General features: G+C 60.2%; 116 protein-coding genes and 6 pseudogenes (1 of these 122 cut by a window edge). 45 read left to right on the top strand and 77 right to left on the bottom strand.

All coding sequences use genetic code 11. The features are described from left to right. The 3 genes from SB772_RS07500 to SB772_RS07490 form a co-directional block, all read left to right on the top strand. Positions 1-935, top strand: a 935-nt coding sequence (locus tag SB772_RS07500; protein ID WP_410832626.1) for an EH signature domain-containing protein, incomplete at its 5' end; no start/stop codon positions are given. A 2-nt stretch (positions 936-937) separates the two neighbouring features. Further along, positions 938-4,804: an SNF2-related protein gene (locus SB772_RS07495; protein ID WP_410832625.1), complete on the top strand. Its 3,867-nt coding sequence runs from the start codon at positions 938-940 to the stop codon at positions 4,802-4,804. A 207-nt stretch (positions 4,805-5,011) separates the two neighbouring features. After that, entirely contained in the window at positions 5,012-6,919 is a 1,908-nt protein-coding gene (locus SB772_RS07490) for a DUF262 domain-containing protein (protein WP_410832624.1), read from the top strand. Between the two features lie 623 nt (positions 6,920-7,542). Here the strand turns inward: SB772_RS07490 and SB772_RS07485 are convergent. Both SB772_RS07485 and SB772_RS07480 read right to left on the bottom strand, forming a co-directional pair. After that, on the bottom strand, positions 7,543-7,875 hold the full coding sequence (locus SB772_RS07485; protein WP_410832623.1) for a hypothetical protein: 333 nt from the start codon (positions 7,873-7,875) through the stop codon (positions 7,543-7,545). A 711-nt stretch (positions 7,876-8,586) separates the two neighbouring features. Continuing rightward, entirely contained in the window at positions 8,587-9,780 is a 1,194-nt protein-coding gene (locus SB772_RS07480; protein ID WP_410832622.1) for a hypothetical protein, read from the bottom strand. 208 nt (positions 9,781-9,988) lie between these two features. Between SB772_RS07480 and SB772_RS07475 the strand changes: the two genes are divergently transcribed. Beyond that, a complete protein-coding gene (locus tag SB772_RS07475) occupies positions 9,989-10,369 on the top strand; it encodes a DUF3800 domain-containing protein (RefSeq protein ID WP_410832621.1) in 381 nt (126 codons plus the stop codon). A gap of 189 nt (positions 10,370-10,558) precedes the next feature. Here the strand turns inward: SB772_RS07475 and SB772_RS07470 are convergent, their stop codons facing one another. Together SB772_RS07470 and SB772_RS07465 are read right to left on the bottom strand one after the other, a co-directional pair. Beyond that, the gene (locus SB772_RS07470; protein ID WP_410832620.1) at positions 10,559-11,626 is read right to left on the bottom strand and encodes an HNH endonuclease; all 1,068 of its coding nucleotides are present in this window, start codon (positions 11,624-11,626) and stop codon (positions 10,559-10,561) included. Beyond that, positions 11,623-12,015, bottom strand: coding sequence for an HIT family protein (locus tag SB772_RS07465; protein WP_410832619.1), 393 nt, complete (start codon positions 12,013-12,015; stop codon positions 11,623-11,625). Before SB772_RS07465 ends, SB772_RS07470 begins: the two co-directional genes overlap by 4 nt. Positions 12,016-12,108: 93 nt before the next feature. Here SB772_RS07465 and SB772_RS07460 point away from each other — a divergent pair, with 93 nt between their 5' ends. Next, the gene (locus SB772_RS07460; protein WP_410832648.1) at positions 12,109-12,345 is read left to right on the top strand and encodes a hypothetical protein; all 237 of its coding nucleotides are present in this window, start codon (positions 12,109-12,111) and stop codon (positions 12,343-12,345) included. Positions 12,346-12,419: 74 nt separating this feature from the next. Here the strand turns inward: SB772_RS07460 and SB772_RS07455 are convergent. Continuing rightward, positions 12,420-12,748, bottom strand: a pseudogene (locus SB772_RS07455) (proline racemase family protein); the annotation flags it as partial. 204 nt (positions 12,749-12,952) lie between these two features. Between SB772_RS07455 and SB772_RS07450 the strand changes: the two are divergent. The 3 genes from SB772_RS07450 to SB772_RS07440 all read left to right on the top strand — a co-directional run bounded on the left by SB772_RS07450 (position 12,953) and on the right by SB772_RS07440 (position 14,711). Next, on the top strand, positions 12,953-13,591 hold the full coding sequence (locus SB772_RS07450) for a sel1 repeat family protein (protein WP_410832618.1): 639 nt from the start codon (positions 12,953-12,955) through the stop codon (positions 13,589-13,591). 506 nt (positions 13,592-14,097) lie between these two features. Beyond that, positions 14,098-14,409, top strand: a complete 312-nt coding sequence (locus SB772_RS07445) for a hypothetical protein (protein ID WP_172170550.1) — start codon at positions 14,098-14,100, stop codon at positions 14,407-14,409. A 53-nt stretch (positions 14,410-14,462) separates the two neighbouring features. Next, positions 14,463-14,711 (top strand): hypothetical protein, encoded by a 249-nt coding sequence (locus tag SB772_RS07440; RefSeq protein WP_410832617.1) that lies wholly within the window; start codon positions 14,463-14,465, stop codon positions 14,709-14,711. A 67-nt stretch (positions 14,712-14,778) separates the two neighbouring features. On the opposite strand, the gene SB772_RS07435 is transcribed toward SB772_RS07440, so the two are convergent. The 3 genes and pseudogenes from SB772_RS07435 to SB772_RS07425 all read right to left on the bottom strand — a co-directional run bounded on the left by SB772_RS07435 (position 14,779) and on the right by SB772_RS07425 (position 17,135). Then, entirely contained in the window at positions 14,779-15,534 is a 756-nt protein-coding gene (locus SB772_RS07435; RefSeq protein ID WP_410832616.1) for an H-NS family nucleoid-associated regulatory protein, read from the bottom strand. A 136-nt stretch (positions 15,535-15,670) separates the two neighbouring features. Beyond that, positions 15,671-16,345 carry an MYXO-CTERM sorting domain-containing protein gene (locus SB772_RS07430; RefSeq protein WP_410832615.1) on the bottom strand — a complete coding sequence of 225 codons (675 nt, stop codon included), beginning with the start codon at positions 16,343-16,345 and terminating at the stop codon, positions 15,671-15,673. A 140-nt stretch (positions 16,346-16,485) separates the two neighbouring features. After that, positions 16,486-17,135: pseudogene (locus SB772_RS07425) on the bottom strand (DUF429 domain-containing protein). On the opposite strand from SB772_RS07425, the gene SB772_RS07420 reads away from it, so the two are divergent. From SB772_RS07420 to SB772_RS07400, 5 genes are all read left to right on the top strand, one after another. Then, positions 17,076-17,414 (top strand): hypothetical protein, encoded by a 339-nt coding sequence (locus SB772_RS07420; protein WP_410832647.1) that lies wholly within the window; start codon positions 17,076-17,078, stop codon positions 17,412-17,414. The pseudogene SB772_RS07425 and the gene SB772_RS07420 sit on opposite strands and share 60 nt — an antisense overlap. Next, the gene (locus SB772_RS07415; RefSeq protein WP_410832614.1) at positions 17,411-17,848 is read left to right on the top strand and encodes a hypothetical protein; all 438 of its coding nucleotides are present in this window, start codon (positions 17,411-17,413) and stop codon (positions 17,846-17,848) included. The genes SB772_RS07420 and SB772_RS07415 overlap by 4 nt, the downstream gene beginning before the upstream one ends. 126 nt (positions 17,849-17,974) lie before the next feature. Then, on the top strand, positions 17,975-18,469 hold the full coding sequence (locus tag SB772_RS07410; RefSeq protein ID WP_410832613.1) for a hypothetical protein: 495 nt from the start codon (positions 17,975-17,977) through the stop codon (positions 18,467-18,469). Between the two features lie 2 nt (positions 18,470-18,471). Then, the gene (locus tag SB772_RS07405; RefSeq protein ID WP_410832612.1) at positions 18,472-18,945 is read left to right on the top strand and encodes a hypothetical protein; all 474 of its coding nucleotides are present in this window, start codon (positions 18,472-18,474) and stop codon (positions 18,943-18,945) included. A 92-nt stretch (positions 18,946-19,037) separates the two neighbouring features. After that, on the top strand, positions 19,038-19,457 hold the full coding sequence (locus SB772_RS07400) for a cupin domain-containing protein (protein WP_410832611.1): 420 nt from the start codon (positions 19,038-19,040) through the stop codon (positions 19,455-19,457). A gap of 35 nt (positions 19,458-19,492) precedes the next feature. On the opposite strand, the gene SB772_RS07395 is transcribed toward SB772_RS07400, so the two are convergent. Next, complete coding sequence (locus SB772_RS07395) at positions 19,493-19,957, bottom strand: PRC-barrel domain-containing protein (RefSeq protein WP_410832646.1); 465 nt, start codon at positions 19,955-19,957, stop codon at positions 19,493-19,495. A gap of 100 nt (positions 19,958-20,057) precedes the next feature. Further along, positions 20,058-20,999, bottom strand: coding sequence for a nitrilase-related carbon-nitrogen hydrolase (locus SB772_RS07390; protein ID WP_410832610.1), 942 nt, complete (start codon positions 20,997-20,999; stop codon positions 20,058-20,060). Positions 21,000-21,272: 273 nt separating this feature from the next. On the opposite strand from SB772_RS07390, the pseudogene SB772_RS07385 reads away from it, so the two are divergent. After that, positions 21,273-22,041, top strand: a pseudogene (locus SB772_RS07385) (MBL fold metallo-hydrolase); the annotation flags it as partial. Here SB772_RS07385 and SB772_RS07380 read toward each other — a convergent pair. Continuing rightward, positions 22,030-22,398 (bottom strand): annotated as a pseudogene (locus SB772_RS07380) (TPM domain-containing protein); the annotation flags it as partial. The pseudogenes SB772_RS07385 and SB772_RS07380 overlap by 12 nt on opposite strands. Positions 22,399-22,788: 390 nt before the next feature. Here SB772_RS07380 and SB772_RS07375 point away from each other — a divergent pair. Further along, positions 22,789-23,067 (top strand): LysR substrate-binding domain-containing protein, encoded by a 279-nt coding sequence (locus SB772_RS07375; protein ID WP_410832609.1) that lies wholly within the window; start codon positions 22,789-22,791, stop codon positions 23,065-23,067. A gap of 317 nt (positions 23,068-23,384) precedes the next feature. Here the strand turns inward: SB772_RS07375 and SB772_RS07370 are convergent, their stop codons facing one another. Continuing rightward, positions 23,385-23,801, bottom strand: a complete 417-nt coding sequence (locus tag SB772_RS07370) for a hypothetical protein (RefSeq protein WP_410832608.1) — start codon at positions 23,799-23,801, stop codon at positions 23,385-23,387. 1,633 nt (positions 23,802-25,434) lie between these two features. Continuing rightward, a complete protein-coding gene (locus SB772_RS07365; RefSeq protein WP_410832607.1) occupies positions 25,435-25,674 on the bottom strand; it encodes a hypothetical protein in 240 nt (79 codons plus the stop codon). A gap of 336 nt (positions 25,675-26,010) precedes the next feature. Between SB772_RS07365 and SB772_RS07360 the strand changes: the two genes are divergently transcribed. Next, a complete protein-coding gene (locus tag SB772_RS07360) occupies positions 26,011-26,610 on the top strand; it encodes a short chain dehydrogenase (protein ID WP_410832606.1) in 600 nt (199 codons plus the stop codon). A gap of 20 nt (positions 26,611-26,630) precedes the next feature. On the opposite strand, the gene SB772_RS07355 is transcribed toward SB772_RS07360, so the two are convergent. Then, positions 26,631-27,455, bottom strand: coding sequence for a GGDEF domain-containing protein (locus tag SB772_RS07355; RefSeq protein WP_410832605.1), 825 nt, complete (start codon positions 27,453-27,455; stop codon positions 26,631-26,633). 1,278 nt (positions 27,456-28,733) lie between these two features. Between SB772_RS07355 and SB772_RS07350 the strand changes: the two genes are divergently transcribed. The 3 genes from SB772_RS07350 to SB772_RS07340 are packed head-to-tail and all read left to right on the top strand — an operon-like array spanning position 28,734 to position 31,290. After that, the gene (locus tag SB772_RS07350) at positions 28,734-30,323 is read left to right on the top strand and encodes a recombinase family protein (RefSeq protein ID WP_410832604.1); all 1,590 of its coding nucleotides are present in this window, start codon (positions 28,734-28,736) and stop codon (positions 30,321-30,323) included. Further along, positions 30,320-30,661 carry a hypothetical protein gene (locus SB772_RS07345; protein ID WP_410832603.1) on the top strand — a complete coding sequence of 114 codons (342 nt, stop codon included), beginning with the start codon at positions 30,320-30,322 and terminating at the stop codon, positions 30,659-30,661. Before SB772_RS07350 ends, SB772_RS07345 begins: the two co-directional genes overlap by 4 nt. After that, positions 30,658-31,290: a plasmid partitioning protein RepB C-terminal domain-containing protein gene (locus SB772_RS07340; RefSeq protein ID WP_410832602.1), complete on the top strand. Its 633-nt coding sequence runs from the start codon at positions 30,658-30,660 to the stop codon at positions 31,288-31,290. The genes SB772_RS07345 and SB772_RS07340 overlap by 4 nt, the downstream gene beginning before the upstream one ends. Here SB772_RS07340 and SB772_RS07335 read toward each other — a convergent pair. Continuing rightward, entirely contained in the window at positions 31,287-31,649 is a 363-nt protein-coding gene (locus SB772_RS07335; RefSeq protein WP_410832601.1) for a hypothetical protein, read from the bottom strand. The genes SB772_RS07340 and SB772_RS07335 overlap by 4 nt on opposite strands. 39 nt (positions 31,650-31,688) lie before the next feature. Then, positions 31,689-32,648 (bottom strand): SOS response-associated peptidase family protein, encoded by a 960-nt coding sequence (locus tag SB772_RS07330; RefSeq protein ID WP_410832645.1) that lies wholly within the window; start codon positions 32,646-32,648, stop codon positions 31,689-31,691. Between the two features lie 142 nt (positions 32,649-32,790). On the opposite strand from SB772_RS07330, the gene SB772_RS07325 reads away from it, so the two are divergent. Further along, on the top strand, positions 32,791-33,180 hold the full coding sequence (locus SB772_RS07325; RefSeq protein WP_410832600.1) for a two-component system response regulator: 390 nt from the start codon (positions 32,791-32,793) through the stop codon (positions 33,178-33,180). A 91-nt stretch (positions 33,181-33,271) separates the two neighbouring features. On the opposite strand, the gene SB772_RS07320 is transcribed toward SB772_RS07325, so the two are convergent. The 3 genes from SB772_RS07320 to imuA are packed head-to-tail and all read right to left on the bottom strand — an operon-like array spanning position 33,272 to position 38,534. Beyond that, positions 33,272-36,421: an error-prone DNA polymerase gene (locus tag SB772_RS07320; protein WP_410832599.1), complete on the bottom strand. Its 3,150-nt coding sequence runs from the start codon at positions 36,419-36,421 to the stop codon at positions 33,272-33,274. A gap of 6 nt (positions 36,422-36,427) precedes the next feature. Then, positions 36,428-37,897 (bottom strand): Y-family DNA polymerase, encoded by a 1,470-nt coding sequence (locus tag SB772_RS07315; protein WP_410832598.1) that lies wholly within the window; start codon positions 37,895-37,897, stop codon positions 36,428-36,430. Next, complete coding sequence (gene imuA / locus SB772_RS07310) at positions 37,827-38,534, bottom strand: translesion DNA synthesis-associated protein ImuA (RefSeq protein ID WP_410832597.1); 708 nt, start codon at positions 38,532-38,534, stop codon at positions 37,827-37,829. The genes SB772_RS07315 and imuA overlap by 71 nt, the downstream gene beginning before the upstream one ends. Before the next feature lie 87 nt (positions 38,535-38,621). Between imuA and SB772_RS07305 the strand changes: the two genes are divergently transcribed. The 3 genes from SB772_RS07305 to SB772_RS07295 all read left to right on the top strand — a co-directional run bounded on the left by SB772_RS07305 (position 38,622) and on the right by SB772_RS07295 (position 40,646). Further along, positions 38,622-38,936 (top strand): hypothetical protein, encoded by a 315-nt coding sequence (locus SB772_RS07305; protein WP_410832596.1) that lies wholly within the window; start codon positions 38,622-38,624, stop codon positions 38,934-38,936. 346 nt (positions 38,937-39,282) lie between these two features. Continuing rightward, complete coding sequence (locus SB772_RS07300) at positions 39,283-39,501, top strand: hypothetical protein (protein WP_410832595.1); 219 nt, start codon at positions 39,283-39,285, stop codon at positions 39,499-39,501. 935 nt (positions 39,502-40,436) lie between these two features. Continuing rightward, positions 40,437-40,646, top strand: a complete 210-nt coding sequence (locus tag SB772_RS07295; RefSeq protein ID WP_410832594.1) for a hypothetical protein — start codon at positions 40,437-40,439, stop codon at positions 40,644-40,646. A 608-nt stretch (positions 40,647-41,254) separates the two neighbouring features. On the opposite strand, the gene SB772_RS07290 is transcribed toward SB772_RS07295, so the two are convergent. The 3 genes from SB772_RS07290 to SB772_RS07280 form a co-directional block, all read right to left on the bottom strand. After that, positions 41,255-41,521 (bottom strand): DUF1488 family protein, encoded by a 267-nt coding sequence (locus SB772_RS07290; protein WP_410832593.1) that lies wholly within the window; start codon positions 41,519-41,521, stop codon positions 41,255-41,257. 236 nt (positions 41,522-41,757) lie between these two features. Further along, entirely contained in the window at positions 41,758-41,997 is a 240-nt protein-coding gene (locus SB772_RS07285; protein ID WP_410832592.1) for a DUF2442 domain-containing protein, read from the bottom strand. 248 nt (positions 41,998-42,245) lie between these two features. Further along, positions 42,246-42,449, bottom strand: coding sequence for a cold-shock protein (locus SB772_RS07280; protein ID WP_408368318.1), 204 nt, complete (start codon positions 42,447-42,449; stop codon positions 42,246-42,248). A gap of 459 nt (positions 42,450-42,908) precedes the next feature. Here SB772_RS07280 and phoU point away from each other — a divergent pair, with 459 nt between their 5' ends. Together phoU and phaP are read left to right on the top strand one after the other, a co-directional pair. Continuing rightward, complete coding sequence (gene phoU / locus SB772_RS07275; RefSeq protein ID WP_410832591.1) at positions 42,909-43,616, top strand: phosphate signaling complex protein PhoU; 708 nt, start codon at positions 42,909-42,911, stop codon at positions 43,614-43,616. 208 nt (positions 43,617-43,824) lie between these two features. Beyond that, positions 43,825-44,352: a TIGR01841 family phasin gene (gene phaP, locus SB772_RS07270; protein WP_410832590.1), complete on the top strand. Its 528-nt coding sequence runs from the start codon at positions 43,825-43,827 to the stop codon at positions 44,350-44,352. Positions 44,353-44,637: 285 nt separating this feature from the next. Here the strand turns inward: phaP and SB772_RS07265 are convergent, their stop codons facing one another. From SB772_RS07265 to SB772_RS07245, 5 genes are all read right to left on the bottom strand, one after another. Beyond that, entirely contained in the window at positions 44,638-44,907 is a 270-nt protein-coding gene (locus tag SB772_RS07265) for a helix-turn-helix domain-containing protein (protein ID WP_410832644.1), read from the bottom strand. Between the two features lie 60 nt (positions 44,908-44,967). Beyond that, positions 44,968-45,318, bottom strand: a complete 351-nt coding sequence (locus tag SB772_RS07260; RefSeq protein WP_410832589.1) for a hypothetical protein — start codon at positions 45,316-45,318, stop codon at positions 44,968-44,970. A 105-nt stretch (positions 45,319-45,423) separates the two neighbouring features. Beyond that, positions 45,424-45,804, bottom strand: coding sequence for a response regulator (locus tag SB772_RS07255; protein ID WP_410832588.1), 381 nt, complete (start codon positions 45,802-45,804; stop codon positions 45,424-45,426). Positions 45,805-46,006: 202 nt separating this feature from the next. Further along, positions 46,007-46,252 carry a response regulator gene (locus tag SB772_RS07250; RefSeq protein WP_410832587.1) on the bottom strand — a complete coding sequence of 82 codons (246 nt, stop codon included), beginning with the start codon at positions 46,250-46,252 and terminating at the stop codon, positions 46,007-46,009. Positions 46,253-46,528: 276 nt separating this feature from the next. After that, positions 46,529-46,729 carry a CsbD family protein gene (locus tag SB772_RS07245; RefSeq protein WP_410832586.1) on the bottom strand — a complete coding sequence of 67 codons (201 nt, stop codon included), beginning with the start codon at positions 46,727-46,729 and terminating at the stop codon, positions 46,529-46,531. 877 nt (positions 46,730-47,606) lie between these two features. Here SB772_RS07245 and SB772_RS07240 point away from each other — a divergent pair. Further along, complete coding sequence (locus tag SB772_RS07240; protein WP_410832643.1) at positions 47,607-48,080, top strand: PRC-barrel domain-containing protein; 474 nt, start codon at positions 47,607-47,609, stop codon at positions 48,078-48,080. A gap of 319 nt (positions 48,081-48,399) precedes the next feature. Here SB772_RS07240 and SB772_RS07235 read toward each other — a convergent pair whose 3' ends face one another. Further along, entirely contained in the window at positions 48,400-48,783 is a 384-nt protein-coding gene (locus tag SB772_RS07235) for a response regulator (RefSeq protein WP_410832585.1), read from the bottom strand. Positions 48,784-49,123: 340 nt separating this feature from the next. Between SB772_RS07235 and SB772_RS07230 the strand changes: the two genes are divergently transcribed. Then, the gene (locus SB772_RS07230) at positions 49,124-49,405 is read left to right on the top strand and encodes a hypothetical protein (RefSeq protein WP_410832584.1); all 282 of its coding nucleotides are present in this window, start codon (positions 49,124-49,126) and stop codon (positions 49,403-49,405) included. Between the two features lie 344 nt (positions 49,406-49,749). Here SB772_RS07230 and SB772_RS07225 read toward each other — a convergent pair whose 3' ends face one another. Further along, positions 49,750-49,935 (bottom strand): hypothetical protein, encoded by a 186-nt coding sequence (locus tag SB772_RS07225; protein ID WP_410832583.1) that lies wholly within the window; start codon positions 49,933-49,935, stop codon positions 49,750-49,752. A 360-nt stretch (positions 49,936-50,295) separates the two neighbouring features. Then, on the bottom strand, positions 50,296-50,463 hold the full coding sequence (locus tag SB772_RS07220; RefSeq protein ID WP_410832582.1) for a DUF2934 domain-containing protein: 168 nt from the start codon (positions 50,461-50,463) through the stop codon (positions 50,296-50,298). Positions 50,464-50,984: 521 nt separating this feature from the next. Between SB772_RS07220 and hisN the strand changes: the two genes are divergently transcribed. Then, the gene (hisN, locus tag SB772_RS07215; RefSeq protein WP_410832581.1) at positions 50,985-51,764 is read left to right on the top strand and encodes a histidinol-phosphatase; all 780 of its coding nucleotides are present in this window, start codon (positions 50,985-50,987) and stop codon (positions 51,762-51,764) included. A gap of 767 nt (positions 51,765-52,531) precedes the next feature. Here hisN and SB772_RS07210 read toward each other — a convergent pair. The 4 genes from SB772_RS07210 to SB772_RS07195 all read right to left on the bottom strand — a co-directional run bounded on the left by SB772_RS07210 (position 52,532) and on the right by SB772_RS07195 (position 57,474). Continuing rightward, a complete protein-coding gene (locus SB772_RS07210) occupies positions 52,532-53,374 on the bottom strand; it encodes a tetratricopeptide repeat protein (protein WP_410832580.1) in 843 nt (280 codons plus the stop codon). Then, positions 53,371-54,297 carry a Ku protein gene (locus SB772_RS07205; RefSeq protein WP_410832579.1) on the bottom strand — a complete coding sequence of 309 codons (927 nt, stop codon included), beginning with the start codon at positions 54,295-54,297 and terminating at the stop codon, positions 53,371-53,373. Before SB772_RS07205 ends, SB772_RS07210 begins: the two co-directional genes overlap by 4 nt. Before the next feature lie 204 nt (positions 54,298-54,501). Next, positions 54,502-57,012, bottom strand: coding sequence for a DNA ligase D (gene ligD, locus SB772_RS07200; protein ID WP_410832578.1), 2,511 nt, complete (start codon positions 57,010-57,012; stop codon positions 54,502-54,504). A 210-nt stretch (positions 57,013-57,222) separates the two neighbouring features. Beyond that, complete coding sequence (locus tag SB772_RS07195; RefSeq protein WP_410832577.1) at positions 57,223-57,474, bottom strand: hypothetical protein; 252 nt, start codon at positions 57,472-57,474, stop codon at positions 57,223-57,225. 375 nt (positions 57,475-57,849) lie between these two features. Here SB772_RS07195 and SB772_RS07190 point away from each other — a divergent pair, with 375 nt between their 5' ends. From SB772_RS07190 to SB772_RS07175, 4 genes are all read left to right on the top strand, one after another. Next, positions 57,850-58,665, top strand: a complete 816-nt coding sequence (locus SB772_RS07190) for a class I SAM-dependent methyltransferase (RefSeq protein ID WP_410832576.1) — start codon at positions 57,850-57,852, stop codon at positions 58,663-58,665. A gap of 872 nt (positions 58,666-59,537) precedes the next feature. After that, positions 59,538-59,663 (top strand): hypothetical protein, encoded by a 126-nt coding sequence (locus SB772_RS07185; RefSeq protein WP_410832575.1) that lies wholly within the window; start codon positions 59,538-59,540, stop codon positions 59,661-59,663. A gap of 180 nt (positions 59,664-59,843) precedes the next feature. Continuing rightward, entirely contained in the window at positions 59,844-60,053 is a 210-nt protein-coding gene (locus tag SB772_RS07180; RefSeq protein WP_410832574.1) for a hypothetical protein, read from the top strand. 214 nt (positions 60,054-60,267) lie between these two features. Further along, entirely contained in the window at positions 60,268-60,477 is a 210-nt protein-coding gene (locus SB772_RS07175) for a hypothetical protein (RefSeq protein ID WP_410832573.1), read from the top strand. Positions 60,478-60,917: 440 nt separating this feature from the next. On the opposite strand, the gene SB772_RS07170 is transcribed toward SB772_RS07175, so the two are convergent. The 6 genes from SB772_RS07170 to SB772_RS07145 form a co-directional block, all read right to left on the bottom strand. Beyond that, entirely contained in the window at positions 60,918-61,430 is a 513-nt protein-coding gene (locus SB772_RS07170) for a hypothetical protein (protein WP_410832572.1), read from the bottom strand. A 395-nt stretch (positions 61,431-61,825) separates the two neighbouring features. After that, a complete protein-coding gene (locus SB772_RS07165) occupies positions 61,826-62,635 on the bottom strand; it encodes a hypothetical protein (RefSeq protein WP_410832571.1) in 810 nt (269 codons plus the stop codon). A 124-nt stretch (positions 62,636-62,759) separates the two neighbouring features. After that, the gene (locus SB772_RS07160) at positions 62,760-62,921 is read right to left on the bottom strand and encodes a hypothetical protein (protein WP_410832570.1); all 162 of its coding nucleotides are present in this window, start codon (positions 62,919-62,921) and stop codon (positions 62,760-62,762) included. A gap of 473 nt (positions 62,922-63,394) precedes the next feature. Beyond that, positions 63,395-64,786, bottom strand: a complete 1,392-nt coding sequence (locus SB772_RS07155) for a HipA domain-containing protein (protein ID WP_410832569.1) — start codon at positions 64,784-64,786, stop codon at positions 63,395-63,397. Next, positions 64,786-65,079, bottom strand: a complete 294-nt coding sequence (locus SB772_RS07150) for a helix-turn-helix domain-containing protein (RefSeq protein WP_410832568.1) — start codon at positions 65,077-65,079, stop codon at positions 64,786-64,788. The genes SB772_RS07155 and SB772_RS07150 overlap by 1 nt, the downstream gene beginning before the upstream one ends. A gap of 1,105 nt (positions 65,080-66,184) precedes the next feature. Next, positions 66,185-67,423, bottom strand: coding sequence for a 3'-5' exonuclease (locus SB772_RS07145; RefSeq protein ID WP_410832567.1), 1,239 nt, complete (start codon positions 67,421-67,423; stop codon positions 66,185-66,187). A gap of 388 nt (positions 67,424-67,811) precedes the next feature. Between SB772_RS07145 and SB772_RS07140 the strand changes: the two genes are divergently transcribed. Further along, positions 67,812-68,258: an HU family DNA-binding protein gene (locus SB772_RS07140; RefSeq protein WP_367840578.1), complete on the top strand. Its 447-nt coding sequence runs from the start codon at positions 67,812-67,814 to the stop codon at positions 68,256-68,258. Between the two features lie 309 nt (positions 68,259-68,567). On the opposite strand, the gene SB772_RS07135 is transcribed toward SB772_RS07140, so the two are convergent. Next, entirely contained in the window at positions 68,568-69,473 is a 906-nt protein-coding gene (locus tag SB772_RS07135; RefSeq protein ID WP_410832566.1) for an NAD(P)/FAD-dependent oxidoreductase, read from the bottom strand. Positions 69,474-69,620: 147 nt separating this feature from the next. On the opposite strand from SB772_RS07135, the gene SB772_RS07130 reads away from it, so the two are divergent. After that, positions 69,621-70,061, top strand: coding sequence for an Rrf2 family transcriptional regulator (locus tag SB772_RS07130; protein WP_410832565.1), 441 nt, complete (start codon positions 69,621-69,623; stop codon positions 70,059-70,061). 230 nt (positions 70,062-70,291) lie between these two features. Here SB772_RS07130 and SB772_RS07125 read toward each other — a convergent pair. The 9 genes and pseudogenes from SB772_RS07125 to SB772_RS07085 all read right to left on the bottom strand — a co-directional run. Then, positions 70,292-70,585, bottom strand: a pseudogene (locus SB772_RS07125) (RNA 2'-phosphotransferase); the annotation flags it as partial. Between the two features lie 104 nt (positions 70,586-70,689). Next, positions 70,690-70,971 (bottom strand): AbrB/MazE/SpoVT family DNA-binding domain-containing protein, encoded by a 282-nt coding sequence (locus tag SB772_RS07120; RefSeq protein ID WP_410832564.1) that lies wholly within the window; start codon positions 70,969-70,971, stop codon positions 70,690-70,692. A 97-nt stretch (positions 70,972-71,068) separates the two neighbouring features. Continuing rightward, positions 71,069-71,494 (bottom strand): putative phosphothreonine lyase domain-containg protein, encoded by a 426-nt coding sequence (locus tag SB772_RS07115; RefSeq protein ID WP_410832563.1) that lies wholly within the window; start codon positions 71,492-71,494, stop codon positions 71,069-71,071. Positions 71,495-71,572: 78 nt separating this feature from the next. Continuing rightward, positions 71,573-71,779 (bottom strand): RNA 2'-phosphotransferase, encoded by a 207-nt coding sequence (locus SB772_RS07110; protein WP_410832642.1) that lies wholly within the window; start codon positions 71,777-71,779, stop codon positions 71,573-71,575. Positions 71,780-71,795: 16 nt separating this feature from the next. Next, a complete protein-coding gene (locus tag SB772_RS07105) occupies positions 71,796-72,074 on the bottom strand; it encodes an RNA 2'-phosphotransferase (protein ID WP_410832641.1) in 279 nt (92 codons plus the stop codon). A 108-nt stretch (positions 72,075-72,182) separates the two neighbouring features. Beyond that, positions 72,183-72,461: a hypothetical protein gene (locus SB772_RS07100; RefSeq protein WP_410832562.1), complete on the bottom strand. Its 279-nt coding sequence runs from the start codon at positions 72,459-72,461 to the stop codon at positions 72,183-72,185. Positions 72,462-72,586: 125 nt separating this feature from the next. Further along, positions 72,587-73,141: a hypothetical protein gene (locus tag SB772_RS07095; RefSeq protein ID WP_410832561.1), complete on the bottom strand. Its 555-nt coding sequence runs from the start codon at positions 73,139-73,141 to the stop codon at positions 72,587-72,589. A gap of 164 nt (positions 73,142-73,305) precedes the next feature. Beyond that, complete coding sequence (locus SB772_RS07090; RefSeq protein ID WP_410832560.1) at positions 73,306-73,941, bottom strand: hypothetical protein; 636 nt, start codon at positions 73,939-73,941, stop codon at positions 73,306-73,308. A gap of 179 nt (positions 73,942-74,120) precedes the next feature. Continuing rightward, positions 74,121-74,504 carry a hypothetical protein gene (locus SB772_RS07085; RefSeq protein ID WP_410832559.1) on the bottom strand — a complete coding sequence of 128 codons (384 nt, stop codon included), beginning with the start codon at positions 74,502-74,504 and terminating at the stop codon, positions 74,121-74,123. Between the two features lie 249 nt (positions 74,505-74,753). Here SB772_RS07085 and SB772_RS07080 point away from each other — a divergent pair, with 249 nt between their 5' ends. Next, positions 74,754-75,089 (top strand): helix-turn-helix domain-containing protein, encoded by a 336-nt coding sequence (locus SB772_RS07080; protein WP_410832558.1) that lies wholly within the window; start codon positions 74,754-74,756, stop codon positions 75,087-75,089. Between the two features lie 249 nt (positions 75,090-75,338). Then, positions 75,339-75,938: pseudogene (locus SB772_RS07075) on the top strand (ATP-binding protein); the annotation flags it as partial. Between the two features lie 332 nt (positions 75,939-76,270). On the opposite strand, the gene SB772_RS07070 reads toward SB772_RS07075, so the two are convergent. After that, a complete protein-coding gene (locus SB772_RS07070) occupies positions 76,271-76,969 on the bottom strand; it encodes a hypothetical protein (protein WP_410832557.1) in 699 nt (232 codons plus the stop codon). Between the two features lie 131 nt (positions 76,970-77,100). On the opposite strand from SB772_RS07070, the gene SB772_RS07065 reads away from it, so the two are divergent. Beyond that, positions 77,101-77,631: a TlpA disulfide reductase family protein gene (locus SB772_RS07065; RefSeq protein WP_410832556.1), complete on the top strand. Its 531-nt coding sequence runs from the start codon at positions 77,101-77,103 to the stop codon at positions 77,629-77,631. A gap of 85 nt (positions 77,632-77,716) precedes the next feature. On the opposite strand, the gene SB772_RS07060 is transcribed toward SB772_RS07065, so the two are convergent. From SB772_RS07060 to ugpQ, 8 genes are all read right to left on the bottom strand, one after another. Next, on the bottom strand, positions 77,717-79,069 hold the full coding sequence (locus tag SB772_RS07060) for a sigma-54-dependent transcriptional regulator (protein ID WP_410832555.1): 1,353 nt from the start codon (positions 79,067-79,069) through the stop codon (positions 77,717-77,719). Positions 79,070-79,085: 16 nt separating this feature from the next. After that, the gene (locus SB772_RS07055) at positions 79,086-81,083 is read right to left on the bottom strand and encodes an ATP-binding protein (protein ID WP_410832554.1); all 1,998 of its coding nucleotides are present in this window, start codon (positions 81,081-81,083) and stop codon (positions 79,086-79,088) included. A 34-nt stretch (positions 81,084-81,117) separates the two neighbouring features. Then, positions 81,118-82,398, bottom strand: a complete 1,281-nt coding sequence (locus SB772_RS07050) for a dicarboxylate/amino acid:cation symporter (protein WP_410832553.1) — start codon at positions 82,396-82,398, stop codon at positions 81,118-81,120. A gap of 407 nt (positions 82,399-82,805) precedes the next feature. Further along, positions 82,806-83,876 carry an ABC transporter ATP-binding protein gene (locus SB772_RS07045; protein ID WP_410832552.1) on the bottom strand — a complete coding sequence of 357 codons (1,071 nt, stop codon included), beginning with the start codon at positions 83,874-83,876 and terminating at the stop codon, positions 82,806-82,808. 19 nt (positions 83,877-83,895) lie between these two features. After that, complete coding sequence (locus SB772_RS07040) at positions 83,896-84,687, bottom strand: ABC transporter permease (protein WP_410832551.1); 792 nt, start codon at positions 84,685-84,687, stop codon at positions 83,896-83,898. Continuing rightward, complete coding sequence (locus SB772_RS07035; RefSeq protein WP_410832550.1) at positions 84,684-85,622, bottom strand: ABC transporter permease; 939 nt, start codon at positions 85,620-85,622, stop codon at positions 84,684-84,686. The genes SB772_RS07040 and SB772_RS07035 overlap by 4 nt, the downstream gene beginning before the upstream one ends. A gap of 105 nt (positions 85,623-85,727) precedes the next feature. Then, positions 85,728-86,840, bottom strand: a complete 1,113-nt coding sequence (locus tag SB772_RS07030) for an ABC transporter substrate-binding protein (protein ID WP_410832549.1) — start codon at positions 86,838-86,840, stop codon at positions 85,728-85,730. Positions 86,841-86,938: 98 nt separating this feature from the next. After that, positions 86,939-87,724 carry a glycerophosphodiester phosphodiesterase gene (gene ugpQ / locus SB772_RS07025; RefSeq protein WP_410832548.1) on the bottom strand — a complete coding sequence of 262 codons (786 nt, stop codon included), beginning with the start codon at positions 87,722-87,724 and terminating at the stop codon, positions 86,939-86,941. Positions 87,725-88,296: 572 nt separating this feature from the next. Between ugpQ and SB772_RS07020 the strand changes: the two genes are divergently transcribed. Further along, the gene (locus SB772_RS07020; protein WP_410832547.1) at positions 88,297-89,067 is read left to right on the top strand and encodes a DeoR/GlpR family DNA-binding transcription regulator; all 771 of its coding nucleotides are present in this window, start codon (positions 88,297-88,299) and stop codon (positions 89,065-89,067) included. A gap of 66 nt (positions 89,068-89,133) precedes the next feature. Here the strand turns inward: SB772_RS07020 and SB772_RS07015 are convergent, their stop codons facing one another. Further along, entirely contained in the window at positions 89,134-90,801 is a 1,668-nt protein-coding gene (locus SB772_RS07015; RefSeq protein ID WP_410832546.1) for a Na/Pi cotransporter family protein, read from the bottom strand. Positions 90,802-91,013: 212 nt separating this feature from the next. On the opposite strand from SB772_RS07015, the gene SB772_RS07010 reads away from it, so the two are divergent. After that, positions 91,014-91,697 carry an HAD family hydrolase gene (locus SB772_RS07010; RefSeq protein ID WP_410832545.1) on the top strand — a complete coding sequence of 228 codons (684 nt, stop codon included), beginning with the start codon at positions 91,014-91,016 and terminating at the stop codon, positions 91,695-91,697. A 61-nt stretch (positions 91,698-91,758) separates the two neighbouring features. Here the strand turns inward: SB772_RS07010 and SB772_RS07005 are convergent, their stop codons facing one another. Genes SB772_RS07005 through tauA form a run of 3 tightly spaced genes read right to left on the bottom strand, consistent with a single transcriptional unit; the run spans position 91,759 to position 94,486 of the window. Next, positions 91,759-92,628, bottom strand: a complete 870-nt coding sequence (locus tag SB772_RS07005; RefSeq protein ID WP_410832544.1) for an ABC transporter permease subunit — start codon at positions 92,626-92,628, stop codon at positions 91,759-91,761. Next, complete coding sequence (locus tag SB772_RS07000) at positions 92,625-93,422, bottom strand: taurine ABC transporter ATP-binding protein (RefSeq protein WP_410832543.1); 798 nt, start codon at positions 93,420-93,422, stop codon at positions 92,625-92,627. The genes SB772_RS07005 and SB772_RS07000 overlap by 4 nt, the downstream gene beginning before the upstream one ends. Positions 93,423-93,463: 41 nt before the next feature. After that, complete coding sequence (gene tauA / locus SB772_RS06995) at positions 93,464-94,486, bottom strand: taurine ABC transporter substrate-binding protein (protein WP_410832542.1); 1,023 nt, start codon at positions 94,484-94,486, stop codon at positions 93,464-93,466. A gap of 275 nt (positions 94,487-94,761) precedes the next feature. Between tauA and SB772_RS06990 the strand changes: the two genes are divergently transcribed. Further along, on the top strand, positions 94,762-95,205 hold the full coding sequence (locus SB772_RS06990; protein ID WP_410832541.1) for a hypothetical protein: 444 nt from the start codon (positions 94,762-94,764) through the stop codon (positions 95,203-95,205). A gap of 56 nt (positions 95,206-95,261) precedes the next feature. Continuing rightward, the gene (locus SB772_RS06985; RefSeq protein WP_410705087.1) at positions 95,262-95,396 is read left to right on the top strand and encodes a hypothetical protein; all 135 of its coding nucleotides are present in this window, start codon (positions 95,262-95,264) and stop codon (positions 95,394-95,396) included. A gap of 116 nt (positions 95,397-95,512) precedes the next feature. Here SB772_RS06985 and lipA read toward each other — a convergent pair whose 3' ends face one another. From lipA to SB772_RS06970, 3 genes are all read right to left on the bottom strand, one after another. Then, on the bottom strand, positions 95,513-96,526 hold the full coding sequence (lipA, locus tag SB772_RS06980; protein WP_410832540.1) for a lipoyl synthase: 1,014 nt from the start codon (positions 96,524-96,526) through the stop codon (positions 95,513-95,515). A 13-nt stretch (positions 96,527-96,539) separates the two neighbouring features. Next, positions 96,540-97,265 (bottom strand): lipoyl(octanoyl) transferase LipB, encoded by a 726-nt coding sequence (gene lipB, locus SB772_RS06975; RefSeq protein ID WP_410832539.1) that lies wholly within the window; start codon positions 97,263-97,265, stop codon positions 96,540-96,542. A gap of 83 nt (positions 97,266-97,348) precedes the next feature. Then, positions 97,349-97,675, bottom strand: coding sequence for a DUF2917 domain-containing protein (locus SB772_RS06970; protein ID WP_410832538.1), 327 nt, complete (start codon positions 97,673-97,675; stop codon positions 97,349-97,351). 98 nt (positions 97,676-97,773) lie between these two features. Here SB772_RS06970 and SB772_RS06965 point away from each other — a divergent pair, with 98 nt between their 5' ends. Then, the gene (locus tag SB772_RS06965) at positions 97,774-98,742 is read left to right on the top strand and encodes a transcriptional regulator GcvA (RefSeq protein WP_410832537.1); all 969 of its coding nucleotides are present in this window, start codon (positions 97,774-97,776) and stop codon (positions 98,740-98,742) included. Positions 98,743-98,764: 22 nt separating this feature from the next. On the opposite strand, the gene SB772_RS06960 is transcribed toward SB772_RS06965, so the two are convergent. From SB772_RS06960 to SB772_RS06920, 9 genes are all read right to left on the bottom strand, one after another. After that, positions 98,765-99,034, bottom strand: a complete 270-nt coding sequence (locus tag SB772_RS06960; RefSeq protein WP_410832536.1) for a DUF493 family protein — start codon at positions 99,032-99,034, stop codon at positions 98,765-98,767. A gap of 87 nt (positions 99,035-99,121) precedes the next feature. Next, complete coding sequence (locus tag SB772_RS06955) at positions 99,122-100,351, bottom strand: D-alanyl-D-alanine carboxypeptidase family protein (protein ID WP_410832535.1); 1,230 nt, start codon at positions 100,349-100,351, stop codon at positions 99,122-99,124. Positions 100,352-100,673: 322 nt separating this feature from the next. Further along, a complete protein-coding gene (locus tag SB772_RS06950; RefSeq protein ID WP_410832534.1) occupies positions 100,674-101,318 on the bottom strand; it encodes an alpha/beta hydrolase in 645 nt (214 codons plus the stop codon). Positions 101,319-101,326: 8 nt separating this feature from the next. After that, positions 101,327-101,650 (bottom strand): (2Fe-2S) ferredoxin domain-containing protein, encoded by a 324-nt coding sequence (locus tag SB772_RS06945; RefSeq protein WP_115099488.1) that lies wholly within the window; start codon positions 101,648-101,650, stop codon positions 101,327-101,329. 181 nt (positions 101,651-101,831) lie between these two features. After that, positions 101,832-102,989 carry a VanZ family protein gene (locus SB772_RS06940; protein WP_410832533.1) on the bottom strand — a complete coding sequence of 386 codons (1,158 nt, stop codon included), beginning with the start codon at positions 102,987-102,989 and terminating at the stop codon, positions 101,832-101,834. Positions 102,990-103,020: 31 nt separating this feature from the next. After that, positions 103,021-103,647, bottom strand: a complete 627-nt coding sequence (locus SB772_RS06935; protein WP_410832532.1) for an ABC-type transport auxiliary lipoprotein family protein — start codon at positions 103,645-103,647, stop codon at positions 103,021-103,023. Positions 103,648-103,676: 29 nt separating this feature from the next. After that, entirely contained in the window at positions 103,677-104,642 is a 966-nt protein-coding gene (locus SB772_RS06930; protein WP_410832531.1) for an MlaD family protein, read from the bottom strand. A 16-nt stretch (positions 104,643-104,658) separates the two neighbouring features. Further along, positions 104,659-105,537, bottom strand: coding sequence for an ABC transporter ATP-binding protein (locus SB772_RS06925; RefSeq protein ID WP_410832530.1), 879 nt, complete (start codon positions 105,535-105,537; stop codon positions 104,659-104,661). Beyond that, positions 105,534-106,667 carry an MlaE family ABC transporter permease gene (locus tag SB772_RS06920; protein ID WP_410832529.1) on the bottom strand — a complete coding sequence of 378 codons (1,134 nt, stop codon included), beginning with the start codon at positions 106,665-106,667 and terminating at the stop codon, positions 105,534-105,536. Before SB772_RS06920 ends, SB772_RS06925 begins: the two co-directional genes overlap by 4 nt. A gap of 106 nt (positions 106,668-106,773) precedes the next feature. Between SB772_RS06920 and SB772_RS06915 the strand changes: the two genes are divergently transcribed. Genes SB772_RS06915 through SB772_RS06905 form a run of 3 tightly spaced genes read left to right on the top strand, consistent with a single transcriptional unit; the run spans position 106,774 to position 108,781 of the window. Further along, complete coding sequence (locus SB772_RS06915) at positions 106,774-107,679, top strand: biotin--[acetyl-CoA-carboxylase] ligase (protein WP_410832640.1); 906 nt, start codon at positions 106,774-106,776, stop codon at positions 107,677-107,679. Beyond that, the gene (locus tag SB772_RS06910) at positions 107,676-108,491 is read left to right on the top strand and encodes a type III pantothenate kinase (RefSeq protein WP_410832528.1); all 816 of its coding nucleotides are present in this window, start codon (positions 107,676-107,678) and stop codon (positions 108,489-108,491) included. Before SB772_RS06915 ends, SB772_RS06910 begins: the two co-directional genes overlap by 4 nt. 50 nt (positions 108,492-108,541) lie before the next feature. After that, entirely contained in the window at positions 108,542-108,781 is a 240-nt protein-coding gene (locus tag SB772_RS06905; protein WP_410832527.1) for a hypothetical protein, read from the top strand. 70 nt (positions 108,782-108,851) lie between these two features. On the opposite strand, the gene rfaE2 is transcribed toward SB772_RS06905, so the two are convergent. Both rfaE2 and SB772_RS06895 read right to left on the bottom strand, forming a co-directional pair. Beyond that, complete coding sequence (rfaE2, locus tag SB772_RS06900; protein WP_410832526.1) at positions 108,852-109,334, bottom strand: D-glycero-beta-D-manno-heptose 1-phosphate adenylyltransferase; 483 nt, start codon at positions 109,332-109,334, stop codon at positions 108,852-108,854. A 147-nt stretch (positions 109,335-109,481) separates the two neighbouring features. Continuing rightward, a protein-coding gene (locus tag SB772_RS06895; RefSeq protein WP_410832525.1) for a ferritin-like domain-containing protein crosses the window boundary here: on the bottom strand, positions 109,482-109,507 show its end. The gene runs 847 nt beyond the window's last position; the window shows 26 of its 873 coding nt (coding positions 848-873); its start codon lies beyond the right edge, outside the window; its stop codon occupies positions 109,482-109,484.

Raw genomic sequence — 109,507 nt, 5'->3', positions numbered from 1 at the left:
TACGGGGTGCGATGTCTCTGCATGATGGACACCTCCTGTTCCAAAGAATAGGTGTCCACGAAACCGGGTCAACTCCAGCTGCAGGCATTGCGACGGCTTGGAATCGCGTGCCCGACGCCGTTTGGCGAATGGTCTTGCAATGGGTGAATGAAGGCAACCTGCGGGACTTTTTCGACGTACTGGCCGCTCGGAATAGCGCCGACGAGGGCCGGCTTGCGTTCTGGAGCCGCTACATGCGGCAGATTTCGTGGACGCGCCTGATTTTCAGTAACGAAACGGTGTCACTCGCGCGAAGCAACCGGGAAATCCGGGAGCTTATCGCCCGGGAGGCTGGAGCGTACGCGACCCTGTATGGGAACAAGAACATTGATGCGTTCATCATGCAGATTGGCGAGTACATCATTGTGGAGTTCAGCACAACGGGCAACGCCGCGTACGTCTATGATTCTGCAACCCTCCGGTTCGACAAGTATTCACCGACCTATCACGGCGGCTCCGAGGATTTGCGCTACGGATTTCGCACTGGAGCCCGATGCCGAATCATCCATAATGCGGGCTGGCAGTCTAGCGCGGCGCACGAACTGGCCCGGCTTGGCATTCGTCCCGACGAGGATACGAAGCAGTCACGACTGCCCCGTCCCACCTTAGTAGAAACGCGACAAATCAAGACGCCGCCCCAATCGGGGCTGGCAGGACCGGGATGGGTTTCGCCCACCGTTCCCTCGCGAGTCGCCACTCAAACACCCTTTTCCATGGCAGCGCTGGAAGCCCATGTCGAGCAATACATTGGTGCCTACGTCGATGACAGGCGCCAAGCCGCCGGCGGGCGACTATGGGTTGAAGACCCGCGACAGGACATAGCGCTTGGCAGACAGCTGAAAGCGTGGGGCTTCAAGTGGGCTAACTCACGTTCGGCGTGGTATTACGTGGAGTAAGGATGGCTTTCTTCAATCTGTTCAAACGCGGCGCTTCGACAAATACGGCGCGTCCGAGCTTCCAGCCGGAATGGACCGAGCGCGGCATTGCGTTCAGGCTGGCCGTTCCATTGCCGGCCCCGACAGTCGATGAACTCCAGGCGAGAGCGTATGCCGTTGAGCAGCACGAATTCGTTCTTGCTCACTACCTCCTCCAACTGGCGCAGGGAGGCGCCGCGTCGGTTGATGCCGACTGCCTTCTCCTCCCCTGGCCGGAGTTTTTTCGACTGAGGGAGATGCCCGAACATCAGTCGTCGCTCGCTAGCTTCGTCGTCCCACCCGAGCGACCGTTCCAGCCAGTCCTGAACCATCAGGCCACGCTATCAGATTCATCCTTCGACATATTTGTCGAAAGCTGGGAGCTGAACGGGTTGAGCATCCGCACTGCTCGACGGACAGGTGCCGTGCTGACTGTCGATAATGAGGAAGCGCTCCTGCCCGCGGCAACATGGGAAACGGTCGAGACCATCGACCAATTCCGGCACCGTCCCGCCGAGCAACGGACGCAACATTTCAACGAACTGGGTTGGGGAAAGATTCGCTCACAGGCGGATATTGCCAGCGCTCTCTATAAATCCCAGTACCTGGCAACGACACACGTTCTAACACCGGACAAGCTCCGTCTTCCTCAGGCGAGGGAAGAGACCCCTTTCGGCCGTGTTCACACCGTAATGCCCACGTTCGACGGCGCGCCTGACGGATGGTTGCGTGCCTTTGACCAGTTTGGGACCGTCCAGCCTCACTATGACCTCGCGAGCAGCGACGGCGGACGGGTCCGCATCGTGTTGTCCGAATCCGTTCGCAAGGTCCTCCAGGTCATTAAACGCGATATGCCGGGACGCCGTGTCGCCGGCGTACGTGCCGAAAAGTTCATCCACAACCCGTGGGCTTTTCTCGGCGACAGCGCTGCGGAAGTGCTCGATGAGGAAGACTTCCTGGTGGACAAAGCTTCTGCTGGTCCGCTCACGACAATCTTCTCGGTCGCGACCCGGATGAGCGACGGTCGCATCGACACCGTTGGACTCGTCGTGACCGAACACTATGCCGATGGCACGGCGCGAACGTCTGATTGCAGGTTTGAAGGTACGGCATCGTTCGCGGAATTTGTGACAACGCTAGAGGGCGCCCTACGCGAGGAGCGAGAGCTGTTTCCGTGGAACGAGTTCGACCTTACCGTCGATGCCGAAACAGCTTCCCAGCTTGAGACCGCTCGACAGGTTTTGTTTTTGTGGCGGAGTCAGCCTGCAGCGCGCATTGATTTCACTGACGTCTACACGCTGGACGGGTACAGCGACCGGATTCACGGAATCGGCGTGGCCAAGCCTGTGTATGTACCAGTCATGCAGAAGGCTTCTTCCGACGCGGATGATGAAGGCGGCTGGCTGCCCGACGAACTCACTCCGATGGTGTCAGTCACGTTGTCCGGACACGACGGTCACGTGATTATTCCGCTCACTGCAGAGTGGGTTGAAAACTTCGAGCATGCAGTTCAGCAGGCAGAAAAGGAAGGAGCCGGCGAGGTGCGTGACCCCGAACTGCCAACGGCCATCGATACGGCTCAGGCGCGGCAACTCGCCGACGCATTCGGTTCGATGATTGCCGCCAGTGAAAAGGTCAAGGCGGAAAAGGCCGGTGGAGAGGCGAAGTCGCGCAGAACGAAGGAAAGCCTGCTCGTCAAAACCAACTTCAACGAGGTTGACTATCAGGAGGCGAGGCGAACAGTCCTGACGCCACCCGAGGAAGCCACGGCAATCCTACCATCTTCCCTGCGGCCATCCGTTTCGCTGAAAATGCATCAGCAACAGGGCATTGCTTGGTTCCAGCATCTCGTCGGACTGAGCCCTTCGGACTGCCGGGGAGCTCTCCTCGCAGACGATATGGGCCTAGGCAAGACGCTCCAGTTACTTACTGTGCTTGGCTGGTTTTACGAACAGCAGCCCGAAGGAAAACCCTCACTGGTTGTCGCACCGAAGAGCCTACTGGAAAACTGGGCTCAGGAAATTGAGCGATTTTTTACCCCCGCTTACCCCGCCCATGTTGTGTTGCATGGCGACGAATTGCGAGCGAGAAAACAGCCCATAGACCTCATCGACGAACAACTGCAGACTCGGGGTATCACCGACCTGCTCAAACCAGACTGGCTCGGGAACCACAAGGTCATCATCACGACCTACGAGGTACTGACGAATTATGAATTCTCGTTCGCCCGCCAGGAATTCGCGTTTGTCATTTGCGATGAAGCGCAACGCATCAAGACCCCTGGTACGCGGGTTACGCTTGCCGCAAAAAAACTGAAAGCAGACTTTCGTATTTCCTGCACGGGCACGCCAGTGGAAAACTCCCTAGCCGACCTATGGTGTCTCTTTGATTTTGTGCAGCCGGGTCTGTTGGGTGCGCTGGAGACCTTCGGGCGGACTTACCGCCGGCCAATTGAGTGCAACACGGAAGAACACCATGAGAGTTTGGCCCGGCTCCAGTTGCTCATCGCACCGCAAACCTTGCGTCGAACCAAGGAAGACATTGCCGACGAACTCAAGAAAAAGTACTTCGTCCTGCAAGGATTGACGCAAGCGGCAGCCTCGCTCAGCGCCAATCCATCGGACGGTGAGCGGCTAGAGGTCGCAATTTCAGGCCACCAGTTGGTGCTCTACAAGGGCGGCCTCAAAAAGCTGCAGGACGCCGCCTCGGAGCGGGATGCCCGGCAGCGCGCGAGACTTTCGTTCGGCGCCCTACATCTGATGAAGGCTGTTTGTGCAGAGCCTTACTGTTTACCGGGAAGCCGGTTCGCCCCGGACAAGCGCGGACTTGATGCGCATCTTGAAAATTCGCCGAAGATGCGTTGGCTGCTCGAGCAACTTGAGGAGGTTGCACGCCGCTCGGAGAAAGCAATCGTCTTCACCGAGTTGCGTGAAGTACAGGCGGCGCTCGCCTACTTCATCCATCAGCGGTTCGGCCTGAAACCGTCGGTGGTGAATGGTGACACGCAGGGCCGGCAGGGTTTCATCGACCGTTTCTCTGGAACCGGTGGCTTCAACGTCATCATTCTTTCCACCCTGGCTGCGGGCGCTGGACTCAACGTGACGGCGGCAAACCACGTTTTTCACTACACCCGCGCGTGGAACGCCGCGAAGGAAAATCAAGCCACGGACCGCGCATATCGCATTGGCCAAGAAAAGGATGTGTTCGTCTACTGCCCAACCATTGTCGCCGACTTTCCTACGTTCGAGGTACGTCTTGACGAAATGCTGAAACGAAAGGGAAAACTTGCGGGTGCAACGATGAACAATTCGTCAATGGAAGACATGCTGAACGGCAACATCGAAGACGTGCGGATGTCTGAACTATTGGGGGACGTGCCTGGTTCCACTCAGATTGAGCTCAGGTATCTCACGATGGAGGATGTCGACCGTCTTGACGGCACCAGCTTCGAATTCCTTTGCAGGCTGTTGTGGGAAAAGCGCGGATATGTGGCGTCAGTCACGACAAAGATGCGCGGCGACCGTGGAATTGACGTGATTGCACTGCAGGGAAAGGAAGGCGAGTTGCTCCAATGCAAGTCGTCTGCGAATGCCGAAATCGGATGGGATGCGGTGAAGGAAGTGGCCGCCGGTGCCGCGCGATACCAAAACACCTATTCGGGGACGCGCTTTAGGCGTATATGCGTAACAAACCGGCGTTTTAATACCGGCGCGCATGACCAAGCCGACGCGAACCGTGTTCAATTGATTGAAAGAGATGGTCTAGAGCGTCTGCTCACCCAATATCCTCTAACGGTTGAAGAGTTAGACGATGAATTGATGAGCAAATTGTCGTTCTCTAGCGCAGCGTAGAAATTTGTGGTTCAACCTGTTCAACCAAAAAGACCGAACGTGAGACTAGCGGCTGGGACTGCGAACCCATTTGATGCTTGGCAAGATGAAGAGTCGAGAAACCTCCACTTGCCTGCAACAGAAACGCCGCGAGAGTTGCACCATAACCCAACCGTCACGCGCTTTTCTTCCTAACCACAGCTATCCTCAAAGACTACATCTATTACTATGGCCAGGTCAGCGTTTCAAACGAATCCAATCGCCCTGCGGGAGCTACTTGACGACTGCGACAGGGGTGCTCTTCAACTGCCCGACTTCCAGCGCAGTTGGGTATGGGACGAAGACCGCATCAAAAGCCTAATCGCGTCCATCTCCCGAGCGTTTCCTGTTGGCGCACTGATGACGTTGGAGACGGGGGGCGATGTTGAGTTCAAGCCCAGGCCAGTTGAGGGTGCCCCGCGCTCAGCTCACTCGGCTGTGCCGCGGGCATTGTTGCTTGACGGTCAACAGCGAATGACGTCGCTCTACCAAGTAACACTCCGCGGCAAAGTCGTGGAGACCGTTACTCCGAAGAACAAGAAGGTTAAACGCTGGTTTTATATCGATATTAGAAAAGCGATGGACCCGTCGTGTGACCGTGAAGACGCCATTGTTGGTGTGCCGGAAGACAGAATTATCCGTACGGATTTTGGGCGTTCAGAGGTTCTTGACCTGACGAGGCCGGAACGCGAGTACGAGACACTGATGTATCCCGTTTCACAAGTGTTCGACTGGGATTCATGGCAGGATGGCTTCCAGGAACATTGGCGCGGAGATGAGCACTCAGACACGCGGAAGTTGTTCAAAGCATTCAAGCAGGCGATTCTAGAGAACTTCAAGGACTACCGGGTCCCTGTCATCGCATTGGACAGGTCCACATCGAAGGAAGCGGTGTGCGTTGTGTTTGAAAAGGTCAATACTGGTGGCAAGCCGCTTGACGCATTCGAACTCGTTACCGCGATGTACGCCGCCGAAGGACATGAACTTCGAAAGGATTGGTTCGGCAGCGAAAATGCGAAGGGTCGGCAGAGCCGCTTCGTAGAGACGTTGCGTCCCGCAGATGCTACTTCGGGCATCATCGCGAACGTTACCAATACCGATTTCTTGCAAGCAGTCTCGCTCTTCTACACTCGTGAGAAACGCCGGGAGGCGGAGCAAGCCAATAAATCTGGAAAGGATTTGCCATCGGTCAGTGGAAATCGTCAGGCGCTCCTGAATCTTCCGTTGGCTGCTTATAAGAAGTATGAGGTGCAAGTCGAAACTGGGTTCATCCATGCAGCTAAGTTTCTTCATATGCTGCACATATACCGAGTGTTCGACTTACCCTATCAGTCACAAATCGTTCCGCTTGCGGCGATTCTTGCCGACATAGGAACTGCGTGGGAGCACGATACGGTTCGCACAAAATTGGTCCAGTGGTATTGGAATGGCGTCTTTGGTGAGTTATATGGTTCGGCGGTTGACTCGCGCTTCGCGCGAGACTTCTTGGAAGTGCCGGCATGGCTGAACGGCGGACCGGAACCGACGACAATCAGCGAAACCATCTTTCGCGCCGACCGGCTAAAGACGATGCGGATGCGCCTATCGGCCGCGTACAAGGGTGTGAACGCCCTGCTCATGAGGGACGGCGCCCGCGATTTTCGTTCTGGGCAGAAATTCGACCATACCGTGTTCTTTGGTGAGAACGTCGACATCCACCATATCTTTCCGCAAGACTGGTGTAAAACCAACGGCATCAAACCCGCCATATACGATTCGATAATCAACAAGACCCCTTTGTCCTATCGAACGAACAGGATTATCGGTGGAGTGGCACCGTCCGAGTATCTCGCGAAGCTTGAGGGCGGTAATTCGGCAACCCCGCCTATCAACCGGGAACGACTGGACGAGCATCTTGAGTCGCACTTCATCAATCCGGATTTGCTTCGAAGCGATTCGTTCGAAGCATTTATGTCAGACAGACAAAAGCAGTTGCTGGCTTTGATTGAAGATGCGATGGGTAAGCGCGCGTACACCGGGGAGATTCGTGAGGAGGGTGAAGATTACGAGTCGGACGAGGCGACATTGGAAGCCGATTTGACGATGGATGCCGCATAGCTACGACCGCGGTTGTATACTCGCTGTGTGAGGAGAGGTTCAACTTCTCCTGGATTGCCGGACGCCGTCGCCGAACTCAGTGGAATTCCGCATGGAACTCGGCGCGCTCACCTGCCGAATCTGATTGCGCACGGCGTCAAGATTGCGGCGAACCTACATTGCACCGGTGACGTCAGAACGGAACATCTCGTTCATCCAACTCGACCTTCGGAATAAGCCTTCTCCTATCCGAGCACGCTGTCGGTTGACAGCACGTTGACGACGGTCTCCAAGAACCACACGGTCTATTTGGTCGACAACCTGGCCACGGGACATAATGAAACGCAAGGCTTGCCGGGCTACACCGGTAGCCTGCCCTTCACTCGAGGGCAAAGCGTCAACGGGGAAGTTGTTGTGGCAGGCGTTCCGCTGAGCTTCCCAACCACACTTCGCCTGTGCAGATAATCTTCGACGCGCCATATCACCGTGTGCTGATGCTCGACAACTACGCGTCGATGGGCGTGGCGAGCACGGCAAGTACATCGTGGGAAGCCTCAATATCGACTTCGGGGGCAGCACAGCTGTCATTAGCGACAGTCAGCTCGTCGGCTATCTGTGCAGGAAGGTCCCGCGACCGGATAGGCTCAGAAGATTACGTTAGGGCCCGGAATACGACTCAAGATTTCTTTCATTGACGCCTCAGCCACTTCTTGAACAGTCCTAGCATGTTCGTGAGCTTGAAGGGCCTGGCGTTGCATTGAAAGTGTGCGCTCCAACGCGTTTCTTAACTCCAGTCCCATCTCCTGAAGACGGGATTCGCAGCTCCGAACACAATCGGAAAGCACTTCAACGGCAACGACTGACTCGGCAGCCAATTCTTCGATTTGAAAACGGAATTCTGGCGACGGTGGCTCTTTCTTCACAAGGCATCGAAGTTTTTCGAGAGAAATTTCGATGGCTGAAAGCGCGCGGTCCATTTCGGTCTCATGGAATGGAATAATTGACATCATCGACGCCCTAAAAAGACTGAAAACAACGGTTACCGCAGATGCAGCATCTGCCCAGTATTAGCTCACTCAAGCTTCAACAGCCCCCGTAAATCTTGATGGTTCGGCCTCTTGCTGCGCGTATGACCACTTGTGCACCAACGACAGCGGCCCAAGATTGAGCCACGCTTGGCTCCGTCCACCGTCAAAGGCAAGCGGTATTTCGTTGCCTAATACTAGAGCCGGAACTTGTTGATGAACGAGCGCGAACGCACTTTCGCAGCCAACCTGTGCCCATAGCTTTCCGCTGGTCAGCAATGCCTACTGCTGAGCGAGGATGCCTTCTGCGAAAACCTGGTCATAGCCGCGCTCCTGCATCCCGTTGACAATACCGCCGCCGCGCTACCAAAGCAGAGATGGACCGTGCCCAGCTGCGAATGCAATGCGAAGGCTGGCTTGCCGCCAATTTGCGCCTCAACACCATCATTGATGCACTGGCACTGGTGAAGTAATGAATAGTGCTCGCAAAGAAAACGAGAAATTGCGGGCAAATTCCGGCCAAAAAGACCCTGAAACCGGTGAAAACCTCGAAAAAGGCTAAAAGCGCTGACTAGACTCCCTGAACTTTGAGAGAGTTCCTTGATGTGAGAGCGCTGCGACCTGAGAGCCCGCAGCTTTACGCCCCGCGCAATGCGGGGCTTTTTATTGCTGCGCTCGACGATATGGGTACGCGTCCAACACGCCTTGGCGATGCTCGGCGCTCATCGCTGCTTCCAGTTCGTCGAACCACACGAACAGTTCGTCCCAGTTGTTTAGGCTGAACACACGGGTGCCGTATCGCTCCGTCAACCGAACGCCCGGATGAGACACCAGTTCCGCCATCGGCTGGTCCATGATAAAAGCGTCAACGTACGGCGCGTAAGTCGAGATGTGCTTTATATCGAAGAACACTCCCGACAGGCGCCCGAGCGCCTTTTCACGATTTTGGTACGAGCCAGCCTTTACGATTGCCTTCAACGTCGCGAGCATATGAGTGGTAAGCCATTGCGTCGGAACGTTCTTAAAGTGGTCCGACCGGAAGAATTCACCGCACCGTCGAAGCTTATCTTCGGCCGGCATCTCCTCTGGCAGCAGGAACATGAACTCCTGCACAATCATGGCTATCGCGGGCGAATCGAGAAACACGTCGATGTCGCCCCTGAACATCCTGAAGACGAACTCTAAGTAACTGCCGATGAGCGTCGGGCCGATTTGCGCATACTCTGCCTCCACGTCACCTTCGAACGACCGTTGCGATGTTCGCCACTCCGGAAAAAGGTCGACCAGCTGCTCGACGGACTGTCTTTTGAGCTGTGCCAACAACTCGGCGTCACCCAGATACCCGCCAACCTCGATGCGAATATAGCCGTCCCATTCGGCGACGTGCTCCTCTTCGAGGGCATCTTCTAGACTGATGACATGGTCGGCCGGCTCGCCTGCCAGCCAAGCGCGGAACGCACGCGTCAACTGCGTCTTTTCGACTTCCGATGCCCGTTCAAACTCGGCGCCGCGACTGGTGTCCTTGATGAACGGGTAAAGCTGGTCAGCGTAGTCGCGCCACTGCGTTTCATCTTCGTGGATTGACGAGTAGGGCGCGACCAGCAACTGGTCTTCGGCAAGCTGCTTGATACGCTCCGCTGCCTGAACGAATCTGGCGTCCCTGCCGCGGAAAGCGCACGAGAAAAAGAACTGGTCGAGATAAATCACCTTCTTCCGGATGGGCGGCAGCATAAGGCCGTGCGAATACCTGCAGCGCTTGCAGCCCTGCAAGACATGGTCGCCATACACCTCAACGTTGCCGAAGGAGTTCTCCTGCCCGCAGCCAGGGCAGTTTCCGAGCACGTATGTGACCAGCATATATCACCCCATCTTAATGTCAGTGTTGCGGCAGGCGTCCGCTAGACGGGAGCGTACTCCTTCCCAAAGCATCGGGCAGGTACTGGATGCAGGCGTCAACAGCCGCACCGGGCTGTCCAGCATCCAGGTCGGTCTTGGAAGGCCGAGCGGAAGTGCTTTCTGCTTCGCCTTAAGCGTCACAGGCACCGTCCAACGTCTGCATGAATTCATGCTGCTCAAAGGGCTGGAGCATGAAGTGAACAGTGGTCGAGTGGGGCTACCTCGATACGTCACCGTTACTCTCAACGAGGAACAGTCTCTCGACCAGATTGCGATTGAGGGCATGAAGCAACGCATTCACGACGGTCTTCAGAAACGACACGAAAATGAGCTGATACTCGAGTCAATCGTTGCCGTGTCTTCGAAGAATAGCGCTTTGGTGCAGCTGGCGGACGTCGTCGCGGGCTCGGCGAACCGTCGATTGAACTTCACCGGCACTCGCAACCATAAAGACGACATCGCAGACCTTGTCATCGAAAGACTCGGCATCGAACTGGACAGCGGCGAACGTGATGCCGACCTGGACGCGACGGTTATGTTTCGCATCTGAGCAACGTTCGTGTCACAGGCGCGCGACAGCTTGCAAATGCCATCATGTTCAGTGCGGTGCAAAGGCCGTCGGCGCGACAAGGTTAGCTCCACGCCTCTATTGGCTGGCAATTCCCAGTTCAGCGACCGCCCAGTTCAAGAGCGTATGTCCGGGTATTGACGATTCGCAACGAGTCAAACTCTTATCTGGTTAATGCCCCGATAAGAGGCTCAGGTAGAGCGAATCGACATTCTCATAGGTCGTCGGGGACAACCATGCACGACCGCCGGTGTCGTTCGCCACCTTGTAACCCCACGTCGCTACACGCTGGACAATCTCTTTGTCACCTGAAACGCCAGCAAGCAGTCCGATTTCCGCGAGCTGCTGCTCTTTGAACACAAGACGTTCGAGCCAGCGCTCCAGGTGTGGTCTCGCCGCGAGCGTGTCAGACTTACTGCGATTACAAGCCGGATGAGCCAGGACGAAATTGTGTGCCAAGTCCCTTGAGTAAAGCGAGAATGGGACGAAGTGGTCGATGTCTGCGTCGGCGAGTCGTTCTCCGCAGTAGAAGCAACGCGAACCGTCCAGCTTGCGCAACTGAGTGCCGATGATGGCGAGCGACTGTCGCGAAGACGAGAAAAGAAAGTCCTCAAGGTCATCAGCGTTCCCGAGAATCGGGTGATTACGGCGATTTGCCTTTATGTGCGCGACCCATCGAGTCCGCGCCATCTGCTCCACGAGGCTATAAAAGCGGCGTAGGCAATAGCTGACGCCCGCCTTCAGCGTCACCGAGCCTCTTGACTGGCGCTCATACAGGAATGGGTCTGTCACCCCGGCAAAGTTTTGAAGGTATTTCAAGGGCTGCGCGGACACTACGGATGCTACCTTCGACAACAGTGGCACATAGCTCGGTAAGGCTGATGCTTGTAGCGCTGATGACGCTGGGGTCCCGGCTCGGAATTCTGAGATTGAATTGAGAATCGCGGCTTGGACCCCAAGGTTCTGAACCAAAACGCCGGGCTGACTGCCCGTACGACCAGTTCCGTACGGGGTCGCATGTTGCCAGTAGAGATAGACGAACCGCTCTGCAATTTGACGGGTGGTCAACGTGAGTTCGGCCCCGTCGTCGGCGCCGTGCTCGACCGCCAATTCTGCGAATGAAATCACAAGCGCGAATTTATACGTCGCAGTGAAATCGCCCTCGGCGAATAATCGTTGAAGCTTCGCGAGAAAAGTCAGCTGCGCTTCCGGGGATGGTGTAGGCAAGCTGAAACTCAATCTCGTTGGCTCCAGTAGTCGGCCTTTGCAGGTATTACCCACCGAATGCCGCCGCGCGGGTCTGCTACATCGCCTGTGAAACGAGGTATTAGATGAATGTGCAGGTGAGGCACGGTTTGTCCGGCAGCCGGACCGTCGTTGATGCCAATGTTGAATCCGTCCGGCTCCAGGGACGCGAGTGCATGCGCCTTGGCGTGGTCCAGAAGGGTAAGAAGGTCATCACGCTCTTCAGCACTCACGTCGAAGAACGAACGAACATGACGCTTGGGGATGACAAGACTGTGTCCAGGTGAGACGGGAAACCCATCCAAAATCCACATGGCATGTCGGTTTTGACCCACGATGCGGCAAGTCGGAATCTCGCAAAACGGACAGGTCTGTGACGACATCGAGGACTTCTTCGAAGACTTGAGGGAGCAGCCCATTTTACCTATCTTTACTGTCGCCGATAACGTCTCAAATCATCTCAGTAAGGTGCACCGTTGTCGATTACCTTTGGCGCAGGCGACGACATCGAGCGCTTGCGCAGCATTATGGTGATGCGACGGGTGAGGCCCGGAGGTAGCGAACAGACGCCCGGCCCACAATGGATTGCCGAGGTGGTGGCGTTCGGTTCAATTCGTCTCCGGGGGAAATCGCGGTTGGGGCAGCCCCTTTTCCAGCAAGCAGCAGAAGTTTCACCGAAATTGAGAAGTTTCAAAAACGATGAAACCGCGTGATACCGGAAGCACCGGGTAACGACAATCATGCCGGCTGTGCGGATACGAACAGTTCCTGCATCGCCCTTGCGCTGAGAACTGCGAGTCGGCACCCAGCCCAATTCGGCCGCCACGGTAGACACCGCGATAAATCCGTGTCCGCAGTGGTCCCTGTAGCCCTCGTTGTGAAGGAAGACGACGCCGAAGTCGGCGGTGGACTAATCGGTTCAGTTCGGTAGCCACCGTACATGTCACCGTGGCTCAAACACCAACGCCTTTCGAATCTCGTCGGCGTTCTCTTTCAGCCATGCACGACGTTTAACGATGGTTTCACCCGGCAGGCGAGGAAGCCGCTCGTGAAGATGCGGAACACCTCTCCGCCGGTTTGAACTTCAACGCCGAAATAGTCCGGCGTGATGTTCATGTGTGCCGGTCGTTATCTCAAGTCCAAGCTCGGCGACTTCACATATGTTTAAGATTCAGCAGCGGGACACCCGCGCTCCGTAGCCAGCTTGAGTGCGCCTACATTCGATTACCTGACGAGCGTCGCCGACCGATGACGGGGCGCAGGCGAGAGGTGCGGTGAGGTATCATCGCCCTCATCACTCACCACAGGACGCCAAATCTGATGTCGGTAGATTCAAGCTGGTTGGGCCAAATTGAACGCGAGTGGGCACAACTTCGCGAGTGCGACCCGTCACTCGACGTGGAAAGGTTCTTCCGGCACGTTGTATCAGCAAACAAGGTCGGATTTCTTTCACTTGAATCTATCGCGGCCATTGCGAATGGCCTGCTCACAAGCCCGTTGTCGGGCGCGCCCTATCTCGGCCGGCGACTGCTTGAACGGGTTGGCCCTGGCCGACATCCCTCCCTTCGGGTCGCGCTTGCACTGTCTCTTGTCACGGAGACAGGCGGGCCTGCGGATTACGAGGGCGGTCACGTCATTCTGGGCGACGTGCTGAAGGACGATACGGCGAGCGACCCGCTGCGAGGTATGGCGGCAGCAGCGCTCGCGGACAGTGCGCGGCTTGGTCGTGGCATGGACCCCGACCTCGAGATGGCCAAGGACATGTATTCCACGGCACTGGAGCTTGGACACCGGTCGGCCGCGTATAACTTGGGCTTGTATTGGGAGGGATGCTGGGATACGAGTGCTCCCGGCGACGTGGTCCCCGACAGCGCAAAGGCGGCACAGGCCTACAAGCGTGGTGGTTCGCACGCAAAATGCGCCGCCCGTCTGGACGCATTGCGGACCCGCACGAGGTAAACCACTCCAATCGCGCGTGTCGCCGCAACAAAAAGCGAGCTCTGTGTGCTCGCTTACACGGTCGATTAAGCGGCCGCGACTTCCGGCGCGGCCGCGACTTTCGTCGTTGCCCGCACCTTTTCGGCGCCAACCAATTTCTTCGCCGGTGCCTTCTTCGCTACTGCCGTCTTTGTCGCGGGGTTCTTCGCGGCGGCTTACCGGTTACGCGGCACAGACCAACTGGTGGGTCCTTGACTGGCGAAGCGATTTGGCGCCTGCGCGCGCGAAGCTCGACGGACTGTCACGGACCTCAGCTTCCGACTGTTTCCTTTGCTTGCAGGCCAAGGCAACAGGCCGGCCTGCCATCGGGCCCTGCAGTCGAAAACGTCGCCTGTGGGCAACGAAACTTCGGGACGTAACGCCGCGTTACCAATCTCGCACCGCCGTTTCACATGTGTCCGACATCGCCGCTTACACTCCGAGCCGTAGTCACTGACATTGCACTCAATGTGCGAGGAGTAGCGAAGATGAACAAGAAGATACTTGGCGCAGCACTTGGTCTGGCGGTTCTGGCGGCATCAACGGCAGCATCGGCGCACGTCGACGTCGCCATTGGACTGGGCATCCCCGGAGCCGTGTATGCGCCGGCAGAGCCAGTGTACGCACCGCCACCTCCCGTCGTGTATGCTCCCGCACCTGTCGCCGTCGCGTACGGCGGTGACGACGACTGGCGAGCCCGCGAATGGCGCGAACGTCGCGAGTGGCGTGAACGTGAATGGCGCCGCCAGGAATGGCGTGAGCACGAGTGGCGCGAGCGTCGTGATTGGCGCGGGTATTGAAACGACACCGGAAAGCGCCACATCCGGAAAATCCAACCTCAGAGTACCTTCGAATGAAAGCTAGTCCGATAAGAATTGTCTTAATTGCAACGACGCTGGCTTTCGCGACAGCAGGCACGGCAAACGCCGCGGGCTGCCTCAAGGGTGCGGTAGTAGGCGGGGTCGCTGGGCATTACGCGGGACACCACGCTGTCGTCGGTGCGGTCGGTGGCTGCATGGTTGGCAGGCACCTTGCGAAGCAGCACGCTCAACAGCAAGCTCAACAGCAGGCCGCGCAACATCAGGCAGCACAGGCGCAATAAAGTGTCGGATTGGTGTACCCGGTGGAACCAGAAAACCGCTGCTCCACCGGGCATCTGACAACTGCGTTTAGGTCGTCAACTCGGCGCCAGACTCGACTGTGGCCACCGGAGCGGGCACGGCCACGCTCCTGCGCGGCGCTTTTTTCGCCGGTACCTTCGCGCTCACAGCCTTCTTGGCAACCACTTTCTTCACCGCAACCTTCTTCGTCGGTGCGGTCTTTGTCGTTGCGACCTTGTTGACGACGGCTTTCTTGGCAACTGCCTTTTTGGCCGAAGGCTTCGTCTCGGTCGAAGCACTCACATCGGCCGCCGCGCCGGCGCCATCAATCAAAAACTTCGACCGGTCCTTGGAACCAGCCAACCACGCCGGAGCACGTCCGCGCCCGCTCCAGGTCGCGCCCGACTTGGGGTCACGGTAAAGCGCCGGCTGCGGCCCGCGAACATAATTGCCAGCAGCCTTCGCTTTGCTGGCAGAAGCAGGCTTCGCGGTCGCCGTAATTCCATCAATCAAAAACTTATCGCGGTTCTTCGCGGTGGCAATCCACTGGGGCGCCCGGCCGTGACCTGACCACGTAGCGCCGGTCTTCGGGTCAAGATACTTGACCACAACAGTGCTGCCTTTGCTCATGGTCTTAGCAACCGCCTTCGTGGCGCGCCGCTTGCCGCCAGCGTGCGCGTCAATATCAGCAGTGGTCAGACCGTGCTTCGCCATCAACTCGCGAATCTTTTCGATGACGCCCGACGATTGCTTTGCAAGCAACGCGTCAGCCTGTGCCTTCAGTTTATCTATCTTCGTTTGGATTGCTTCCAAAGTCGTTGCCATCAGGTGACCTCCTTGTGAACGTGGCCGCAATATGCCACGGTAGCGTTGGAAAATGCTAGTGCATGGACTGGAGCGGCGTATCACCGAAAATCACAACACTGCGTCACCTCGCTCCTTGCCCTTCAGTGGGGTCCGCTCAAGGCTTGTCCTTGCCGCGAACGTTACTTGGTGGGTCCCCGGTGTTTCCACCGTTACTCCTTCGGCGTTGGAAGAGAACACCGAATCCAACCGCGACAAGCAAGGCCATCGTCAGGCCAGCGCTCATGCCGGTCGCGCTATCGGATTCACTTGCGCCAGAAGGAGCAGAAGCGGCCGCAGGTGAAGAGGTTTGAGTCTCGACAGGCTGCGGAAGCGCCACGCCGGCGGCACTCCCTTGACGCACAAAAGATGCTTCCGATGTCGGCAAGGCTTGGGATGCGGAAAGGGCGATTGCTTCCGAAGCAGGTCCGACAGGGGCCATGGCAGTAGCCGAGGCCATAACCGGAGCCACTGCAGCGCGGGAAGTGGTTTCGACAGACCTGGCTATCACCGCCCACCGAACAAATACGCCGTCGATGCAGTGGACGTCAGTGCAGGCGTTCCGCGATTGCCGCCACCGGGCGAGTTGTTCGGGCGAGAGCTTCCCACTGCTCAGCTGAACCTGCTGCTGCGCGAAGATACCGTCGTATTCATTGTTCAGGATGGCGTGGTCGCAAATCACGCGCTCAGCCGGTTGCCGCGTAGTTGCACATTGAATATCGCTCGCCCATGCTCCGGTCGAACCAAACGCTGCCATTGACAGCAACAAGACCAAATGTCGTCTCAGATACACCAGTCCTCCCTGAATGTGGTTGCTGTGATTAAACTGCGGTCGCTCGTGAGCGAATGCCTATGTGCGCATAACGGGGTCACGAGACCCCTGATGCTGCTACCGGATGGGGCGCGCCAGTTCAACCGCGAAAACGGTCTGACCTAAATCCTTCTGCTGTAGCCAGTGGGAGCGGGCACGACAATGAATCCGCCGAGCTGGTCGCCGTACGCTACGATGCTCCCTTCAAGCAGGAAATTTGCGGTCAAGGCACACAGCGCCGCATCCACTTCGTCGATAGACCTCAGCGACGTCGCATCAATTCCTGCATCTTCAAGAATTTCTCGGCGCCGGGCTCGCTTTCGCTTCGCAGATGCGACTTCAGTCCTAAGAAGGGCGCTGGTTATGGCGTGGGGAAACGTCTCAAAGCAGACTCGGTCACCGATTTCTCCCCCATTTCTACAAGAGGAAAATGTGGCGCGCATGCCTGATAGACATCTCGCCGTTGAACATCCACCCGTAGAATCCGCTTTTACTGGCCATGGCCAGTTCACGAGTCGGTGTGGCGAACGAAAAGACCCGTCGCTGCGCGAGCCCCTTCTCTGCTTGCCTTCCGGCCTCGCCGACTCGCCACAGACAGGGCGCGTCAATACCCACCGCTGCCACCTCAAATTGGAGGCACTTTTCGAGCATATGCTCTGGGCGCCTCCTTGCGGAGGTTGCACACAATTTCGGAGCCACGCAGGATAACGAGATGATTTCCCTTCCGGTCTCCGCCAATGTCGATTCCGGCGACAGTTCGTTGCGACCTCATAATCCCCGTACCTTCAACGAAGCGCACTTATCTCGGTTCCATCCGATGATGTTTCAAACTGTCGAAAAACACTGCAATCCAGCACTCGATTCCAAGAATGCCGCGTCTTGCCGCGACACGCCAGGGGTAGATGGCCGCTTGCCGCCCTACGAGGTTGTTTATCGGCTCCGGGGCGCGGAAACTTTACGTCGTGGCAGCCGACGCGGCAGTATTTCTCTTGCACGCGCCACGGCGGCGATAGACTGGAACCTCAACATCCGTCCTGGAGCCTGGGCATGACCTCGCAAACCTGCAACCGCATCGACCTTGCGCGCGAGCAGCTGGAGATGGCGCTCGTCGCGTTCCTGGAGCGCCGTCGCTTCGCCTCGGCCATCACCCTGGCCAGCGCGGCCGAACGTGTACTGGGAGAGGCGCTGCGGCACGCCGGCAAGCCGGCGGGCGTGGACTGGAAGTTCGATGCGGCCGACCTGGCGCACACGAAGCTGCACGGCCGGCCGCTGGACCGCCAGGCCTTCAATGTCGCGGAGAGCTGTGTGGCCGCCGCGCTGAGCCACTTCGATAAAGCCGATGCGCCCGACTTCGAAGTCGACCTCGAGGAGGCCGCGTGCTGGATGCTGGTGCGGGCCTGCGAGAATGCGCACCGGCTCGGGCTGACCGTGCAGGGCTTCGACGCGTTCAACGAGTGGTTCTGCGAGCACGTCATCGTGACGTGATTCCAGCCGCCGAGCACAACGCACCTCACCCTGCGGAGGCTGGGCGAGGCGGCCCGAAGAACAACAACTTCGGAACGTTCACTTCGCGACTACGCGGCAGACGTTTCCTGACGGAGCGCATGAATTATGAGGAAGCAGTTGACCGCCGCCGCAATCGCGACCTGCCTCGCGCTGGTAGCCGTCCGGGCCCAGGCTAGAACTGTCGATGTCGACTACAGGAATGCGACCTTCCGCATCGACAACGAAGACGTGAAGTTGTCGAATGGCAAGCGAGCGGTACCGGCCGCGCCTGGCTCGGCGACGCAGCACGTGACGCGTGTGGTCGGCAAGCCCGTCGGTGGCCGACTTGACTCGAAGCCTGCTGCCGCGATATTCCTGGCGGACGAACCAGGCGGTAGCGGCATTTTCAATTACGTAGCGGTGGTATTCAATGACTGCAGTAAGTCCAACGCTGTCCTCCTTGGCGACCGCATCATGCCGCGGTCGATTGTGTTCCATGGCCGCTCCATCGTCGTCACCTATCTAGACCGAAAACCGGACGAACCCATGGCTGTCATACCCAAGGTAAGGAAGAACATGACGCTTGGCTTTGATTCCAGGACCTGCCAGCTCGCCAAATAAACATGAGCATTGTCCGCAAATTGCGCGCGACCGGTACCGCATTCCTCCTGTCGGCGCTCTGCGCAGCCTGCGCGACCCCACACCCACCACCCGGCGCCCGGCTTTCCGCGCGGGAATATTTCGGCACGGCGCGGGGCCATGACGTCACCGACAGGGTCGAGTTCTTCGGGGTGGGCTTCACGGCCAGCAAGCCTGTGGCGCTCAGCGTTGAGCATCTCCCGGGCGACACGCAGGACATTGCCTTCACCATCCCGGGCACGCCGCCGACGGACCCGTACGGCTTCCTCGATTTCAACTACCCGCCACCGTGTCTCTATCGCCGCGGCGACCGGCCGACGGTCGAACGGCCAATCCGCGTGCGCGCGACCGATGCGGCCGGCTGGACCGTGTATTCCGGCACGCTGACTGCGCAGAGTTTCGCGCGCGATGCGCCGCCACCGGACGCCGTGCAGCGACTGAAGCGTCCAGGAAACTGAGAGCAAAAATCCCGGCCTTACCCTTTCTTCCGTCGCCTATAGTGATTGCCATGGGCGTGACGGATACGCGGGCTGATGACCGGAGGTGCGCAATGGAAACAACCTCACCGAGGGCGAAAGTGGGTCGTGTTGTTCGTGGTGGTGCCAGCCACATGTCCCAGCAGGGCTCCGTGCATGCGCCCGGTATCAGCAAGGAGACGGTGGGGTCCGAAGTTCTCTACCTGGGCGTGGTGTCCGTGCCGCCCGGGGGCAGAACCAGCGCTCACATTCACGAACACCATGACACCGCGCATTACATGCTGAGCGGCGACGAAATCGAGTTCTATACGGGCGAGGAACTGGAAGACCGGCAGGTGGTGCGCCCCGGTGATTACATCTTCACCCCGGCGGGCGTGGTCCATGTCGCCGTCAACCGCAGCCCGACCCCCGCCGTCTTCGTCGTCGCCCGCAATGAGCCGACGGCGCGGGAATGCGTGGTCATGCGTCCGGAACTCGATGCCAGGGTGCCGTGAGCCGGGGTGTGATGCGGGCGAGGGAGGCTGAATTTCTAGATGTCGGTCTCGCGTCCTTCGCTGATGTCACGGGTAGCGGTCCAGTACGGTTCGCGGTTGTAATAGATATGGACCGTGGTGCCCCACTTTTCGTCCGCCATCGAAGGCCAATGGTCCTTGTCGAACCCGGGCTCATCCTTGAGTCGCTGGGCCGGGATGTCCACGACGAAACACCGGTCGATTGCATCCAGTGTCAGCGCGCTCCACGGGATGGCATGCAGCGTATCGCCGATGCCGAGGAATCCCCCGGTCGAGAGGACGGCATAGGCAATCCGTCCGCTTCGCACGTCCAGCATGATGTCGGCTATCTTGCCCACGTGTTCGCCGTCGGATGACATGACCTTTTCGCCATTGAGCGAGGTCGCTGCCATCACCTCCGGTCCGGGCCCCGCGCCGACGGTGCTGCCAACGATTTTCGCGCCGGTACCGGATGGGTGCATTTGAGGGTCGGATGCAGTCATCATTTGCTCACTTGTGTTGAAAACACCAGAGCGCGCATGCCGCGTGCCCGAGGCTTGCGCTGGACGTACGTCCAGGATGAGGCCCGAGGCGCAATGTGTGCTAGAGAGGGCGCTGCTCGAAAACGACGGGAGGCATGGGCGCTTCATTCACGTGCAGCCGAAAGACGTCAGAGCGCGCGTAATGCCCGGCAACGTCGAAGTCATACTTGGCTCTGGCCAGGTCTCCCAAGTCCAGTTCTTGCACAAGGATGGCGTCTGTATCGAACACTGGACCTGCGAGGATTTCGCCCAGAGGACTGACAATGCAACTGCCACCGCGCATCAGCACGGTATCGGGTTCGTTTCCCTGAATGGCCGCATAGTGTTCAGGCGCGTCCTTTCTTCGCAGATGCTGACAGGCCGATAGCACGAAGCAACGCCCCTCGAGCGCGATGTGCTGCATTGAGGGAGCCCAGGTGGGCCGGCTGTCCGCCGTCGGGGCGCAATAAATCTGTATGCCTTTCGCGTACATTGCCATCCGCAGCAGCGGCATGTAATTTTCCCAGCAAATCACCGCGCCGAGACGGCCGAAGGGCGTGTCGAAGACTGGCAGTGTTGACCCGTCGCCAAATCCCCAGACCAGCCGCTCAGCGCCGGTGGGCATGAGCTTCCTGTGCCTGCCGAGCAGCGCACCCTCCGGGCCGAAGAAGAGCGCCGTACAGTAGAGCGTCGCGCCACCTCGTTCGACGACACCGATAACCATGTACTGTTTCAGGTCGCCGGCCATCTGGCCAAGAAGGTCGGTGTGCACGGAGGGCACTTCAATGGCGCTGTCGAAGTACCGGCGGTAATCTTCCCGTCCTTCCGGAGTCCGGCCGCCAAAGGTGGACCCGAAGTCGAGCCCCTTCGGATAGGCCGACACGAAGGCCTCCGGGAAGACCACCAGTTGCGAGTCCTGTTTCGATGCCGAAGACGCGCCCAGCTCGACCTTGTCGAGGGTGCGTTCGACATCGAACACGGCTGCCCCGGTTTGAACTACTGCGGCACGCAAGGACTTTTCCACGTCGACCCTCCAGACAGGCTCGTTCATCGAACACTAGGCTGGCGCAAGGCGAGCTGCAACCTGAGAATGAGGGTGTGGGGACGCGCCGAGGGTGTCCTTACAAACCTTTCTTCTATGATAACTGCTATTAGCATAGAAGAATTTTTGGTCATTGATACCAAGCCCTCAATTGCGCACAACAAGGTCCCGCTGAAACTGCGTCTGGATGTTACGCAGGTGCGTTCGAATCAGCCGAATCTGGACGCCATCAGATGGGTTTTTCGCAATCACCCGCTGGTTTCCACCATCGTCCGATTTGGTGAAGATGCGAGTCGTGGCCTTGAGGCTGAATGGCATGACCTCCGCACCGACCCGGTCCTTGACTACGACCCAAAAGCAGGACGCACGTCAACGACGAATGCCGACAAGGTCATCGAGTTTGTTCGCCAGCGCGGCCTGCGGGCGCAGTGGATTCTGGAAACGCACGCGCATGCGGACCACCTGTCCGCAGCGCACTATTTGCGGGGCAAGCTCGGCGGCATAATTGCGATTGGCGAGCACATTCGCACCGTTCAGAGCGTCTTCAAGAAGCTCTTCAATCTGGAGCCCGAATTCCGGCTTGACGGCTCCCAGTTCGACCATCTTTTTCGCGAAGATGAGGAGTTTTCCATCGGTGGCGTGGCAGCAAAGGCGTTGTATGCGCCGGGCCATACACCTGCGGACACGGCCTACCAGATTGGGGACGCAGTGTTCGTCGGAGACACGCTGTTCATGCCGGATGTCGGTACCGCACGCTGTGACTTCCCCGGCGGCGATGCGCATAGGCTGGTCGATTCGAAAGCTGCTCGACCTGCCGGGCGACACCCGGCTCTTCATGTGTCACGACTACCCTCCCGAAGGTCGTAAGCCCACATGGGAAACCACAGCACTGGCGCAGCGTGCCGAGAACATCCACGTGCACGATGGCGTGACGGAGGAACAGTTCGTCAGTATGCGTAAGGCGCGTGACACGACGCTTGCGATGCCGGTGCTGATTCTGCCGTCCGTGCAGGTCAACATCCGGGTTCTCGCAGATTGTTTCCCACTCGGCGGCGTGCACGTGAGCATGAACCCCTCGGTCGGCCACTATTTCCACGTCACGGTCGGCAAGCAGGAGATAGATGAGTACGCCATTGTTGTGCTCGGTGTCCCACACCCGAAGCTGCGAAAAGACGTCAATCGCCCGTTCTCTTGCAGACGTGCTGGTCAGCAGCGCTTCGATTGGAAGCGCTCCCTCGACCACAAATCGAACCTGCCCTATATGGGCCCGATGACTTGCCTGAACCGCTTTCTCAATCGCGCGCAGCGTGCGCGGAGGAAAGGCAACATTCACATTCCACCGCGTCAGGAGCAGGTGTCTTACTATCCCTTTGATTTCCATGGCTACCACCTGCCCGAGGTCCCACCACCGCCAAAGCCACCGCCGCCCCCACGAAACGTCGTGCGGCTGGACCCGCCCCCGGGGCCGCCACCAATGGCACGCCCCCCCAACGAACGCGCCCAACCCGCTACCCAATAGGGTGAAAGCCAGGGCAATCGCACCTGCGACGATTGCGATTAAAACCGTCCCCGACAACAGCCATATTTACTCGCGTCGAGCTTGCTACTGGTCGTCAGTACTGCTGACGCCAACACGACATTACCCCACACGCCGACATCGGACTGACCAGTCTGCTAAATGGAAAAATGTTTAGGTTGCAACGATTCACGGGCCGTCTGCTGGTCCAGCCGAATCTCGGCATCCGGTTCGCACTAAGGTCGGTGACAACAGTTGCATATCAACGACACGGACGCCTTGCTTAAGCTTGCTATCAGAGGCCACGGCGTCGCTTTGCTGCCGACCTGGGCATGTGGGCGAGCGTTGGAGGACGGTCGATTGGTTCCCCCTTCCGCCTGGATGGGAAGCCCAGTTGAGGAAGGCAACACCTGCCGTTTGGGCCGTCTATCCACGCAAGAAGACCGTCTCATCGAAGGTTCGAGCTTCTATCGACTTCTATACGGCAATCTTCGCGAACGAAAACCCGTAGAGTCGCGGACAGCCACCGTTTAGGAAGCCAGCTGTCGTCCCGTCGGTTAGTTTCAGTTGTCGGTGTCGACGTTGAGGCTCAGACGGCCACCATCGTTGTTCAATGCGGGAGCGCGCGCTCCTGTCGACTGAAAAGAGCAGGCGAGCAACGTTCTCGCATTACAGGGCTGGAATCGAGCGCCCACACTTGCCGACCACTGCGATGTCCCTCTCGCTAAAGGACCAACAGAACATTGGCTACAGGGCATCCGTTTGCGGAAAATCGGCATAGGCCTCACGGTATCTCGCGTACGCAAGCCCTTTATGGAGAAACGTGAGACGTTCCTGAGCGCAAGCCCGCTTTAGCCCTCTAGTGAAAACGGTGAGCCGCCAGTGTTTTCCTCGAACCACTGAAACGCGTCGTCAACGCTGATAAAGCTGACCCGCTCGCGCACGGCCTTGAGCGTTCTGACTTGCTCCTTAATGTCGGGAGGTGGGCTGCCATACGCATTGAGTACTGCTTTTCCCGCAAGTACCCGTTCCACTCTCACGTTCTCCAGCGCGAGCGTAACCTTGAAAAAGCCGCGCGAGATAGTGTTGTTTGTAAGGCTGTCGTCCGCGACGATGACTTGTACAGAGGTATCCGAGTCGGCAGCATCACCCCACAGGGTCGCGGTATCGGTCAAATCCGTGCCGATAAGTTCGCCAGCACGGGAATAGCCGTCCTGCACGCTGGTGACGGTTTTGTGAATCGGGTCGATGAGGAACGATACATCCACAAGCGTCTCTCCGTCAGGCCAGAGGCTATGCGGACCATAATACACGCTGAAGCTGCGCGCGAAACCGTCCCGGCTGGCAGCGCGTTGCTCTGGCACACTGGCTATGCGGGTCGAACACGGCTTCCGCGATACCTACGCTGGTTGAATCTCATACAAATTGAGCGAACATTGCTGACGCCAACACGACATTGACCCACGCGCCGACACCGGACTGACCAGTCTTCCAAATGGAAAAATGTTTACGTTGCAACGATTCACGGGCCGTCTGCTGGTCCAGCCGAATCTCGGCGTCCGGTTCGAACTGAGGTCGGCGACAACATCCATGCTCATCATGCGGACGACGCCCTCCAGAGATACCCACGCTACTGGCTCTCCGGCGGGCGCGGGGCGCAGCGTCGCAGGGGGAGCGGGTCGGACGCTAAGTCGCGACGACACGCTCGACGGCGATGCTCCGACTCAATGGCCGTGAAAGATGTCGCATGAAGTCCTCGGAATGCAGGACGGCGAGCGCATACTGCCCGCCGCTGCGCTTCCCGTGGCCGGAACCCCGCCATACGATGTGTCAGTGCCGGGCTGCGCAGGCGCTTCCGCCTTCTGCATCGCTGGCGGTGTGGATGGTGGCGCCGTTTGCGGCGCGCTCTGGGCGTGTGCCACTCCGCCGACTGCGAACAGGCAGACAGCGCCCGCCGCCAGTATCAGTTTTGAATTCATCTCAACTCCTTGGTTCATCCGCAAGTTGCCTAAGACATTTTCCCGCTCCTTGCTGATTTCCGATTTCCGCTCCGCGAAAGGACATTCAGCGTCGATGCTGACGCCGTTCAGGCGAGCGAATCCAATCTCGGTTTTTCGCACGCATTGCGCGAGAAGCCGAGCCCGCTAGATGACTATCTGGACAATGACGCGACGTTGGTAACGCGCGAGGCAGGACGGTGCGCCGGTGCGCAATAGATACGCTGGGGACAGGACGTTGTAAGTCCGTTGGCCAATAGAAACCCGTGCTACAAGTAACGTTATAGGTCTGTAAGCCGGCAATTGACAGGGCAATCGCGAAGCGGCAAATCCGGAGCAATCCACGGGCGCGTTGCGCGCCCTTAAGCGAGTGCGTACGGCAGACTGTCTTATCCACCTTCTGAAGAAAACGTACGCTCCATCAGTAGCTGGTCACCGCTCCACACAGGGCAACACGCCGAGGCGGCCATGCGCGGCGAAAGGCTTGAGCACGGAGTCAGAACAGGGTTCCGCTCTAATTCGGAGCAAAGACCACCGCTCCGCTAACCTCAATGTTCCTCGTTAACCAGGGTATCGAGGGCGTCCGTAAGACTAATCAGATTGCAAACTACGCACTGGTCTAGTGGGACGACAATATCGGCATATCCGACACGCCACCTACGGAATACTGGCCGGTGTATGCCAGCAGGTTCTCGGCAGATGAACTCATGACGATGAACCGTTCGCATGCACTACCAGACAATCGGTGGGATATGTCTTATTTAGACTTTTTGGCGGCCCAACAACCTTTGATTGCGACGGTCGTTCGCGATGGGTACCTGAAGCTTGTGCAGGCTGCCGCGTGACTCAGGCAATCGGATTTTTGGGAGCTGCGGGCACGACGGGTGTGGCGGCACGTACCAAATCATCCGAGCGTTGCCAGCAGCTTGATGAAGTTGCGCTTGGCGCGATATGTCTGGCGAACGGTCTCGAGCTCATCAACGAACTGTGCGTGCTCCTTCAGCTCTGCCCGCAACTTCCCTATGGTGCGCACTATGCCGAACGCTTCGTCATATCGGGCGTTTCGTGTTCCGCTCTCGGCCGCAATTGGCAGCAGGCGGTGATATAGGGCAATGGCGTCGTGTGGACGGGTCTTCGCGCGCATGGATGTCAGCCTAACGTTGGTCGCCGTCGCGCTCGTCAAGCCGCGATACCGCCCCCTCATGGAAACAGGCTTTGCCCCGAGCGAACGTTTTCAGGTCAGCGAGCGACTGGAATTTGGCGAGGGTGAGGACGTCGCGAAGTGGTGAGTGGCGGGCCATGGCGTGCTTGTTTCTCTATGTAGGTCAGCGGGCAAATTTAGCCCGCCCGCAGCGAAGCACTAGGTGCGGTGTTCAGGTTGCCTCACGGGGTAGTACGATAATCACTCGTCCTTTCTCCTCACGCCGTGCGTGATGCGTTGCTCGGCGCAGGTGTGACCTTTCCAGACACAGGAGGACCTATGCGTGTACTGATAATCGGAGCAACGGGACTGCTCGGCAAGGAGGTCGTTCGCCTGCTCTCGCCCGAACACCAGGTCATCGGCGCCAGCCGCAATGGCCCGGACTTGTCCGTGGACCTCGCTGACAAAGCGTCCATCGTGTCCATGTATCAGCGGCTCGGAACCGTTGATGCCGTGATTTGCGCAGCAGGTGCAGCGAAATTTGCGCCGCTTGAATCGCTGACAGATGAGGACTTCGCGTTCAGTCTTGCCAACAAACTGATGGGCCAGGTCAATCTCGTCCGATGCTCGGTCGGCCATGTTATGCAAGGCGGGTCCCTGACGCTGACCGGCGGCATCCTTGCCCAACATCCAGTGACGGGAAGCGCGGCCGTGAGCATCGTGAATGCAGGCGTCGAGGCGTTCGTCAGGTCGGCGGCACTCGAGCTGCAGGGCAAGGCACGGGTCAACGTCGTCAGCCCGGGCTGGGTTTCAGAAACGCTTGCCGCAATGGGCCAGGCCCGCTCTGCGGGCGTTCCCGCCGCGGCCGTGGCCCAGGCGTACAAACGGAGCCTGGTGGAGGACATCACGGGCGAGGTAATTCAGGTCGTGAAGTGGTAACAGCAGCGTTGCCCACACCGCTACGCAATCGGCGGCACGCAGGAACCGCTATCAACGGGCAAGGTGAGCTCAACACTGCTCGCATAAAACTGGGGGCCTCTCATGGGCCCGTGCATGGGTCGGCAACCACGGCTATCAGGCGACACAGTTAATGCGTCGGCGCTCGCCAGCTCATCGCGACCTTTTCCTGCCCTCTTCGCGCGGTACAACGCTGCGTCCGCACGAGCTATCACGTCGGTGAGCGAATCGTTGGAGCCACATTCGTCGATACCGGCACTAGAGCTGCAGCATGGCGCGCCTTCCCGGGCTGAGCTCACGCCGCTTACTGAGGACAATATCATCTCAACGAGCCTCACTGCCTGAAGCTTTCCAGTCTGCGGAAAGAGTATTGCGAACGCTTCACCGCCGAGTCGACCAAAAACGTCGGTGCGTCGAAACCGTTGGGAGACCTCAATGGCGAAGCACTTCAAGACGCGGTCACCGACCGGATGCCCGTAACGGTCATTGATTACCTTGAAGTCATCGAGGTCAATGATGGCGACTGATAGCAGCGAACGCGAAGATTTGGCTGCCATCAAAATCTCTTCGCTGCGCACCATGAATGCGCGTCTTACGAGTGTGCCTGTCAGTTCGTCAACCGTTGCAAGGTGCTGCGCGTGCTCCACGAGCCTGTCATTGACCAGCATGACCAGGCCGATTGACAGCAGTAGCAGCGAAAGGATGCCCGCTGAGATGAACCCGAGATTCCATGCTGTTGGCTCAAGGACTCTGGCGTCGGGGCTCGTGAAGAAGATGCACTGAACGACTCTGGATGCATGAACGACAGTGCCCAGAACGGCTGCCACGAAAACTAGCCAATGCCCGTACTGTCGCCGATGCATCCCGCGCGAACTCCAGATGGCCCAACTACAGCGATTCGCGTACAGGCGAGCACGCTCGACATCACAGCCGCTCGCCTTTGGCAAACATTCCGACGTGCGGTCGAGTGGCCACACGCAGGCGCGCCATTTCTCGCCCGTGCAGCGGCTATTCTTCGCGAGCGGCAATATCGGAATCGAATCGCCGTGCACGAAATGTTATGGAACTGGCACCACGTTGGTGCGACTCAATGTTCGACCACCCTTTGTTAAAGATTTTGCTGCGCGACGCTGAAATTAGCGCAATACTAACTTTGCCCGCCTCGTCTCCTCGCGGGTTCTTCACCGATGAACGGCCCGCTGCCGCGGGCCTCTTTTCCCCGTCTGCTGTACGCTGACTCACGCAACACGGCAATGACGTCATGGAACTTTGCGACGAATGCGCCGAGCTTCAAGGATGCTCCGCTGACAAGGTCCGCGCGGAAGGGATGACCTTGGTCGGAGTCGGTCAATGCGAAGGCGTTGTGGCAATCGAGCACTACCGTTGCGAGAAGTGTCGTACCGTTATGGTTCGGCAACTCTGCGGGTGTTCGTCCGAACAGGTCTGGACAGCGATTGCCTAGGCTGGAAATTGTCATCCCGGTCTTTCGCATCGTGTTCGTAGCTGTGCAACGACGGACAAGTACATACGTTGGCAGCGCTAACACTTTACCCCGATGTGCGTGCGTAATCGCTCCGTCGCTGATGGAGGCGATGGAGCTGACGCTCGATAGTCATATCGAGCCAGAAAATCACCTCTCGACGTCTGGCCCCGCAACCCGCTGCATTTTCAAAAGAGCCTTTAATTTCTCGACGGGACGTGGGCCACTTGCCGACAGGCTTGCCCCGAAAAGCCACCGATTCCGCCGCAGAAGCAAAATCAGGTTCGACAACAGCGTCATTGGTCGCATCGGTTTTCGATGCGCGTCAGTTTGAGCGCTGGGACGGCACACTTTCTGTCAGCACCTGTGTGATTGATTTGAACACGACGTTGAGAATGACGCTTCGAGGTGCTCCGGCGCGTCGAACGCGGAAGCGATTCGCAGAGCTGCGAAAAAACCTACTTTCCCAGCCCCTGGGTACCCGAAGCCTCAACGCGCCATAACGACGTGCTGTCGGGCGAGCGATTTGTTGCAAGGTCGGCAGTGTGGGCAACGTGACTCGCCTCGCCTTGACTTCCTCTGTAAAAACACTACTACTTGCTTGTGCTGCTATCGGATATTCCACATGCCTTCCGCACGGAGTCGACGAGCAAGTCCATCTGTGCCCCTTCGGGCCGCGCAGTACATACGCATGTCGACAGACCATCAGGAATACTCCCCTGTTTTTCAAAGACAGGCTATCGAGGCCTATGCGGTTGCCCACCACATCCGCATCGTCGGCAAGTACGAAGATGCTGGCATAAGTGGCTTGACACTGCGAGAGCGTCCGGCGCTCGTCCAGCTGCTTCTGGATGTCGACAGCCCGGAACGCAAATTCACCGCTGTCCTTGTGTACGACGTCAGTCGTTGGGGGCGATTTCAGGACATCGACGAAGCCGCATTTTACGAATATGCATGCCGCCGTGCGGGAGTCGATGTCGTATATGTTGCCGAGCCTTTTGAGAACGACGGAAGCCCGGCGACATCAGTGTTAAAGGCGTTGAAGCGGGCGATGGCCGCAGAGTTCAGTCGGGAGATGTCACGCAAGGTTTTCCTGGGGCACTGCCTCAATGTCGAACGCGGCTTTCATACGGGTGGCCCACCCGGCTACGGATTACGCCGCATCCTTCTCGACGCAGACCGCAACGTCCGGCACTCCCTCGACAGGTACGAATACAAAAGCGTTCAGACTGACCGCGTCATCATCGCCCCGGCGCCCGGTGGCGAGGCGGCGGTGGTTCGGAAAATCTACGAGTGGTACGCGACGCAGCCAATCACGGCGGCTGCAATAGCAAGACGCCTCAATGATTTCGGGATTTGCAACGGCTTCGGGCGACCGTGGCAAGGCCAAAACATTCTGAACATCCTCCGCAACGAAATGTACATTGGCACCAACGTCTACAGTCGCACAACTTCGAAATTGACCAGCCCCTGGGAGCGGGTTCCAGAGAATGACTGGATTCGTGTTCCGGGAGCGTTTGAGCCTGTTGTCGACAAACGCATCTTCACAGCCGTTCAACAGAAAATGGACCGTGCCCGGCGTAGACCCACGAGGGACGAGATTACCGACGGTCTGCACAAAGTCATCAAACGAGCCGGCAAGCTCACCCAGGCAACACTGAGGCATTACCGTAGCGCGCCGTCCGTCGAGCAGATAATGCGCGAGTTTGGAAGCTTGAACGATGCATACAAGGCGATAGGCTACGCACCGAATCTGGACCCGGCCCGCTCAGAAAATCGCTCTGTCGAACGCCGCATGGAGAAACAGGTCGCCGATGTAACCATCGACGTTTTGCAAAGTCTGGGTCACGAGGTGCGATACGAAAAGCACACAGATACCTTGTGTGTCGACGGCTCGTTGAGATTGAAGCTTGTTGTCCGCAGTCCATGGCTTATCGGCGGCAGCATCCCCTACTGGGTCGCGCGCTGGCCAGACTGTTTCCCTATAGATTTCCTTATATATGGCCGCATAGAGCGCGCCAGTTCGGAGCTACTCGACTTCCACATCTTCCCACGTGGAAGCCTCGTTCCGGGGGCATACACGGTAATCCACCGGCACGGCCAGGCACATTTCAAAGCCTATCAGCATCCAAATCTGACACCCTTGCTTGACATCGCTGAGAGCGTCCCCATTGAAGCGTTGGTGAGCACGACATTCTGTGGGAGAGTCTCTTGATGCACCCTCGTCGACCACGCATCAGTTCCTCTGGAATTGAGCCAAACCTGCACCGGCAGGATGGCGAATCAACACCAGCAAAGCTCCAACCTGAACGTCGTCGTGCCGGTAGAAAAGCGACACCAGAGGAAAAGGCAAAAGACGTTCTCAAGCTGGAGCGTGCGCGCCAGCGGACTGCAATCAAACATATGCGTGCGATGCACGGCGAGAGGGCTCTGACGACAAAGGTCCTGCTGGAACTGCTGTCGGACCCAGCCTTCGTGGCGCTGTTACGCGCCGAGGGGTTCACCTCGATACCGAAGCTCCTTCATCAACGGCTCGTGGAGCAACGCTTATGACGCAAGCGCAAGCTCGACCTGCGAGGTTCATACGTCGTTCAAGCGCTGCTCGGGCCGAGTGCGAAAGACCGCCAGAAATTTGTGCTGAAGCGTTTGCTCTGGTCGTCGGGCAATTGCTTCCGAAGCGGACGGTCGCTGCGCTTGCAAGGATGACCCCGACGCGTCAAGTTGCAACTGCCCAGACCATGGTCGCAGTGGACAACCTCAGCGGTGATTTCGCGCGGGCCCTCTTGGCAGCGACGCCATCAAGTGAGAGGGTCGATGATGCACGGGGGCGACAGTCCCACGCTGATTGCGCGAACCGACTGGCCAGGATGGAACGAGGGCTTGTTCAGATGCAACTCGAAGCGGCGGAGCTGCGCGCACATTACGACGATGACCTGTTTCATCTGGCGCTTGCTGCCAGTTACGTGCGGGGCTGGATGCGGAACGAAGTGGTTACAACCTGGCTCTACTCGCACCATCCGAAGTTCGCCATCGTGCTCGACCGCGTGGCGAAGGCGGCAGACTTTGCAATTGAGCCTAGGCGGCCAATGAAGCTTCCTTACTCACCGGCCGTGAGCCCCACAGAGTCTCGCAAAAGAAAAACAGGTAGACGTCGTCCAGGGGCCGGAATCCAGCCCCGTTAAGACCATCGCTTACCAGCCAGCCGCGTCAAGCAGTGCTGATAAATCTCTCTCGCTATTGCCGACCGGAAATCAAGCCGCAGATTGTCGCAGAAGAGCGTGGTAATCATCTGGGGCGAGAAGACGGGCAATGGGGCCGTCTCCAACTGCTGTGCTATCTCCAGAGCCCGACTCGAAAGCATGGCTCGTTGCATTACATTGGCGCCGGCGCCGTTCGAATTCAACCATATGGTTGTGGACTCCACGACGTGGTGCGGCGCAAGCCAGTGACCCGTCAGTTGTTTGGCCAGCAGGTGCGATGAAGCAAGATAGGCGAGTAGTTCGGCGCGCGCCTGAAGGTCCATGTTGAGTGGATTGTTCACGCTTTCAAGTAAGCAGTAGTTCGATTTCGGGGCTAGCGGTCACGCCGCCAACCTGTGCTCATAAAACGGACGGTCCCGGTCGTCCAGTATTGCGTATAACGCAGCAAGGTCGGATGCGTTCGGGTTGAGCCATGCGTCCAGGTTCTCTGGTTTTATCGGAATGATGCAGCGGTTGTGTCCCGCTGCAGCAATCTCTGGGGGCGGCTCGTCTGTTATAACAGCGAAAGACAGCAGGTCCGGCTCGCCCGGTGCAGACCAGCGTGACCATAAACAGGCAACAAGCATGTCATGAGGTGGGTTCGGCTTGAACTCCAGGACGACGTTTTCATCTTTCTCGCCCTCGTCGAAATCACGTCCCTCCATTTTTGCTTTGCTCACATTTTCGTAAAATTCGCTAACAACAAGGATGCCGTGCGAGCGACCAAACAGGGGCTTCCAAAAAGCTTCCAGGTTGTCCCTGCGGGCGTTATAGGTTCCGGGGTATTTGACGTCATAGGATGCCGGCTTGCCAGCAATGCGGCATTGATAGCGCATCGGTTTAATGACGCGGTGGCCGTCCTCCATCACCATGACCGGCGCGTAGTGCCCAGGGAAAATACGCGAATCGCGCGGCTGCGGCTCTGTCCGCTGGAAATCATCGAGTTTGCTGAGTGTCCATGCGATTTTATCGGTGGCAATTCGCTGGCTTTCGGCGGCCTCCTTCGTGACCTTCGTCTGCAGTGTGCGTTCTGCGTCCGCCAAGCGAGTGCGCTGCTTGAACAGGTCCTGCTTGAGCTTCGACGTCTGTTCGGCGTTGAACTTTTCGATGAGCGCTTTGATTTCGCGCTCCTCATCCGACGTCGGATTCAGGAACGCGTCGTCCATGCCTTTCGGTATCTTTGCCTTGCTACCCTCTGCGCGCTCAAAGTACAACCGGGCGAACTCTCGAAGGCTCATGTGAGCGCCGAACATTCGTACATATTTCCGATAGTCCGCCAGAATCTGAGCCGAGTAGCACATGGACGCCTCCGTTTCCTGCCCCATGATACGCAATCTCCGGAGCAAGGCGAGCGCAACGAATATGCGGCTTGGATGACAGCCCGCGTGAAACTTTAGCCGGCATCAAGCTGCCTAAAACAAGTGGTGTCTCGGGCATCTGAGTATGGCAAGCGTACTGCTGGTAGACGACGACGCGGAAACTCTCGCTGCTTGGGGGGCGAACTGTGTCGCAGACGGATTCGAAGTGAAGAGTGCGCTTGACGGCAAGTCAGCATTGGCAATGTTCATCGAATCTCCTGTAGACATAGTGGTCGCTGACTGGCGCATGCCGGTGATGTCGGGGAGCGAACTGTGTCACCGATTGCGCACTCTCCCCGGGTTAGCTGACGTTGCTTTCATATTGGTTTCCGGAGAACCCAGCCCGCCGGCCTTCATCAGCTACGACGGCTTCCTTCGCAAGCCCGTAGACGGGCAAATTTTACTGGCCACAATGCGAAGACTATTGACAGAACACGTAACCCATCGAGAGCAACGGCGCGGCAGAGCAACGTAGTTGAAAGAAAGGCTGCCTTTTTGCCCAGACCGGGCGCCCGCCAAAAATGCTTGCTGACGAAGGAAACAGCGGTTCCAGACGCAATGTCGGGTCAGCAAAAATTTCTGCTCGCCGCAGTTAGACCGCCAAGCAGATGCGACATGTCAATGAGACGTTGCGCCACGAGATGTCGCACTTCGCCTTCGCACTGCCATACGCCAAGCACTCCAAGTAACGATGCGCCAAGGACTTCCTTTCGCTGCTGTTCAAGCACTTTGGGCCAGATGATGACATTGACGTTACCCGTCTCGTCTTCAATGGTCATAAAGATGACGCCCTTTGCGGTCTCTGGCCGTTGACGCACGGTGACGACGCCACAGGCGCGAGCGAGCCGACCGTTCCGATAGGTCTGCAACGTTGAGGCCGGCATCAGTTTGTTGGCAAGCAACTGAGGCCGCAGAAGTTCAAGAGGATGCCGTCCGAGTGTCAGTCCCATGGACCGGTAATCGCCGACGATGTCTTGAGCTTCGGAAGGTGCACCCAGCTCGGGTGTTTCGTCTTCAACCTTGGCAACCGAGAGCATGTCTTTGTCGGGCACGGAAGCAACTGACTGCCACAGCGCTTCGCGTCGATTGCCGGCAAGAGATGACAGTGCGTTCGCCGCGGCAAGCACCTGCAGGTCATGACGGTCCAACTGGGCACGTCGCGCGAGGTCGGTCACTGTTGTGAACTGTCGCACGGCCCGTGCATTTTCAATACGCTCCGCGGCGCCGTCCCGCATCCCCCGGAGCAACGACAATCCAAGCCTGGCGGCAGGCTTCTCAGCGCCGTCTGCGTGCTCAAGCGACGAGTCCCAGCCACTTATCGTGACGTCGACCGGCAGTACCTGGACTCCGTGCCGCTTCGCATCCTGCACGAGTTGCGACGGTGAGTAAAAACCCATCGGCTGGCTATTCAGCATTGCCGCGAGAAAGGCTTCCGGCTCGTGGCGTTTCAGCCAGCTGCTTGCGTACACCAGCAGGGCGAAGCTGGCAGCATGACTCTCTGGGAACCCGTACTCGCCGAAGCCGAGAATCTGCTGAAAGATGCCATCCGCGAATGTCTTGTCGTACCCGCGCTCGAGCATGCCGTTGACGATGCGGTCATAGTATTTATCCAGGCCACCTTTGCGCTTCCAGGCTGCCATCGCTCTTCGCAACTGGTCTGCTTCCCCAGCGGTGAATCCTGCGGCCAGGATGGCGACTTGCATCACCTGTTCCTGGAAAATCGGCACCCCGAGCGTGCGACCCAATGCGGTCTCAAGCGCCGCACTGGGATAGGTCACCGGCTCGAATCCCTGTCGGCGCTGCAGATACGGGTGAACGGCGCCGCCCTGAATTGGTCCCGGGCGAACAATCGCAACCTCAATGACGAGGTCGTAAAAAGTACGAGGCTTGAGCCTTGGCAGCATGCTCATCTGCGCTCGCGACTCAATCTGGAACACGCCAACGGTATCCGCACGCGAAATCATTTCGTAGGTCTGCGGGTCCTCTGCTGGTATGTCCTGCATCTCGAACCGCTCGCCTCGCTGCTCCGAGATAAGGTCAAGCGTGCGGCGGATTGCTGACAGCATACCGAGCGCAAGCACATCGATTTTCAATAACCCCAGTGACTCGAGGTCGTCCTTGTCCCACTGAATCACACTGCGGTCGGCCATGGCAGCATTTTCAACGGGCACCAGGCGCGTGAGCTTTCCGCGACTGATAACAAAACCGCCCGAGTGCTGCGACAGGTGCCGGGGGAAACCGTACAGTTGTGCGGCCAGTGATGCCCACGCCCGGATGATAGGCGTCTCCGGATTCAGTCCGAACTCTTCGAAGCGCTTGAGCAGGTCCGCACTGTTATCAAACCACTGATGCGATTTCGCCACCGCGTCCACTATCTGCATGTCGACGCCGAGTGCCTTGCCTGTTTCCCGCAACACGCCGCGCGCACGGTATGTCGATACGGCCGCAGCAATCGCCGCACGGTTGCGACCGTACTTGCGATATATGTACTGGATAACCTCTTCGCGTCGCTGGTGTTCAAAGTCAACGTCAATGTCTGGCGGCTCGCCCCGTTCTTTCGAGATAAAGCGCTCGAAAAGCATGTTGCCGCGCGCCGGGTCCACTTCCGTGACGCCCAGGCAGTAGCAGACTGCGGAATTCGCGGCGGACCCTCGTCCCTGACACAGAATGTGCTGGCTACGCGCGAACCGAACGATGTCATATACCGTGAGGAAATACGGCTCATATTGCAGGTCTGCAATCAGCTCAAGTTCGTGTTCAATCTGCTCCTGGACTTTGTGCGGAATGCCTGAAGGGAAACGCCGCTGGGCGCCGATGTACGTCTCTTGCCGCAGATAGGCCGCAGGCGTAAATTCGGGTGGTACCAGTTCGTCTGGATACTCGTATCGAAGTTCGTCGAGCGAGAAGGTGCAATGTGCGAGGACGTTGGTCGTCTCGCTGAGCGCGTACTCCGGATAAAGGTTTGCGAGTCGCAGTCGGGAACGCAGATGCTGCTCCGCGTTTGGCGCCAGGTCATACCCGCATTCGTGCACCGGCCTGCCGACACGGATGGCCGTCAACGTGTCCTGCAATGGCTTGCGCGAGCGCACGTGCATCACCACGTGGCCGAGCGCGACGACGGGTATGCCGTGCCTGTCGGCAACGAATTCAACGGCGCCGCGGTGGATGTCATCCATCGCTCGTTGATGCAGCACCAGCCCGCACCACGCACGACCCGGAAATGTCTGGTCGAGCCAATCAAGCTGCGCATCCAGGACATCCTCTTTGGCGGGAAAGGCGGGCACCAGTATCGCGAGGCAGTCTGGCATGCCGCGCAGGTGGCTGTTTTCCCGGTCCGGCCGCGACAGGTCCTGCGGCGTCAGGCGGTACTGGCCTTTCGGCGCGCGCGTGCGGGCGAGCGTAATCAGCTCGCAGAGGTTTCCGTATCCTTCGCGGTTCTGGGCGAGAAGGATGAGGCCGAACGCCGGTGAGCCGTCGGCATTGACAAGCCTGAAGTATGAGCCGATGACGAGCGGAAGCTTCGCTTCTTTGGCTGCGACGTGCGCCCGCACAATACCCGCAAGCGAGCATTCGTCAGTTATCGCCAGACCCGAGTAGCCGAGTTGCGCCGCGCGCTCTGCCAGTTCCTCTGCATGCGAAGCGCCGTGCAGGAACGTGAAATTTGAAAAGCAGAACAGCTCGGCATATGCCGGCAGAACGTTGAAGGTCGTATCCATGGCGCTTCATCCGAACAGTCCATGGAGGAACCAGCGCGGTTCTTCTTCTGCGTCGCGGCTGCTTATGCGCTCACGATATATCCAGAAACAGCTCTGGTCTTCGCCCTGCGCGACGAAATAGTCGCGCGTCACGAGTTCGCCATCAAACCACCCACTCTCGATTCGTTCTCCCGGCGACACAAGGCGCAGCGGTGAGCCATAGAAAGGCCGGTGCTTTCGCATCAGCAGGCGCACAGGCTTTTCCAGCAGCCAGGTTGGCCGTGGGAGCCCCTCTGGAAGCGTGGTGCTTTTCGACGCGCTGCCGACCGGCACCCATCGATTCGCAACTTCAGGCCGATAGTCCGCGGTCGGCGCGGGCCGAAGTACGTTGTCTTCGCCAAGCCTTGCGACCAGCAGTTCGACGAGACGGGCATGGTCCTCTGCGGAGCCACCGGGCTCTGGAAAGAGCGTGTCGGACGCCGGCACCGCCGGTTGAACGTTCGATGCATCGAGTCGTAGCGCGATAACTGGCGCGGTCAACTCAATTCGTCCTAGGCGTTCCTTGATGAGCCGCACAAGGTGCTCTTCTCGCCACGTCGGCTCGCCCAGCGCGATTTCGATTGGCGTTGGCTCAATCGCCTGCCTGCCGCGCTCGTGCTCCAGCAAGAGCGTAGCGCCCGTGAGGGCCAGTTGCTTCGCGCACAACCAGCCACAAAGCTGCACAACAAGGCGATGGGCGCCGAAAAGCGCCGCTTCCGCATGCTCGATGCGGTCCGGCATTTCAATGCGGGCAGAAAACGTTGGAGGCAGTTCGAGCCAGTCAAACAGCTCTGGCGCCGTGCCGAAAGCGCGGTCCAGCGAATCGAGCAGGTGCTCGCCGCAACGGCGCTGCAGTCCCGCACGCGGCAGCCGCCGGACATCGGCTATCGTCTCGCAGCCGAGCCCTGTAAACCAGTCGGCAAACGGCCGCACCTCCGGTACTGACAGCAGTGGCAATGCGCACAGTTGCCGTTCGAGCGAGTCAACCTTTAGCACGCGCCGATTCCGGTGCTTCGCCAGCAGCCATGCGCCCTGACTGGTTGGTGCGGCACTTATCCGCGCGGTCAGTCCAATGGCTTCGAGAATCGCTTTCGCCTGCCGGCAGACAGCACGCAGTCCACCAAAAAGACGAAGGCTTGCGCCGATGTCGACCACGACAACAGCCTCTTCGAGCACCGCGACGTCGGGCGAGAATTGCATGAGCGCCACTGCCACTTCGCGTTGCACGGCATGTTCACGGCCAAGGTCGCGCTCGTACATTTCTACCTCCGGCGCGAGCGTCAACACACCGCCGCGCTTCATGCCAACCCGCACGCCCGCAGACCTGGCTACCCCGTCTGCGATGAGCACCTTGTCCCTGTCGAGGACCACGCAGCCGTGTGCGGGCTCAGGCAGCCACTTTGGTCGGAAGACCTCGAACTGCAACCGGGGCAAGTGGACGGCGAGAAATACGCGCATGGTGCGAAAACAGGACAGGTGTTGGTTGAAGAGGAATGGACAGAGGCGCTGCGCGTGCTGGACCTCGTCGCTTCGTAATGTCGACGGTCAGACCGTCCCTTTCTGGCCTGAGCGCCAGTCTTAAAACTGCGGGAGAAGCATCCTGTGCTGCTGCCAGCGGGCGGACCATGAAGAAAAGCGTCTCCGAGGCCTGTGCGGCCAGATGCAGTCGCCGCAGCGAAGCGGTCTGGACGTATTGCGCCCAGAACAGCAATGCGCCGCAACTGCCCGCGCGCAGAATCTGCTCTGCTGCCCACAATGCGTCCGCTGTCTTCGAGGCCCGAATCTGCATCAGCTGCTCTGGAGACAGCCCGATGTACTCAAGGCCAGGCCCGTTGGGAATATGCGGCGGCTGCACCATCGCAACCGGTCGCTTGCCCAGTTCGCTGAGCGCAGGGCGCAGCAGCCGCATTTCACCCACGCCGGCCTGCTGGACCAGCAAATCGACGAGCGCGCCGACGGGCCAACCACCGCCGGGCAGTTCTGCGGACAACACCGGATACCCCGTGTCCACCGTACGGCCCCGGCCCCGCGCAAGCTGCGACGCCCGCCAGAGCGACGGATGTATTGCTTCCGGAATGGGGGACACGACAGTCATTGGATTGCGAAAATACCTGTATGGATGTACAGTATCCTACACGGATTTCCGTAGCGGTGAACAGACACTTTTTTGGGGTGAAACTTCATGGACATGCGCGTTCGCAAGCCGGTCAGCCATCCCATGCCCGAGATTGCGGCGTTTGTCGCCGACATGAAATCCGCGTTTGGCGAGCGGGAAATCGATGACGCCATTCGTCGCGGCCGAGCCGGGGAGCCGACGTTCTTTGCGTGCGAAAATGGCCGCTCGGTGGGTACCGCCAGTCCGGTGGAAACGGATGTCTGGCGTGTTGATGGTGCCGTGCGTGACCGCCACTACTGTGACGGTTGCGACGGGTCGTGCGTTGGAGGGGATGTATCCTGCAGCGACAGATTGAAGCGTATCGCCAAGGGGAAACGATAGTGAAACTGGTTGGATGCGGGTTGCTTTTACTGGCGTGTACTTCGTCCGCGTTTGCAGGTGAGCGCTACATAGAAATCTGGAATCCGCCCGAAGCTCGCGGTGGATTGCTTCAGGGAGCAGGCGCGCCCAAGTCGCCTACGCATAAGCGGCGTGTACCCCATTTGGTAAAAACAAGGGCGCATCGCACACTGACCACCGCTACGAAGCTGGCCGTGAAGCAGGGAACTGCCGGAGCAGGTACGCGACGCGTTACTCCTGATGTATCGGAAATTCCCCGTCTGATAACGCCCGAAGGGAATGTGCTGCGCGTTGATGCTCACGACTCGCATGTTGAGGTCGTGCGCTGATGGAATCGGGAAGCTACAAGGGATACCGCATCTTCGGTCACGCCATACGTCAGCAAGAGGACATCCTTTCGCCTGAGCGATATGCGGGCAGCGGGACCATCACCCGCGACACAAAGATGGTAGAAGCCTCCGGGGTAGTCGGTGTTTTCGATACGGAAGAAGAGGCTCAGCTCGCGGGACTAGCGTGGGCGCGTGCGTGGGTTGATAACCACGGATAGCAACGACGTCGTCCGCCGTCTCAACGGGAATCGGGCAGCGTCCTTACGCCAGCCCTGGTCGCTACCCGCATCGAGCACTCACCCGTGTCATCTGAAGCAGCGGAACACGACTAACCCTTACCCCGGCCCTCGCGCCACAAGCGTCCAGCCTATCCGGGTTTAATCGGTCGTTTGCGCTTGGCCGCTACGCAAATGGTCCGCTGGTCATCTGCCCCAATGCAACGCCGACAGCGGCCACTAGACAGGGAGGTCCAAAACAATGGAGGTATCGCGGATTGGCCTGCGTCGTCCGCGAAAAACCCCGGCGAGCAATGGCCAGCAAAATCGCACTCGCCTGGGCCCGGTGAGCCGGGTCCGTCAATATCTCCGGATTTCGGGGTGGCCCGGCATAGCTGCAATTTGCATCAAAACGTATATTTATTTGACCCGCGCGCGAGCTGCGCATAGTTTTTCGTTTTGGCTTCACTTTCAGTTCATACGCATGGCAGTACCTGAATACGAAACGAAACGGCCGGTCGTTGTCGAACTCAATGGCATTAGATACGCAGGTGCATACCGCGTGATGGCGGGGTTCGTTATCGTTTACTTTGATGGAGAAATCAAATCCGCTCCGCACGGGATGCATCGTCCCGAAGTCGTCGCCCGGTGGCTACTTTCTTACGTGTGTCAGAAGGTCGAAGCTGTGAAACGCAAAGCCTCTCACCGGAAGCGACCATAAAATGCCCGAAGCCAGTTACCGGCCACAGAGAGAATACGAGCGCTGGACCTGACTCGATTTGCGTGGATGTCGTGCGCCCGTAATAGGCGCCGCCATCAAAAAGTTGCTTGCGGCCCGGCCAGCAGGTCCGACGCGTGAGACAGGCCGGGGCGTAGCCAAAACCTTGGCACTGGTCCCTGCAGCATGCGCTCTACAGGCTGACGACAGGAGGTCCAACATGAAACTTGACGACGCCATTTTCCGGCAACTGCGCCGTCTCGCCCCGGTTCTCGACGACCTACTGAACGCAGGTGAGGTAGAGCATGCCGACCAGGCTGTACATCTTGCTGCACTGGCGCAACTCTGCTCGCATCTGTTCGACGCTTATCAGCGTCAGTACCCGGATGAGACGGCGCAGGCGCGCCTCGAAGCAATCGAGTCGCAATAGCGCAACCCGTCCTGGTTCATGGCCCGCTCGTATATCGACACCAGAATCAGCAGATGTGGTGATTTTGCCCCTGAGCACCAGGCAGCCAGCACGGCACGATAAACGGAAGTCAAGCACCTCTTTTTTGCCAGCCAACTCGACCACCCTTCAACCTGAGCCAGGCCGTACGAGGATTCAGTCTGGCAGAAGGATTCATGGCGCGCTCGCCAAACGCTCGTGCACGTTGCCGAGTAGACTCGCTGCCTATCACCGGCCGGGACGACGCAGACGGGACGAATCATTACTGCTGCTTCTGCGAAAGCAGGCGGTCGAATTCCCCGCGCGCGTCGCGCAGTTCCTGCATTGCGGCTGCGAAGCGCGCAAGTTCAAGCATGGAGGGTCGCGTGCTTCCGTTGACACCAAAGTGTCTTTCCAGCGCTGCCGAGGCTGCTTGCACTTCCCGTGCGGCGCTCGCGATGCGCTCAAGTGCAACTGCCTCCGGCGAGGCCGTGATTTCTGCCGTCATGTCCTGGCCACTCGCGCGGCTAGTGCCGCAAAATCATGGTTGATTGGACCTCACGGTTGCCCGACTTCTTTCCGCCCACACACGCGCCAGCTGCCAGGGCGCGCTATTTCCTTGGGTCGAAGTCATCGACAGTCAGCACGATACGCTCGCCTGGCCGCGCACGGGCCTTTCGTTCCGCCAGAGCCACGATGCGCCTGCGGCCTTCGGAGAATGCCTTGAGAACGCGGGCATCAGTTGCTCCAGGTTGCACCCAGAAATGCTGCTCGAGTGTCTTGCGCGTGACGACGCACGCGATGTCGCGACCGCAGAGTGACAGTGCGAAAACGACACCGTCTGTTGAAACACTGGGTTCAAGTTCAACGGCTTCCACGATAGACGCTCGACAGATTTTTTCCACGTAGAGGCTTATATCGTATGGGCGAGACGGCAGAAATTTCAACAAAACCCGAACGGCGCTCGTCGCTTTTGCCCAACATCGAGCGTTGCGGAAGCGGAGGTGGGGTACCGACACCGCCGTGCCGGAAGAAACAAGCCCCCAACTCGAGAACAGAGAAATCCCGGCATCGCGTTTGACGCATAGCGTCATACACCATTCAGGAAAAGCCGCTAGTGGTGCGTGCTGTCTCGCGAGGACTGAAACAAAGCGGTGATGTTTATCTCTTCGTCCAGTTCCGGCCAGTACAACTGATGGCGGTCCAAAGAGATTGCAAAATGCCCGCGCTCCGCCGTTGTAGCTGCCCGCAGGACAGGAAACCGGTCCAGAGGGAACTGGACAGCGCGACCGTCAGCCAGGTCGAGAAACAGGTGCCGGCTGTCGAAATGCACACTTACCACCCCGCAGTCCATGGCCGTCTCCTGAATGAGAGCAACTTAAAGATAGGCCCCCGCAGGGCGCCATACAAGAAAGAATGCTGGAAAGCAGGACCTCGCCAGGGTTGGGATTGAAGTGATGCGTTTCATCTTCAGCGCGTCGTTGTCGGGTAGCCACGTCCGAAACCGGCACACCCGGAAGACCATGTCATGGCGCATTGCTGAAAACGGAATGGTCCGCTCGGCGGACCATTTGCTTGCGCGATAGCGCATGCGCTGAGGTGTCAGACTGGCTGAATGTTTGCCGCCTGTTTGCCCTTCGGGCCTTGCTTCACCTCAAAGGTCACCTTCTGATTTTCCTGCAATGACTTGAAGCCGCTGCTCTGGATTTCGGAAAAGTGCGCGAACAGGTCTTCGCCACCATCATCCGGTGTGATGAAACCAAAACCCTTTGCGTCGTTGAACCACTTCACTGTACCCGTTGCCATTTGCCTGACTCTCTTTAAAGACCGATGTGTTTGTGTACCGGACGGTGGTCCGCCGCACGTACAGTCGTTTTTTTAACAGAGGAGAATGCTCTGAACAATTGGCGTTTGCGAGAGGCAGCGCGGACACTGAACCGCAACACTTGACGATTTTGTTGCAGGCAAGGCTGAGTGGCATCGGCGGTAGCATCCCCGAAAACCACATTGCGTCGCAGTTCAGCGCTTTGGCTGCGAATGAATATCTGCACTGCTAACGCCCTTGCCCACGCAGAATGGCGGAATTTCACGGCGCCGGCGATTTTTGTATTGTTGCGTGCGTTTTCGCTGGCACAGGATAATACTGTATATGCGGTTTATGTTGCCGCCCGCCGGCACCGCAGCACGCGTTTTCGTAGCAACGTTGAGCGGGACCTCGCGGCTAACCGCGCCTGCCGTTCTGAACACGTCGCGTGAGGAGCGCCCATGCCGGACAAGCATCTTTCCACTCAGTTTGACGTTGACCTCAATCTGCTCTCGACGCGACTGCTCGAGACGGGCGGACTGGTGGAGTCGCAAGTTGAGCGCGTCCTCGGATTGATGAACACGTATGATTCCGCCCTCGTCTTGCAGGTTCTCGACGGCGAAAAGCGGCTCAACGTAATGGAGCTTGAACTCGACGAGGAGATTTGCAATGTCATTGCCCGTCGACAACCCGCTGCGCGTGACCTGCGACTTCTGATGGCTGCCTCGAAGTGTGTTACCAACCTCGAACGGGCAGGTGATGAGGCCCGCAAGGTTGCGAAACGGCTTCGCCGAATTCATGAGAGCGGCGAGACAGGGGCCATCAATACGACGGAGCTAAGAAGGTCCGGCGAACTGGCCTTGATGATTCTGCGCAGGGCTCTCGATGCGTTCGCGCGGTTGGATGCCGTGGCGGCCGCGCAGATTGTCCGCGACGACGAAGCAGTCGATAACTCGTTCCGTGCGTTCGGGCGCAGGCTGGTCATACAGATGACGGAAGCGCCCCGGACAATTCCGGTTGGCCTGGAATACATGGTCATCGCGAAGGCCATTGAGCGTATCGGGGACCACGGTACCAATATCGCTGAGTTCGTTGTTTATGTGGTCAAGGGCCGGGATGTACGCCATGTATCCCTTGACCGGCTCGACGAGGAAGTCATGGCCAGCTGACGTGAAGCGGAGGTCGAATCGAACGCTGCCGTTGACGACAGGAGAATTCCCCTGGTTGACGGTATGCGCCCGAAAGGCTACGGTTGGCGCAGTGCAAAAAGCTACAACAGAAAAAGAACGCGGATGCTTGGTGGCATTAGCTGCCACGCATCGTTGCATTGCAAGGAACAGAGTCGACAACCCACAGTTCTGACACGGAGGCACACAGATGATTGCACAGGTCCCTGAACAGTTCATTGCGGCACAGAAAGCAGGTGTGGACGCGCTCTTTGGCTTCCTGAATGCCGCCTATCCGGGCGTTGAAAAGCTGGTCGATTTGAATGTACAGGCAGCGAAAGCCTCGCTGGCCGAAAACCATGCGGTCCTGGTCGAGGCCGTATCTGCCAAAGACCCTCAGTCGTTGCTCGAGTTGCAGAGGCGACAGACCACGTTGACGAACGAGAAGGCGCAGGTCTACTGGCGGCACGTCAATGAAGTTGTCACCGAGACCAGAAGTCAGCTGCTCGCGCAGAGCCAGAAGCAGGTGAGCGAGTACGTTCGTGAAGCTCAAGCGCTCGCAGACAATCTCGGCAAAAACGCGCCAATGCAAAGCGGCACGTTTGCTGCATTCTGGTCGAAGAGCTTCGAGGCGATGCGAGATGCGGGAGCCGCGTTCCAGCAGCAGACCATGGATGCGACCAGGGAAGCCGTGGAAGTCGTCGACAAGGCCCGCAAGGTCGTCACGGCCAAGGCGTAAAACTCGAGGCCGCCCCTTGGAGGATGACAGCTTTCAAGCAGTAACGCTTCGGGTGTGAAAAAGCCGGCGCGAGGTTCGCCGGCTCTCCGACGCCACTTACTTTTAGCTTCATTGCCCCACCAACCCGGCTGACTAGCCGACGACCGGGCATACAGAAAATCAGGGGCACAGTCGTACCGGATTGAATCGATGGTCCGCGCGGTGGCGCGTCGGGCACATCCGGCGTATCGCGTACGGACGCACGGCACGCCGACCCTATGCGCCGCCGTTGTCACGTAATGCGGACTAGGCGTCCTGAGTCTGCCCGGTACAAAGCCAGTGAACGTCGAGATTGAGGTCGGCGGCAAGACGCATGCAGGCGTCCAGTGGCGGCACGGTGATTCCATGTCGCCAGTAGTCTACGTGGTATTTGCTTACGCCCAGAGCCGTTGCTGCGCGCGCCGAACTCAGGCCCTTCCGTTTGAACGCCCTGTCAAGGCGGGCGGCCAATGCCCGTCTCAGGCGGTCGTTCTCGATGCTACGTTCGAGATGGCCGCTCGCGGCATCCTGATTCATCATATTGACATCTCTCAGTACTGTTTTTTTAATCGCCGCCGGGCAATTCGCGGCGTCGAGTCACGCTACCTGTCCCTCATGACGGCGTTGTGACTTTGCATGGCAACGGCCAGTCAGGTGGTAGTGAATGCGATAAATGGTTGAGTGCTCCTGACAAAGGAACATCAAGGGCGATGTTCGTCGCTGATGGATAGGGCTGGTCGTCCCACGCAGGCCCTTCTTCCCTTCCGGAAATCCGGTTTCAGCAATACCGTATCGTCCGTTGCACATACAACGTTTTTTAACAGCCGAAATTGCAATGAACAATAGGAACTTGCGAGAAGTGACGCCCTGCCAATCAGGCGTCAACTTTTCGATAAGTCCGGACACCACCGCTGGCAATGCAACAATGACATTTGTGGTAGCCACCATCGCCGCGTCGCCTAAAACAACGGCGTGCGCGATAGGGCATTGAGGTAACTGTCGTCTTGCACGGTTGGATGCAACTATGATGAGGCGCGACGATGTGCTGCGTGTCTAGGCCGCCAGTAGGGAACTCACATCGCTGTTGCTACGGGCGTCTTCGATGACCTGCATGAGTGCTTCGGAGGAGAACGGCTTCTGCAGACAGACATCGAAAAGCCGGATACAGCCCTCCTGACTGTCAGCGTCTCCCGTCATGGAAACGACGAATGGCCCGGGGTGAACCGGCGATTCCTTCAGCGACCGTGCCACAGCACTGCCTTTGATGCCCGGCAGGTTCTCGTCAAGGAAAGTGAGTTCAAAGGCGCCGGTGCGAAGCAGCTTCAGCGCGGTTTCGCCATCGTAGGCGATGACAACCCGGTGGCCATAGCATTCCAGCAGAAAAGCCAGACTGTCCGCGACGATTTCATTATCGTCAACGACGAGCACGTTCATTCAATATTCCTATTACGAGAAGTTCGCGGTTCTGCCATGAATGCTTCTTTTGTAATACGTATTATCAAATGGCTTGCCTATCCGTTCGGTCTACGGACTAATACCTAAGTATAATCGTCCATACGTTTGGCAGGCATTTAATACCGCTCAGTTCGACAGCTTTTCCCGGGAACGCCCAGCAGAGTGCGTCATGGACTCAAGCTTATGTTTGCCCGGCCGACGCGAGAATGGCCGCGAGGGCCTGCATGTCAACCGGCTTGGAGAGATGGTGGTCAAAGCCCGCAGAAAGCGCAGCATCGTGGTCTGCCCGCGACGCGTCTCCGGTGAGCGCGACGAGCCTTGCCTGCCGGAGACCCGGCCTGCGCCGGAACTTCGCAGCGAGGGCAAAGCCGGCGACGTCGGGCATGTTTAAACCAATAAAGGCAACGACCCGAGTCGTGGCATCCATCCGGATTCAAGGTCCCCAACGCGCCCCGGCTCAGCCTCGGCGACAGCATAGCGCCGAAGTCTCTTTGGTGAACAGGCGGTGCATGTCGAGGCAGGCGAGATGATGACGGAAACGCGCCGTTTAATGTGTTAGCTCGAGCTATCGGTACCGGTAACCAAGGCCGCAGTGAGGCACGCATTGACCGCCGGGCACCGGCGACCCACTTCGGGATTTGGCCGTCCAGACGAGCGGTTGACGCTGGGTCAATGCGTTGACCCAGCGCAACGACGCATGTGGCTAATGGTGACGCGTCGGACGGTCCTTCGCCGCTTCCTTCGCCGCTTCCTTGGCGTCACCGGCGTCTTTCCTGGCTTGTCCCACGCCTTGCTGGACATCGCCTTTCAGTTCCCGGGCCGGCTTGCCCGTGACCTTGCCCATTGCTTCGTTGACCTTGCCCTTCACCTTTTCAGCAACGCCCTTGACCTGGTCCTTGTTCATGATGTCTTCCTCCGAGTATGCGACCGACGTCGCGATAGTCAAATCGCGACAAAATCAGTATAGGAAAAGCGCGCGGTTCGCGAAGCAAAAGGCGCCTAACGCGAGAAGGACGTAGTTAGCCGCAGCACTGTCGACAAAACATCGCGCAACTAAACGTGAATCTAGCGGTAGACATCTTCGAGGACAGTCAGGGAGTGACGGCGCTGGCAGACCTACCCGGCGTAATAACCGACCGGCTTGAGGCGAGCGTCCATACCCGAATTCGGTTTGCGCTCACGCGTTGACGCGCCGGCCGCGCCAGCGCCACTGGACCACCGGGGTCATCTGATAAAGGGGCGGCCCCTCTTGGCTGCGACGACCCCGGACCACTCACGAACGCGTACCCACTTCACGGTTGACCTTAAAAATGGGCATCCCATGTCGGTTAGAAACAGTTGTAAAAGGCAGTGTGGCTGAGGCCGGACGAAAGCCTGGCCACGGCAGCGCGTCTGCTCGAGCGCGACAACGCTCGTTGTCTTGCCGTGGTTACGCGACGACAGAGTTCGTGGAACGATTACGCCCCGTGACGCGGTCGCGAGACTGTTACCTTCGGCTCGCCGAAGAAGAGGCGCGCGAATTCCCTGGTGGGCCTCGTCGCACCGAACAGCCGCCCGAACGTGCGATAGCCCGCCTGAGGCCGGGGTCGAGTCGACAGGGAAACTTCGGTTTTCGTCATATGAACTTGGAATTCGACGCTGCCGCTATTTACGGCCTGTGTCACGGCATTCGTCGCAACGTTGAGGACCTTTCGTTTGGTTGCGAGCGGAGGTTCAGGTCGCCGTCGCGGGCATAGTGGTTGCTAACCATTAGGAGCACTGTTTTGTTATGGAGGTGCATGATGGGCTCAATTAACCCCCAAGGCGGTACTCAAGGCGGCGCTAACATCGTCGGCGGCGGTGTCGGCGAAGGTCCTGGGCCAGAGGTCATGGCTGCGGCGACGCTCGATGGGACCAAGGTCATGTCTTTGGACGGCGAACACGTGGGAAAGATTTCAGACATCATGCTCGATGTCCGTAACGGTCGCATCGCTTATGCAGTACTTTCCGAGGGCGGCTTCCTTGGAATGGGCTCCAATCTGCACGCCATCCCATGGAGCGCGCTGACTCTCGATACGGACGAGAAGTGCTTCGTCGTCGACATTGCGGCGCAGCGCCTCAAGGACGACCCCGGCTTCGACAAGGACCACTGGCCGGCGATGGCGGATGCGAAATGGGGCGAGTCGACGTACAGCTACTACAACCGGCAGCCATACTGGTCCGCAACCCAGGACGTGGTGGAAAGTGACCCGACTTTCCGGCCAAGTGAGCACTGAAACAGGCTGGCAGTGCCACTGCTGGCGCGGAATGCAACCGCGCACTATCGCGTTGGCATCCGCGCATTGCTTCGGCGACCAGCCATGCGGGAGCTGCCACCGCTAAAGTCGCCGCCACACCAATCCGGTCGTAGGGAGGCCGTCGCTGGACCGCTCGTGAGCGAGCACGCCAGCGGCCGATACGTTCACGGGACGGCAATGCCGGTGCAGCATTCGGCGCTGTTCGTGGAATTCGGTAAGGTTAGTCCACCGGGCTCCATCATCACTACGGCCAGCATCGGGAGTCGACCGGCTGCCAGCGCGAGGCCGCCCGGTCCGCTCAGGGGTTGCTGCTCGGCGTCACGGTCAACCGGTGCGCAGCGAAACAGTCAAGCGCATGCAACAGTGAGGACAGGTCCACTGGCTTGCGGAGATACATTGTCCAAGACGGCGGCCCAACCGTCGGTTCAGGCGCCGCGGACATGAGGATAATCGGTAGCTGCGCGAATACAGGCTGGCACCGCAATCGTCTGCACAGTTCCGCTCCATCCATCTCTGGCATCTCGAGGTCGGTGACAACGAGGTTTGCGGGCTCGTGAGCGAGTCTTCGCAGCGCATCACCTGCGCTTTCTGCAAGAAGGACATGATGGCCCCGGCTCTCCAGCGCAAGCTGCAGCGCCCAGAGACTTTCCAAATCGTCATCGACGAGCAGCACAGTGGACATGGCGCAAGTGATACGGTGTCACATATGCGACGCGCGCAACCAGCGTGCCTGCAGCGCAACGGGCGGCCGCACTCGCGCCTCCCTGTCAATGACTCAGGCTGCAATCTGACAGCCCGCGCGATGGGAACGTGCCCCCTGGAGGGGCAGCCGGCGACCTGAGCCGTGCCGTGAAGGAGGGGACCGAAATTCCGACGAAGGAACCGCGGAACGCTCGGGAACGTCGCCCGCCTGCCCAGGGTGTGCGCGGGAATCGGTTATCCCAAGCACACGCGCACGCGAATGACTGCGAACGCGGAATGCGGCTTGCGTCTAATGGGACACATACCTTCAGGAGTCCACCATGGCAGACCAACTGACAGAGCAGCGCGTTCCGGATGACAAATCCGAAACCGTCGACGACGCCGTCGAAGACACGTTTCCGGCAAGTGACCCGCCGTCGACCGGAGGCGTGACTCGAATCGGGTCGGACGACGAAGCTACGCACCAGACGGCTGGTGAGCAGAGCGACGTTCCCGGCACCGAGCCGGACGAGGACATCCCGGACGAAGAAACGCCTGCCGAACCTTCTCCTGGCGACGTACCGCCGGACGAGGAGGCGCCTCAAGGCGATGCACTTGGGTGAAAGCAGTAACGGCCCTACCGAGTTGAGGCAAGCTCATTCCAGCAACGGCTGCGGTGCCTGCGTACAGAGGCACCGCGGTTATTTTGTGCGCGCCGCGCTCGAGTGGTATTTCTGGCGAAGTCGAATGCGAGGAAAGCTCGGCAACGCAGGGCGGCGAAGAAGACTGCGTTCCAGCACTTTTGCGAGGCGCTGCAAGCGGCTGTCGTTGGGTGGCTCGGCGGCCGAATTCAGGATGGCCGGCAACCCAGACGAAGGCTCGTTGTGGCGCAACAGGCCGCATAGCGGTCGACACGCGGCTTTTCCAGTCAGTGATGGTGACGTCCGGAAACTTGCCAGACACTCCGTTATCCGGACAGTGGCACGCCGCTGGCTGTATCCAGCGCGGCGAGTTGCCGCGCGAGGCTTTCCGCTGTTTCGACGAATTCTCCACCGTGATGCGTGCCTGCGGCGCGCAGGTGGTCCCTCCGCCACAGCGTCGCCGACACGAGCAGCATCGGGATTTTTGCGCAGTCAGCAGGCAACACTGACATCCGCGCTGCCAGGCTCAAGCGGTTATCGCTGGCTGATGATGGCAGCGCATCAGTTGTCTCACTTCTGCAGTCAATCGATGCGCGACAGCCCGGTGAATGTCCCGCGCGAGACCTTTCATTGCGTCCTCGACCTCGACCAGGAGTACGGTAGACACGGCGCAAGTGCGGGGCCAGCAATCACTGGCGCTGTCGTATTCGCAACATCGGCCGCAGGCATGTGCCGGCGCATAACCCGGCCGCACCAGAACCACACGAGGCAAACCGTGGGCCTTGCAGAACCACTGCGACAGTGCCGGAATTTACAACCGCTACCATCTTCCACAGCGCCCCCCGGCATTGCGACATCGCCGCCGAAAACAGCTACATCGCAACGTCTCCCTCAGATGCGGCGGGCGAAGCGTTCTTGCCCTCCAGTTGCCGACGTGCCTTGTCCCAGTACTCTTCCGAACGACCCGCCGGGCTGCCGTCCTTTTCCCAGAGGTAAAAAGCGAGTGTCCGAATCTGCTCTTCGGTGACTGGTACGTCCATTTCGACCTCCGTTAAAAGCTGCTCTGCCGGTATTTACCTGACCTCCAATTGCACCAAGCAAACCATGTGCACGAACCTTGACTTCCCGGTGAAGGCAAGAACCGACGCAGAAGGGTTATCAGGGCGAGAGTCAATAGATGAGAAACCGCTCGCGAAACAGCGGACTTGCGTGTCGCACGCGGGCAATGAGCCGGCCTGCAAGGCGGCCATATACGTGCGCGTCGCGACTGGAGTAATTAGCCTCGGTGGCGGGCCCCGATTTTGCTGGTTCCGGTATAACGGGCGCGTGCGTCTGCAAAGGGACGGTGACCGCAGCGGTGGCCATTTTGCTTGCGCACCAGCGTTGCTCCGACGGCCTCGTAGCTCGCGCACCAAGCGAAGACAGCCCCGGCCGGGCAGCACCGCCAGGCGAAGTACTTTCCACGCGAGACTTTTTCGACGGTTCGAGCCGTACAGTTTTTCAAGGCCGTCTCCCGCTGGCAGTCGCGCCACTAACACCGTGTCGCAGAGAGTGTCCTCTCATGGAAATCGCACTGTCCGGGTTTCGGATGTTCGCGGCCAGGCTGGCGAACGATGCCGCTGCCGTCTCCATGTCGTACTTCCGGCGCCATCCCGATACCAGGACCAAGCCTGACCGTAGCCCTGTGACCATCGCCTACACGTCGATAGAAGCACAAATGCGTGAAACGATTCGTGCAACTTATCCGCACCACGGCATCCTCGGAGAGGAACACGGCGAGCTTCAGTTGCAATCGGAATACGTCTGGGTAGTCGACCCCATCGACGGCACAGCAAGCTTTATCATCGGCCTGCCGCTGTGGGGCACCCTGATTGCTTTGCTTCATGAAGGGGAACCGGTGCTGGGCCTGCTAGACGTGCCAGCCCTGAAGGAGCGATGGACTGGCACACCCGCCAGTTGCCTGGCGCATGACGGAACGACATGCCGTACCCGGCAGTGTGTGAGCCTGGCGGATGCGACCGTGTGCGCCACGTCGCCCGACATGTTCGCCGGCGAAGAGCGGGCAGTATTTGATGCACTGACCTGCCGCGCGAAAGCGCGCCGGTTCGGCGGTGACTGCTACAACTACGCCATGCTTGCGTCTGGTTACCTTGATGCGGTTGTGGAAGCGGGACTGGAACCGTACGACTTCCCGTCGATGGTTCCTATCATTGAATCCGCTGGCGGCGCCATCACCGACTGGGACGGCAAGCCGTTACGAATGGAGAGCGGCGGGCGCGTGGTTGCTGCCGCGACTTCCGCATTGCATCGCGAGATACTGTCATTTACGGCCGGACTGTAGCGTGTGCCGCGAGCACGAAAGACCGGGACGGAAGGCACGCGTCATGACGGTATCCGGGGTCTCTCCAACCGACTGATGCTTCTGCTCAGACATTCGGACGCTGAGTAATCACCCATACCGTTCGTGATTCCAGATAAGGATTTTTTGCATGAAATCGCTTTGACGAAACTGCTTCAAGGGCAGCCAGGGCGTGCGCGAGGTCCGGAATCATTTAAATAGAAGACCGCGTCTCGAGAGAATCGCAGGAGAAGAAAAGCATTCCACGCACGCACGCCGACACTCCGTCCTGGTTGCCATTACGCATTCTCGGGAATGAGCGGGAATTGCAAACACAAAGGGATTGAGCAGAGACGAAAGCGTAACCCGGGGAACGCATCGCTCGCGCATAGGGAATTACGCAGATTATAGATTATATGATTACCGGAACGTTTGACCGAGAAAATACGTTGGCTACAGCGGAGTTTTCAGATGTGGATACCCAATTTCCGTGTGTGAAGGTCGAGCAAAATGTGGGTGGAGGTCAAGTTGGCTGTGTGTGAAGGTCAAGTAAAACGTGGGTGAAGGTCAAGTCATGTCGATGAACGTCAACATGACAGTCGCGTGGCGAGAAAGATGGCGAGCGCGGTCTTTCACCTGGGTTCCTGGCAGGAAGTTGCTGCGAGGAGTTGCGGAAAGGAACCGTGGAAATCTCAGCTTACTTGTGGCAATTGAACGGGGGTGAGCGAACCACGACAGCGCTGACAGCCGTCCGCACAGACAGGAAGCCATCACCCGATAAGTCTGCGATAAGCGTTTAGATGTCTAAGCACTCCCTGCTTGTCACCGCGAATCTCACTCAGCCGCGCCACATTGAAGTGGGCATCGGCATGGGTTGGGTCGAGCTCAATGCATCGCTCGTACGCCGTGACGGCTGCCTCATAGCGTTTCAATTCCTCAAGGACCACCGCGCGATTAAAGTGCAGTAGCGCGTCGTCAGGGAAAAGCGTCAACGCGCTGTCAAACACGGATAACGCCTCATCGCACCTGGTTTCGGCCTCGCAAAGCAACACGCCGAGATTGGTGTAGGCGTGGTAATGCGGCCTCGGAGCCAGCTCGAGCGTTTTCCGATAAGCGTGCTCCGCACCCACAGCGTCGGTACCCGTCAGTTGCTCAGCAAGGGCAAACCACTCGTCCGCTTGCTGCTCGCGGCTTTTCACGTCTCGTGGCGTTGTGTCGAGGAATGCGACATCTCCCTTGATGGGCGCGACCTCGAAATCGAGAAGAAGTTGGCCTGATGTCGCGTCCCATTGTGCGTGTCCTGTTTTGACAGCTACAGTGTCGCCGACCGCCGTGACGCGGATACCGGATAGCGGAAGCTCCTCTGGGAGGTCCGCTTTCAGTTTCGCCAATGCTCGCAGAATTTTTCGCGAAGCGATTTTCGCCGATTGCAAATGGAACGCTGTGCGCAGAACTACGACATCCTGAAACGTAAACCTGAGTTCGTTACGCCGCCCGCGCGAGGGTTGCACAAATCCGGCGTCTATCAGGCCAGACAGCACTCGTCGCGAAACGCCCAGCAGCGACTGAAGGCTGCGCAGCGAATAGTCGTGAGAGTCTATCCGTCTAGTCACTTGCGGGCCCGGACCTTTGCTGGGGGCGCCTCTTCGACCTTGGGCGCTGCACGCTTGACGGGCCGCCGAGGCTTGGTTGCGAGTACTTCATCAGCGGCAGGTGCTTTCCTGGCTGCCGCCGCTTTCGCCGGCGCTGCCTTTTTTGCTTTGTTGGCACTCAGACTGGCGCGAAGCGCATCCATCAAGTCGATAACCTGACCGCCGGTTTCCTCAGTCGGTGCTTCCGGCGACACAATCTGCTTACCCGCAATCTTCCTGTCGATAGCTTCCAAAATCCGCTTTTTCTCTTCGTCCTCGTACGCTGTAGGGTCGTAAGCGTCTTCCGAGACCTGGTCAATGATTTGCAGCGCGAGCTTTAGCTCTGTGTCACTGACGGTTGCCTGTTCGATGTGTAAATCGCTCAGTGCGCGCACTTCGTCGGCAAACAGCAATTGCTGAAAAACCATCCCGTCTTCCGCCGGCCGTATCTGCACGATTCGAGACTTTCCCTTGTATGACCATTTTGCCAGCGCGCAGCGTTCGCTTTCTCGCATGGCCTGTTGCAGGAGACTGTAGGGCTTGCCGCCGCGTTTGTCCGGAGCGATGAAGTACGCTTTGTCGAAATACAGCGGGTCAACCGAATTTTCAGGGACGAAGGAAACAACTTCAACTACGTGACTGGCACCTTCTTCCAGCGCCTTCAGTTCGTCGGGAGCGAAGACGACGAAATGGCCTTTTTCGAACTCGTAGCCTTTCTTCATATCCGAGCGAGCCACTACCTCGCCAGTGGCTTCAGATATGTACTGCTGCTTGACCCGGCCGCCTTCTGGCGTGAGCAGGTTGAAGCCGACGCCCGCAGCGCTTTCCGTGGCCGAATATAGTTTCACGGGTATGGACACCAGACCGAACGAGAGCGTCAGCGATGCGATTGAACGCGCTGTCATGGAAATCCTCCTTGAAGCGGGCGACGGGTGTCGCGCAACTGCTGCTACATCCTGCTCGTCCATCAGGCACCATAGTCGCCCCGACGAGGGCGAAGCATGTTGTTGGTCGAAAGCTCATCCATCCCGGCGACAGCTTGTAAATGTTGCCGCGATGCAGTCGACGGCTTAGCGACCAACCGGGTGCGGTGTCCGGCCTATCATTGTTCATCTTAGACGCTTTATTGCCGATGCCAACGATTGCTCTGTTGACCAGAAGGCATCCCACGGGTCCAGCGTTTGAAAGCTGAGATATTCTCTCGCCGTTTGCACCGTCCACTGCGCGCCGCTCTTCAGGTCGGACAGTTGCGCCCAGGAAACCGGCATCGAGACGCCCATCCCAGGCCGCGCCCGCGCGGAGAACGCCGTCGCGGTAGTCTGCGCCCTCCCGTTGCGCAGATAGTCGACGTAGACCTTGCCGATTCGGTTCGCTGCGCCCGACGTCGCGGAAAACCGCTCTGGAATCGTCTTCGCAAGATGTCGGACGAACGCCTGCGAGAACGACTTCACAGACGTGTAATCCAGTCTTGGCGTCAGCGGCACGACGACATGCAGCCCCTTGCCACCGCTCGTCTTCAACCAGGCCTTCAGGCCCAGTTCCGTAAGCAGTGCATGGACAAGTAGTGCCGCCTCCTGAATCTGGTTCCACTTCACACCTTCGCCGGGGTCAAGGTCAAAGATAAGCCTGTCGGGCCTGTCGATTTGCCGAACTGTCGAATTCCAGGTATGAAACTCCACGACGTTCATCTGGGCGGCCGACATCAGCGCGTCCGCAGTGTCGACGGTCAGCAACGGTGGGTGATTCAGCCACAAGCTGCGGTCGTGCGCCTTGAGGCCGGGCATGGCCGTCTTCTCGGCATGCTTCTGGAAGAACAACTGACCGGATATGCCGGTAGGCGCGCGGACCAACGCAAGCGGTCGGTCCTTCAGGTGGGGCAGCATCCACTCGACAACGCTTTCGTAGTACCGGACAAGGTCCAGTTTTGTGACCCCGCTCGAGGGGTCGACGATACGCTCAGGGTGAGTGACCTGGACCTGAGAGACCGGAGCGGTCGTTAGCGTTTCTCCGGCCTCGCGGACGACTTGCCGCGCCGGCTTGTCGACGCGCAATCCCTTGAACGAGGCTTGTCGAATGACGCCTTCTGCAGTCCACGCGGCGAAGTCGACCTCGGCAACCAGGTCGGGACGGGTCCAGCGTTCGCTGCCGACGGAACGGCGGGACCAACGCCCCGGCTTTGATACGGCGACGTCAAATGGCGCCGCATCCACTTCGAGCGGAGTCAGGCGGGCCCACAAGTCCCGGCCGGTGCGCGCATCCCACCCCGTTCCCACGCTGCCCGCGTCCTGAAGCTTGCCGCCAACGTAGTATCCAAGCAGCAGGCTGCCGACCTCGCCGTCCTTGCCGCCTCGAGCGGTGAAACCACAGATAACCAGTTCCTGCCGCAGCCGGCACTTTGCCTTCAACCATGTCTGCGTCCTTCCCGACTCATATCGCGCGTCGCGACGTTTCAGCATCAGGCCCTCAAGACCCAGACCGGCGGCGGCCTCAAATATCTGGGCCACCGGAGCGTCGAAATCCTGACTGAACCGTATGCGGTCGCCCTCATTCTTGAGCAGTTGCGAAAGCAGCGCGCGCCTTGCCCACAGTGGGACATTCCTTAGGTCTTTCCCATCGACGTACGGCAGGTCAAACAGGAAGTAGATGATTTCCTGATTCGCATCACCGTCTATCGCGTTCTGGAGCGCGCCGAAATCGGGCAGGCCGCCTTTGAGCACGACAACTTCGCCATCCAGCCATGCGCTGCGGACAGGGAGCTTCGCGACCGCTGCGGCCAGACCCGCGAGCTTCTTCGTCCAGTCGTGCCCGCCGCTCGTGAACAACCGCACACGCCCCTTGTCAACGCGGGCGAGCATTCTGTAACCATCCAGCTTGGATTCAATTATCCACTCACCGCGCGTCGGCAGCGACGACGCCAGCGTCGCTCGCTGCGGCTCGAGTTTGGCGGGAAGCGGTGCGCTGAGGGCAGCAGTCAGGTCTATCCCCCGCTCACTACCGGGCGCGGGCCGCGCGATTTTCGGCTCCCGTTCTTCAATGAGGCCGAGTGGCTTCGTGATGACGCTGTCGGGAAGCGCCTTGATGACGTCGTATTCCGCAAGCGGTTGGGCCCAGTCGTCGCGCTTCTTGAAGAGCATCCACTGGTCCTGCTTGTCGTCCAGCTTCGATATGCGCACCAGCTCCCACAACCCAGCGAGCTTTTCGCCGTGCAGCCGGAAAACCAGTTTGCCGCCGTTCATTCCCTTTTGCGGGTCTCCGACGGGCTCCCACGTTCCACGGTCCCACACGAGCACGGTGCCGGCGCCGTACTGCTTGGGCGGAATCGTGCCTTCGAAGCTCGCATACTCAAGCGGGTGGTCCTCGACGTGAATCGCAATCCTTTTTTCCTTCGGGTCGTAGCTGGGCCCTTTCGGCACGGCCCAGGACATCAACACGCCGTCGAGTTCAAGCCGAAAGTCGTAGTGCAGTCGGCCAGACCAATGCTTTTGTACAACAAAGACCAGGCGCTCGCCTCCGGCTGATGGGGTTTCAGCCGATGCCGCCGGCTCAGGCGTGACATCGAAGTCCCGCTTTTTTCGGTAGCGGGCCAGCGGCGGACGTGTCCGGTCGGAAATGGCGGCCATGGCCTCAGTGTAGAGCCACACGTGCTGCGCTGTCCCCGACGTACTCTCGGACGATGCCTTTCGTCAACCTGCACAAATTGCAGTCGTCCACCGTCGCGCTATCCTATGAATATAGGTTGCGGGAGACGAAATCGGTGCGTCGCGTCAAACGCGGGTCAGCCGGGAAAGAGACGGCGCAGGCGACGGAATAGCCCGCAGGGCGGAGGTAACTTAACCGCCGTGCGTGCCTGTGCGCCGCACGCGCAGTTGCGCCGTGTCAGCCACGGGCGGAAACACGTTCCAGTAACCGTCGTGTTGGAAGAAGAACAGCGCGTGCGAACCCGTCGGTAGCCAGGTCTCCACGCACACGTAGCGGGCTCTGCCTGAGCGGGTACGACCGAACGCGGTCACGTGCACTGGCGTGGTAGGGGTGAGCCATTTATCCACTTGGTATCGCAGTGACTGCGCGTTTACGTCTTTCATCTGCTGCTCCCGTACACCGGTACTTTCGCAACCCATTCCCGCCAGATACAGCGAAAATGCCAACCAAGAACCGGGTGCCTCGATGTTCGACGCCATTTTCCCGCGCCGCATCGAGAGCTTCAACAACCACTTTAACCATAGCGCCAAAAGCAAGCAACGGCGTATGCTTCAGCAAGATAGCAACAAAAGAAGAGCAGCCCAAAAGCGCGTTCGGCGACTTTGGACGACGATTGCTGGTGCGCTGCACCACACAGTTGTTTGGCCTTAGTCGGCCAGCCTGGAATGTTCCCCCGATAGACGGACATACGTCTCTCACGGAGAACACAAAGGCCTGCGCTCCAACACGTAAAGGCATCAAACGAGTGGGAGGCACGCATGGGACAAGTCGACTTCAGCACATTCGAGCACCAAGGCTGGGAGAGGGTCGCGCAGCCCTATCACACGTATTTCGGTGATTTGACCACCCAGTCGAACCCTGCGATGCTCGAGGCGCTTCGCATTGGTCGTGGCACGCGCTTTCTCGACGTCGCATCCGGGCCTGGCTACCTCGCCGCTGCAGCCGCGCGCCGTGGTGCGGAGGTCGCTGGCGTGGATTTCTCGGTCGCGATGGTGGAAAAGGCACGCCGCGTCTTTCCGGAACTCGAGTTCCGCGTAGGCGACGCGGAGGATTTGCCCTTTCCCGACGAAAGCTTCGGCGCAGTGGGTATCAGTTTCGGAATGTCGCATTTTCAGCACCCTGAACGTGCGCTCGCGGAGGCGTTTCGCGTGCTGCAACCTGGCGGCAGTATTGCCTTTACGGTCTTGGCGACGCCGGACAAGGCAGTTGGCTTCGCTATGGTGTTAAAGGCAATCGAGGAGCACGGGACGACCGATGTGCCAGAGCCGCCGGGACCGTCCTTCTTTCGCTTCAGCGACTGGCAGGAGTCGAGGCGCGCGTTGCTGGACGCCGGGTTCGTCCAACCGGACGTACGCGAAGTGGACCAGACACTGGTGCTTCGTGCGCCGGATACTCCGTTTCACGCGCTCATGCGCGGTGGCGTCCGAGTTGCCGCGATGCTAAACGCCCAGGCGCCGGCCGCGCTGGCGTTGATTGAACGGGCCGTCGCGCACGACGCCGAAGCGTATCGGAACGATGCGGGGGAACTGCGGGTTCCCATGCCCTGCGTCCTGGCTTCCGCACTCAAGGCCTAGTGGGGCGCTCGCTTATGCGAGCGGGTCAGTACGTCCGCGTGGGAGTTCGCCCGCCCCAAAGTTATCCACGCGGAATCAGGCCATGGACGCTTGGTCAGCCCGTTAACTATCACGTGGGCAGACTGGGGACGCCTGGCAACATGTACAGAGTGTGGGTGTTGGCTTTCTGCGCACTGGGTGGCGCCGAGGCAGGCAGCCCAACGGACGCGAAACCTTGCAAGGCGATACGGGCCCAGCGAAGCCGACAGTATCTTCAACGTCTCCTCTTGTCGGGGAGAAGTCCAGTAACTGGAAACGGCACGTGTGCTTGATTACCGGCGGGCTCACCTTACCGACGCACGCGAGCGTCGGGTGCACCTATGCTTGACGGCGCCTTATAACTTAATGACAGTGACCGAGGTGGCGACACTGCCCTCACACGGCGGGAACTCCAGTGCGTCAGCGCAGAGGTGCCGACCGACCATGATGAAATCACTGAAGCATGCCTTGGCTGGATAGGTCTTCGAAGGCTGGCAATGGAAGGCACGCCGGATTTCTCGAAGTACATACCGTCGAGAGATAGTGCTATCCCGAAATGTGTCTGTCAGCCCGTTTCTAAAGATGGCCAGGAAGGGAGAACTGGGTATTGAAAAAAGCAAATGCCGCGTTAGCAAAATAGAATCACGCACGCGTTCGTTGCTCGATACACTGGACTCACGTCGACCTGCAGCGGCCCATTGGCGGGCAACGCCGATAAGTTGCTTGCGCTGTCGCGCTGACGTGTGCCTTACATATCGTCGTGAATGGGAGTCCGCCATCACAGCCGCTCGCCCACTACTCTTAATTCATCGCTAAAGCGTTCGCGATAAGCGGCGTTCCTTCGGAGAACCAGGATGTTCCGGCTCAGCAACTGGCTTTATGTTGGCAGCAATGCATACGACGAATACACGTTCGTGCCGTGGCTTGGCAAGAACGTCTATCGTCGGACCGTGGATTTGAGTAGTGTGACGTTGCTGTGATTTGCTTTGACGGCTGGAACAGTCAAGGTTCCCAACTCCCGCGACAAGTGCGGTTTCAGTTCTACTCGTGTCATCCCATCGCCTGATTTTCGCGGTGCGAGCAAAACAGCCGGCTTGGGGGTGCAAAGCTATGGAGCCCACGCAGCGGCGGATGCACCCGCCGCGACATTGGAGGTCGTTATGTTCGACGAATCGAAACTGCTGTCGCCGGATTTCCAACTCGAGCTTCAGAGTTGGACGGCCGCTTGGTACGACCAAGTAGTGAAAGCAGGCTTCATCCGCCCGCCCTTTCAGCCCGACGACGCGACCGTAAGTCGCCTTCACGGCTATTTCAACGTCGGCCTGTCGCCCACGGAAGCCGCTCAGGCGCTCTTCGGCCCGAAGCATTGAGGCGGCTCCTGCATTGCGCATCGCGGCGACAGTTGTGCTCGCACGTCCGCCCGAAGCTGACCGAACAGCGTCACGGTGGCTAAGCGTTCGGACACACCGTGAAGCTCGCTGCGACTACAGCCTCATAACAAGGCAAGGCAAACGAAGGGTAAACATCGCCTTGTGGCTGGTCGACTCAGGGTGCGCTACACCGTCTGGCCACAGGAGGTCCAAAATGAAACTAGACGTCAGCACGTTTCTGAGACTGCGCCGTCTCGCTCCGGTTCTCGATGACGTTCTCAACGCGCGCGAAGTCGAGCATGCAGACCAGGCGGTGGACCTGGATTCACTTGCTCAGTTATGCTCACAGTTGTTCGATACGTACCACTGCCAACACCCAGACGAGATTGCGCAAGCGCGCCTCGATGCCCTCGAGTCGCAGTAACACACTCCTTCGGGACTGGCGGCGGCTTCAGGTATCGCCGGTACAATCGAAGGACCTGTCGCTTTGACCTCAGAACATGACCGCACGCCCATGCGTACAAGACGACTTTCTGCAGGCGCTCGTAAAGGACAAGACCACCGTAAACGTGTTCCTCGTGAACGGCATCAGGCTGAGTGTGGTCAACTGGCCGGCTTTGACCAGTTTGCAGTTCTGCTGGAGTCTGGTCCAGGCGTGCAACCTGTTTTCAAAGATGCCATTTAGACCGTGATGCCGGTCAATGGCAGAGAACCGGCACGCGACCCGACCGAGGTGCCTGCAATAGAGGCTGAAACTGGTCACCGCACGGTCCGACGTTGCCGCGCGCTGGCGAGTTGGGTCCAGTTCAGCCACGGGCCCGGCTGTCGGGGAAGTGTTGAACACGAGCGCATCTCTGTTAGCGTTCAATGCGAACGCCCGTGGCCTCCGCCACCGCCCCAGTAATGGCCGCCGCCGCCCATACCACGCCCTGGGTATCCGTGCCCCCAGCCGCCATGACCGCCCCAACCGCCCCGATATGCATGGCCCCAATAGCCGTGGTGGCCCCAGTAGCCGTGCCGGCCCCCGCCGTAACAGCGCCCGCCCCAATAGCCGAAGCTCAGTGACACCGATGGTCCCCACCACGCGGGCCAGCCGTAGTACGGATACGCGACGGGGTAATACGCAGGCAAGGCGAAAACGGGCGCGGCTGGTGCGATATAGGTGTTCGTCGATGCAGTCGCATCTGACGCTGCCGCACCAGTCGCGGCTGCGTCGGGCATCGAGAAAGGATATTGCTGCTGCGGCGCTGCCGCCGGCACTTCGCCGTACGGAACGTAGCCGTAGGGCACGTAGTAGTAACAACCGGACAAAGCTGCGGACAGGACCACCACCGCAACGACGCCGGCCGCGCGCGACGTTGCATCCAGCGTTTTCATAACCAGCTCCGGGGTCTGATGCGACGCAAAACATGCGGCGCGCCTACAGTTAGCTTACTTCAGAAAACAGGATGCCAAGCGTCGCGGGGTTGATGCGCATCAGGTCGGGGCCGCCGGTAACGGTCGCGAAACGTCGGCCATTCATAAGTGGTCGTTTCGGGGTCGGGGCACACACTGGGGAAACGGTGCTCGTTCCTCGATTCGTCAGCGGGCGGCTCTGGCTCTGGCCCGTAGCTAATCTCGATGAGTTGCCGGTGATTTTGCTGGAAGGTACCGTGCAGTTTGCGCCGCTATCCGGCAATGATGGAGTACCCACTCCGCTGTGATGTGAAGCGACCGCGTTCCGGCTTCGCGAGGTTCCCCGATGACTGCTGGTACGACCCACCGAATCGGATTCACGCAGGGCCGAGCCTGTCGGCGGGCTTGCTACGATAGAGCGTGATGGGCTCCGCAGTCTCGTGCGGACAGTGTTCGACGATGTCAAAGGCCCCTGAAAGTATAAGGACGCGCTTGAGCTTGCTGACGCCATATGCCTGTGGACATAGGTCAGCGTCGAGCGAGCGGAGGAAGACCCCAGCACGGGCCAACGATGTCATGCCGTTCACGGGCTCGGTCTGGGATTCGGCCTCCTGGAGAACCCGAACGATGCGCGTGGTGGGCCAATTCGTCTCGCACGGGTCGGACAGGTCTCTATGCTCGACATGGGCAGGGAGCTGCTGCTTTAGTGCCGTGCAGACGGCTACCAACTCAGCGTCGTCCTTGAACTTTGCCTTGGCCAGCGATGCTGTCAGGCTGACACCTAGTGCATGGACCAGGTCTTGGAGCGGTTGCGCCTCGCGATGCTGCTCGTCGAGAACTTGTATCGCGGCACGGCAGCCGGCCACGGTCAACAGCGAGACGCCAGGCATCTCATGGAAATGGTGAACGAGCTGATTGCGCTGCTCGACCATGCGCTCGAGATACTGCGCCAGGGTGTCAGTGTCCGCCCTCGTCGACTCCTTGAGGCGTTCCACCAGCTTCCCTAGCGTTTGGCCCATAGTCTTGTCGCGAAACCTGGCGAAGGCATCGTCACCACTAGCGCTCCCTTTCGGGTGCATATACGGCAGCATGAACGTCAATCCCGATTCAATCTGCTGGAACAGCAGGATATTGCGACCGAGCCGAAACAGAACCGAATTCAGCAGCTCTGCGTGTTCGTTTGCCATGAAGGATTCCGCGAAAATGGAGTACCTATCATCGTACAGGCATGGGCTGAGGTGGCTACACCTCCCGAAATTTGGCCTCAAGTTATGGCGTCATTTCTGCTCCTGTGCCGTGCGCCCGCGTGGCTCAGCGCTGTGCAGTTGCCGCCGCCTTGCGCATGTACGCAGGCACATTCCAGCGCTCGGGGAGGGCGACAGCAGGTCGCTTGAAATCAAACGATTTGCTGCGCGCAAAATCTTGCTGAAACCACGCAACAATTTGCGAGAACTGGTTGCTAGGGTGCTTCATGGCGACCTCCAGTGGGTTGGTGAGCTCATTCTGGGGGCTCACTAGCTCACCACGTGAGCCTAACCCCACAGGCGCTGCCAACCTCAGCAGGCCGACTGCTTGTATCAAGAATACCCATCGGACCTGAGAATTCTCAAGCATCGCGAGAAACCTTGAGAAGTAGCGAGCCAGGGAGCAAAAACGGCGGCGGCCGGTATGCGTTCCGGAAACCTACAGTTTTCGGACAGATTGGGTGGTGATTCGCACACTTTTCGGACAACCGCCCGGACCCATGCTCCCAATCGCTCAGGATTCGGTCAAGACCAACGACGATTTGACTCTCGCCAGTTCAAAATCCGCTCACGTTGAGGTGCTATGGCCGTCCGAACAGCGCAGCACCCAGTGGGGGCGACGAACGCGTATACGCACTTGCTTACCGGTTCTTTGCATCATGCCCCCGTCAGACTGCCTCTTTCGTCCCGATTCTGCGGTGCCTAGAGCAGCGCCCGGTCGACCCTTGGTACATGGGGCGCAAGCTCCAGCAGCCTGGTGGCCTGCGCACCGATGAATTCCGCTACGCGCTGGACCAGCTCACGCTCGCCGTCCATGTAGAACGCCTCGCGCGCAAGCTCGGGCGCAATCCTGAGGGCGGCATTTGCCATGCGCTGCATCTCCCGCGCGAGCAGCGAGGGGCGCGTGCCCGTGCGGTGCGCGAAATCGGCGAGCGCGTACGCGGTGACGTTCTCGATACGGAATTCATCGCCATAGGCCATCGCCATCTCCTGTTCGACCGCCTCTCCATAGACATTCACCGAGACCAGGTCGTACATGGGAGTGGGCTGGATGCCCGCCTCGCCCACGAAATACGAGAAATTCTTGCCGTGTGCGTCGCTGTTGCCGATAAGCAGCTGCAGCAGCGCCCAGCGGACCATGTAGGTACGGGCCGCGGCCGGGTTGTCCAGGTGCGGCGTGAGCGAAAACAGTTTCTCGAAGCTCACCCCCTCCCGGATGTTGCGCACGTCGGGCGTATTGCCGAAGTTGCGTTCGTACTTGAACGTCACCGGAAGGTCGAGCGCCTGGCAGCCGTCGATGACGTGCCGGCGCAGGACCTTGAGCTCCTGCTGCGGGTTCTCCGGGGACCGCTCAACGACCCGGTCAAAGCGCTCGATAAGCAGAATCGGTTCCGGTGTACGGCGGAGCGCGACAGGCGCGACAGGCAGTCCCAGGCGCCGGGCAAACGTCATGCAGAAGTGCTCGTTGGCCACCATGAACGGAGTGTGCGCGTTACGCGTTTCGGGCTTCAGGATGTGCGTGGAGCTAAGCGAGCCGTCGACGAGGAAGAGGCGCTCATCTTCATCAACAAGCACCTGCAGCTTGTCCTGGTAGCCGGCCACGGACAGGCGCACCTTCCCGTCCCAGACCGGGAACGGAATGTTGTCGCGGTCGCGGATGCGCGCACTCAGCTCCTCATCACTGATTTCCCGCCTGATGGGTTCAAGCTCGCTAGCGATTGCAGGTTCGGCCTCCGCCGCCTGTGCCCCACTGGCGCCCTCGCCCCGCGGAGCCTCGGCGAGAAAGCTGAGTGCCCCGACGGGCTCCTTGCCGAGCATGCGCACCAGGCCGAAGATATTGTCCTTCGACATCTGGTACATCACCGACGCGATTTCGAGCGCGCGCCCCTCCGGCAGGAGGTTGGCCAGAAAACGGTGGACAACACCTGAGCGGGGCACCTCGCCGGACAGCGGAATGTGCGGCGACAGCGGGAACGCACCCTCACGGCCGGGCCATGCCTGCGCGTAGTGGAAGGTGTACTGGTCCTGCGCGGCATCGAAGCCAATATGCCCGACGTGTTCGGTGTTGGTCGCAACCAGCAGGCGGTGCTCCATCACGCCTCCTGTGACGGGCGCAGCACGCGCATCGCCTTGAGCGCCTCGTTCTTCGTCACGACGAGCATGCTCAGGCCGAGGCCTTCGAGCACCCTGAACAGCATGTCCAGATTGACGGGTTTGCCGTTTTCGAGCCGGGACAGTGCACTCTTGGACACTCCCAACTGGTCGGCGGCGTCCACGATGCCCAGTTCGCTTTGCGCACGCCGGTTGCGCACGAGCAGGCCCAGCTCGGCCATGTCGCGGGCCAGCGGGTCCGGCGCCGGGACGGGGCGCGTGACGGTACGGGCCATTTTTCCTACCTCACGGGAATTAAGGGTTGCGGACGGTCATCGCCCACATAATTACTCGAACGCGGGAATTATACGGGAAATCTGCAGTTGGACGCAATTATTCCCGTCAGCAGGGAAAATATGGCCGAGCGTCCCGGTACAGGCTTTAATTCCCGCGAAAAGGGAATAAAGCGTGCGCCCGACCGGAATGGATGATAATTCCCGCGTGGCGGGATATTCGTGAAACAGCCCGGACAGATGAGTATCGATACCCATCTGTCCATCGACGCCTTTCCGCGCACACGCGGCGCGCCCAAGGCATGTCGAGCAGTCAGGTTCGCGCATGCGCAATGCGCCGCGCCGGGGCGCGCGGCGCGCAAGCCCAAGCTCACCACGAGAAGATGAAGGCGCTCCTGAACCCGCTAGGGCCGTCCAGCAATCCAGCAAATTCGGAAATTTCCGAAACTGCGCGGCCCCGTAGCCCCCGGAGCGTCGCGCACGCGCATCCTGCTCGCGCGCGACTTGCGCACCGCGCATTCACTGGCGCCCGCTCAGGGCGTGACAGAACGCCGCCGCGCGGCGCGGCGCGCGCGGCATCGTGGAACGGGACCGCAGGGGGATGGGTGCGGACAGAATCTAACATCGTGTTAGATTGCGCGGCGCTGCATTGCGCCGCGCGCCTGCGTAACGTACGGACGCGCAAAGCCCGCCGAAGCGGGCCTCAAACTAACACGCGGTGTTAGATTGTGCCAGGCTTGGTTTGGCCCGACATACTGCACGGCGTGCGCTTCCGTAGGCAGTGGCGGCTCCCATCGCGCAAGTGCTCGCGCAGCTGCGCGGCGCGACGCGACCACCATGCGGCGCGCGCGTGCGCACTCGCGCGAGCGTCGTCTCGAGCCGGACGGGCGAGCACCGGATGTCGCTAATCCCCGCGCAGGTTGGGTGCGGGAACGAAATCCTATCTACTCGCAGGAACGCGGGTCGCTACCTGACCTTGCCATCTCGACGAACAGAGAGCTCCGCCGCACCCCACTTCCACGAGTGGGGACTCGCTTAAACGACCGGCACGAACCACTGACATGGCGCCCACTAGAAAGGAACGTCTGCGTCAGACAGGAAGCCGTTATTACTTCGCTGGCGGCTTGTATCGGCATGCCGGGAAGTTGGAGCATGCCCGGAACGGTCCGTAGCGGCCTTTACGCGTGATGAGCCGGCCCATGTTGCACGCTGGGCACTCCTGCTCCGTCGCGTCTTCTTCTCCTGTCGACGTCACGGTAACCGCTCCTTCGGAGACCAATTCCTGGAGAAACGAGGAACGGTCACCAACGACCGTAAACATTGCTACGGAACGACGGGCGCGGGTCAGCGCAACGTAGAAGAGGCGTCGTTCCTCCGCGAAGGGGTATGGGTCGGTGCCAGGCATTGCCAACGCCAGTACCGGGTCATCCTCTCGCGTATTGGGAAATCCGCGGCTGACCATGCCAGGGAGAATGACGTAGTCGGCTTCGGCTCCCTTCGAGCTGTGCATGGTGACAAACGACAATGCGATTTCTCTTCCGTAGCGCGCTTGCCAGCCAGACGGGAGTACGAATTTGTCCGCGTTGTACCGGCCGAGAATGAAGACGGTGATTTTTCCGTCGCGCGCACGGGGAACGCTTCCTTCCCGGATGCCACGATGCAGGTTCGCCAGATAATCGTCGATGGCCTTCCGGACTTGGAACCGAGTCTTGACCTGAAAGGCCTCCAGCACGGCGCCGGTAGCAGGCGTCGATGACCGGACGTTCTTTCTGATTTGCTGCGGGTTCTTCGTCACAAACCGGCTGGATACGTTGCAAAGCGTCTGAGGGCATCGGAACGTTTTTTCAAGCCGAAGTACCTGTGACTTGCCAAACCACTCAGCGAAGCCTGTCATCACCGAGACGTCGGCGCCAGCGAACCGGTTGATAGACTGCCAGTCGTCGCCCACGGCGAAGAAGTACCGGTGTTCAGGACGGTCCGGCGCGGTGGGTACATCGGTGGCCGCCGTCCCAAGTATCGTTCCGAACGTCATCCGGCGCGTGCCAAGCCGGGCATTCGCGAGAGCACGGCAGAGACGAGCCCGGGCGCGCGACGCGTCTTGGAATTCGTCCGCCATGACAAGCCCGTACGGTGAAATGTATCGACCGCTTTCAATATGCTCAGCCGCCTGATTCAGCATGTCCTCGAAGTCAATACCGTCCTCTTCCGCAAGGGCAGCGTTCCAGGCTTCGAGTATCGGCTCGACAAGGTCGAGAAACGTCCGGTAGGCAATGCCGAATTCGACGTGACCACCTACGTCGGAATTACAGCGCTGTTTGGCCCTGCTGAGTAAACTCGACGTGTGCATTCAGGGTTGCCGGAAGGTGACCCTGCGCTTAAGCCATAGGAAAATAAACGTCCTTCAGCAAACACCAATCACCTTAAGCGCTCGCATGCATCATTGCCGATTCCGGCACCCGACGTTGGACTCGCGCGAGTGGTTTACCCCTCTTGCCCCTGCGTCAAACCCTGTCGCGTAGCCGTTTTCGTGAGCGCAGCCTCCTCTGGAGGGGTACAGGTCGCCGTTTTTGCGTTCCTTCTGCACAAAACCCCTTGTTTTAGGGCCTCGCCCGTTGCGGACTCAAATGCGAATTGCTACGCTAGCGCCAGCCTGAGGATTTGGACCTTTGCGCATTGTCGGTGACTACGCAAAGGCAAGGACCCCGGGCCAACCTTTGACCAAAGACGAGGAATCTATGGCAACGAAAGCTGCAGCAAAGCCGGCTCCGAAGAAGGTGACGACTCCGGTCGAGAAAAAGGCGAAGGCGCCGACGGTAAAGAAGGCGGCGACTCCTGCCACGAAGAAGGCGGTCGCTGCCACGCCGCTGAAACCCATCAAGGATTCGTTCACGAAAGCTTCGCTTGCTACCCATCTTGCCGAGCGCGCAGGTGTCGAGCCGAAAGCGGCGAAGGCATTGATGGCCGCTCTGGAAGAAACAGTGCTCGCATCGGTCCACAAGAAGGGTGCGAAGGAGTTCACGCTGCCGGGTCTGCTGAAGGTTGTTGCTCAGGACGTGCCGGCAAAGAAGAAACGCTTCGGCAAGGACCCGTTCACGGGCGAAGAAAAATGGTTTGCCGCAAAGCCCGCTTCGGTGCGTCTGAAAGTGCGCCCGCTGAAGAAGCTGAAGGACGCAGCGGTCTAAACCAGACTGCCGGAAAGGGAGCCCCTCGCGACGGAAGTCTGAGGGGCTTTTTACTTTTTGTGCCTGGGGGCACGGCCAAAACATTCTGCAGATTCTTCGCAACGAGGCGTACATCGGCACCAATGTGTAGAATCCAACCCGAGACTGGGTATTTGCGGCTTGCTCAATGAGCGATATACGGATGGAAGCGCCCTGGTCGAGTTGCGCGCGGACCTTGTCACGGGTTGAGGGACCTATGAGTCAACGGGTCCCCTTGGCGTTACCTCTGGGAGAGGTCAAGGCTCTCCCTCCAATCAAGATGCTGGGCGCTCAAAGGCCAAAAATGAGCGACCGGTGCGCCGCGACACCAGCCGCAACGCCCGCCGCTGATGCGAACGTCGCATTGGTCCAGAAGGATGCCGCGTCGCCTGCCGCGAACACGCCTGGAACGCTAGTTTGTTTCCACTCGTCCACACGAATCGCCGGCCCCATAGGCCCGTCATCAAATTCGCATCCAAGTAGCTCGGCGAAGCTGCTCGCCATACGAGTCTGAGGAGCAACAAAGAGCGCGTCGATTGCGACCACCCGGTCATTGACGAGACGCACGCCTGTTATTGACGGCGCGTCGCCCAAGACCTCTGCGACGGGTACTCGCTCAATCTCCACATTCCTAACTTCAAGCAACGCCGCTTCCTCCTGGCTCGGCTCGGTGATGCCTTGAGTAAACCATGTCGTTGGCCCCCAATCTGAGACAAGCAGCGCCTGATGGACTGACAAAGAATGTGTTGCGAGCACGCCCAGCCTCCGGTCAGCAACCTCATACCCGTGGCAGTACGGGCAATGGAGGACGCTGACGCCCCAGCGCTCCTGCAGGCCGAGCAGGGAGGGCAGTTCGTCGCGCACACCTGTGGCAAGTATCAACCGGCTTCCGGTTACCGCGCGTCCATCGGCTAGCGTCACCTCGAAACGAGCATCGGCCTTTCGCGCAGAGAGCGCGTCGGTCGTCAGCACTTCCGCGGTTGGATAGACGGACAGTTGCGCGGTGGCCTCGCCAATGATTTCAGCGGGAGTCTTTCCGTCCTGGCTGAAGAAGCCGTGCGAGTGCGCGGCAAACCGGTTTCGGGGACGCCTGCCATCAACCACGAGAACCCGCCGTCTTGCCCGTGCGAGTTGCATAGCCGCCGATAATCCGGCGAAGCTGCCGCCAATCACGATAACGTCGAAGTGAGTGTTCAATTTTCTCTCCTTTGGGTCAACGACACACGGCCTCTGGCTCCCACTGTGCTGCTGACCGGTGCCCATCACGTAACAACATAGGTTGCATGATAGCCATGTGGTATGCTTTTACGCAACTTCATAAGTTATTTGAGACGGCTGAACCGAATGAGACCCGATAGCAGGATGTCCCGGACGTTGCACGCGCTGATGCATATGGAGTACGCCGATGGGCCCATGACGTCGGAGACGCTTGCATCGATGCTTCGCACTAACCCGGTTGTGGTGCGCAGGATGTTCAGTGGTTTGCGGGATTGCGGCTATGTGACCTCGGAAAAAGGCCACGGGGGCGGCTGGGTGCTCGCCAAACCCCTCGCGGAGATTACCCTGCTCGATGTGTATCGAGCCGTTGGCGAGCCGCCTCTATTTTCGAATCTTGTGGCTGTTGACCATCCAGAATGTCTGGTCGAACAGGCAGTGAACGCACATCTCTCCGCCACATTTAAGGAAGCGGAAAGCGCGATGCTGGCGAAATTTGAACAGGTTACTGTCGCGATGCTTGCCCACGGTTTTAAGGTCGCAATGAAGGATGGACGGAAAGGTCGCTAGTGCTACCAGCTCGCGCCCCTCGTTTCCGGGCCTATTTTCGAGCAAGTGTTTAGGAATGGCTCCGCGAGGAACAACAAGGTGAGTGTGGCGATGGGCACCCACCACCGCTCCGGCGGTGACGCCTGCTCCAGTCATGCCGGTTGCCGCAACGGCGACTGCGCCTGCTCGGACCGACAGCGCGTCGGCCGCGCAAACTACGGCATTCGCGCCGAGTTTCGACTGCAGCAAGGTCACAAGCGGTCCCGAGCGTCTGATTTGCGGTTCCCCGCAACTTTCCGCCCTCGATGTGGAACTGGGTCAGTCGTACAAGCGCCAGATGGAGCTACCCGCGTTGCCGTCTCCACGTCTGTGCTCAGATGGACGGCGTGCCTGGTCCGAGGCGTCAACCCCTCATCGGCGACACTCGCCCAGTTTCTCCCGGTGGTGCCGTGATAGAGCACTGCCGGAGGCTCCAGCTGGGCATATCCAAGGTCCACATCTACCGAGTGGCCTTGCGCCGCGCGTATTCGCTTGCCATCCGGTGAAAGCGAGAAGCGCTATTTATCGCTTGAGGCCGCGACCGCGAGAATTACGTCTCTGGCGATTGTTGGCAATGTCCTCAGTCGCATCGGCGCACCCACGTTACGCGCTACCGTCGCCACGCTTTCATGTCCTCGATGGTCACCCCTTTGCCCGGGGATTCCACGGTTCCCGCCAGCTCCAGAAGCGACTTCGATTTTGCCCGTACCAGGACGTTGCCATCGGGCATGACATGCCACACCAGCCGCGTGCCCGGCTTCATGCCTAACGCTTTCCTGACCACGGCGGGTACGGTGGTATGGTTTCTGGTTGTCAGCCGAGATTCAGCCATGAACTTCCCTTTGAATGTTCGGGTATGCTGACAAATTTCTTTCGGCAACAGCAAACGCATCGACCATTTCAGCAGGTACGTATGCGCCTTCTATGATGATTGGGTGGAGAGCCGCCGAGTTGATTTTGAGCGCCGCATGAAATTCGTTCAGATGTTGCTACGCACGGAGGTACCATTCGCCAGGGCCGTAAATCCTGTTCTGCGTATCGATGTCACGCTTGTAACCGAGTTCCTCTACAAAGCCCAGCGACCGCAGCATTTCGCGTACGCGCAAGAGGTCCTGTCTGTCTGTCCAGTCCCGCGTGTACACGCAAATAACGTGGCCATCACGGCCTATGCTGCGCAGAGCCGTCGATACCTTCGCAAACAAGAGCTTGTCGCATTCCACGGCGCCCTTAATTTTGCTCCACGCCAGGTCGACATCGGATGAAGGCACGAAGATGCACCATTTGCCTGTTGTCGGCCCCGAGAAAACAGTTCCACAGCTAGGGGATTTCCTCATCTGCCAGCTTCGACTGAGGTCTTCGGAGGGTCTCTCTGAGCTCCTAAATAGCAGTTCTTCACGACGCGATTGTTCGTTCATTTCTGTGTCCGGTTGCCAAGAATGGCTTTGGTTCGCTGAGCTCGTACGGTCATGACTTCGGCCCACGCTCATCGTGCTTCACTGAGTCAGGTATGTAGTCGGGACTACCGCGGTAAGCCACACGCCGTTATCCGAACACGTGAAACCGTATCCGTCGGCGTGCATTTGCGCGGCATCCACGATGAGTACCAATGGTGCACCGTGGCGAGCACCGACCCGCGTTGCCGTATCGACATCCGTGCTCAGATGGACTGCGTGCCTAGTTTGAGCCGTCAACCCTTCAATAGCGATACTCGTCCAGTTACTCCGAGCGGTGCCGTGATAGAGAACAGCCGGCGGCTCCTTTGCGACAAACTTCTATTGAGTGGCCCTGCGCCGCACGGATTCGCGTGCCATCCGGTGAAAGCGTGAATCGCTTTTTATCGCTCGTCGCGACGACAGCCTGTATGACGTCTTTGGTGATTGTCGGCAGCTTTTTCAGTCGCTTTGACGCACCCGTAGTGCGCGCAGCGCGTTCGATAGCGCGTATCAGTTCGTCGACAGATACCCAGCCTTGACTGTCGAGCCGAATGCCAATCATCTCGGGTTCGTGTCGCAAAATCTTCGAGAGAAGTCTGCTAACCGCGATGTGGTCGGCCGGCAGGTGTGTATCGGAATTCGGCATCGTTACCATGAGAAGGTACCCATCTCAGTGCCTCTTGCGTTGCCTCGCACGGCATTGCTCCAACTCTTTACTGAGAGCGTCTATCTCCGCTTGCATGCCAGCTGCTCTTCGAAGCAACTGGCCGACTTGGTACCAGTCTGCATACCCCATGTCTCCGTCCGCCAGAGCGAGTTCATGAATTTTGCGAAGAGCAATCTCCAGGTCGATTTGATTTTCGGAAGGCATGTCGCTTTCTCCAGTGAACGAAGGTTGAGGCTCGCGCGAAGAAACTGATGAGCGCCGGAACAGGATGCCTTCGTTCACGTAACGTTTCTTTATGCGTAACACGACCAAAGCGAGTACGACTCCGACCGCCGGCACGTACAGTAGCGGTAAGTTTCGGAGAACGATTTCCAGAATATCTTCCATGGCCTAGAAAGGTGTTGTGCTCAGCGCTTCGCGAATTCTGCAGCGGCCTTCAGTACGGGCTTGACTTTTTTAATCGCGAGAAATTGGAGCGGCGTGGAGCCACCAAGCGCCTCTGTCGGAGTGGTAAAAAAGTCCCATCTGTTCCAACCGGATGTATCACCTAGACTACGTATGACCTTCGCGAAGTCATTGTGATGAAGTATTGGGGAAATAAAGAACGCGGGGATGTACACCTCTCCTTCGAGCTCAACGCTAAAGGCTTTCCCTGAAGCGACGGATTTGCTCAGTTTCTTCTCTGTGACATCTGCCGCCCCAAGGTAGTCGCCCATACGCAGCAACTTTCCCTGACGCACGAGGTCGTAGCGCTCGGGGTTTGCGGACCCGCTCTGTATCAAATCCTCGTTTTCAGATGTTAGCAGTCTCGATTTACGCCTGAAGCGCTTGCGTAGTTTCTCGTCCTCGTCACGCATCGATGGGAGGTCTAGGTTCAGTATCGTCGATACGCCAATGACTTCCCATAGTCGATTCTTAAACATGCGCCCGAGTTCCTCGGCCGGGATGTCGAGAAGTGCCATGGCGCCTATAGGGTCAACCAAGACCGCAGCGACAACCGCACGATGAATCGCATGTTCTATCCGCGCGTGCCGCGCTGCTTCTGGCGAAGGAGTGTCTCGTCTTTGGCGAGAGGGCCGTGGCGTTGACACTCCTTTGGTCGTGATTGGATTCATGGCGTCAGGAGTTAGTTAGACACCGGTGTGGTTCTTGCGATACCAAAGAACACCGCACTTAGGGCTTTGAATTCATCTGCCGCGGCAAGCGCGCGCTGCATCTCATCGCGTTGCAGAAGTCTCAGCGGCGTGCGACCTCCAAGTGACTCTGATGGTGTCGTGAAGAATTTCCATTTGCTCCAACCGGTTGAGTCACCCAAGCGCCGTACGACCCTCGCAAAATCCCTGCGGTTAACTAGATTCGATAGGGCAAAAATTGGGTAATACTGGTCGGGCTCAAATTCCACGGTGAATACTCGGCAAGACGCAACGTCTTCGCTTAGTTTCTGCTCAGTGATGCCTGCGGCATTGCAGAAGTCCTCTGCAGGTAGCAGCCTTCCTTGTAGAACAAGGGAGTACCGCTCTATGTTCGCCGCAGAGACACTGGTCAAACCCGGAAATTCTGAAGCCCGGCGGTTGGTCAGGCGGCCTCGCTTCTCGTCTTCCTCACGAGTGGAGCTTAAGTCCAAGTTGGACAACGTAGCGGTGCCAATGATTTGGATGAGGTGTGCTTTAAAGAGGCGCCCGACTTCAGCGTCGGACAGGACAAGAAGCGCTTCAGCGCCTGTTGGGTCCGACAGCATCGCCGCAACGGCGGCATTGCGCATGACATGTCGCACATCAGTGCTCGTGTTACTTTCGGACCGCGGCATATCCATTCCTATGTGTTGCTACCTCAAACTTACCGGTGCAGGACAAAGTCGAACGTCCGCACCTAACGACAGGCCGGCCTTCCCGGATAAACTCGTTCTGCTGCCCGCCGCAGACTTCGAATCTCGCTTCGTACTCATCCGTTTCCGAAGCTCATTACGTTTACCAGCCGTGGCCTCTCAACGCGCCTACCGGATGCAACAGGCGAACACCGTCTTGTCTCTCCGTCGGTGGTCGAATACCAGTAGTGCACGACGTCCTTATCTTTGCCCTCTGCCTCCTGCCACAATCCGCTTACTTGACAGAGCGTGACGGAAGCGTCCGCTTCATTGCGAGCCAACAGGTGAACCGAAAAGGTTACATCACCAAGATGCAGTACCAGTTCAATCAGCGCTTCGGCACCGTCCACCACCCAACCGTCTGGGCTCGCGCAATCCGCACCACCTGACGAGGCGACGACAAAGAAGTTCAGCGTGAGGTCTGACCATCCAACGCAGCGCCACGGAAGAAGTGGCTGCATGAGCCTCTTCTTTATGGGATGTGGCTCTTCCCAACTACTGTCAGTAAAAAGCATGACACCGACCAATCAAATATCTAAAGGTTGAACTAAACGCGACATGCTCTTCGACGGCGCATGGGTTTAAACGACATGAGCGAACGCGAGCATCGGGCCCCTGTCACTACCAGCCGCCCGCATCTTCATCGTTAACGCCTTCAATTCTACGAATTACGTAGAGATTCGACAAGCGAATACTACGATATTCGTAGAATGACGAATAAACAACCCGCATCCTTCTTTGGTCGCCGGCTCCGAAGTGCGCGACGTCACGCGGATATTCCGCAAGACAAATTGGGGGTACAGATTGGGCTTGATGAACATACAGCAAGCGCACGAATTAGCCGTTACGAAACGGGTGTGCATGAACCGCCTTTCGAAATTGCGCTGAAGTTGGCCAAGGTGCTGCGCGTCCCAGCGGCGTATTTCTACTGCGAGGACGAGGACCTCGCGGAATTAGTGCTGGCTTGGGGCCGCTTATCAAAGCCGGAACGTAAGCATCTTAGAAAGCTGCTAGACACAAAGCTCGCTGAGGGTCTCGTTAGATAGGACCTCAACAAAAGAGCAGCTTCCGGATATGTGAACGTGCGTGAGCGACGGCGTTTCGGCACCTCCCCGTGTGCACAACTTCGCTGCCCACACCACAAGGGTGTGGACAGCCGCCTGTCGGCGGTGCCGAAGTTGCACACACTTGAGACTGACGCGCCGGCAAAGCCGGCTTGCCTCATTTAAAAAAGTGAAAGCAAAACCCTCAATCGGATTGACAACATCAAGGCTGCAAACGCTGTAGAAAGCTAACTTCCGGAATTCGACCGTCATGTGCTGGAAACGCTGCGTGAGCCGCTCGAAGCGGGCCGCATCACGATTTCTCGCGCGGCGTTGCAAGCGGATTTCCCCGCGGCCTGCCAATTGATAGCCGCCATGAATCCCTGTCCGTGCGGATGGCGCGGCGACCCCAACGGCCGTTGCCGTTGCACGCCGGAGGTTGCGGCGCGCTATCTGCGCAAGCTGTCTGGGCCGCTGCTCGACCGGATCGATATCCAGGTCGAGATTCCCGCGCTTGGCGCCGCAGAACTGTCCGCACGCAAGACAGCCACCGCAGAAGCGAGCGCGGCGATAGCGAAAAGGGTGCGCGCGGCGCGAGCGCGGCAACTGGCACGTCAGGGCAAAACCAATCACGAGCTGGGCGGGCGTGAAGTGGACGACGTTTGCCGCCCCGACGCAGCCGGTGAAGCCCTGTTGCGCGAAGCAGGCGAGCGCTTCGGATGGTCAGCGCGCGCTTACTACCGGGTCCTGAAGGTCGCCCGGACCATCGCCGACCTTGCAGGTGAAGCTGCGCCAAGTGCCGCGCAGATCGGCGAAGCGATCCAGTATCGACGGGCTTTGGGTTTCGTATAAGGCGAAAAAACCGCTGTCAAGACTTGACTTATGCACATTCGCGCGCTCCAGATAGATTTGGATACATCTGAAAGGCGCATGTGAGCTGATGCGAAAAAGGCTTTGATTTTATTGTGTTTTTTTGAATGACTCGCGCGCGGGCAAACTGACAGAATGCCCACGGGATGGGCATCTGCGGCAATTGGCACAGGGTTCTCAACAGAGTTATCCACAGCACTTGTGGGTAACTGGAAAACCTCCATGTAAACCAGCAATTAGCGCGCGAAGCTGCGAAGGAACTTTCACTGTGCCCAGCCAGACTTCGCGCGCCGGATCGGTCCAAGCCACCGCTGTCAATAAAGCTGGAACGACGAAAAAAACTGGTCGACCTGTTCCTGTGGAAGCGGCCTGGAAGCAATGATCGCCGCCTGATAGACATGCCGGCCTCGCGCCACGAGCCGTGCGTAGACCGTGCGCGCTTCGTGTTGCGAACCGGCTTCGCCGCTCAGTTTCATTTCCAGACCGAGCACCTTGCCGCCTGCGGCGAGCGGAATTTGTACTGTGTGCGCATCGGGCGCGGCGCCCACGTTGCGGGCAAGGCCGGTGCGCAAGAATTCGAGCGCGGCGCGTTGGGTCTCCTGATCGTCGTTCGGCAGCATCACTGTGCCAACCGCGAACACGGCGTCGCCGGCTTCGGCCGTCTGCATCGCCATTTGCATCGGCGTGCCGCCGATCTGCACCGAGCGCTGATCGTTGCCGGGTTTGGCCGGCAAGTCGACGGTATAGCCGCTGTCGTTGTTCATGATGGTGCGCCAGTCGAAGGTCGGCGAACACGCTGCCAGCGCGCCGGCCAACGCCAGCGCGCAGACCGCGGCGCCAAGCGCCGCGCGCGCACGCTGCGAGCGCGGCGCTGAAGCGACTGGGCGGCCAGCCATCATGTGCTGGCCAGAGGGACGGCTATCGGAACGGCAAAGCGGACGGCGGACGAGAAAACGAAAGGCAGTTCGGAGCATGGAACAGAAGATCGGACCGACGAGAACGGAAACTTCCATTATCCGCTCCCGCCCCGCGTCCTGCCGCGCCCCCTGATTGGGGCTACAATAGCGGCACCAAGCAATTCGGGCTTAAAACCCAAACCGACGCACTGTCCCGCGCGTTTTGCGCGACTCTCGAGGTTCCGTTCATGAGCTCCACCCCGTCCACCGCCGCCCGCCGCGCGAGTCCGCTTCGTTACATCATCATGGCGGTCGTAGCCGCCGCGATCGCGATTGCCGGCTATTTCGCCTTTGCCGGCCAGCAACGCGTGCCTGATGCGACCTTCACCTTGCTGTCCGGCCAGAAACTCTCGACCGCCGATCTGAAGGGCAAGGTCTACCTCGTCAACTTCTGGGCGACCAGCTGCGACACCTGCATGAAGGAAATGCCGCAGATGGTCCAGACCTATAACCGCTTCAAGGGCAAAGGGCTGGAATTCGTCGCGGTCGCAATGAACTACGACGCGCCGATGTACGTGACGAACTACACGCAAACGCGCCAGTTGCCGTTCAAGGTTGCCATGGACGACGGCTCGGCCGCCAGGCAGTTCGGCAACGTCCAGCTCACGCCGACGACCTTCGTGGTCGACAAGGACGGCAAGATTCTCAAGCGCTATGTCGGCGAGCCGCAATTCGCGGAACTCGACCAGCTGTTGGAAAAAGCGCTGAACGCAGCCTGACTGTGTGGCGCTTCCCGATCCGGATCGATCCGGATTGATCCAGAAGCGCCGGCGCGCATCGCCTCGCCGCCGGCGCTTCAAACCCTCACCGCTCCCCTTCCCCCTTGGCCGCCAGGCCATATCGCTTGATCTTCTCGTAAAGCGTCGCTTTCCCAAGCTGCAACTTGTCTGCCGCGACCGCGACCGCACCGCCGGCCTGCTCCAACGCCTCCGCGATCACCGCCCGCTCGAATTGCTCGACACGTTCTTTGAGCGGTTGCGTCGCGGCATCGTCGTTGGCGAACGACATCACGGGATCGTCGGCGATGCCGAGCACGAAGCGGTCGGCGGCATTGCGCAGCTCCCGCACATTGCCCGGCCAGTCGCGCTGCATCAGACTCGCGCGCTGCCGGTCGGTGAGAATCGGCGCTGGACGCTGGTAACGCACCGCTGCGTCCAGCAGGAAGTGTTCGAATAGCGGCACGATGTCCTCGCGCCGCTCGCCTAACGGCGGCAGCGCGATCGTCACCACATTCAGCCGATACAGCAAGTCGCGCCGGAACGAGCCGTCCGCGACATGTTCGGCCATATCGCCCTTCGCGGCGGCGACCACGCGGCAATTCACGCGAATCGGCTGATTCGAGCCGAGCCGTTCCAGCACGCCGTCTTGCAGAACACGCAGCAGCTTGACCTGCAACGCGAGCGGCATGCTCTCGATTTCGTCGAGAAACAAGGTGCCGCCCGACGCGTGTTCGAGCTTGCCGATCCGCCGTTTTGCCGCGCCCGTGAACGCACCCGGTTCGTAGCCGAACATTTCCGACTCGAACATCGGCTCCGGCAGCGCACCGCAATTGACCGCGATAAACGGCTTGTCACGACGCGGCGACAGTTCGTGCAGGCTGCGCGCAATCAACTCTTTGCCCGCGCCGGTGTCGCCGTTGATCAGCACCGACGCATCGGTCGGCGCAACGTTCGCAATCAGCCGCCGCACCTGTTCGATCGCCGGACTGCGGCCGATGATGCGCGGCGCCACCGTGTTCTGTTCCGCCAGTTCACGGCGCAGCGCGAGGTTTTCCAGCACCAGCGTGCGGCGCTCCAAAGCCCGTCGCACGGTCTCGATCAAACGCTCGGAGGCGAACGGCTTCTCGATGAAGTCATACGCGCCGTCGCGCATGGCCTGCACGGCCATCGAAATGTCGCCGTGGCCGGTGACCAGAATCACCGGCACGTCCGGCGCCCGCTCATGGCATTGCGCGAGCAGATCGAGACCGCTCGCGCCCGGCAAGCGGATATCGCTGACGATCACGCCGGAGAAATCCGCGCTGATCATCCTGGCCGCGGATTCCGCCGACGCATGGCCGATCACGTCGAAGCCCGCCAGTTGCATGCCCTGCACGCTGGCGCGGCGCACCAGTTCGTCGTCCTCGATATACAGCACTTGCAAGCCGTGATTCAGCATGTCGTTCTCGTTTGATTCAGGAACCCGTCGTGAGCGGGTCCGATGTTTGGCTCGTCTGCACGCGCACGCGGCGCAGCGTCAACACGAATAGTGCACCGCCGCCGGGCGCATTGCGCGCGACCAGCGTGCCGCCGCAATCGCGTGCAATCGACGATGAAATCGCAAGGCCCAGTCCAAGCCCCTGGCCCATTTCCTTGGTCGTGAAGAACGGTTCGAACAGATGCGGCAGCACGTCTTCGGGGAGGCCGGGGCCGTTGTCGCGCACGACGAACGACAAGGTCGTCTCCGCGACTTCGACCTCGATCGAAATGCGCGGCGGCGTCATGCCCGCCGTTGCGTCGAGCGCGTTGCCAAGCAGGTTGATCAGCACCTGTTCAAGCCGCAGATCGTCGCAATTCGCGATCAGCTGCGGATGATCGTCGGCGAGCGTCAAAAACGTGCGCGTGCCGGTCCCGGCATCGAGCAAAGCGAACTCGACTTCGACGCTCTGCAAACGCTGTTGCAGCAGCGCGATGACGTTGCGCAACGCCCGCACGATCGGCGCACGCGCATTGCGAGGCCGTGCCCGGCCGACGAACAGCTTCAACTGATTGGTGATCTTGCCCATGCGCTCGGTGAGCGCCGCGATCGCCTCGAGATTGTCGCGCGCCGACGCCTGATCGCCGCGTTCGAGCAGCACGCGCGTATTGTCCGAGAAACCGCGCAACGCCGCGAGCGGCTGATTCAATTCGTGCGTGATGCCGGCCGCCATCTGACCGAGCGCGGCAAGCTTGCTGGCCTGAATCAGCTCGTCGTGCGCGGCACGCAGTTCCTGCTCGGCACGCGTGCGTTCGGCCACCTCCTTCTGCAACTGCTCGTTTGCCTGCGACAGATCCGCGGTGCGTTCGGCCACGCGCCGGTTCAACTCCGCGTAGGCCTTTTGCAGCAGCGCACGGCTGCGCATGACCTCGCGCACACGGGCGAGGCGCATTCTCCAGTAGAACGCGAGCAGCACCAGCGATACATAACCGAAACCGGTGACGATGGTCGCATTGCGCGCGTCGGCGTCGACCGGATCGACTGGCGACATCGTGATCAGATGCCAGTCGGGTTCGCCCATGCCGCGCCGCGACGCAAGATAGCCCGGCGCATGGCGGCCGCCGCCGATGCGCACGATCTGCGCATTACCTTCGAGCGTGCGCTCGATCGTCACCGGCAGCGGCGCGATCGGCTGCTGCGCATACTGACGCGCCTGATAAATCGAGTCGGCCACTTGTCCGGACAGCGGCCGTATCGTGTGATATTTCCACGCCGGCATCGACGACAGGAAGATCACACCGTGATCGTCGGTGACGACGAGCGGCTCGGACGCGTCCGAGCCCTGAAACCATTCGAGATCAAGTTTGACCACCGCCACGCCGACGATCTTGCCCGCGCGCCGCACCGGTTGCGAGATGTAGTAGCCCGGCGCCTGCGAGATCGTGCCGATACCGAAGAAGCGGCCCACGCCGCCCTTGATCGCATCGAGAAAATACGGCCGGAATTGATAGCCCGCGCCGATGAAGCTGCCCGGCCCGTGCCAGTTGCTCGCGGCGACGCAATAGCCGTCGACAGGAATGATGTAGGTGACCGTGGCCCGCGCGTGGAGGTTGAGGTCTTCGAGATACAGATTGGCGCGCGCGACGTTGGCTGGCGTGGGATTGACCAGCACGTCCTGCACGATCGGATGTTCGGCAAGCAGATAAGGCAGCGACTCGTAGCGCTCCAGCGTGCTCTTCAGCGCGCTGGCAGTGCGATCGACGCGCACCGCGGCGTTGCGCCGCAAATTGTCGATCCCACGCTGCCAGGCAATGCTGTAGGTGAGTCCGCACGCCGCCACGAGCCCGGCGACGAGCGCGAAGAGGATCAGCAGGCGGCGCGTCACGTTGGCAATTTCCGATCGATGATGATCGGTCATTGTGGCATAAGGCGACGCGCCGTCGGCGGGAGCTTCGGCCGACGGTGCGGTGTCCAGTCGCGCGGCCGCCGGTTTCATACGTTGGCGTCCGCAGTCGCGGCCATGACCCGGCTTAAACGCCAGCCGGCTCTTTGACCGCCACATCGCCGCGCAGCGCGGCGTTCAGCTTCGAGCGATCCAGTTCCTTTTCCCACGCCGACACCACCACCGTCGCCACGCCGTTGCCGACGATGTTGGTCAGCGCACGGCATTCGCTCATGAAGCGGTCGATGCCGAGAATCAGCACCATGCCCGACAGCGGAATGGTCGGCACCACGGCGAGGGTTGCCGCCAGCGTGATGAAGCCCGCGCCGGTCACGCCGCTCGCGCCCTTCGAGGTCAGCATCGTCACCGCCAGCAGCGTGAGCTGTTGCGTCCACGTGAGGTCGGTGTTGGTGGCCTGGGCGATGAACAGCACGGCCATCGTCATATAGATGTTGGTGCCGTCGAGGTTGAACGAATAACCGGTCGGCACCACGAGGCCCACCACCGAGCGCGAGCAGCCGAGCTTTTCGAGCTTCAGCATCAACTGCGGCAGCGCGGCTTCCGACGAGCTCGTGCCGAGCACGATCAGCATCTCTTCCTTGATGTACGAGACGAAGCGCAGGATGTTGAAACCCACCGCGCGCGCGATGATGCCGAGCACGACCACTACGAACACGATCGAGGTCAGATAGAACGTGCCGATCAGCTTGAGCATCGGCACCAGCGAACCGATGCCGTACTTGCCGATCGTGAAGGCCATCGCGCCGAACGCGCCGATCGGCGCCAGCTTCGTGATGATGCGCACGATGCCGAACAGCACGTGCGAGAGGCCGTCGATGAAGTTCGTCACGACCTTGCCCTTCTCACCCGCCGTTGCCAGCACCGCGCCGAACAGCAGCGCGACCAGCAGGATCTGCAGGATTTCGCCTTGCGCGAACGCCGACGAGATCGTGTCAGGAATGATATGCATCAGGAAGTCGACCGTGGTCTGGCCGTGCGCCTTGGCGGCGTACGAAGCGACCGCCTTACCGTCGAGCGTGGCCGGATCGATGTTGAAACCGACGCCCGGCTTGAGCACGTGCGTGGCGATCAGGCCGAGCACCAGCGCGAAGGTCGAAACGATTTCGAAGTACAGCAGCGCCTTGCCGCCGACGCGCCCGACCTTCTTCATGTCTTCCATGCCGGCGATGCCCGTCACCACCGTACAGAAGATGATCGGCCCGATCACCATCTTGATCAGCTTGATGAAGCCGTCGCCGAGCGGTTTCATGTCGACGGCGAAGTTCGGCGAATAATGGCCGAGCACGATGCCGATGATGATCGCCACGATCACCTGGACGTACAGCATTTTGTGGATAGGTTTCTTCACGATGTTTCCTGCGATGTGGGTGAGCTCATGGCCTGCCACGCTGCGCATCATGCGAACGAATGATCGTCACGCCCGTGCACGGCATTAGGCCGCGACAAGACGACGAATTCAGAGATACCGGGAGGGGAAATCAGACATCGTTGTCTCCTTGCTTTAGTTGTCGGACCGTTGCGGCCGCGTGATCTATTTCGCAAGGTCGATGCCAGCTAAAAGCGCGCCTGAGCGCTTTGATTTATATAGGTTTTTTGGCTTATCACTACGCCCACCGTCCGGAATTCCGGAAATCCGGGCGAGGGCTGTCGGGGAATCCGGAATGCATCGAGACGGCGAGCCCGGGAAAACCCGGAGGGTTTTTCGGCAGCCCCCTTTGGTCGAGAAGAGCACCGTTTGCCGGTGTTGGCTGGCCTTTATGCGCCGCCTTCTTCGAGCACCAGCAGGTTCTCGTGCGAGAAACCCAGCGACACCGGCTGACCCCGTTCAGGCAAACCGCGATTCGGGTCGTTGAACACGTCGAGCGAAATGACCGCGTCTTTCACGCGTGTCCGGATGCGCACCACAGCGCCGAGGAAATTCACCTCTTCCACCGTTGCATTCAACGTGTTGCGGCCAGGCGCGGCCGGCTCCAGCACGATCGCCTCGGGCCGCAGCGCGAGCAGACGCTTTTTGCCGGCGTCGTCCGGCGGCAATTCCTGCGTGGTTGTCAGCTCCTGGCCGTCGACGGCCATCTTGCCGGTGGCCGGGTCCACCACGTGTCCCGCCAGGATGTTCAACGTGCCGACGAACGAAGCAACGAAGCGCGTACGCGGATAGTTATAGATCTCCGAAGGCGAGCCGATCTGTTCGACACGGCCTTCGTTCATCACGACGATGCGGTCGGAAATCGACAGCGCCTCTTCCTGATCGTGCGTGACGAAAATCGACGTGATGCCGAGTTCGCGCTGCAAGGCGCGAATGTCCTGCCGCAGCGAAATGCGGATCTTCGCGTCGAGCGCGGAGAGCGGCTCGTCGAGCAGCAGCACCTGCGGCTTGCCGGCCAGTGCACGCGCCAATGCCACGCGCTGCTGCTGACCGCCCGACAATTGCCATGGATAACGCTCGCCGAGATGCGGCAGCTTGATCAGCTGCAGCATTTCTTCGACGCGCTTTTTGATCTCCGCCTGCGGGCGATGCGTGATCTTCAGCCCGAAGCCGATGTTGTCGGCCACCGTCATGTTCGGAAACAGCGCATACGACTGAAACACCATGCCGACCTTGCGCTGCCGCGTCCGCAGATGCGTGACGTCCTTGCTGTCCAGCCGGATGATGCCGCGCGTCGGCGTTTCGAAGCCGGCGATCATCCGCAGTACCGTGGTCTTGCCGCAACCGGACGGCCCGAGGAAGGTGATGAACTCGCCGCGTTCGATCTGCATGTCGAAGTGATGCAGCGCCGTGTTCGCCCCGAACGACTTATGCAGATTTTCGATCTCAAGAAAAGCCATGATTCGCTGCCTCAGTCCGTCAAATTTTCTGGCCGCCAAGCGCGCGGGCCGAGCCGAATACCTGGATCAAACCCATCGATGCCCACGTGATCACGAACGCGATGATCGCAAGCGCCGACGGTTCATACGCGCGGTTCGCGCCGATCAATTGCAGATACGGTCCGAACGCGGGCCGGTCGAGCAGGCTCGCCAGCGTGAATTCGCCGATCACCACGGCAAAGGTGAGAAACGCGCCGGACAGAATGCCGGAGCGGATATTCGGAAAAATCACCTTGAAGAGAATCGTCGGCCAGTTCGCGCCGAGACACTCCGCTGCCTCGGTCAGCGAACGCACGTCGACCGCGCGCAAACCGGCATCCACCGCGCGGTACATGTACGGCAGCGATAGCGTCACGTAGCCGAGCACCAGCAATACGTCGGTCGCGCGTTCGTTGCCGGTGAGCGGCAGAATCGAACTGCTGTTATAGATGCGCAGATACCCGAACACGATCACGATCGCCGGAACCACCAGTGGCAACAGCGTGATGAACTCGACCACCGGCCGCAGCTTCGGCAGCCGCAATTGCACCCAGTATGCAGTCGGCACCACCAGCAGCACGCCGACGACGATCGTCAGCACCGCCATCAGGATCGAATAGCCGAACGAGGCCTGAAACCGCGGATCGGCCAGCACGACACTGTACGCCTCGAAGCTATACGTGCCGCGCTTCATCCGCAGGCTGAATTCGAACGTCGCGATCAACGGAATCAGGAAGTACAGCGAACCGACGATCATGGCGGTCCATGCCCCCACACGCGACTGGCTTTTCATCGACGCCCCCTTTCCGCGCGTGAACGCAACCAGATATAGCCGCCGTTCGACAGTCCGGTCACGAGAACCATGCCGAGCGCGAGCGCGTAGCCGAGGTTCTGGTTGTGCATCACGTCGCCGCGAATCTGCGCGTACAGCAGGATCGTGACGATGTTCAACGAACTGCCGGTCAGCGCATAAGCAGTGGCGACCGCGCCGAACGAATTGGCGAACAGCAGCAAGGTGGCGCCGAGCACGCTAGGCCACAGCACCGGTAACGCAACGTAGCGCCAGTATTGATACGACGTGCCGCCGAGACAGTCGCAGGCTTCGCGCCATTCGCGCTTCAGGCCGTCGAGCGCGGGCGTGACGATCAGCACCATTAACGGAATCTGGAAGTACAGGTAGGTCAGCGTCAAACCGGAGAAGCTCAACACGCTGAAGCCCGTCGAATACAGATTGAAGCCGAGGTATTTCTTCAGCAGCACGGTGACGAGACCGACGCGCCCCAATGTGCAGATGAAAGCGAACGCGAGAGGCACACCGGCAAAATTCGACGCGACGCCGGAGAACGTCATCAAGGTCGGACGAATCCAGCCGGGCAGTTTGCCTTGCACCGCCGCCCACGCGAGCAGCGAGCCGATCACCGCGCCGCCGAGCGCGGAAGCGGCGCTCACCTTGAAGCTGATCCAGTAAGCGTCGAGCACGCCCGGCTGGAGCAGATCGCGAAAATTGGCAAGCGTGAAGTGGCCTTGCGAATCCTGAAACGCGCCGACCATCAGAAAGCCGGTCGGCAAAATCAGGAACAACAGCGCGAAGGTGAAGAACGGCACCACGCCGATCCAGTTCAGGAACTGCGACGCGCGGCCCGGACCGTCGACGCGAGGTGTTGGCGTGGGCACAGGCGGAACCAGCAATTCCGGTTGCACCGACCCAGCATCCGATGAAGCGCTCATAGCTCACCCTTGGGGCTTTCTGGCTAACGCCGGGCGCGCCGCCCAACTGAAGCGGCGCGCTATCGGCAACACTGCATGCTGCACGTTGAAATAGCGTTGCCTCGTTTACTTCACGTTCGCGCCGACCGATTCATCCCAATGCTTCGTGATGGTGTCCTTGTAGGCGTCCTGCTGGGACAGGGTAGGGAACACCACGTTCTTGTACGCCGAAGGCGGCGGCAATTTGTCGAGCACCGGTTGCGGGACCTTCTTCGCCGCGACCAATTCGTTATAGCGCATCGGGTGGCAATAGCCGGTCAGCCAGCCGATCTGACCTTCGTCCGAATACAGATATTCCATCCACAGCTTGGCCGCATTCGGATGCGGTGCATAGGCGCTGATCGCCTGCACGTAGACGCCGCCGACGACACCCGTTTTCGGAATCACCACCTGCACCTTCGGATTGCCCTTCAGCGTGTCGCGATCAGCCAGCGCGTTGTAGTCCCAGCGCACGACGATCGGCGTGGTGCCCTGCGCGAGCGACGCGGCCTTGCCGATCACCGGCACGAAGTTGCCGCTCTTGTTCAGATCGGCAAAGAATTTGAGGCCGGCTTTGTCGGCCTTGCTCACATCGCCCTTGCTCTGCGACAGGCCCGCGGCGAACACGCCCTGGATCGCCTGGTTGGCCGAGCGCGGGTCGCCTGCCAGCGAAACGGCATTCTTATAGTCTGACTTGAGCAGATCGCTCCAGTCGGCCGGCACCTTGTCGATCATGTCGGCGTTCACTTCGAACGAAAGCACGCCGTAGTAATCGCCGTACCAATAGCCGTCGGCATCTTTCGAGTCATTGGGAATCGACTTCCAGGTCGCCACCTTGTAGGGTTGCAGCAGACCTTCTGCCTTTGCGCTCGGACCGAAAGACAAACCCACGTCGATCACGTCAGGCGCTTGCGGGCCTTTATTGCCCTTGTTCGCCTTGATGGCTTCGATTTCGTCGCCCGAACCCGCATCCGGATTCAGCTCGTTGACCTTGATACCGTATTTCTTCTGAAAGCCGGCGACCAGCTGACCGTAGTTGCACCAGTCGTGCGGCAAGGCGATCACGGTCAGTTGACCTTCCTGCTTCGCAGCTGCGATCAGTGTGTCGAGCGGCGCAGCCGAGGCGCTGCTCACGCCGGCTGCGGCAACACCCGCAGCGGCCGACATCGAAAGTAAACGTGCTAACGCGGTGCGGTTCATAGTCTTCCCCATCCTCTGCCGAAATTGCTACGTTTGGAAAATTTCTTGATTCGGGTTCTGTGGGCGCACGCTTGTACTCCTGCTCGCTCGCCCCATGCTCAGCCCGGATTCGCCGGTGCGGAAAACATGTCGTGTTCCAGTCTGTCGATGCGATCGGTACAAATCATGTCGACGCCCCACTGCGCGAGCAACCGCGCGCGCTCCGGGTCGTTCACCGTGTAGGCCAGCACGCGCAATCCGGCCGCATGGATCCCGGCGACCAACGGTTCGGTCAAATGCCGGTGACTCGCGTGCAACGACACGCAGTCCAACTCACGCACGATGCGCAGCCAGTCCGCCGGCACATCTTCGAATAGCACGCCGCGCCGCAATGAGGGCGCCGCATCGCGCGCAGCGGCTAGCGCGTCGAACGAAAACGATGAAAGCAGTGGCGGCGTCTGCGCTTGCCAAAGCGTCAGCGCGCCGCTTGCCACCAGAACGCCGGTGATCTCATCGCGGCCCGGACACGGTTTGATTTCGATGTTGGCGGCGATGCCGTCGCGCGCGCAACGCTCGGCCGCTTCGGCGAGCGTCGGCAGGCGCGTGCCCGCGAATTGCGGCCCGTACCAGGCGCCCGCGTCGAGCCCAGCCAATGAGTGCCACGTGTGTTCTGCAGCGGCGCCGAGGCCGTTGGTGGTGCGCTCCAGCGTATCGTCATGCAACAGAAAGAGCTGGTTGTCGGCGGAGAGCTTGGCGTCGAATTCGACCATCCGGTAGCCGTAGCGTACGCACGCGTCGAAACCGGCGAGCGTGTTCTCCGGAGCCAGCGTGCCGCCGCAGCGATGCGCGATCAGCCTCGGATACGGCCAGTCTGCGGATATAGCCCGATTAATCCCGTTTCCCACGTCTCGTTACCTTCAAGATAGAGCGCGTTAATTTGCTCTCGACACGCTTTTAACTGCCAACTGCCAACTGCCACCGCCGCCATCACGAACGCCGTTTTGTGCAGCCCTCACGCTCGAGCCCCGCGCGTAGTATCGCGCTAACGGGTAACGCCGCGATAGTGGGCGGCACGGCCAATACCCAATACTTCAATGGCGCCGGCATCTGCATTCATCGTCAGGATGAGGAACCGTGCAGCGTTCCAGCGGCACCACACGCACCGGCGAATCGTTCGTCCGACGAATGCCACGATCCATGATGGCAACGGGGCGGTCAATCAAATTGTCAAAGAACGCCCCAAAATGCTCGAAACGGGATATTCCAATTCCTTTTCGAACATTTCGTGTTCGAAATAGGCGTGAGCTTCCGATCTGCGAAGGCTAAGGTTAAATACACAAACTTGCAAGCTACCAAAAAAATACAACACAATTCGGCTAAAGTAGTACGCTTGACATCGTCCAGACACACATCCGTGTCAACGATGTCGTAGTTAAAACAAAGCCATGTGAACGCGTTCGCATCCAGGGAAAAATGCATGTGGCAGGAAGACCGTCATCAGAGAATTCGCGCGTTGCTGTCGACGCTTCAACGCGTGTCGACCGAACGCATCATGGCGGACCTCGGCGTGTCGCGCGAAACAGTGCGGCGCGATTTGCTCGATCTGGAAGCACTCGGTGAGTTGCGGCGCGTGCACGGCGGCGCGATCAAACCCGGGGACGAAGCACCGATCGCCGAGCGCGCGCACATGCGCGTCAAATCGAAGACAGCGATCGCCAAGGCGGCCACCGGCTTGATTACCAGTGGCCAGACGCTTTTTATCGACGCCGGCACCACCACCGCGGCGCTAGCCGAGGAGCTGGCGAAACTGGCGAACCTGACGATCGTCACTAATTCGATCGACGTCGCACTGAAAATGCGCGGCGCCGTCGAGCAAACCGAAGCGGCCAACGAAGTCATCCTGCTGGGCGGCTCGATCAGCGATCGCGCGATGGCGACCACCGGCGCCACCACCGTGCTCGACATCCAGCGCTATCGTGCGGACATGGCGCTGCTCTCGCCGGTAGGCATCGATCACCGGCACGGCGCGACCAACTACGATCACGGCGAAACCGAAGTGGCGCGCGCCATGGTCGCCAACGCGGACCGCGTCGTGATCCTCGCCGACTACAGCAAGATCGGCCAGCGCAGCCGGATTTCGTACTGTCCGGTCGATCGCATAGACGTGCTGATCACCAACAAAAAGGCGGCTGAAGCCGCCGACTTTGCATCGCTGAAGAGGAAGCTGGAAGAGATCGTTCTGGCTTAGTGTTTCGTGTGAGTTGCGTGTGATTTTCTCATACACGGCGCTTGCGACCCGTAGCCGGATAGCCGCCTACTCCTTCACGTGCATCGTGTCGAGCACGCGCTTGTGCAAGCGCGTGGCGCGCAGCGCGCCGGCTGCGTCGAGTATCGGATAGGCCGTCGCGCAGAACAGCGAATTGAGCCGCTTCATGTCGCTGATCAGATCCAGATGCAGCGCGCTGGTCTCGATGCTGCGCAAGCTTTGTCCCGCGAGCCGGTCCAGATGTTTGTATGAATATGCGCGCTCCAAGTCGCGAAAACGTTCCTTCTCCGCCAGCAAGCGCTCCGCGCAACGCAGATCGTTGTTCAGAAACACGGAAAGCCCGAGTTGCAGATTGGTGACGAGGCGCGTCTGCAAATCGTCCAGTTCGCCGAGCCCTTCCTCGGAGAACGACAAACGATGCGCGATCTTCTTCTCCTCGATATCGGTCACGATCCGCTCGATGATGTCGCCCGCATGCTCCAGGTTGATTGTCAGCGAAATGATGTCGGTCCAGCGGCGGCTATCGGCCTCGTCGAGTTGCTCCCGGGAGACCAGCGTCAGATAGCTTTTGACCGCGGCGTAGAGTTCGTCCACGTCGTCGTCCATGCGCACCGTTTCGCGCGCTTTGTCGAGATTGTTGTGATGGATCAGCTCCGTCACGTTGTCGAGCATGGTGCGCACGATGTCACCGATGCGCAGCACTTCGCGAGCGGCATGCGCGAGCGCGAGCGTCGGCGTGGAAAGCGCGGCGGCATCCAGATGCAGCGGCCGCAGTTCGCCGTTCGGCTGCGGCCGGTCCGGCAACACGCGCGTGCAAATGCGCGCCACCGGATCGATCAGCGACAGGCACGCACAGCAACGCAACGTGTTGTAGATCAGGTGAAAGCCGACCACCGCTTCGCGCGGATTCGCGATCAACACCGGCAGAGCGCGCGCGAGCAACGGTGCGAACGGCAGGATCAGTAGCGCACCGGTCAGCTTGAACGCAAGACTGCCCAACGCCAGACGCCGCGCCGCCGCGTTCTGCGCGACAGTGCCGATCAGCGCCAGCAAGCCGCTGCCGAGGTTCGCGCCGATCACGAGGCACAGCGCCACCTTCAACGAGATCACACCGGACGACGCGAGCGTCGCGGTCAGCAATACCGCCGCGAGGCTCGAATAGGAGAGCATGGCGAACGCCGCGCCGACCAGCGCATCGAGCATCGTGTCGCCGGTCAGCGCGCCGAACATCACGCGCACGCCGGCGGCTTGCATCATCGGCTGGGCGGCTTCGACGATCAGGTGCAACGCCAGCAGGATCAAGCCAAGCCCGATTAGCGTGCGGCCGACCTGGCCGACACGGGTCTGCTTGCGCGATAGAAAGAGCGGCACACCGAACAGAATCAGGATCGGCGACAGCCATGACAGGTCGAGTGTCAGCAGCCGTGCCATCAACGCGGTGCCGACGTCGGCACCAAGCATGATCGCGAGGCCGCTGGCAAGCGGCAAGAGACCCTGCGCCGCAAACGACGTGACGATCACCGCGGTTGCATTGCTGCTCTGCACGAGGCTCGTTACGCCGACACCGGAGAGGAAGCCCCGCCAGCGGCTGCTGGTGCTGCGCCCGAGCGCGCCGCGCAGGTCGGCGCCGAGTACCCGCAGGATGCCGGTGCGGACGATGTGCGACCCCCATACGAGCAGCGCCACACCGGCCAGAAGGTTAAGGAGAATCAGCATAAGCCACTACGCATTCCGTTCCTGCTGTCATGACCCGAACCGCATGCCGCGCAAACCGGCACCCGGGGTGTATGACTGTAGTGTTGCACAAATTTGCCTTATTGTAATTTTGTGCTTTTAAATATACGCTCGCGCAAAGCCGTGGACTGCTGTGCGCCAACGAGTTCGTTAGCGCGGCAGTCCGCTTGAAAACCCGACGCTGAGGATATTCGATGAGCCGCAATCTTGCGCTGTTCGACCTGGACCACACGCTGCTGCCGCTCGACAGCGATCAGGCGTGGGCGCACTTCATCGCTGGATTGGGCATAGAAGGCGCTACGCGGCATGCCGAGGAAATCGACGGCTACTACCGGCAATATGTGGCCGGCACGCTCGATATGGCCGCCTATCTGAACTACACACTGGCGCCGCTCGCCCGCCATTCGCGCGAACAACTCGACACGTGGCATGCCCAGTTCATGCAGGACGTGATTACGCCGGCAATCCTGCCGGCAGCGCGCGAGCTGGTACAACGTCATGTCGAAGCAGGCGACTTGTGCTGCATTGTCACCGCCACCAACGTGTTCATCACGACGCCGATCGGCAAGGCGCTCGGCTTCGAACATCTGCTCGGGATCGAACTCGCCACTGAAGGCGACGATCCTTTGGCGCGCTACACGGGCACCGCGGTCGGCGTACCCACCTTCCGCGAAGGCAAGATCACGCGCACCGAGAGCTGGCTGGCCTCGCTCGGCCATCGCTTGCAGGATTTTCCGCAGAGCTACTTCTATAGCGACTCGATCAACGACGTGCCCTTGATGGAACGTGTCACGCATCCGGTCGCGACCAATCCCGACCCGCGATTGCGCACCATCGCCACGGAACGGGGCTGGCCGGTGATCGAACTGTTTGCCTGAGGTCTCCCTAATGTGGTTTGCCTGGGCGCGTGGCCCATGCTGTGCTTAGACCACGCTACGGTTAAACGCGCCCTTTCCACGGCACCAGCCGCCGCTCCAGCGCCCGCATGCCGAGATCGAACAGCCACGCGATCAGTCCGATCAGCACGATGCCCATCACCACCACGTCGGTACGCAGAAAACTCGATGCGTTGAGCACCATCTGACCGAGTCCCGCTGTGGCGGCGACCATCTCGGCGGCGACCAGGGTGGTCCAGCCGAAGCCGATCGCGATACGCAGGCCGGTCAGAATCTCCGGCAACGCCGCCGGCAAAACCACGTAGCGCACGATCTGCGCGAAGCGGCCACCGAGAGAATACGCCGCATGAATCTGCTCGATGGTCGCACTGCGCACACCGGCACGCGCAGCCATCGCGATCGGCGCGAAGCAGGCGAGATAGATCACGACGATCTTCGCCGTCTCGTCGATCCCGAACCAGATCACCACCAGCGGCAGATACGCGAGCGGCGGCAGCGGCCGGTAGAACTCCAGCGGCGGATCGAGCAAACCGCGCGCGACCCGGCTCACGCCCATCAGGATACCGATCGGCACTGCGGTGAACGCAGCCAGTGCGAACGCGCCGAACACGCGCAGCGCGCTCCATGCGAGGTGCTGGGATAGCGGCAAGCCGCCTTGAATACGTCCGTGCCACGCGTCCAGAAACGCGGCCCAGACGGCCTCCGGCGTCGGCAGGAACAACGGCGGCAGCCAGTGCAGATGCGTGGCAAGCCACCACAGCGCCGCGAGCGCGGTCACCGAGACTGCGCTCAACGCCGCGGTCGGGCCTTCGCCCGGCAAGCGCCAGCCGCGTACCGGCCGCGCCTTGTTCCGTGGCGGCTCGTCCGCCTGGGCCAGCGGCAGATTGCCTAATGATTCCCGCGACGCCGTCATGACGTCACCTCTTCCCGATTACTTTCATGCAAGCGTCGCACCAGCCGCTCCCGCCATTCGATGAACTCCGCCGACGACTTCACCGCGCGGGCATCGCGTGTCTCGAGAAAGCGTTGTGCGAACGGCAGGTCGTAGCTGTCGGCGATGCTTCCTGGGCCCGGCGTCATCACGACGAGACGGGTCGCCAGAAACAGCGCCTCTTCGACGCTGTGCGTAATGAAAAACACCGTCTTACGCGTGCGCCCCCAGACGTCCAGCACGAGCTCCTGCATCGACTCGCGCGTCATTGCGTCGAGTGCGCCCATCGGCTCATCCATCAACAGGACTTGTGGATCGCTCGCCAGCGCGCGTGCAATGCCGACGCGCTGCTGCATACCGCCGGACAACGCGTAGACCCGCGAGCGAGTGTGCTGTTCGAGCCCGACAAGCGCCAGCATCCGCCGTGCAATGCGCTCGCGCTCCGCCTTCGGCACGCGCTGAAAGCGCAATCCGAGCGCCACGTTTTCGAGCACGTCGAGCCACGGCATCAACGCGTACTTCTGGAATACGACACCGCGATCCGCACCCGGCCCGCGCACCGGTTCGCCGTTCAGCCGCACCTCGCCTTCGGTCGGCTGAATAAAGCCTGCGATGCAGTTCAGCAAGGTCGTCTTGCCGCAGCCCGATGCACCCAGCGCGACGACGAACTCGCCCGGTTCGATCCGCAGATCGACATCGGCGAGCGCGACGTGCGGCGCGGCGCCGTGCGCACCTTCGTAGGCGACCTGCAATCGCCGGATCTCAAGACCGGTCATCGCCGAACCTCATGATGCTGGTGGAAGACCATGCAAAGCGATCAATGCGCGGCGCGCTGCACGAATTGTGGATCGACACCGGTCGAGTAGTCGGTCAGCACGTTCTGAATCGTGCCCTGCGCCTTCAGGAACGCAGCGGTGGCAGCCAGCGACTTCGCCGCGCCGGATTGCGCGCCGCCACCCAACCATGCATTCGAAGCCTGCTGCGCCGGCGTCGGGAACGCGTACAGCGCGAGGCTCGCCGGCACCTCCTGCGCGGTGGCGCCGGACTCCTTCGCAACGGCTTCGACCTGCGGCGAAGTCGCGCTCCATGCCGACGGGCGATCGCGGTAGCTCGCATCGGTCACGGCCAGCACCTTCACGAAACGCGCGACGAACTCCGCGTTCTGACTAGCAAACTTACGATCGACGACGAAGCCATCGAAGGTCGCCTTGCCGGTTTGCTGTGCAACTTGCCCCGACGTAATCAGTACCTTGCCGTTCTTCTTCACCTTCGCCAGCACAGGGTCCCAGATGTAGGTCGCGTCGATGTCGCCGCGCTCCCACGCTGCCGCGAGTTCAGGCGGGCGCAAGTTGACGACCTTCACGTCGGACGGATTCACGCCGGCATTCTGCAGCGCGACCAGCGTATGAAAGTGCGAGGTCGACACGAACGGCACGCCGATCTTCTTGCCCTTCAGACCTGCGACGCTCGTGACGTTGGAACCGTTGCGCGCGACCAGCGCTTCGGCGTCGTTGATGTTGTCGAGAATCCAGAACAGCGAAATATCGACGCCTTGCGACAGCCCTGACGCGATCGGACTCGACCCTGCCTCGCCGAGTTGCACCGAACCGGAGGCCAGGCCGCGGATCACGTCGGCGCCGCTGCCGAGCTTGCGATAGGTGACCTTATAGCCAGTGGCTTTCTCGACTTCGCCGGTGGCCTGCGCATAGCGCCATGGCACGACCATGTCCTGATACGCGATCACGACTTCTTTGGTGTCCGCATGTGCGGTGCCGGCAAGCGGTGCGGACAGTGCGAGCAGCGCAGCGAATGCGGCGAGCGGGCGGAGGAAGCGATTCATCGAGAAGCCTCTTTAGTGTGTGTTGTCTGGGAGGCTTCTGACTATAGGGAGTTTGTCCACGCCCGGTTCTAATTAATCCGCCATTGCTAATCACGCTGTTCGAGCAATGCTTTTCGCGCTGAATCGGATAGGTGTGACTGTTGCGATGGGCGGTGGATCGGTTCAAGCGGATGATTGCAGCTCTGGATGCCTTTGTGCAACCTGGCCGTTTGGCGGATTGACCGCGCTTTGCCGCTGACGGGATGATCGCTGGGTTGCCTTCAATTCGCATTCCTATGATCGATCTCCTTAGCTGCTTGAGCTGGTTGTTCTTTAATGTCGGCGTGCCTGTTTTTGCGCCAATTGCTTTGTTGCCTCTATTGGGCTTCTCGCGTTTCTATAGGCAGACCTCAAGAGGCATCGCCATAAGAGCGATCCAAGACGGGCAACTGCTGTGGGTCGTCATTTCGATGTGCGCGAGCGCCTGCTATGAGATTGGAGGTACGCTCGGCGACGCATCGACAGACAGCGCTAGAGCCTTCATGCTGGCGGGACTACTCTGGCATGTTCTGTTCATTGTGGTGGCTTGCCTGATCGTATCGTTCGGCGCCGCCGATTCCATGCCGCACCCCGCATATCGTTACGTCGACGCGCCTGATCGAGGACTCATGTGGATTTCGTTGTTCATGACGGCAATCGTTGCGGCATCGTTTTCGATATCTCATTATTCGCTAGCCTAACTAATCAGGAGCACCCAAGCTATACTCCTGAAAAATAATCCACAGGGAGGACCGCAATGCCCAATGTCATCGACTACCTTATCGAGAACCGCGCGCTGCGCAATCGCATTATCGATTTCATGTACCCCCTCGTCGGCATCGGCGGAATACTGGCCTCGATTTCCATGCTGCTTGCGCGCTACTACCGCTAGCGACTTCGCGTCAATCTCGGGTGCAACTCCAGCGCCCCAACCCGGCACCTCGCCACAAAAAAAGCCCGCAACAAGTGCGGGCTTTGCATTTTCAAACTACCAGCTATTCAAACCGATCAGACCACTCCAGCTCCATGCGCCTGCAAATCAGCGTGATAGCTCGAGCGCACCATCGCGCCAACGGCGGCGTGCGTGAAGCCCATCTTGTACGCTTCTTCCTCGTACATCTTGAACGTGTCCGGATGCACGTACGAGCGCACCGGCAGATGATGCTCCGACGGTTGCAGATATTGGCCGATCGTCAGCATATCCACGTCGTGCTCGCGCAGATCGCGCATCACTTGTAAAATTTCTTCTTCGGTTTCGCCAAGGCCGACCATCAAGCCGGACTTCGTTGCAACGTCCGGATGAAGCGCCTTGAAGTCCTTCAGCAGCTTCAGCGAATGCGCGTAATCCGAACCCGGACGCGCCTCCTTGTACAGACGCGGCACCGTTTCGAGGTTGTGATTCATCACATCGGGCGGTGCGGCGTTCAGAATGCCGATCGCGCGATCCAGGCGGCCGCGGAAATCCGGCGTCAGAATTTCGATGCGCGTTTCCGGCGACAGCTCGCGCGTCTGACGGATACATTCCACGAAGTGTGCCGCGCCGCCGTCGCGCAGATCGTCACGGTCCACGCTGGTGATCACCACATACTTCAGCTTCAACGCTGCGATGGTGCGAGCGAGGTTGCCCGGTTCGTCCACATCGAGGGGATCGGGGCGGCCGTGGCCGACGTCGCAGAACGGGCAGCGGCGCGTGCATTTGTCGCCCATGATCATGAAGGTCGCGGTGCCCTTGCCGAAGCATTCGCCGATGTTCGGGCAGCTGGCTTCCTCGCACACCGTGTGCAGGTTGTGCTCGCGCAAAATCTGCTTGATCTCGTAGAAGCGCGAATTGCCGGTGGCCGCTTTGACGCGGATCCAGTCCGGCTTTTTCAGCTTTTCGATCGGGACGATCTTGATCGGAATGCGAGCGGTTTTGGCTTGCGCCTTCTGCTTGGCGGTCGCGTCGTAAGCCGTGGCAACGGTGGTAGCCGGCACGGCATCAGGAGCGGGAGAGGCGGCGAGATTCGCGGTAACGTCAGTCATTCGTTCGGTCCAGTCAGGCGGTGAGCGCACCGGCCTGCGGTTGGGCGACGGCCGCGGGACTGCCGTCGAGGTTTGCGGTGAGGCATGCAGCAAAGGTTCGGGCCACTTCGTCCCAGCCGGCAGCGACGCCCAGCGTCGCCATATCGACTGTTTCGAGCCCCGCGTAGCCGCACGGATTGATGGCCAGAAACGGCTGCAAATCCATCTTCACATTCAGGCTGACGCCGTGATAGCTGCAGCCGTTGCGGATTTTCAGACCCAGCGCGGCGATCTTGGCGCCAGCGTGCAGCCCGGCGTCCGGCCCGGGCGCCACATAGATGCCAGGGGCGCCCGCCTTGCGTTCTCCGGCGAGATTATACGCCGCAAGGGTGTCGATCACGGCCTGCTCGATCCGCGTGACCATCTCGCGCACCATCAGCTTGCGGCGGCGCAAATCGAGCAGCAGATAGGCAATCACCTGCCCGGGCCCGTGATACGTGATCTGCCCGCCGCGATCGACTCTGACAAGCGGAATGCCGCTGTCGGCGGCCAGCAGATGCGCCGGATCGCCGGCCTGGCCGAGCGTGAAGACGGGGGGGTGTTCGACCAGCCAGATTTCGTCGAGGGTGTCCGCGGTGCGCTCGTCGGTGAACGCGCGCATCGCGTCGAAACTGGCCTCATAAGGTTCGCTGCCCCGCCAGCGCAGCGTGAGCGGCGCCGTGGCGGGCAGTGGAGACGGGGAAACCGGGGTGGCGCACATGATGGCGCCAGTTTACCGAAATCCGGCAATCCCCGCCGGAAGCGCTCACGGCGCCATGCCCGCCGCCGTGGCGCCGCCTGTGCTCAAACTGTGCGCCAGCCGCCGCGCATCCGTGCCGCCAGCCGTTCGCCGACCCGCGCGAGCCAGTTCAGCGCCCGCTCGTCGCAACGCGTCGGCACCGAAAACGCCACCCTCGCCTGCGTGTTGCCCTCGGCGCTCAGCCACAGACGCTCGCCGCGCCGCAGCCTCAGCGTGTGGCCGGGCTGCAGCCAGTAGTCTTCGGTATCGTCGCTGCGCGTCACCCATACGGCGCCGCCGTGCACGACCAGCTTGGTGCTGCGTACCACCTTCATCGGCACGGTTTCGCCGTTACGGATTTCAAACGCGATGCTAGAGGAAATTTCTCGCATGATGCCCTCGCCAAAATTCGTTTCGTGGCTACAATCGTAGGCGTAGCAAGGGCTTACGCAAAACGATCTATTTTCACCTCTATGTGAGAAATATTGCGATGGACCTCAGGCAGTTGCCCCCACTGAACGCCATCAAGGCTTTCGAAGCCGCTGCGCGCCACGAGAGCTTCTCGCGCGCGGCCGACGAACTGTTCGTGACGCACGGCGCCGTCAGCCACCAGATCCGGGCGCTGGAGGCGGAGCTGGGCGTCACGCTGTTCGCCCGCGACGGCAAACGCGTGCGGCTCACCGAGACCGGCCGGCGCTATGCGGCGCACGTCCGCACCGCGCTGATGGCGCTCGCCGACGCCACCCGCGAAATCCGCGCCGGCGACCGCGAGCGGCGCCTGGTCGTGTCGATGCTGACGTCGTTCGCGGCGCGCTGGGTGACGCCACGGCTCGGCAGTTTTATCGAGGCGCATCCGCAGTGGGACCTCGAACTGCTGTCCACCAACGCACTGACGGACTTCGCGCGCGACGACGTCGACGCGGCGATCCGTTTCGGCTTTGGGAAATATTCGGGGTTGCACGCGGAGTTACTGCTGGAGGAGATCTTCTTTCCGGCCTGCGCGCCGAATTTCAACGGCGGCAAGCTGCCACAAACGCCCGCCGATCTGGCCAAAGTCCCGCTGCTGCGTTCCGACGACGAACTCTGGCGCCCGTGGTTCGACGCTGCCGGCCTCACCGACTGGCCGGAGCCGAAGCGCGGGGTGCTGTACCAGGATTCGTCGAATTTGCTGCAGGCGGCCATCGACGGCCAGGGCGTCGCGCTCACACGGCGCTCGCTGGCAATGCACGAGATCGCGGCGGGCCGCCTCGTACGGCTATTCGATGTGGATGGGCCGAGCCCGTGGCAGTACTACTTCGTCTGCCCGCCGCAAATGCTCGAAACCGCGCGGGTCAAGGCATTCCACGACTGGGTATTCGACGAAGTGGGACGGTTCAAACAGCTTTTCGACCAGGCTTGCGCGGTGGGACCCGCGGCAAGCGCCGATCAATCGGCGGACGCATTGCACGCCACGCCTTGAGCGCAATCAAAATCGCCTGACGTCAAAGCACTACTTTCACCATCGGATGCCCGGTGAGGGCGCGATAGATGTCGTCAAGATGCGCGCGGCTCGTTGCACGCACCGTAACCGTCAAACCAGTGTAATTGCCGCCGCTGGACGGCCGCGTTTCGACCCGCATGCCGTCGACTTCGCTATCGAACTGCCGAACCACCGAGACAATCGTTTCGGCGAACTCGGGATGCGATTTGCCCATGATCTTGATCGGGAAATCGCAGGGAAACTCAAACAGTGACTCGTTCTCGGGACTCATTCTCTACTCCTTGCTACACCTTGCTACTCCTTGCTGCGCCTCTTGCGCTTCCTTCATCGGCGTCGGGCGCTTACGTCTGTCGGGCGCTTACTTCTTCTTGTTGAACATCAACATCAACGAATCCCACACGCGGCCCACCACGCCGGCTTGCGGCACGGCTTGCAATGCGACCACCGGGAATTGCGCCAGCACCTTGCCGTCGCCGACCAGCTTCACGGTGCCGACCTGCTGACCATTGGCGATCGGTGCGATCAGCGGATCGATCTGCTCGACCTGCGGCTTCACCTTGTCGCCCATACCCTTCGGCACGGTGATGTACTGATCGCTCTTCACGCCGATCTGCACGGTGTCCTGCGCGCCCTTGTAGACGCGCGGCGTGCCGACCACCTGATTCGTCTTGTACAGACGCACCGTGTCATACGCGGTGTAGCCGTAGTTCAGCATCTTCAGGCTGTCCTGCACGCGGTCGTGTTCCTTGACCTCGCCCATCATCACCGAAACGAGACGGCGCGACGCGTCGTTCACGCCCGGCAGCGGACGCTTGGCGCTCGCGATCAGGCAGTAACCGGCGGCTTGCGTGTGGCCGGTCTTCAGACCGTCCACCGACGGATCGATCCACAGCAGACGATTGCGGTTCGGCTGCTTGATCTTGTTGTACGTGAAATCCTTGACCGAGAAGATGTTGTAGTAGTCGGGGAAATCACGAATCAGACGCGCCGACAGGATCGCGAGGTCGCCCGAGGTCGTGTAGTGCTGCGGGTCGGGCATGCCGTTCACATCGGCGAAATGCGTGTTCTTCATGCCGAGGCGCTGCGCTTCGGTGTTCATCATGTTGACGAACTGCGCCTCGCTGCCGCCGACCAGTTCCGCCAGCGCGATCGCCGCGTCGTTACCCGACTGGACGATCATGCCGTACACCAGATCGTGCACGGTCACCGGCTTGTTCGCCTCGACGAACATGCGCGATTCGTCCGTGCGCACGCGGCGCACCGCTTCGCTCGGCATCACCGTCTGTTCCATCGTGATCTTCTTCGTCTGCAGTGCTTCGAAGACGAGGTATGCGGTCATCAGCTTGGTCAGCGATGCCGGTTCGACACGCTCGTCGGCATTGCCGGACGCGAGCACCTGATTGCTGGTTGCGTCGACGAGCACCCACGACCGCGCGTTCACCGCGGGCGGCGGCACTTGCGCGAACGCCGTGCCGGCAACGAGCGTTGCCGGCAACACGATGCCGAGGGTCACGGCACGACTAAGCGTATTGGGAACGAAGGAAGCAACTGAGGGGAACAACGTGCGGCCGGAGGTGGAAAAACGCATAGGGTCGATTCGTGCAGAAAAATGCATCGCGCTCAGGGCGCATGGTTTGGAAGAGCCGGTCGGCGAGCGTCTGGCCGTGTAAAACACGGCACGGCGCCCATTGGACTTCCGGCCACGCGATCGGTTCGCGCAGCACGCCTCGCATCCGGCACCGCTGCGCGCGCCTGGTGCTACGCGTCGCGCGAACTGCCGGATGGGCGGTGCTGCGCCCAAAAAAGAGCGCTCATTATACGCGTGCTATCCTGGTAACTTTGTCCGATGGGCGGCGATTAATTTTCGTTTGCGCGTACCTGTACCCCGGAAAACACGCGCAGCGCACCGCTTATCGCCATGCGTCGACGATGATCCGCTTCAGAATATGCAGCTTGCGATGCAGAAAATGCTCCGCTCCCGGAATCACGACAACCGGCAATTCCTGCGGTCGTGCCCAGTCGTAGACCGATTGAATGGGAACCGTCTCATCGGTTTCGCCGTGAATCACGAGCGTGTTTTCCGGCACGGGCGCGACGTCCCAGCGGCTCGCCGCGGTGCCGACAAACACCATCCGCTCGATCTCCTGCCCTTCTTCGCGCAGCTTCGCGGCCACATGCGACAACACGAAGGTGCCGAACGAAAAGCCCGCGAGTACAAGGGGCAGATCGCCCTGCCCCGCTTCGGCACGCATATGGTCGAGCACCGCGCGCAGATCGTCGCGCTCGCCGATGCCGTTGTCATGCTCGCCTTGCGTTTCGCCCACGCCGCGAAAATTCGAGCGATAGGTCACGTAGTTCAGCTGCACAAGCGCGCGCGCCAGCGTTTGCGCGACCTTGTTGTCCATCGTGCCGCCGAACAGCGGATGCGGGTGCGCGACCAGCGCGATGCCGCGCGGCGCGGCGCCGTTTTCGCGGGTTTCGTCGGGCAGGTCCAGCGCAACCTCGATTTTGCCGACCGGGCCGTCGATCAGATATTTCTTCGTATGTACGTTCATGGCGCGGCTTATTGATCGATCTTCAGACGCTCGACAATCTTGCCGTTCGCAAGGTGCGAATCGACGATTTCGTCGATGTCGCTCTCGTCGACATACGTGTACCAGACGCCTTCCGGATAAACGACGACCGTCGGACCCAGTTCGCAGCGATCCAGACAACCGGCCTTGTTGATCCGCACCTGGCCGGGGCCGGCGAGGCCGAGTTGCTTCACGCGTTTTTTTGCATGCTCCTGCATCGCCTGCGCGTTGCAGTTCGCGCAGCTCGGGCGCTCCGCGCCGGGTTCGCGCTGATTGAGGCAGAAGAAGACGTGGTACTTGTAGAAGGAGTCCATGGTGTCCGGAGACGAGGATTTAAGAGTGGGGAACGGCGCTGGACGCGCTGCGGCGCGCCTGTTGTGCGGTCGATTATAGCGAGCGACGCTCGGGGTCGCTCAGCGGCTCACCGGTTGAAGGCGCGTTCGGGGTATGGGTCAGCCCGGCTCACCCACGGCGCATCGCATCGCGGCCCAAGGCTCAAGCGCCGCTCACGCGCCGCTTGAGCCACACACGCTCGACCAGAAACGCCAGCCACACCAGCGCCGCATACGGCCAGATCCACGCGAGCCATTGCGCGAGACCGTTGAAGTGCAGATAACGCCCTTGCCGCCAGTCGGCCAGCACGACATCGAAATACGGATTCACTGGCAGCAGATTGACGAACACCAGCGCGATCGTCAGCGCACAGGCCGCGAGCGCCGCGCGCGTGCGGCGCCGCAGCCGCAACGTGAGCAACGCCGCGGCCGTGCCGCATGCGAGACCCGCTAGCGCGCCGGGTGTCGCCCAGTTGAACGCAAGACCTGATTGCGATTGCAGAAACGTCGCCCCGGCCTTGACGCACAAGGCCGTCACGACAAACGCGATCAACAGGCGCACGCGCGGCGCGTGGCGGCGGATCGGCAGCGACGCCAGCGCGAGCGCGGCGAATAGATTGAGCGTCGTGATGACGGCTTCCCAGCCGTCGTCGGGCAGCCAGGCAGCGGCGATCATCGGCCACGCGCCGACGTGCCAGCCGGGCGGCATCCATGCGCGCAACGCATCCTGCATGGTCGAATCGAAGCTCAGCCACAGCGCGCGCGGCCAGTTGCCGAGCCCGAAGAGGCGCGGTGCCGGGTACATCGTCGCGAACGGCCACAACGCGACAAGACACGCGAGCGCGGTGCTATCGCGCTCGAACCACAGCAGCCGCACGCGACGCAGCAAGCCGCGATCGAGCAGCGCGCCGCTGGCCGGTGACACGATCGCCGCGCCGAGCAGCGCCCCGAGCGCATTGGCGGCCAGATCGAGGTTGGAGGCGACGCGCGTCGGCAGATAGGTCTGCACGGCTTCCATCACGCCCGACAGCAAGCCGCCGAGCACAACCGCGAGCGCGACCGCCAACGTGCCGCGCCAGCGCGGATAGAGCGCGAGCACCACCAGCGCGCCGAACGGCATGTAGCCGAGCACGTTGGTGACGACGTCGAACGCCGTCAGATACTGCGGCATGGGATCGAACAGATAGTCGAACGGACCGAGGCCGAGCGAACGCCAGCCGGAAAACGGATACCAGGAACCGTAGACGATCAGCGCGGCGTACAGCACCAGCGCCTGACGGGCGAGCACCGACGGACGGCGCGCCCAGGGTTTTATGCTCATGCAGCGCTCCGTCGCGTGCGCTGCAAGCCCGTCATTGCGCCGCGACCAGCGCCTGCACGCCGAGCCATGCGCCGATCTGCGCGACGAGGTCGTCGCTGGCGGTGGCGAGCGCCTGCGCGCCGCCGGCGGCGTCGGCCGAACTGGCTGGCGCACGCGCGATAAACGTGCGCTGGCCGATCACCTTGCCGGTTTGGGTCAGCGTAGCGCGCGCGGTGATTGCGGCGTGACTTTGCGACTGGCTATCGAAGACCTGCTCGAACTCGCTCAAATCGACTTTCAGCACCGGCGCGCGCACGCCGTCCGCCCCCGTCAGCACGGTGCCGCGCGAACTGAGCGCGCCGCGCAGACGCTGGGTGAGCAACTGCGACGGCGCCATGGTCCAGTGGCTATTCGCGTACGACGCCATCTGCTGCGCATCGGCGTAGTTGAGCCGGTAGATCAGCTTGTCGGACTCGAGCATGCCGGGCGCGCTGACATCGAGCACCTTGACAGCCGGCAGCGTGCCGGCGGAAGCCGCCGGGTTCGGCGGCCCGAGGTCGTAGCGGATATCTGAGAGCGCCGCAGGGGTGCCTGCGCAACCCGCAGCCAGCACGCCGAACGCGAGCAGCACGACAAGCGCGGCACTCGAGGAAAACAATCGGTGAATCGAGCGTGACATGACAATCTTCCTTTCTTCAAACCTTCAAATCATTTAGCAGCGGCGCGGTTCGCAGGCCACACAAAACCGGCTTCGCCGGGGCCGGGCGCCGCCTGCGGCGCGCCAAACAGCACGCTGCGCGGGTTGGTGCTGAACGCATCGGCCGCGCGGTCCACCGACCGCGCCGCGGAGCGCACGTCTTCGGCAAGCGAATTGACGCGCGGCAGCGTGTCGTAACCGACTCGCGCCGACAACTCCTGCAACGAGCCATCCATCGACGCCAGCGCATCGCCCGCCTGCTGCGCCGCCGTGCCGACCTTGTTCATATTGGTCTCGAACGGACCGTCCGGTCGATTCAGACTGGTGATCAACTGATTCGTCGACGCCAGCGTGCGATCCAGCTGGTTAAGCGTGGCGGGCAGCTTGCCGGCCGCCGGCGCCATCTGCTGGGTCAGCGTGGCGACGCCGTCGGCGGCTTTCTGAATGCTGGCTGCCGTGCCCTGCAACTGGCTGACCATTTCCGGCGACAACAGATTGTCGACGTCGTCGGTGACTTTTTCGAGTTTGTGCAGCAGCACGTCGCCGCGCTGCTGCAACTGATCGAGCAAGCCCGGGTGCATCGGCAATTGCGCCACCTGCTTCGGCGACGACGGCAGCGGCGACGGATCGCGCCCGCTGTCATCCAGCTGGATGAACGCGATGCCCGTGACGCCCTGGAAGCCCAGGCTGCCGAAAGTCGAATGGGTAATCGGCGCGTGCGTGTCGACGAGGATGCGAATCACGATCTGACCCGGATGCGCCGGATCGAATTTGATCGACTGCACCTTGCCGACGTCGAGCCCGCGATAACGCACCGCGGCGTCCGTATAGAGCCCGGTCACGTTGGTGCGCGCAATCAGATCGTACGGCACCCGCACCGAACGGTCGACGTTGAACAAAAAAGCCGCCAACGCGATGGCGCCCAGCAAGATCACTGTGAAGAGCCCTGCCCAGAAGGCATGTGATTTGTTTTCCATTCTCAGGTTCCCTGGTTCACAGCGGCAATTCGGACGATGCCGGTTCGAGCGCCGCGCGCGGCAGCTTCGCGCGGCGTTCCGGCGGCAGCGCCTGCAGCGCGCGACGCCCGCGCAGGCCGAGGAAATATTCGCGGATAAACGGATGATCGACGCCCGCTGCTTGTTCGACCGGCGCGGCGACCAGCACCTTGCGATCGGCCAGCACGGCCACACGGGTGGACAGCGCGACCATCGTGTCGAGATCGTGCGTGACCATCACCACCGTCAGTCCGAGCGCGCGATGCAAAGCGGCGATCAGTTCGACGAATTCGTCGGACGCCTGCGGATCGAGACCGGCGGTCGGCTCGTCGAGAAACAGCAGTTCGGGTTCGAGCGCGATCGCGCGCGCAATGCCCACCCGCTTGATCATCCCGCCCGACAGCGCCGATGGCATCTTCGACGCGTGCTTGCACGGCAGCCCGACCATCTCGAGCTTGAGCATCACGATGTCGCGCAACAGGTCTTCTGGCACCTTGCCGAGTTCGCGCAACGGCTGCGCGATGTTGTCGAACACCGATAGCGACGAGAACAGCGCACCGCGCTGAAACAGCATGCCGGAGCGGCTGCGCATCAGGAGCGCGGTTTCGGGAGAAATCGTCGCGAGGTCTTCGCCGAACAGTTTGATCGTGCCGGACGACGGCTTTTCGAGACCGAGAATCTGCCGCACCAGCGTGGTCTTGCCCGAGCCCGAGCCGCCGACGATCGACACGATCTCGCCGCGCCGCACGTCGAAGTTCAAATGCTGGTGCACGATGTTGCGGCCGTAGCGCTTGGTGATGTCGATGACCTCGATCACCGGCTCGGCGATCTCGGGCATCGGTTGGCCGCGCACGGCCTGGGTGAGTGGCGCGATCATCCGAGCCCCACATTCTGGAAGAGAATCGCGAACACCGCGTCCGCGAGAATCACGATGGTGATCGACGTCACCACCGAGGTCGTCGTGCCTTCGCCGAGACTCTGCGAATTGGCTTTGATGCGAAAACCGAAGTGACAGCCGACGATCGCAATCAGCATGCCGAACGCGACGCCCTTGCCGAGGCCGATCCACAAGTTCGCGACCGGCACCACGCTCGGCAATGCGCGCGCGAAGTAGTTCATGTCGATACCGAGTACGATCTTCGCAGCGAGCGCGCCGCCGGTCAAAGCAATGATGTTGGTCCACATCACGAGCAGCGGCATCGCCACGCCGAGCGCGACCACCCGCGGCAAGATCAGTCGCAGCCCGTGCGGAATGCCCATCACGCGCATCGCGTCGAGTTCTTCGGTGACGCGCATCACGCCGATCTGCGCGGTGATCGCCGAGCCCGAGCGGCCCGCCACCAGAATCGCCGACAGGACCGGTCCCAGTTCGCGAATCACCGACAAGCCAAGAATGTTGACGATGTACTGGTTAGCGCCAAAAAGCCGCAGTTGCTGTGCGGACAGATAGCTGAGCACGATACCGATCAGGAACGCGACCAGCGCGGTGATCGGCAGCGCCTTGCTGCCGGCGTTGTAAACGTTCGCGGAGATTTCGGTCCACGGCGTGATTTTCGGGTTGCGCAGGATCGCCAACAGATCCAGCACCACGCGCCCAAACATCGCGACGCCGCCGTACAGATGCTCGAAGAAGGAGAAAATCGCCAGACCGAGGCGCGTGAACGGATCGAACTTGACCACCGGTTCGACTTTTTCGCGCGCGGTGTCGAGCAGGGCAATGCGTTCGAAGATGTCGCGTTGCGTATCGGTGAGCGTGGTGTCGGCGGGCATCTTGCGGCCCCACACGCGCCACAGCGCCTGGCCGCCGACGTGGTCCATCCGGTCGATCCGCGACAGGTCCCACTGGCCGATGCCTTCGGCGCCGATTAGCGAGCGCAACTGCGGAATCACGTGGCCGGTGGAGCGGTCGCGCGCGAGCGCAAGCGCCGTCCACTGGCCCGAGAGCCGGACGATCTTGCCTTGGCTGCCAGCCGCGACTTCAAGGCCGGGCGGAGTGTCGTAGTTCAAGGATCGCTGGAATCTGGTTATCGGATTAAGGGCCATTGTAGCGAAGGCGCGAGCGATGGACCGTCCTCGCGAGGCTTCCAGTGTTCGCTATCGCTACAATATGAAGATGAACGCTTCCAAGACCCCACCCCAAGCCGCTGCGACGAATGAATGGCGCATCGACCGTGAGCGCGCCGTCGCGTTGTTCGGCCCGCACGCGCATGACTGGCCGATCGAAATCGTCGAGGAAACCGGCTCGACCAACGCCGACCTGATGACGCGCGTCAAAGCGCTGCCGCGCAAAGCCGGTGCGCTGCCGCGGCCGATCGTGCGGGTCGCGTATCTGCAAACCGCCGGCCGCGGCCGCCGTGGTCGGCCCTGGTACGCCGAGCCGGGCAATGCGCTGCTGTTTTCGGTGGCGTGCGTGCTGCCGCGTCCGCTGGAAGGACTGGCGGGTTTGAGCCTCGCCGTTGGCGTGGCGCTGGTCGACGGACTGCGCGCGCTGCCGGTCGCGGGACCCGGCCAGATCGCGCTGAAGTGGCCCAACGACGTGCTGCTCGAAGGCGACAAGCTGGCCGGCATCCTGATCGAAACCGCCTGGAGCACCGACGAAGCGAGCGCGGTGGTGATCGGCATCGGCACCAACGTGAAGGGTGCGGACGAACTCGCCGCCAAGGTCGGCGCCCTGAACGCCGACGTGCCGCCCCAGGCGCGCGGCACGGCGCCGACCGCGCTGCAACGCGCACTGCCTAACGCGAACCTCACCGACACGCTCGCCGCGGAACTGAACGCGCTCGAACCGGCGTTGCAGCGCTTCGGCGCCGAAGGCTTCGCGCCGTTCCAGCCGCGCTGGAACGCGGTGCATGCTTACGCGGGCCGCGAAGTGGTGCTGCTCGAGCAGGGCGAAGAACTTGCGCGCGGCGTGGCGGCTGGCGCCGACGAACGCGGTCAGTTGCTGCTCGACACGGCTGCGGGCCGTCAGACCATCGCGACCGGCGACGTCTCGCTGCGTCTGGCCGACGGTGCTGCATGACGAGCGGCGCGCCTTATCTGTTGATCGACGCCGGCAATAGCCGCATCAAATGGACGCTGGTGCAGCAGGACGGCACGCAGAGCGCGGCCGGCGCCCTCGCGCATGGCGGCGCGGATCAACCCGACTGGTCGAATTTGCCGATACCCGGCGGCGCATGGTTATCGAACGTCGCAGGCGAGACGGTGGCAGCGCGGATCGGCGCGTTGCTGGACGCGCATTGGCCGCAACTGCCGCTTACGACGATCCGCGCGTGCGCGCAGCAATGCGGCGTGACCAATAGCTACACGACGCCAGATGCGCTCGGCAGCGACCGCTGGGCCGGCCTGATTGGCGCGCACGCGGCATTTCCGGGCGAGCATCTGTTGATTGCGACTTTCGGCACGGCGACCACGCTGGAAGCGTTGCGTGCGGACGGCTGCTTTGTCGGCGGATTGATTGCGCCGGGCTGGACGCTGATGATGCGTTCATTGGGCGAGCACACCGCGCAACTGCCGACGCTCGACGCCAACGCCGCGCGCGGCCTGCTCAACGATGACGACGCACCCGACGGCGAGCGTCGCGGTCCGTTCTTCGCGACCGATACCCCGCGTTCGTTGTCGGCGGGCTGCACGTTGGCGCAAGCGGGTTTGATAGAGCGGACGTGGCGCGACTTGCAGGACGAGTGGTGCGTGCCGGTGCGGCTGGTGGTGAGCGGAGGGGCGGCTGACGAAGTGACAGCCGCGCTGAAAGTGCCGCATACTCGCCACGATTCGCTGGTGCTGTCTGGACTCGCGCTGATTGCTGCCGAGAGCGCGACGGTGCGGGACGCCTGAACTGCGGCCATAGAAATGGTGGCTCAACTTCTGGACGGGGAATATTAACGATGCTGCGCTGGCTGATAGCCATATTGTTTCTTGCCAACATGCTGGCATTCGTCGCGATGCGCGGCGTATTCGGCCCGACGCCTACAGCCGGCGGACGCGAGCCGAACCACCTGAACCGCCAGGTTCATCCGGAGTGGTTGAAGATGAAACCCGTGACAGCAGCCGAAGCCGCCGACCAGCCGATAGTGGGCGGCCCGGCGCCCACGGCGCCGATTGCGGCGTCGACTTTGCCGCAGTGAAGGCACGCAAAGGCAGGGAGAGGCAACACCGTAGGCATACGAACAACAAGCGCCACGGGGAAAAAACCACTCACGCTTGTGTCCGAACCTTCTTCAACAGGGCGGTAGTGGAGCGATCATGCTCGAAGGGAATAGCCAAAGCCTTCCCACCCCATCCCCGCACAATCGCCGACTCCGGCAAAGCATCCATATCGTAATCACCGCCTTTAACGAGCACATCCGGCCGCAGCGCCGAAATCAACTCGACGGGCGTCTGCTCACCAAAGCAAACCACATAATCGACGCTCTCGAGAGCAGCGAGCAAAGCCATCCGGTCGGCCTCATTGTTGATAGGCCGATCATCCCCTTTCCCGAGCATGCGAACAGAAGCATCACTATTCACGCCAACGATGAGACAAGCGCCGAGAGCCTTGGCATCGGCAAGATAAGTCACATGCCCGCGATGCAGAATATCGAACACACCGTTGGTAAAAACAACCGGCGCCGGCATGGAAGAACGAAGCCCAACAAGCGCATCGCGCGTAAAAATCTTGCGTTCGAAATTAGCAGCCATGACGGAGTCAGAAAGAAAAAAGAAGTGTCGCCACAATACACGCCGAACGGCATGAAGCAAAACGGCCCAGCAAGCTCACGCCTGCCGGGCCGTTCTTAAAGCCAACAAACCAGCTCGCGGCGCCAATGCCAACGAACCGGAATACCGTCAGGCCGGTTGTTCAGCCGACTTCT

The sequence above is a fragment of the Paraburkholderia sp. SIMBA_030 genome (genome assembly GCF_046535245.1).
GTDB lineage: Bacteria > Pseudomonadota > Gammaproteobacteria > Burkholderiales > Burkholderiaceae > Paraburkholderia.
This window is presented reverse-complemented; position numbering and strand designations above follow the sequence as displayed.

What these genes read in the sequence shown, in the direction of transcription:
- SB772_RS07485 (WP_410832623.1), bottom strand. Translation starts at nt 7,875, where the DNA reads ATGGACCGCGCGCTTTCAGCCATCGAAATTTCTCTCGAAAAACTTCGA.
- SB772_RS06960 (WP_410832536.1), bottom strand. Translation starts at nt 99,034, where the DNA reads ATGAGTCCCGAGAACGAGTCACTGTTTGAGTTTCCCTGCGATTTCCCG.
- SB772_RS07325 (WP_410832600.1), top strand. Translation starts at nt 32,791, where the DNA reads ATGGCAAGCGTACTGCTGGTAGACGACGACGCGGAAACTCTCGCTGCT.
- SB772_RS07420 (WP_410832647.1), top strand. Translation starts at nt 17,076, where the DNA reads ATGATTTCCCTTCCGGTCTCCGCCAATGTCGATTCCGGCGACAGTTCG.
- SB772_RS07010 (WP_410832545.1), top strand. Translation starts at nt 91,014, where the DNA reads ATGAGCCGCAATCTTGCGCTGTTCGACCTGGACCACACGCTGCTGCCG.
- phoU (WP_410832591.1), top strand. Translation starts at nt 42,909, where the DNA reads ATGCCGGACAAGCATCTTTCCACTCAGTTTGACGTTGACCTCAATCTG.
- SB772_RS07260 (WP_410832589.1), bottom strand. Translation starts at nt 45,318, where the DNA reads ATGGTGGCTACCACAAATGTCATTGTTGCATTGCCAGCGGTGGTGTCC.
- SB772_RS07230 (WP_410832584.1), top strand. Translation starts at nt 49,124, where the DNA reads ATGGCAGACCAACTGACAGAGCAGCGCGTTCCGGATGACAAATCCGAA.
- SB772_RS06985 (WP_410705087.1), top strand. Translation starts at nt 95,262, where the DNA reads ATGCCCAATGTCATCGACTACCTTATCGAGAACCGCGCGCTGCGCAAT.
- SB772_RS07145 (WP_410832567.1), bottom strand. Translation starts at nt 67,423, where the DNA reads ATGCACACGTCGAGTTTACTCAGCAGGGCCAAACAGCGCTGTAATTCC.
- SB772_RS07035 (WP_410832550.1), bottom strand. Translation starts at nt 85,622, where the DNA reads ATGAGCGCTTCATCGGATGCTGGGTCGGTGCAACCGGAATTGCTGGTT.
- SB772_RS07185 (WP_410832575.1), top strand. Translation starts at nt 59,538, where the DNA reads ATGTTCCGGCTCAGCAACTGGCTTTATGTTGGCAGCAATGCATACGAC.
- SB772_RS07315 (WP_410832598.1), bottom strand. Translation starts at nt 37,897, where the DNA reads ATGCGCGTATTTCTCGCCGTCCACTTGCCCCGGTTGCAGTTCGAGGTC.
- SB772_RS07365 (WP_410832607.1), bottom strand. Translation starts at nt 25,674, where the DNA reads ATGCGCGCGAAGACCCGTCCACACGACGCCATTGCCCTATATCACCGC.
- SB772_RS07020 (WP_410832547.1), top strand. Translation starts at nt 88,297, where the DNA reads ATGTGGCAGGAAGACCGTCATCAGAGAATTCGCGCGTTGCTGTCGACG.
- SB772_RS07055 (WP_410832554.1), bottom strand. Translation starts at nt 81,083, where the DNA reads ATGAAACCGGCGGCCGCGCGACTGGACACCGCACCGTCGGCCGAAGCT.
- SB772_RS07175 (WP_410832573.1), top strand. Translation starts at nt 60,268, where the DNA reads ATGAAACTAGACGTCAGCACGTTTCTGAGACTGCGCCGTCTCGCTCCG.
- SB772_RS06970 (WP_410832538.1), bottom strand. Translation starts at nt 97,675, where the DNA reads ATGCGAGAAATTTCCTCTAGCATCGCGTTTGAAATCCGTAACGGCGAA.
- phaP (WP_410832590.1), top strand. Translation starts at nt 43,825, where the DNA reads ATGATTGCACAGGTCCCTGAACAGTTCATTGCGGCACAGAAAGCAGGT.
- tauA (WP_410832542.1), bottom strand. Translation starts at nt 94,486, where the DNA reads ATGAATCGCTTCCTCCGCCCGCTCGCCGCATTCGCTGCGCTGCTCGCA.
- SB772_RS07415 (WP_410832614.1), top strand. Translation starts at nt 17,411, where the DNA reads ATGACCTCGCAAACCTGCAACCGCATCGACCTTGCGCGCGAGCAGCTG.
- SB772_RS07040 (WP_410832551.1), bottom strand. Translation starts at nt 84,687, where the DNA reads ATGAAAAGCCAGTCGCGTGTGGGGGCATGGACCGCCATGATCGTCGGT.
- SB772_RS07000 (WP_410832543.1), bottom strand. Translation starts at nt 93,422, where the DNA reads ATGACCGGTCTTGAGATCCGGCGATTGCAGGTCGCCTACGAAGGTGCG.
- SB772_RS07400 (WP_410832611.1), top strand. Translation starts at nt 19,038, where the DNA reads ATGGAAACAACCTCACCGAGGGCGAAAGTGGGTCGTGTTGTTCGTGGT.
- SB772_RS07350 (WP_410832604.1), top strand. Translation starts at nt 28,734, where the DNA reads ATGCCTTCCGCACGGAGTCGACGAGCAAGTCCATCTGTGCCCCTTCGG.
- SB772_RS07405 (WP_410832612.1), top strand. Translation starts at nt 18,472, where the DNA reads ATGAGCATTGTCCGCAAATTGCGCGCGACCGGTACCGCATTCCTCCTG.
- SB772_RS07190 (WP_410832576.1), top strand. Translation starts at nt 57,850, where the DNA reads ATGGGACAAGTCGACTTCAGCACATTCGAGCACCAAGGCTGGGAGAGG.
- SB772_RS07305 (WP_410832596.1), top strand. Translation starts at nt 38,622, where the DNA reads ATGGACATGCGCGTTCGCAAGCCGGTCAGCCATCCCATGCCCGAGATT.
- SB772_RS07320 (WP_410832599.1), bottom strand. Translation starts at nt 36,421, where the DNA reads ATGGATACGACCTTCAACGTTCTGCCGGCATATGCCGAGCTGTTCTGC.
- SB772_RS07445 (WP_172170550.1), top strand. Translation starts at nt 14,098, where the DNA reads ATGAACAAGAAGATACTTGGCGCAGCACTTGGTCTGGCGGTTCTGGCG.
- SB772_RS07360 (WP_410832606.1), top strand. Translation starts at nt 26,011, where the DNA reads ATGCGTGTACTGATAATCGGAGCAACGGGACTGCTCGGCAAGGAGGTC.
- SB772_RS07115 (WP_410832563.1), bottom strand. Translation starts at nt 71,494, where the DNA reads ATGAACGAACAATCGCGTCGTGAAGAACTGCTATTTAGGAGCTCAGAG.
- SB772_RS07435 (WP_410832616.1), bottom strand. Translation starts at nt 15,534, where the DNA reads ATGGCAACGACTTTGGAAGCAATCCAAACGAAGATAGATAAACTGAAG.
- ligD (WP_410832578.1), bottom strand. Translation starts at nt 57,012, where the DNA reads ATGGCCGCCATTTCCGACCGGACACGTCCGCCGCTGGCCCGCTACCGA.
- SB772_RS07280 (WP_408368318.1), bottom strand. Translation starts at nt 42,449, where the DNA reads ATGGCAACGGGTACAGTGAAGTGGTTCAACGACGCAAAGGGTTTTGGT.
- SB772_RS07440 (WP_410832617.1), top strand. Translation starts at nt 14,463, where the DNA reads ATGAAAGCTAGTCCGATAAGAATTGTCTTAATTGCAACGACGCTGGCT.
- SB772_RS07170 (WP_410832572.1), bottom strand. Translation starts at nt 61,430, where the DNA reads ATGAAAACGCTGGATGCAACGTCGCGCGCGGCCGGCGTCGTTGCGGTG.
- SB772_RS07165 (WP_410832571.1), bottom strand. Translation starts at nt 62,635, where the DNA reads ATGGCAAACGAACACGCAGAGCTGCTGAATTCGGTTCTGTTTCGGCTC.
- SB772_RS06990 (WP_410832541.1), top strand. Translation starts at nt 94,762, where the DNA reads ATGATCGATCTCCTTAGCTGCTTGAGCTGGTTGTTCTTTAATGTCGGC.
- SB772_RS07250 (WP_410832587.1), bottom strand. Translation starts at nt 46,252, where the DNA reads ATGGATGCCACGACTCGGGTCGTTGCCTTTATTGGTTTAAACATGCCC.
- SB772_RS07480 (WP_410832622.1), bottom strand. Translation starts at nt 9,780, where the DNA reads ATGCTGGTCACATACGTGCTCGGAAACTGCCCTGGCTGCGGGCAGGAG.
- hisN (WP_410832581.1), top strand. Translation starts at nt 50,985, where the DNA reads ATGGAAATCGCACTGTCCGGGTTTCGGATGTTCGCGGCCAGGCTGGCG.
- SB772_RS07070 (WP_410832557.1), bottom strand. Translation starts at nt 76,969, where the DNA reads ATGGAAGTTTCCGTTCTCGTCGGTCCGATCTTCTGTTCCATGCTCCGA.
- SB772_RS07085 (WP_410832559.1), bottom strand. Translation starts at nt 74,504, where the DNA reads ATGCAGCCACTTCTTCCGTGGCGCTGCGTTGGATGGTCAGACCTCACG.
- SB772_RS06905 (WP_410832527.1), top strand. Translation starts at nt 108,542, where the DNA reads ATGCTGCGCTGGCTGATAGCCATATTGTTTCTTGCCAACATGCTGGCA.
- SB772_RS07255 (WP_410832588.1), bottom strand. Translation starts at nt 45,804, where the DNA reads ATGAACGTGCTCGTCGTTGACGATAATGAAATCGTCGCGGACAGTCTG.
- SB772_RS06955 (WP_410832535.1), bottom strand. Translation starts at nt 100,351, where the DNA reads ATGCGTTTTTCCACCTCCGGCCGCACGTTGTTCCCCTCAGTTGCTTCC.
- SB772_RS07160 (WP_410832570.1), bottom strand. Translation starts at nt 62,921, where the DNA reads ATGAAGCACCCTAGCAACCAGTTCTCGCAAATTGTTGCGTGGTTTCAG.
- rfaE2 (WP_410832526.1), bottom strand. Translation starts at nt 109,334, where the DNA reads ATGGCTGCTAATTTCGAACGCAAGATTTTTACGCGCGATGCGCTTGTT.
- SB772_RS07245 (WP_410832586.1), bottom strand. Translation starts at nt 46,729, where the DNA reads ATGAACAAGGACCAGGTCAAGGGCGTTGCTGAAAAGGTGAAGGGCAAG.
- SB772_RS07490 (WP_410832624.1), top strand. Translation starts at nt 5,012, where the DNA reads ATGGCCAGGTCAGCGTTTCAAACGAATCCAATCGCCCTGCGGGAGCTA.
- SB772_RS07140 (WP_367840578.1), top strand. Translation starts at nt 67,812, where the DNA reads ATGGCAACGAAAGCTGCAGCAAAGCCGGCTCCGAAGAAGGTGACGACT.
- SB772_RS06925 (WP_410832530.1), bottom strand. Translation starts at nt 105,537, where the DNA reads ATGATCGCGCCACTCACCCAGGCCGTGCGCGGCCAACCGATGCCCGAG.
- SB772_RS07235 (WP_410832585.1), bottom strand. Translation starts at nt 48,783, where the DNA reads ATGTCCACTGTGCTGCTCGTCGATGACGATTTGGAAAGTCTCTGGGCG.
- SB772_RS06950 (WP_410832534.1), bottom strand. Translation starts at nt 101,318, where the DNA reads ATGAACGTACATACGAAGAAATATCTGATCGACGGCCCGGTCGGCAAA.
- SB772_RS07130 (WP_410832565.1), top strand. Translation starts at nt 69,621, where the DNA reads ATGAGACCCGATAGCAGGATGTCCCGGACGTTGCACGCGCTGATGCAT.
- SB772_RS07220 (WP_410832582.1), bottom strand. Translation starts at nt 50,463, where the DNA reads ATGGACGTACCAGTCACCGAAGAGCAGATTCGGACACTCGCTTTTTAC.
- SB772_RS07045 (WP_410832552.1), bottom strand. Translation starts at nt 83,876, where the DNA reads ATGGCTTTTCTTGAGATCGAAAATCTGCATAAGTCGTTCGGGGCGAAC.
- SB772_RS06930 (WP_410832531.1), bottom strand. Translation starts at nt 104,642, where the DNA reads ATGGAAAACAAATCACATGCCTTCTGGGCAGGGCTCTTCACAGTGATC.
- SB772_RS07340 (WP_410832602.1), top strand. Translation starts at nt 30,658, where the DNA reads ATGACGCAAGCGCAAGCTCGACCTGCGAGGTTCATACGTCGTTCAAGC.
- SB772_RS07295 (WP_410832594.1), top strand. Translation starts at nt 40,437, where the DNA reads ATGAAACTTGACGACGCCATTTTCCGGCAACTGCGCCGTCTCGCCCCG.
- SB772_RS07265 (WP_410832644.1), bottom strand. Translation starts at nt 44,907, where the DNA reads ATGAATCAGGATGCCGCGAGCGGCCATCTCGAACGTAGCATCGAGAAC.
- SB772_RS07225 (WP_410832583.1), bottom strand. Translation starts at nt 49,935, where the DNA reads ATGTCAGTGTTGCCTGCTGACTGCGCAAAAATCCCGATGCTGCTCGTG.
- SB772_RS06935 (WP_410832532.1), bottom strand. Translation starts at nt 103,647, where the DNA reads ATGTCACGCTCGATTCACCGATTGTTTTCCTCGAGTGCCGCGCTTGTC.
- SB772_RS06915 (WP_410832640.1), top strand. Translation starts at nt 106,774, where the DNA reads ATGAACGCTTCCAAGACCCCACCCCAAGCCGCTGCGACGAATGAATGG.
- SB772_RS07105 (WP_410832641.1), bottom strand. Translation starts at nt 72,074, where the DNA reads ATGATTGGCATTCGGCTCGACAGTCAAGGCTGGGTATCTGTCGACGAA.
- SB772_RS07495 (WP_410832625.1), top strand. Translation starts at nt 938, where the DNA reads ATGGCTTTCTTCAATCTGTTCAAACGCGGCGCTTCGACAAATACGGCG.
- SB772_RS07030 (WP_410832549.1), bottom strand. Translation starts at nt 86,840, where the DNA reads ATGAACCGCACCGCGTTAGCACGTTTACTTTCGATGTCGGCCGCTGCG.
- SB772_RS07475 (WP_410832621.1), top strand. Translation starts at nt 9,989, where the DNA reads ATGCTGCTCAAAGGGCTGGAGCATGAAGTGAACAGTGGTCGAGTGGGG.
- lipA (WP_410832540.1), bottom strand. Translation starts at nt 96,526, where the DNA reads ATGACTGACGTTACCGCGAATCTCGCCGCCTCTCCCGCTCCTGATGCC.
- SB772_RS06940 (WP_410832533.1), bottom strand. Translation starts at nt 102,989, where the DNA reads ATGAGCATAAAACCCTGGGCGCGCCGTCCGTCGGTGCTCGCCCGTCAG.
- SB772_RS07180 (WP_410832574.1), top strand. Translation starts at nt 59,844, where the DNA reads ATGTTCGACGAATCGAAACTGCTGTCGCCGGATTTCCAACTCGAGCTT.
- SB772_RS06965 (WP_410832537.1), top strand. Translation starts at nt 97,774, where the DNA reads ATGGACCTCAGGCAGTTGCCCCCACTGAACGCCATCAAGGCTTTCGAA.
- SB772_RS07060 (WP_410832555.1), bottom strand. Translation starts at nt 79,069, where the DNA reads ATGCTGAATCACGGCTTGCAAGTGCTGTATATCGAGGACGACGAACTG.
- SB772_RS07015 (WP_410832546.1), bottom strand. Translation starts at nt 90,801, where the DNA reads ATGCTGATTCTCCTTAACCTTCTGGCCGGTGTGGCGCTGCTCGTATGG.
- SB772_RS07080 (WP_410832558.1), top strand. Translation starts at nt 74,754, where the DNA reads ATGACGAATAAACAACCCGCATCCTTCTTTGGTCGCCGGCTCCGAAGT.
- SB772_RS07240 (WP_410832643.1), top strand. Translation starts at nt 47,607, where the DNA reads ATGGGCTCAATTAACCCCCAAGGCGGTACTCAAGGCGGCGCTAACATC.
- SB772_RS07120 (WP_410832564.1), bottom strand. Translation starts at nt 70,971, where the DNA reads ATGCGTTTGCTGTTGCCGAAAGAAATTTGTCAGCATACCCGAACATTC.
- SB772_RS07065 (WP_410832556.1), top strand. Translation starts at nt 77,101, where the DNA reads ATGAGCTCCACCCCGTCCACCGCCGCCCGCCGCGCGAGTCCGCTTCGT.
- SB772_RS07150 (WP_410832568.1), bottom strand. Translation starts at nt 65,079, where the DNA reads ATGGCCCGTACCGTCACGCGCCCCGTCCCGGCGCCGGACCCGCTGGCC.
- SB772_RS07090 (WP_410832560.1), bottom strand. Translation starts at nt 73,941, where the DNA reads ATGCGCAATGCCGCCGTTGCGGCGATGCTGTCGGACCCAACAGGCGCT.
- lipB (WP_410832539.1), bottom strand. Translation starts at nt 97,265, where the DNA reads ATGTGCGCCACCCCGGTTTCCCCGTCTCCACTGCCCGCCACGGCGCCG.
- SB772_RS07330 (WP_410832645.1), bottom strand. Translation starts at nt 32,648, where the DNA reads ATGTGCTACTCGGCTCAGATTCTGGCGGACTATCGGAAATATGTACGA.
- SB772_RS07205 (WP_410832579.1), bottom strand. Translation starts at nt 54,297, where the DNA reads ATGACAGCGCGTTCAATCGCATCGCTGACGCTCTCGTTCGGTCTGGTG.
- SB772_RS07005 (WP_410832544.1), bottom strand. Translation starts at nt 92,628, where the DNA reads ATGACGGCGTCGCGGGAATCATTAGGCAATCTGCCGCTGGCCCAGGCG.
- SB772_RS07300 (WP_410832595.1), top strand. Translation starts at nt 39,283, where the DNA reads ATGGAATCGGGAAGCTACAAGGGATACCGCATCTTCGGTCACGCCATA.
- SB772_RS07410 (WP_410832613.1), top strand. Translation starts at nt 17,975, where the DNA reads ATGAGGAAGCAGTTGACCGCCGCCGCAATCGCGACCTGCCTCGCGCTG.
- SB772_RS07095 (WP_410832561.1), bottom strand. Translation starts at nt 73,141, where the DNA reads ATGGCACTTCTCGACATCCCGGCCGAGGAACTCGGGCGCATGTTTAAG.
- SB772_RS06945 (WP_115099488.1), bottom strand. Translation starts at nt 101,650, where the DNA reads ATGGACTCCTTCTACAAGTACCACGTCTTCTTCTGCCTCAATCAGCGC.
- SB772_RS07395 (WP_410832646.1), bottom strand. Translation starts at nt 19,957, where the DNA reads ATGACTGCATCCGACCCTCAAATGCACCCATCCGGTACCGGCGCGAAA.
- SB772_RS07285 (WP_410832592.1), bottom strand. Translation starts at nt 41,997, where the DNA reads ATGGACTGCGGGGTGGTAAGTGTGCATTTCGACAGCCGGCACCTGTTT.
- SB772_RS07155 (WP_410832569.1), bottom strand. Translation starts at nt 64,786, where the DNA reads ATGGAGCACCGCCTGCTGGTTGCGACCAACACCGAACACGTCGGGCAT.
- SB772_RS07450 (WP_410832618.1), top strand. Translation starts at nt 12,953, where the DNA reads ATGTCGGTAGATTCAAGCTGGTTGGGCCAAATTGAACGCGAGTGGGCA.
- imuA (WP_410832597.1), bottom strand. Translation starts at nt 38,534, where the DNA reads ATGACTGTCGTGTCCCCCATTCCGGAAGCAATACATCCGTCGCTCTGG.
- SB772_RS06910 (WP_410832528.1), top strand. Translation starts at nt 107,676, where the DNA reads ATGACGAGCGGCGCGCCTTATCTGTTGATCGACGCCGGCAATAGCCGC.
- SB772_RS07465 (WP_410832619.1), bottom strand. Translation starts at nt 12,015, where the DNA reads ATGTCGTCACAGACCTGTCCGTTTTGCGAGATTCCGACTTGCCGCATC.
- SB772_RS07195 (WP_410832577.1), bottom strand. Translation starts at nt 57,474, where the DNA reads ATGAAAGACGTAAACGCGCAGTCACTGCGATACCAAGTGGATAAATGG.